Raw genomic sequence first — 113,706 nt, 5'->3', positions numbered from 1 at the left:
CGAATTTTTCCAGCATGATCAAAAAGCCGAACATCAGGATGAGAACACCGGAAAGGCGGAACAGTCCGATGGCGAAGAAGCGCTGTTTCGCGGCTTCTTCCCGCACTTGTTGTTCGTCACGCTCAGTCATGCGTTGCTATATGGCCATAGAGTTCGTCCGCGTCCAACGCTACGCTGCGTGCGCCCGATGCGATCAGTTCCTGTGGCGAATGATAACCCCAAGCAACACCTAACCCAGGCGTACGCGCATTCACCGCCATTTCCATGTCAAAGCTGGTATCGCCGATCATCACGGTGGTTTCCTGCGCCGCTCCCGCGTCGGCCATGGCCTGCGCAATCATCGAAGGATGAGGCTTTGACGGATGGCGGTCCGCCGTCTGCAGCGTCACGAATTTCTCGACCAAACCGTGGTGAGAAAGACAGATTTGCAATCCTCTGTCCGACTTGCCAGTGGCGACTCCCAACAGCCACCCTTCCTTATCGAGCCGTTCCACCAACTCGGCAATGCCGGCATATAACGGCTCATGCACCAGCCCCCTGCCGCGCATCGCCTGGAAAGCGAGCTTATAATTTTCGGCCACATGGATGTGAAAATCCGCCTCCGCGTCCGGCAGCAACGCCGCCATGGCTTCAGGCAAACTGAGCCCCACGACCGCCAGAGTCCGGTGCCGGGGCGGGGGCACAAGCTTCACCGCTTCAAAGGCGCGGTCCATAGCGGTGCAGATATTATGCTGGCTATCGACCAGCGTTCCATCACAGTCGAAGATCGCCAGGCGGTTGGTCATGGAACGGGCCTGTCAAAAACAAATCCTATCTTGCTTGGCAAACAAACCCGTTCGTGTCGAGCAAAGTCGAGACGCACGCGCGCAACGCCAGCATCGGTCGAGTGCATCCCAAACAATCGGGCAAAGCCGATGGGAACGTCATTCAACATCACTGCCCCCTCCGCGCCCGACGTTCACCCCGCCGTTCCTTGCGCGCCTGCTTGGCATGCTGCTTCGCATATTGTTTCAACTGCTCGCGGCTGGGTTCAGCTTTGCCCTCATCCAGCGGCAGGTCGCCCAACGAAAGGTCAAAGCCCAGGTCGGCAAGGCTTTCGGCGAAATGTGATGGCAGCTCCGCCTTGACGTCGATTGTCCCGCCATCGGGATGATCGATGCGGATGCGCCGGGCGTGAAGGTGCATTTTGCGGCTGATCGTGCCGGTCAGGAACGCGTCCTTGCCGCCATATTTGCCGTCGCCGACAATGGGATGGCCAATTGCCGCCATATGCACGCGAAGCTGGTGGGTGCGGCCGGTATAGGGTTGAAGCTCCACCCAGGCAGCCCGGTTTCCTGCGCGTTCGATGACCCGGTAACGGGTGCGCGCGGGCAGCCCCTCTTCCTCATCGATATGCATCTTCTCGCCGCCGGTGCCCGGCTGTTTGCCGATTGCAAGTTCGATCATGCCGTCGTCGATAGACGGCACGCCTAGCACGATGGCCCAATAGACTTTGCGCGCCGTCCGGCTGGAAAAGCTTTTGGCGAAAAAGGCCGCAGCCCGCGCCGTGCGCGCCAGAACCAGCGCGCCGGACGTATCCTTATCCAACCGGTGCACAAGCTTCGGCCGCCCCTCCGCGTCAAAAATCAACGCATCAAGCAGCCTATCGAGATGCTCGGTGGTCTTGGTTCCACCCTGCGTCGCCAGGCCGGGTGGCTTGTTGACCACAATTGCCTGCTGGTCGCGATGGATCACCATGTCCTGCGCGAAGGCAATTTCCTCCTGGGAAAGATCAACGACCCGCGCCTTCTTCACTGGCGCTGCGACCTTCGCCTCTTCGGGGGGCACGCGGATGACCTGCCCCTCTTCGATACGGTCGCCAGGGGCGGCGCGTGCGCCATCGACGCGGAGCTGTCCCGTCCGTGCCCAGCGCGACACGAGATTGAAACCGATGTCGGGTAAATGCCGCTTGAACCAGCGGTCCAGCCGAATACCGTCATCGTCCGCCTGTACGCGAAATTGCCGGACATCCTGAACCACGCCGCCTTTGACGGTCGCGGTTTTTGCCGGCTTGTTGACCGCGGCAGGCGTCTTCGTGGAGCCTTTGGACGCCGCGGTCCTGGCAGCGGCCGTTTGCCGGGCGGTGGCGGCTTTTGAAGCGCCTCTCGCCCTTCCCAACCCCTTGGGCGGCGGGCGTTTGCCGGGCTTGAAACCGGTTCCGCGCGGCGTCCTCATACGATTGTCCTGACTGCGAAAAGGCCCAGCGCCATAAAGCCGACCGCGCCGACAATCGACGCCGTGACATATCCTATACCGGTCGCCAATTGCCCGCGCTGCAGCATCAACACCACCTCAAGACTGAAGGACGAAAAGGTCGTGAAGCCGCCTAATATGCCGACCGCCACAAACAGGCGGATCTGTTCGCCCCCATCAATGAAGCGGGCGAGTATCCCCACCAGCAATCCCATTGCGAACCCGCCCAGTAAATTGGCGACGAGCGTTCCCCAGGGATAGCCCGGGCCCATGATATGAGTCATGAGCCGCCCAAGCTGGTAACGGCAGGCCGCACCGATCGCGCCGCCCGCCATGACGAGGAAAGTATTCTGCATAGGAAACGCCCCTACCGGCTTTTCCCGCCCAAGGAAATGGGGGCCGTCTTCAAAAGGTATAGGAAAGCCCCACCGCCGCCGCCCATTGATCCGCATCGCCGGCTTCCGAAACAATCGGACTGTCCGCATATTTGCCCAGCAGCCTTGAATAGCTTACGCCTCCTCCGATGCTAAGGCCTCCCTGCGCCAGATCGCCCGTCAGGCTGTGCATGACAAACCCGCCCACGCGAACATTCTTGAAACCGCTTCCACTCAGCCGGTATGGCGACAGCCCGCTGGCAGCCAATCCTGCCGGGGTCACGTCGAAATAAGTGTGGCCATAGCCCTTCCCGACATAATCTGCGGATACCGACAGTCCGGCATACGCCTTCAAGCTGAGCGGAGTTCCATATTCGATGCTGGGCGTGATGACATAGCTGTCATGCGCGTTCCCCACGTCCATGAGGTAGCTGATGCGGAAGGAAAGATTGTCATAGGCGCTGGTCAGAACGCCCGTCCTGGCAATGCCGACCCAGCCGCCAAGTTCAAACGCCTCGTCAAGCTTTCCTAGCGCCTTGACCTGCGGATCCTTGATCCCGCCCGCCCGGTCGAGACGCAGGTTCGCCACCGGCCCCAGCTCAATGTCCCAGCCGTTAGCGCCGCTGTCGGGAAAGACATCGACAAAAATGTTGGTGCCCCGGGTGAAAAAAGCGATATCCGCGACACGCCCCCGCACCTGCGCCCCTGGGATCAATGAATAATCGTCCGACCCTTCATAACTCGGCACATAAGCGCCCCCGGCGGTAATCGTGATACTGTCCGCGTGCGGGTCGAAGGCGGGCGGACCTTGCTCCTGAGCAAAGGCGTTGGGGATGACCAGGGGAAAGAGGCACAAGGCGAGCAGGCGTTGCCGGGTCATTGGAAATCTCCCTGAAGGTCTGGCTAAAGGGAAATAGCGCAACTATCGGCAATGGTTCCGAAAAATGGGGTCGTGCACAAGAATAAATGTTTCGGGGGCTTCCTTATTCTTACGCTCTCCAAATAGAAAAGGGCCCGGCCGCATAGCGGTCAGGCCCTGTCCTCCCCTATTAGCTTTTTGGTGTCAGGCGTCGTATTGGTGTCAGGCGTCGTAGTCACCACCGATATTCTGGTTGCGCGGTGGCGCGGCAGCGGTCAGCCGCAGCGCCTCAGCCGATTGGGCGATGGATCCGATTTCGTCCGGCATCTCATCGTCGTCCACCTGAACCTTCTGCAGTCCGGCCACCAACGAATCCTGAAGGTCATCGGGATAAACCGTCTCTTCGGCGATTTCGCGCAAAGCAACGACGGGATTTTTGTCGCGGTCGCGATCAATGGTCAGTTCGGCCCCGCCGCTGATTTCCCGCGCACGCTGCGCGGCCAGCAGGACGAGGTCAAAGCGATTGGTAACCTTGTCGACGCAATCTTCGACGGTAACGCGGGCCATGCGGGCTCCTTGAAAAATTCCGGAAAAGAAAGTCGTGCGACTAACAGTGTCGATCGACAGAGTCAATGAAAAGCGCGCCCGCAGCTCGGTCCTCAACATGCGCTCAACCTATGCAAGTCGCGTAAAAAGAGGCATGCTGCACCCATGTCCGCCGACATTGCTCCCACGCCATCGCATGTGTCAGCCAGGATCGAGGGTAACCGGCTGCATCTGATCGACACAGGGCCTGAACGCCTATCGGAACTGCTGCACCTGATCGGTGGCGCGAAACGCTATCTAAAGCTCTATTTCTACATGTTTGAGAGCGACGATTATGGCCACTGGGTCATGGAACGGCTGCTCGATGCGCTTCACCGCGGCATTGCCATCACCTTGATGATCGACAGTTTCGGCTCTTCGGGCGCCGATCCCAAATTCTTCATTCCCTTCAAGGAGGCGGGCGGACGATTCGGCATTTTCGGCAACCGCCGATCTATCCGCTACCTGATCCGCAACCATCAGAAGATTGCCATCGCGGACGGCCAGCGAATGCTGACTGGCGGCTTCAACATCTCCAAACATTATTTCGGCACGCCGGAGGACAATGCCTGGCGCGACCTGGGCCTCTACCTGGAAGGGCCGCAAGTAGCAGAGGCTGAACGCTGGTTCGACGCGCTGGAAAAATGGGTAATGGCGCCCAAGCAGCGCTATTCCGCGCTCCGCCGCCTGATTCGCTTCTGGCCAAAAAAGGAAGGCACTTTCACTTGGCTGGTGGGCGGCCCGGTCCGGCTGAGTTCCTGGACCCAGGCAATCAAGCACGATTTGGAACGCGGCAGGCGGTGCGACATGGTCCAGGCCTATTTCGCTCCTTCACGAGGCATGCTGAGAAGGTTGAACGCCATTGGCCTTCGGGGCGAAGTGCGGCTCATCACTGCGTCGAAATCAGACAACACCACGACCGTCGCGGCGGCGCGCTGGCTATATGGAGGCCTCATCCGCCACGGCGTGAAGATCTACGAATTCCTGCCATGCAAGCTGCACATGAAGCTGATCGTCATCGACGACATTGTCTATATCGGATCAGCCAATTTCGATATGCGCAGCTTGTTCATCAACCTGGAATTGATGCTGCGGATTCGTGATGAAGGGTTGGCCCAACAGGTCCGCGCCTTCATCGACCGGGATGTCGAGGATTGCCAGGAAATCACGCAGGACCTGCACCGCCGGCGCACCGGCCCATTCACCCGCCTGCTGGGTTGGATCAGTTATGCTATGGTGTCGGCAGTAGATTTCACCGTCACTCGCAGGCTGAACTTCCCGGCGCACATGCGGGCAACAGATGACGACTGAAGATCAGGCCGCCATCTCCTCAGCAGGCGCATCCTTCCACGCCCAATAGAGCTGGCACGGCGGGATGTTCCAGAATTCGAAACCCTGATCGATCTCACTGAAATGAGGGGCAATGAATTTCCGCACCTTGGGCGAATATTGATAGACCAGGAACGCCCCGCCCGGACGCAGCGCCGCTTCGGTTTCGCGGGCGATGGCCGGTCCTACGCCCTGGGGCAATGTAGAAAAGGGAAGGCCGGACAAAATGTAATCGGCATGGTCGAAACCATGTTCCGCGATGATCCTGCGAACATCGGCGGCAGAGCCATGCACCGCCAGAAATCGGCTGTCGGCAATGTCCGCATTCAAATAATCGACAAACTCCTCATTGGTGTCGATCGCGATCAGCATTGCGTCGGGGCGCATCCGCTCCAGCACCGGGCGGCAGAAAGTGCCAACGCCCGGTCCGTATTCGACAAACAGCTTCACATTCTGCCAATCCACCGGTTTCAGCATGGATCGTATCAGCGTTGGGGACGACGGTATGATCGAGCCCACCATGACGGGATGCTTGAGGAAGCCTCGAAAGAACAAGCCCCAAGGACCCAGAAACCTGGAGAAGCGGACTAGAAGACTATTCGAACTGCGAAGCTTTTCGGCGCGTGAGATGGTCATTCCGTATCCGTCGGTTATTCTTTAAGGCGGAAGCCGTCGCAAATCCTGGGTAAGTTTTCAAGTACGCTCATCATCTTTCCCGGATGTGGCTGGCACTGACTGCGATGAATGGAAGCAAAGCGCTGACGGATATATGTGGGCTAAGATTGACAAAAAAATGACGGAGCCGGGCAAAGCCATGCGTTCCGATTTCACCCTGCTGTTCCTGGTGATGCTGACCATTGCCGCGGGGAATACCGGCCTGCAGTCGATCCTGCCCGCCATCGGCCGATCGCTCAATCTAGCCGACAGCGCGGTGGCCGCCGCATTTTCAGTATCGGCGTTGATCTGGACCATCACGGCCCCCTTTTGGGCGCGGAGATCGGAACGACATGGTCGCCGAAACATGCTTCTTCTTGGCCTGGGGGGCTTCGTGACTTCACTGACCCTCAGCGGGTTGATTTTGACGGCGGGAATATTGGGCTGGCTCAGCCCTCTTGCGACCTTTGGCGCACTTATCGTCTCACGTCTCATCTATGGCAGCCTGGGTTCGGCCGCTCCTCCGGCCGCGCAGGCGATTGTCGCCGGCAGGACCGGCCCTGCGGAACGGACTCGCGCGCTCACCTTGCTGTCCTCCGCCTTTGGCCTTGGCACGATCATCGGGCCTGCGCTCGCCCCCTTTTTCATTCTTCCTTATGCGGGACTGGCGGGGCCTCCCTATATTTTCGCGGCAGTGGGCGTTCTGGTCTTCTTTGCGGTGCTGAAATCGCTGCGCAATGTTAGGAGCGACGGCGAATTGCCAGGCGCGATGTCCAGCTATCCCTCCATCGGCGGTCAAAGCACGGGCGCCACCGTCACCGCCGTAACGGGAGGCAAGACTGAACAGATCGGCTGGCGCGATCCCAGGATCCTTGCATGGATACTCGTCGGCCTCATTGCGGGCCATGCGCAAGCCATGGCGGGGCAGGCCATCGGTTTCCTCGTCATCGACCGCCTGGCGCTGCCCCTTAATGAGGCGCAACAGGCCATCGGTATTGTACTGATGGTGGGCGCCGGCGCGGCGCTGCTGGCGCAATGGGGCCTTATTCCCCTGCTCAACCTCGTTCCGCGCCAGCTCGTGCTCTGGGGCTGTCTGCTTTCCGGGACAGGCTGTATCGCCATGGGTTTTGCCACCAGTCTTTATGGTTTGGCGACGACGTTCGCATTGGCCTGTCTGGGGTTTGGCTTTGTCCGTCCGGGCTTTACCGCGGGAGCGTCGCTGGCAGTGGGCGGCGCGGCGCAAAGCTCGGTCGCTGGCAAGGTGACCTCGATCAACGGAGCCGCCTTCATCCTGGGGCCTTCCATCGGCGTCGGTTTCTACGAAATCTGGCAGCCCCTGCCCTATTTCATTGCAGGAGCCACCATGCTGCTATTGTGCGTCTATGGGCTGGTAAAGCTCACTGCTTCTCACCCCTGGGAGTCAGCATCCCTGGAGCAATGAAGCCGATCGGGTTCAATGTCAGCGCATTCTGCTTCAGCTTCGCCTCGATGCTTTCATATTCCTTTTCCATCTCTGGCGTGACTGACGCCCGCGTATCGAGCAGGGCCTGTTCGAAATGGGCCATGCCCACCTTTTGGACATTGAGCGACTGGCGAAGCGCATAAAGCCCGGCGCGGCGCACCAGATCTTCCAGGTCGGCGCCGGTGAAACGGTCGGTGCGTGCCGCCATATCGTCCAGGTCGACGTCCTCTTCCAGCGGCATTTTCGCCGTGTGAATGCCCAATATCCGCCGCCTGCCGCCCTGATCGGGAACGCCGACATAGACCAGCTCGTCAAAACGACCAGGCCGGAGCAGGGCCGGGTCCACCAGATTGGGCCGGTTGGTGGCGCCTATGACAACCACGGATTGCAGTTCTTCCAAACCGTCCATCTCGGCAAGGATGGTGTTGACCACACGTTCCGTCACCTGCGGTTCGCCCAGCCCGCCCCCACGCGCGGGGACAAGGCTGTCCAGTTCGTCGATGAAGATGACCGTCGGCGCCACCTGCCGCGCCCTGGCGAAGAGGCGGGCGATCTGCTGCTCACTCTCCCCATACCATTTGCTCAGCAGGTCGGACGATTTGGTGGCGATGAAGTTGGCCTGCGCCTCGCGCGCAACCGCCTTTGCAAGCAAGGTCTTGCCGGTGCCGGGCGGTCCATAAAGCAGGAAGCCCTTCGCCGGTCGAATACCGATACGACGAAACGCATCCGGATCCTTCAGCGGTAGCTCGATGCCTTCCTGCAGTCTGATCCGCGCATCGTCCAGGCCGCCCACATCCTCCCAACGGACATTGGGCATTTGCACCATGACTTCGCGCATGGCCGAAGGTTGGACGCGCTTCAAAGCTCCTAAAAAATCCTCCCGCGTGACGCTGAGATCTTCGAGCACCTCGGGCGGAATAGTGCCTTCCGCCAGATTCAGTCGGGGCATGATCCGGCGCACTGCTTCAATAGCGGCCTCACGCGCCAGCGCGGCAAGGTCGGCTCCAACGAAGCCGAACGTCGTTCGCGCCAACTCCGCAAGGTCGACCCTGTCCCCCAGTGGCATTCCGCGGGTGTGGATACCCAATATTTCCCGCCGTCCACGCTCGTCAGGTACGCCAACGATGATTTCACGATCGAAGCGGCCTGGCCGGCGTAAAGCCTCATCAATGGCCTCAGGCCGGTTGGTGGCGGCAATTACAACCAGATTGGTCCGCGCCTCTAGCCCATCCATAAGAGTCAGCAGCTGTGCCACCAGCCGCTTCTCGGTCTCGCCGGTCACCTGTCCGCGCTTGGGTGCAATCGAGTCGATCTCGTCTATGAAAAGGATGCTGGGCGCGGCCTTTGTGGCCGCCTCGAAGATTTCGCGAAGCTTCTTTTCGGATTCGCCATAGGCCGATCCCATGATCTCCGGTCCATTGATCAGGAAGAATTCCGCATCGCTTTCATTGGCAACCGCACGGGCAAGCCGGGTCTTGCCCGTTCCTGGCGGGCCATGAAGCAGCACGCCACGGGGCGGGTCGACGCCCAGGCGCTGGAACAGTTCGGGGTAGCGCAGGGGCAGCTCGACCATTTCCCGCAGTTGGTCGATGGTGTCGGCCATCCCTCCCACATCGTCGTAAGTAACGTCCGCCCGCCGGTGTTCGCGGGGCTCCTCATATTCCGGCCGCAGCTCCACCTCGGTATCAGCGTCGATATGGACGATCCCCTTAGGCACCGTACCGACAACGGCAAGCCGGATCTCTTGCAACGCATAGGCAGGAGCTGCCAGCATCTGCCGCAACTGGGGCGGCATGTCGCCGCGGTCTACTTGCTGCTGTCCAGTGGTGGCGATGACATCACCAGCGGTTAACGGGCGATGGAAAAAGCTACGCTTCAAGCCATAGGGACTGCCCTGCAGGCGCAGATTTTCCTGGGCCGGGGCGAAAACGACCCTTTGCGCCGGCCGCGACTCGGCCTTGGCGATCGTGACGAAATCGCCTGATCCCACTCCGGCATTGGCGCGCTGCAAACCGTCTATGCGAAGCAGTTCAAGCCCCTCATCTTCCTTGTAAGGCGCCACGGCCCTGGCTGCTGTCGTGCGCTTGCCAATAATCTCGACTACATCGCCTTCTGCCAATTCAAGCGCGGCCATCGTGGCGCGCGACATGCGGGCCAAGCCCCGGCCGCTATCTTCCGGTCTTGCATTCGCCACCTGCAGCTTGCGGCCTTCTTGCTGTTCTTCTGCCATGCCGACCCCACAAAATAATTGTTACGTCAAAGATAGGATCAGATGAACGCGCTTTAACCCCCAAAATGTCCATTGGGTTTTGAAAAGTTCGCCCAGAGGTTTAAAGGGCACAAAAAAAGGCCGGTCAGAAGACCGGCCGTTGGAAGTTGTTAGGAGAGGATGCCTGAAAGGCCCGTTCCTAATGCGTCCGAACGGAGAGTTGTGCAAGTGCGAAGAGCTCAGTGATGATTGCAGAAATTGCAACCCATCCAAAATTATATAGAGCCACGGTTTTTCCTAACTGTATTCATGCTAAATAAACCTGCATGGATGCTGTATGGTATGACGCGCTGCAAAAAGGACAGGATTGAGGAACAGCGACAATGCGGCGATTGCCACCTCTTACGGCTCTTGAGGCCTTCGTGCAGGTTGCCCGACTCGGTTCGGTCAAGGCAGCCGCGGAGGAACTCGCACTGTCCACGCCGGCGCTCAGCCGGCGGGTGCAAGCCTTGGAGCGGTTCATCGGCAAATCCTTATTCGATCGCAAGCACCAGTTGCTTGAACTTAACGCCGATGGTCAGCGATTGCTGTCCAACATCGCACCGGCCCTCGACGTCCTGTCCATCGCGGTGGAGGAGGTTCAGAAGGACAATAACCAGCTGCGCCTGCGGCTGAGCGTCCTGCCGTTGTTCGCAAGCCAACGGCTCTTTCCCCGGATGGGAGAGCTAAGGCATTTGCATCCCAACCTGCACCTCGACATCGAAACCACGCCGCACAGTATCTCCCGCCTGGGTGAAGGGCTGGACGCCGCCATCGTCCTTTCGCAGGACGTCGAACCTTCGCTTTATGCCCATGAGCTGGATCATGACGATGTCTACCTGATCGCTTCGCGCGACCTGGTGTACGGTCCCAACGCCATCACCAAGGCGGAACAGATCGCCAATATGACGATCCTTGTTCACCGGGAAATGCCGGGCAGCTTCGATGCATGGAAGGAAGTGGTGGGCCTCCCCGATCTGGAGCCGGCCGCTGTCGATAATTTCGATTCCGGTCCCCTGATGCTGGAGGCCGCTGCTCAGGGGCTTGGCGTCGCGTTCATGCACGCCAGCCATTTCCATCAGGCGAAGGACGACCGGCTCGCCCGGCTTTTCGACGTGCCGGTGAAGAGTCCTTACCGCTACTGGTTCGTCTGCCGCCCCAAGGCGCTGCAGAACCGGGCGGTGAAGATCTTCCACGACTGGCTGATCAAAGCCGACATCTGAACTACGCGCCTGCGGGGGGCGCGGCCCGCCCCAAAAATCCGGCGCGCCCCAATCTTCAGGCCAGCATCTTCCGGGCATCCTCGACAACATTATCATCGCCCACCGGCGCCGGATCCCTGTATTCAGGCACCGTAAGGCCCTTTTGCACAGCCGGCCGTTGCGCGATCTCGTCCTTCCAACGCTGCAAATGCTGCAGGCCGTCCAACTCCACGCCAGACCATTTATGCCCCCGCACCCAGCACCAGCTGGCAATATCGGCTATACTATAATCCCCGGCGAGATACTGGTTGTCGGCAAGCTGCGTGTTCAGCACTTCGAACAGCCGCCGCACCTCGCGCTGGTAGCGATCAATGGCCGAAGGCAGGCGTTCGGGGAAATAGCGGAGGAAGACATTCGCCTGGCCCATCATCGGCCCCAACCCGCCCATCTGCCACATCAGCCACTGTATCACGCGGCTGCGCTCCTTGGTCCCGGTGGGCAGCAACTTGCCCGCCTTTTCCGCCAGATAGATCATGATCGCGCCGGATTCGAAGATCGGAAAGTCGCCCTCGTCATGATCTATGATCGCGGGGATGCGCCCATTGGGGTTGATCTTCAGGAACCATTCTTCCTTCTGCTGTAGAGCGCCAAAATCCAGGTTGCGGAAGGTATAGGGCATCCCCAGCTCCTCCAGGGTCACGGAGGCCTTGTAGCCATTGGGCGTGGATGCGGTAAAAAGTTCGATCATGTCGCTTCTCCTCGACAGGCGCAAAGGGCCTAGATAATGGCTTGAGGTGGCACCGCAATGCAGGCTGGGCTCTCATTGCGTCCCTTCGCATCGCTCGATAACATCTGTTATGACCCATAACAAGGAACCCCTGATGTCCCTTCCCCAGCGAAAGATCGGTCCGTTAACGGTTCCGGCCATTGGCCTTGGCTGCATGAATCTAAGCCATGCCTATGGCGGTCTTCCGGATGAAGCGGCCGCGATAGCCTTGCTGAACCGCGCGCTGGACCTAGGCTGCACCTTTTTCGACACCGCCGCCCTCTATGGGGACGGCGACAATGAACGGCTGCTTGCAAAGGCGGTCATGCACCGCCGCCGCGAGTTTACGCTCGCCAGCAAATGCGTCCTTGATTATCGCGATGGCAGGCGAGTGCTCGACGGCCGTCCTGAAACCATTCGCAAGACGTTGGACGAAGCCCTTGTCCGGCTCAATACAGATGTCATCGACCTTTATTATCTGCATCGCCTCGACAAGAATGTGCCGGTCGAAGACAGCGTTGGAACCCTTGCCGACGCCGTGAAGGCAGGCAAGATCCGAACCATCGGGCTAAGCGAAATGTCCGCAGCCAGCATTCGTCGGGCACAGGCGGTCCATCCCATCACTGCTGTTCAAAGCGAATATAATCCCTGCGTCCGCAATATCGAGATCGCCGTCGTGGCGACTTGCCGCAAACTCGGCATCGGCATCGTTCCCTTCTCGCCCGTCGCACGCGGACTGTTGGCGAACGCCATTCATGACGGGAATTATGCCGAAGGCGACATCCGCAGGAACTTTCCCCGCTTCGTCGAACCCCAACTGAGCCACAATCTCAAGGCCGTCGCCAATTTCAACAAGCTCGCGGTGGAGGCGGGCTGCACCCCGGCCCAATTATCGCTGGCCTGGATCCTTTCGAAGGCCAAAGACATGGTCCCCATTCCCGGCACCCGCAACATTGCGCATCTGGAAGAAAATCTGGGCGCGGCGAATATTGATCTGAACAGCGAAATGATCTCGCGCGTTGAGGTCATCTTCACCCCTCAGACCATTCGCGGCAATCGCTACAACGCCTCTGCGCAGGCTCAAATCGATACGGAAATGTTCGACTATGAGTTCGAAAATGCGCGGTAGACTGGCATTTGTGGCGTTGAAGAAGCAACGCGTCCGCCCGCCAGCAAAGCACTGTTCATCTTCGCCATGGCATGCACATGGCATAAGAGCCGCTCGCAGAAGGTATCGCGTCCATGAAGAAACTTGCCCTCATCCTCTCGCTTGCGGCGCTTTCGGCCTGCGCCACGTCACCTGAAACCAAGGTTCGGAACAGCCTGTTAAAGATGGGCTTGTCCCCGTCAATGGCAGGCTGCATGGCCGAACGGATGGTGGATCGGCTTTCGCTGATGCAATTGCGGCGTCTGTCCGCGCTGTCTTCGATCAAGGAAAGCAATCTTGGAGGGATGACGGTGGACGAGTTCATCTACCGCACCCGCGCGCTGCAGGACCCAGAGATACTTTCCGTCGTCACATCGTCCAGCCTTCGCTGCGCCATTATCAACTGAAAAGACAATAGTTGGGAGGGATTAGGGTTCACAGACCTCTCCTTTGCAATTCGCAACTGCGAAGAATTTGCAATTTTGCAAAGCTTGATTTTGCAGCAAGACTGGAAATTCCCCTGAAGCTGTGCTTTAGCGCCTGCGCATGAGTCTCTAACACCGAATTGACAGGCAGGCGAGCAGATGAATATCCACGAATATCAGGCGAAGGAATTGTTGGCGAAGTACGGTGCCCCCGTGCCTGCGGGATTTGCCGCGATGAGCGTTGATGAGGCTGTTGCCGCTTCGGCCAAGCTTCCTGGACCCCTGTATGTCGTGAAGGCGCAGATCCACGCTGGCGGCCGCGGCAAGGGTAAGTTCAAGGAACTGCCAGCCGAGGCCAAGGGCGGCGTCCGTCTTGCGAAAAATGCTGACGAGGTTCGCGCCGCCGCTTCCGACATGCTGGGCAACACGCTGGTCACCATTCAGACAGGCGAAGCCGGCAAGCAGGTCAATCGCCTTTATGTCACGGACGGCGTCGACATCGCCAAGGAGTTTTATCTCGCACTGCTCGTCGATCGCGTGACCGGCCGCATCGCCATTGTCGCTTCCACCGAGGGCGGCATGGACATTGAGGATGTGGCTCACAATTCGCCCGAGAAGATTCACACCCTTACCGTGGATCCGGCGACCGGCCTCATGCCACACCATGGCCGTTCGGTGGCCAAGGCGCTGAACCTGACCGGTGATCTTGCCAAGCAGGCCGCCAAGGTTACCCAGGCGCTTTACGACGCTTTTCTGGGCACCGACGCCTCTCAAATCGAAATCAATCCGCTCGCCGTTACGGCAGACGACAAGCTGGTCGTGCTTGACGCCAAGGTCGGCTTCGACAGCAACGCCCTCTTCCGTCACAAGGATCTTGTGGAGCTGCGCGACGAGACCGAGGAAGATCCGATGGAGCTGGAGGCGAGCAAATATGACCTCGCCTATATCAAGCTGGACGGAAACATCGGCTGCATGGTTAACGGTGCGGGCCTTGCCATGGCGACCATGGACATCATCAAGCTGAACGGGGCTTTCCCGGCCAACTTCCTTGACGTTGGCGGCGGCGCCTCCAAGGAAAAGGTAACTGCCGCATTCAAGATCATCCTTTCCGATCCTGCGGTCGAGGGGATTCTCGTCAACATCTTTGGCGGCATCATGCGCTGCGACATCATCGCTGAGGGCATCGTGGCTGCAGCCAAGGAAGTGAACCTGTCGGTGCCTCTCGTGGTTCGCCTCGAAGGCACCAACGTGGAACAGGGCAAGGAAATTCTTGCCCATTCCGGTTTGCCGATCGTGTCAGCCGACAATCTGGGCGATGCAGCACAGAAGATCGTTGGCCAAGTCAAGCTTGCTGCCTAACCCGTCGCCTGCCCGCTTTTGAATTCCATAGGAACCGGCGGGCATGTTTCCCTCTCCAGGAGGGAAGGCAGGAATTGGAGGAAAAACGATGAAGATCCTGGTACCCGTGAAGCGGGTGATCGATTACAATGTGAAGCCACGGGTTAAGATGGATGGGACGGGCGTCGACCTGGCCAACGTCAAGATGTCGATGAACCCGTTCGACGAAATCGCGGTAGAGGAAGCCATTCGCCTGAAGGAAAAGGGCGTGGCCACCGAAATCATCGCAATTTCGATTGGTGAAGCCAAGGCTCAGGAAACGCTGCGCACCGCGCTCGCCATGGGTGCCGACCGCGCAATCCTGATTACGAGCGAGACCGAGGTAGAGCCGCTGGGCGTTGCCAAGCTGCTCGCCAAGGTGGTCGAAGAGGAACAGCCCGGCCTGGTCATTCTTGGCAAGCAGGCGATCGACGACGACAGCAACCAGACCGGTCAGATGCTCGCTGCACTCACCGGCCGTCCGCAAGGCACTTTCGCGTCGAAGGTTGAGCTCGAAGGCGACAGCGTCAACGTGACGCGCGAAGTTGACGGCGGCCTTGAAACGGTGAAGCTTGCGCTTCCCGCCATCGTCACCACCGACCTTCGTTTGAACGAGCCGCGCTACGCTTCGCTTCCCAACATCATGAAGGCCAAATCCAAGCCGATGGCGCAGAAGACCCCCGCCGATTACGGCGTGGACATCACCGCGCGCCTTTCGACCCTTAAGGTTTCCGAACCGCCTAAGCGCGAAGCGGGTATCAAGGTCGCGGACGTGGACGAGCTAGTCGGCAAACTCAAGGCTCTGGGAGTGGCATGATGAAGACGCTGGTTTGGGTAGAACATGATAATGCGTCGCTGAAGGACGCAACGCTCGCCGCCGTCACTGCCGCCGGCAAGCTTGGCGAAGTGCATCTGCTGGTTGCGGGCAAAGGCTGCGCCAGCGTGGGCGAACAGGCCGCCAAAATCGCGGGCGTCGCCAAGGTGCATGTCGTCGATGACGCCGCCTATGAACATGGGCTCGCTGAAAATGTCGCGCCGCTGATCGTAGACCTCATGGGTCACCATGACGCCTTCGTGGCGCCCGCAACGACGACGGGCAAGAACATCGCACCCCGCGTGGCTGCGCTGCTCGACGTCATGCAGATCTCCGACATCCTCTCGGTTGAGAGCGAGGATACCTTTACCCGTCCCATCTATGCGGGCAACGCCATCGCGACGGTCAAATCGTCCGATGCCAAGAAGGTGATCACCGTGCGTGGCACCGCCTTCGACAAGGCGGCGACCGAAGGCGGATCGGCTGCCATTGAGCAGGTTTCGGCAACGGGCGACAAGGGTCTTTCGAGCTTTGTCGGCGCTGAAATCGCCAAGAATGAACGCCCTGAGCTCACCTCCGCCAGGATCATCGTGTCTGGCGGGCGCGCGCTCAAGGATAGCGAGACCTTCCAGCAGTACATCATTCCGCTCGCCGACAAGCTCGGTGCAGCCGTGGGTGCTTCCCGCGCCGCGGTCGATGCGGGCTATGTGCCCAACGACTATCAGGTCGGCCAGACCGGTAAGATCGTCGCGCCTGAAGTCTATATCGCCGTCGGCATTTCCGGCGCGATCCAGCATCTGGCGGGCATGAAGGACTCCAAGACCATCATCGCCATCAACAAGGACGAGGACGCTCCGATTTTCCAGGTCGCGGACATCGGCCTGGTCGGCGACCTCTTCAAGATCGTGCCGGAACTGACTGGAAAGCTCTAAGCTTTTCGTCATCCGCTCAATGAAAAAGCCCCGGTTCATTCCGGGGCTTTTTTGTATCGTCGGGCTTGTATCGTCGGGCGGCTCACGCCTGTCTGGCCATTTCTAGAATATGATGACTTTACTTTGACCCGCTCGCCCCAAGCCCTCGACTGCCTGAAAGCTAGACGCTCGGAATAAGGCAGAATTCGAGGGGCGTTGACTGACGACGGGGGTCTCGACTTTGCTCGACACAGGCGGGAGCGGGTCACCTGGTGTCATCAGAGCCTTCGAGCTAACAGCTCCGCTCACGCAGTCACTTCACCCGTTCATATCTGAGCCGCGCGCCATCCCTCAGCATCTCGACACCGTCCTGCCCCTGCTCTAGCGGAAGATCCCGGAAATCCGGCGTTCCCATATCATTGGGTTCCAACAGAAACTGCAGCGCATATGCATCGGCCGGGACGGAAAAATCCGGCGACCGAACCCCGAACATCGGAATAGACAGCGTCACCAAAGTTGGTTTGCGTCCCTTCGGAATATCCGATCGCCAGCCCTCCTCCTGAGTATAGCCGTTGACGACCGTCTGATCATCAAAGTGTAGTTGCACGTCGACACCGGCGATCCCTTGCCCGTCTGGCCCCGTCACCGCGACAGACAATTCTCCTTCAGCACCGGTCGCAGCGCTTTTCAAGATGAACTTCGGCGGGACAGGCGCCGGCTGGGTCGTGAGCAGTATTCGCTTGCCTTCCCGGCGCCAGACACCCTCGGCCATTTCGTCAAGCGCGCCATAGATCAGATAGTAGCGAAAGTGGCCATCGCCCGTCAGCTCCAGTTCGGATGCCGCGTCCTGGACACCCGTCAACCGATAACGTCCGGCCTCCTTTGGCCCTGGTGCGGCATGCAACGGCGGCGCGGCAAGGAGGGCAAAGGCTAGAAGGACGCGGCGTGCTATCACGCGTCCCTTGTGCGCCTGAAACGAACACTGCGCCAGCCCCGTAGATGAACCTTAGGTGACTTCGGTTCCGATCATGCTATGTCCGGCCCATGCAGCTACGTTATCTTGAATATTTCGTCGCTCTTGCCCGTGAGCGGCATTTCGCGCGCGCGGCGGAAGCCTGCCATGTGGCGCAGCCGACGCTTTCTGCCGGACTATCGACCCTGGAAGACATGCTTGGACAGCGCCTTGTCATTCGCGACCGGCGTTTCGTCGATCTCAGTCCTGAAGGCTATGCTGTCTTGCCCTTCGCGCAGCAGATGTTGGCCGATCATCAGGCAATGCGGACAGCGCTCAACTGCGACACCGGGCCGTTGCGGGGCACGCTGCGGCTGGGCGCCATACCAGCCGCCATGCCTTCGGCAGGTTACTTGGTCAAAGCCCTGACAACGGAACATCGCGGCTTGCAGGTCAGTGTCCGCTCAATGACGTCCCGAGAAATAGAACGCAGCTTGGTAGCCCGTGATTTGGACGCCGGGATCACTTATCTTTCCAACGAGCCCCCCGCCCAGGTACACAGCGTCCTGCTTTATTGCGAACAATTTGTCTTTGCGACCGGCAGCGGCAGCCCTCAGGCGGAGCTTAGCTCCATCACCCTTGCGGAAGCCGCCGAAACGCGGCTGTGCCTGCTTCATGAAGGCATGCAGAACCGCCGCATTCTCAACACGAGCCTTGCCGCGCGCGGACTTTCGGTTGATCCGGTTGCGACGGCCGACAGCTATGTGGCGCTGCTTTCGATGGTTGCCAGCGGGGGGCTGCACGCCATCATCACCGACAGCCACAGCGCGATGGTGGCGGCGCATCCGGCGCTACGCCTCATCCCCTTCTCCGACCCGCTTCCCCCTAATCAGGTCGGGCTGGTGATCATCGATCGGGAACCGCTATCCCCGCTCGCCCGAGCGGCCTTCACTGTGGCGGGCAAGCTCAATCTGCGCTCACCGCTGCCAGCTTTTGATAGACAATACCCATCATAAAATTCCGATTTCTATTTGACATTCGCTATCAAAAGGCGGAACGCAGCCTCCTATGCGTGAAGATCAAGAAGATTGCGAGATAACGGCCATCATCGCCCGTCACGTCAACCGGGAAGGCCCACTTCTGCCGATATTGCACGATATTCAGGATGCCTTCGGGCATGTCGGCGAAGCAGCCAAACGCCAAGTCGCATTGGCGCTCAACCTGTCCCGCGCCGAAGTCCATGGCGTCGTCAGCTTCTATCACGACTTCAAGAATGCGCCGGAAGCGCTGCCCGTCATAAAGCTTTGTCGCGCAGAAGCCTGTCAGGCGCGTGGCAGCGAGGCGCTCACGCCAAAGCTGGAAGCGCTTGCCGCTGGCCGATGCAAGGTAGAGACCGTCTATTGCCTCGGCCTCTGTTCTGTCGGGCCCAACGCATTGGCGGGCGGCAGCGTCTACGCACATCTGGATGAAACCACCGCGCGTGACTTGATTGCGGAGGTGGCGGCATGAAGATCTACATCTCCGACGACGCCCTCGCCATCGCCTGCGGCGCGAACCGGGTCGCCGCCGCCTTCGCAAAGGCCGCGCCCGAAGCAGAGATCGTCCGCACCTCCAGTTGGGGCATGCACTGGCTTGAACCCTTGGTGGAGATCGACAACGGCGAAGGTCGTATAGGCTATGGACCATTGAAGCCGGGCGATGTTGAGACAATTCTCGATCTTCATGATCAATCCCGCAAAAGCGGGGACCCATCTCGCGTCGATCTCGTACGCAACGAAGGCGATGATATGGATACCAGCTTTCGCGGGAATGACGAAATTTGGGTGGGTAGCGTCGCCGATCACCCCTACATCGCCTCTCAAACCCGCCTCACCTTCGCACGGGCTGGCAAGACGCGCCCTACCAGCCTTGAGGACTATCGGGCGACAGGTGGCTGGGCCGGCCTTGAAAAGGCCCGCGCCACAACGCCCGACGCAGTGATTGAGGAAGTCCTGCAATCCGGCCTTCGTGGCCGCGGAGGCGCAGGCTTCCCGGCCGGGATCAAATGGCGGACGGTCGCCAACGCCACGGCTGCACAAAAATATATCGCGTGCAATGCCGACGAAGGCGACAGCGGCACTTTCGCCGACCGCATGCTGATGGAAGGCGACCCCTATTGCCTCATCGAAGGCATGGCGATCGCCGGTTATGCGGTTGGCGCTGACAAGGGCTTTATCTATGTCCGCTCCGAATATCCCCACGCCATTCGCAAACTTGACGAAGCCATAGACAAATGCCGCGCTATCATCGCGCCTTTCAAGGTCGAGGTGCGTGTGGGCGCGGGCGCTTATGTGTGCGGAGAGGAAACCTCGCTCCTCAATTCGATAGAGGGCAAGCGGGGCGAAGTCCGCGCCAAACCGCCGCTTCCGGCGCTTGAAGGGCTTTTCGGCAAACCTACCGTGGTCAACAATGTGCTGACGCTCGCGGCTGTGCCGTTCATTATGGCAGAGGGAGCTTCGGCCTATGCCGACTATGGGATGGGGCGCTCACGCGGCACCATGCCGCTGCAGATCGCCGGCAACGTCAAACATGGCGGTCTTTATGAGACCGCCTTTGGCGTGACACTGGGTGAAATCGTGCACGACATTGGCGGGGGCACGGCGAGCGGCCGCCCGGTCCGTGCGGTGCAAGTGGGAGGACCGCTCGGCGCTTATTTCCCGCCCGCCCTGTTCGATACCCCCTTTGATTATGAGGCATTCGCTACCAAGGGCGGACTTATCGGTCATGGGGGCATCGTGGTGTTCGACGATACCGTCGACATGCTCGCCCAGGCGCGTTTCGCCATGCAATTCTGCGCGGCGGAAAGCTGCGGCAAATGTACCCTTTGCCGCCTTGGCTCGATAAGAGGCGTCGAAACGCTGGACCGTCTGCGCGCTGGCGGACGCTCCGGTCCGGACCATGTGGAGCAACTGCCGCAAATGCATAATGCCAAGGGTGGCGTCCGCACCCCCGCGGCTGAACTCGAACTGATCACCGATCTCTGCGAAACCATGAAATATGGATCGCTTTGTGCATTGGGGGGGTTCACACCCTATCCGGTCATGAGCGCCATTGCCCATTTCCCTGAAGATTTCGGGGTCAAGCAGGAAGAGGCGGCGAAGTGAACATATATATTCCTCGTCATTCCCGGATCCTCGCCTTCACGGGGATAACGAATTTGGATGCGGAATTGGGATGAAACTTCTGGGCGCCTTGATCGCCGGCGGACAATCGCGCCGATTTGGCAGCGACAAGGCGATTGCCTCCATTGGCGGCCGTCCGCTCCTGGCCCATGTGATCGAGGCGATGGAGCCGCAGGTCGATGAGCTGGTGATGTGCGGCCGCGAATGGCCCGGACTGACAAGCCTTTCCGACCGCCCGAAAGCGGGCCAGGGTCCATTGGGCGGTATCTGCGCCGCGCTTCATTACGCGCGGGAAAGCGGCTTTGACGCTGTGCTGACCGCAAGCTGCGACACATTGCCTATCCCCCCTCGGCTCGCTGCAGTGCTCAATTATCAATCTGCCGTCATTCAGGATCAGCCGCTTTTCGGATATTGGCCCACCGAAATGGCCCCGCTCCTCGATCGCTGGCTTGAGGAACAGCCCCGACGAGACATGCGCGCCTGGATCGAAAGGAGCGGTGCGCACGAAGTCGAAACGGACATCGCTTTTTCCAATTTGAATACTCAGGACGATTATGCGCGTTTTACGGCGCAACGAGGATGGACGTCATGACCTATAGCAAACAGGCGGACTTCGGTACGCCTGCCTCCCCTTCCGACGAGCAGGTGACGCTGACCATCGACGGTCAAAGCGTCACCGTGCCCAAAGGCAGCACAGTCATGCGCGCGGCCGCAGAGATAGGGACCTCGATCCCCAAGCTATGCGCCACTGACAATCTCAAGCAGTTCGGTTCCTGCCGGCTTTGCCTCGTAGAGGTTGATGGCGCGCGCGGCACGCCCGCAAGCTGCACTCTTCCCGTCGCTGATGGCATGGTTGTCCACACCCAGACCGCTAAGCTGCAAAAGCTGCGCAAGGGCGTCATGGAGCTTTACATCTCCGACCATCCGCTGGACTGCCTCACCTGTTCGGCCAATGGCGATTGCGAACTGCAGGAACAAGCAGGCGCCGTCGGTCTGCGCGAGGTCCGCTATGGTTATGAGGGCGACAATCACCTCGGCCTTACGAAAGACGTTTCCAACCCTTATTTCGATTTTGATCCGTCCAAATGCATCGTCTGCTCCCGCTGCGTCCGGGCTTGCGATGAAGTACAGGGCACCTTCGCCCTCACCATCGAAAGCCGGGGCTTTGGATCGAAAGTGTCGGCGGGTACGCCGCTCGATGACTTTATTTCTTCCGAATGCGTCTCCTGCGGCGCCTGCGTTCAGGCATGCCCCACCGCGACGCTTCAAGAAAAAACCGTAGTTCAGATTGGCACGCCCGATCGCGCAGTCGTCACCACCTGTGCCTATTGCGGCGTCGGATGCACATTCCGGGCGGAAATGCGTGGCGAGCAACTCGTCCGAATGGTTCCTTGGAAAGAAGGCAAGGCCAATCACGGGCATAGTTGCGTCAAAGGCCGCTTTGCCTGGGGATATGCCCAGCATCAGGACCGAATCCTGAAGCCCATGATCCGCAGTTCGATCAGCGATCCATGGCGGGAAGTCGAATGGGACGAGGCGTTTGCCTATGCGGCCTCCGAATTCAAGCGCATCAGCGCCAAATATGGTCCCCGCTCGACCGGCGGCATCACCTCTTCACGCTGCACCAATGAAGAGACGTTCCTGGTGCAGAAGCTTGTTCGCGCCGGCTTTGGCAACAACAATGTCGATACCTGCGCCCGCGTCTGCCATTCGCCCACAGGATATGGGCTGAAGACGACTTTTGGCACCAGCGCAGGCACGCAGGATTTCGACAGTGTCGAGGCATCCGACGTCATCCTCGTCATCGGCGCAAACCCGACTGACGGCCATCCGGTGTTCGCCAGCCGGATGAAACAGCGCCTACGCGAAGGCGCGAAACTGATCGTCATCGATCCACGCCGCACCGATCTCGTCCGCTCACCGCATATTGAGGCCGCACATCATCTGCCGCTTCGCCCCGGCACCAATGTTGCCGTGCTGACAGCGATGGCGCATGTGATCGTTACAGAGGGACTGGCGGACGAACCGTTCATCCGCGACCGCTGCGATTGGGACGAATATCAGGACTGGGCCGCCTTCGTATCCGATCCGAAGCGCTCACCCGAGGCCACCGAACCGCTCACCAAAGTGGCTGCCGCCGACCTGCGCGAAGCCGCCCGGCTGTATGCCACTGGCGGCAATGGGGCGATCTATTATGGCCTTGGCGTAACCGAACACAGCCAGGGCAGCTCCACGGTGATGGCCATCGCCAATCTTGCCATGGCGACCGGCAATATCGGCCGCCGGGGCGTGGGCGTAAATCCTCTGCGGGGACAGAATAATGTGCAAGGCGCCTGTGACATGGGCAGCTTCCCGCACGAGCTTTCGGGGTACCGCCATATCGGCGATGCCAATGCCCGCGCCTTGTTCGAAAATGACTGGGGCGTGGCCCTTGATCCAGAGCCCGGCCTCCGCATTCCAAACATGCTCGACGCTGCTGTGGATGGGGTTTTCAAAGCGCTGTATATCCAGGGCGAAGACATCCTTCAGTCCGATCCGAACACCAAGCATGTCGCGGCAGGCCTTGAGGCAATGGAATGCGTCATCGTGCATGACCTGTTCCTCAATGAAACTGCCAATTACGCGCATATTTTCCTTCCAGGTTCGACCTTTCTGGAAAAGAACGGCACCTTCACCAATGCCGAGCGCCGTATTCAGCTCGTCCGGAAGGTGATGAGCCCGATGAACGGCTATGAAGACTGGGAGATCACTCAGCTATTGGCGAAGGCCATGGGCCTGGATTGGCATTACAATCACCCCGCCGAAATCATGGACGAGATCGCACGCCTGACACCGACTTTTGCTGGTGTAAGCTTCGATCGTCTGGATAAGGAAGGTTCGTTGCAGTGGCCCGTCAACGACGCGGCGCCCGATGGTTCGCCGATCATGCATATTGACGGTTTTGTAAGGGGCAAGGGCAAGTTCGTCGTGACCGACTATGTGCCGACGGACGAAAAGACCGGCCCCCGCTTCCCGCTACTGCTCACCACCGGCCGCATTCTCAGTCACTATAATGTCGGCGCACAGACCCGCCGTACAGCCAACACGGTTTGGCACCCGGAGGATCGCCTGGAGATTCATCCCGTGGACGCGGAGGATCGTGGGATCGCTGAAGGCAGCTGGGTACGCCTGTCCAGCCGTTCTGGCGAAACAACGCTTCGCGCCCTCATCACCGACCGCGTTGCCCCAGGGGTCGTCTATACGACCTTCCATCATCCAGAGACCCAGGCCAATGTAGTGACCAGCGAATTTTCCGACTGGGCCACCAATTGTCCCGAATATAAGGTGACGGCGGTGCAGGTCGCACCTTCCAACGGGCCGACCGATTGGCAGGAGGAATATGAGGAACTATCCGAACGCTCCCGCCGGATTGTCCCTGCAGAGGCGGCGGAGTGAACCATAACCCCCATTCCGGTCAAAGCCGGAGAGCAAGCGAATGAACAGCCTCGAAAAACTCGTCTACATGGCCAATCAGATCGCCGTAAATTTTGGTGTGCTCGGCGAAGCGGAAGCAATCTCCGCCATCGCCGGGCACATCCATGATTTTTGGGACCCCCGCATGAAGTCCCTTATCTTCGCTCATCTGGACGCCGGCGGAGAGGGGTTGAACCCAGTCGCCCGCGCGGCTTTGAGCCGGCTTGCAAAGGACGCTGGCCATATCGCCGCCTGAAAACAACCACCATCTTTCCCGGCCGGTTCAACTGATCCGTCCGCACGGAGTGGCTGAGGCGGTCAATCGCGCCATCGCGGTCGAAGCGCCGGTGTCGCTGGAATTTAATGGCATCGCCTATGCCGTCATGATGGCGACGCCGGTCGATCTCATCGACTATGTGACGGGATTTTCGCTATCGGAAAAGCTGATTGAGGCACCCGCCGACATCGAGGACATTGACGTCCACCAGGCCGAAAAGGGGTGGATCGTTCGCACCCAACTGGCCGGCGATCGCACCGAGGCGCTTTTGGCCCGGGTCCGCACCCGTGTTTCGGAGAGCAGCTGCGGCCTTTGCGGAATGGAAAATCTTGAGGAAGCGATGCGCCCATTACCGAGGGTCCCGCCGCACAAGCATCCGGCCAAGGCCGCGGTTTTCCGGGCACTAGCAGAATTCTCGGACCATCAGCCGATGCATAATGCCACTGGCGCGGTACATGCGGCGGCTTTCGCGGATCACTACGGCCAGATCCTTTTCGCCCGTGAGGACGTCGGACGCCACAACGCACTGGATAAGCTCATCGGATGCCTTGCCCGGCTCAATCAGAGCGCGGCGGAAGGTTTCATCCTGACCAGTTCGCGGTGCAGTTATGAAATGGTCGAAAAATCCGTGCGCGCCGGAGCGAACACGCTTGTCACCATTTCCGCTCCCACTTCGCTTGCGGTCGCGAGGGCAGGGGAAGCGGGACTCACACTGATTGCCCTTGCCCGGCCCGATTGCGCCTTGGTTATGTCCGACTGACCGTTGCTGCGGGACGGCATCCTGGCACTTCGGCACCCTCATAAAAGCTCTGGACGATTTCCCATGCGTCCTCGGCCGTTTCGACAAAGTGGAACAGGTCCAAGTCCTCGCGGCTAATCGTCCCCTCCTCCGCCAATGCTTCGAAGTTGATCACCCGATTCCAGAAATCCTGGCCGAAGACCAGCACCGGTATAGGCTTCATCTTGCCGGTCTGGATCAGCGTCAGTGTTTCGAAAAACTCGTCAAATGTGCCAAAGCCGCCGGGGAACACCGCTAAGGCCCGCGCCCGCAACAGAAAGTGCATCTTGCGCAGGGCAAAATAGTGGAATTGGAAGCTCAGCTCCGGCGTCACATAATGATTGGGAGCCTGTTCATGGGGCAAAACGATGTTGAGCCCGATCGACAATGCATCCGCATCATAAGCCCCTTTATTGGCTGCTTCCATTATGGAAGGTCCGCCACCTGAACAAACCACGAAATTTCGGCATCCGTCGTCGGTCATTGGGAATTTGCTGGCGATCTGTGCCAGCTTATAGGCCTCTTCATAATATTTGGCTTTGGCGGCCAGGTTTTTGGCGACCGTCCTGTCATAGTCGGTCTGCGCCTTTTCGATCGGGACATTTGCCTGATCGGGATGCGGAATACGTGCGGACCCGTAAAAAACGAACGTCGATTCAATCTGCGCTTCGTCAAGCAGCAATTCAGGCTTCAACAATTCCAGTTGGAACCGCACCGGCCGCAAGTCCTCACGGAGCAGAAATTCTGCGTCCTGAAAGGCGAGTTTATAGGCTTCGCTTTCGGTTTGGGGAGTGGATACAGCCAGTTTGGCAGTGCTGGCATCGTCGGAAGCGCGCCTGAATTTGCGCTCGGCAATTTCTTTATTTGTCATTCAGGCAATCTTAGCATGATTTCCGAATTTTCCAATATCACAGGTCAACCAAGCTAGCGACAATAGGTCCCTTTTCCTCCCATATCGAAATGAAAATGGTCGCGATGGGCGGCATTATAGTCGGGACTAAGCACGGTCCGAAAGCGTTTGCAGGCGCTTTCATGAATGACCCGCAGGAATCGGCGCGACTGATCATCGCCATTCCATTGGTCCTTGACTGTAATGCGACGCCCATCCGCCAACATGAACGCTGCGACATCCACCGCATTGCTATGCGCGTGTTCGGACCTGCTGCCTGAAATGTTCCCATTGATGTTGCGGCAGGCATAGGTGCCAAAGGTATCGATGCGAACAATCTCGCTGCCAAGAATCAACCGAGCCGCTGGCTGTACGCCATAGCGTGCCCAAGCCGCGAACTTCCCGGCCAGAGGACAAGTCATGGCGCCAAGATTGGTGACTGGCGTGCCGATGTCGAGCAACTTGACGCTATTGATGGCGTTGCAGCCGCCTCCGAAATGCTGGTCGGGCAAAGGCGTGAACTTGACCGCTGCGACGCGCAGATCCGCCATGCATTGCCGCGCCTCGGCGGACGAAGGAACAGGCACATGAGAACTGTCGCGGCGACTTTCCGGCACAGATCCGCATCCGGTCAGCAGCAGGATCGCCCCAATCAGCGCCCCCCATTTACCTTTCCTGGCCAAGGCCGCCCCTAAAATTCTTGTCGTCATGGCTTGGCCTTAGTCGCCCCTGCCTGAACATGGGACAACATATCGTGGAAATTGAGGCGTCTGGCAACAACGTTCGCGGCTTGCAACAGACATGATCCATCGCACCGCCATGGTGAGGGCAGCTTGACTTTCCAACACCCACCTCTATGAGCGTCAGCGGGCCACGCTGTCCCAACGCAGCGCGTGCTCTCTGTGAGGAGAGAATATATTATGAATGACGTCGTCCGCGCCGCGGAAGCCGCTACGCTTCCCGCAAAACCCGCTACAAAACCTGCCCGCCCCTATTTTTCTTCGGGTCCCTGCGCCAAGCCTCCGGGCTGGTCTGCTGAAAAGCTCGCCGTCGAATCGCTGGGCCGCTCCCACCGCTCGAAGCTGGGCAAGAACCGCCTTCAATATTGCATAGACCTGATGCGCGAACTGCTGCGCCTGCCTGAGACGCACCGGATCGGTATCGTGCCAGGCTCCGACACCGGCGCCTTTGAAATGGCGATGTGGACGATGCTGGGCGTGCGTCCTGTCACGACACTGGCATGGGAAAGCTTCGGTGAAGGCTGGGTGACGGACGCTGCCAAGCAGCTCAAGATCGAGCCGACCATTGTTCGCGCCGATTATGGCCAGCTTCCTGACCTGAAAATGGTCGACTGGTCGAACGACGTGCTGTTCACCTGGAACGGCACCACATCGGGCGTCCGTGTGCCCAATGCCGACTGGATTCCGGCTGACCGGGAAGGCCTTTCTTTCGCCGACGCGACCAGTGCGGTATTCGCCTATGACATTGACTGGAGCAAGATCGACGTAGCCACCTTCTCCTGGCAGAAGGTGCTGGGCGGCGAGGGCGCGCACGGCGTACTGATCCTCGGTCCGCGCGCGGTGGAACGGCTCGAAACCTACACTCCCGCATGGCCGCTTCCCAAGGTGTTCCGCCTGGTTTCCAAGGGCAAGCTCGCTGAAGGCGTGTTCAAGGGCGAAACCATCAACACCCCCTCGATGCTGGCCGTCGAAGACGCGATCTTTGCCCTTGAATGGGGCAAGGCAATTGGCGGCGCTCAAGGACTGATCGCACGTAGCGACGCCAATGCCGCGGCTTTGGACAAGCTCGTTGCCGAGCGCGACTGGCTGAACCATCTCGCCACCGATCCCGCCACCCGATCGAAAACCAGCATCTGTCTGACCGTCGAGGGAGCTGACGAAGCCTTCATCAAGACGTTTGCCGGCCTGCTCGAAAAGGAAGGCGCAGCCTACGACATCGCCGGTTATCGCGATGCCCCCGCTGGCCTTCGCATCTGGTGCGGCGCGACGGTGGACACCGCCGATATCGAAGCGCTCGGTCCCTGGCTCGACTGGGCCTGGGCAGCGGCACGCGTTTAAGTTCATTTCGTAAATTTCATCGTCATTCCCGCGCAGGCGGGAATCCATCTCCCGTCATTTTACCCAGGGGATGGCTCAGGGAATGGATCCCCACCTTCGAGGGGATGACGAAACAGAAGGGAAAACCCAAATGCCCAAAGTTCTCATTTCCGATCAGATGGACCCCAAGGCCGCCGAAATCTTCCGCGCGCGCGGCGTCGAAGTCGACGAAATCACCGGCCTTTCCAAGGACGAGCTGATCAAGATCATCGGCCAATATGACGGCCTTGCCATCCGTTCGGCCACCAAAGTAACCAAGGAAGTGATCGACGCTGCAACCAATCTGAAGGTTATCGGTCGCGCCGGCATCGGAGTCGACAATGTCGACATCCCTTACGCCTCGTCCAAGGGCATCGTGGTCATGAACACGCCCTTCGGCAACTCGATCACGACAGCCGAGCACGCCATTGCGCTGATGTTCGCCCTCGCTCGCCAGCTGCCGGAGGCCGATACCTCCACCCAGGCGGGCAAGTGGGAAAAGAACCGCTTCATGGGCGTGGAACTTACCTCCAAGACGCTGGGCCTCATCGGTGCCGGAAATATCGGTTCCATTGTTGCCGACCGCGCGCTCGGCTTGAAGATGAAGGTGGTCTCATACGATCCTTTCCTTACCCCTGAACGTGCGATTGAAATGGGCGTTGAGAAGGTGACACTGGACGAATTGCTCGCCCGCGCCGACTTCATCACCCTGCACACGCCGCTTACCGAGCAGACCCGCAATATTCTGAGCCGCGAAAACCTGGCGAAGACGAAGCCCGGCGTGCGTATCATCAACTGCGCGCGTGGCGGCCTCGTTGACGAGACGGCGCTCAAGGAAGGACTCGACAGCGGCCATGTAGCGGGCGCGGCACTGGACGTGTTCGTCAGCGAGCCTGCCAAGGAAAGCCCGCTCTTCGGCACGCCAAACTTCATCTCAACGCCCCACCTTGGCGCGTCGACCAGCGACGCACAGGTCAATGTGGCGATCCAGGTGGCCGAACAGCTTGCTGACTATCTGGTTTCCGGCGGCGTCACCAACGCACTCAACATGCCCAGCCTTTCCGCCGAGGAAGCGCCCAAGCTTCGCCCCTATATGGAGCTGGCGGAAAAGCTTGGCGGCCTGGTAGGTCAGCTGGAGGGTGAGGACATTCGCGGACTGTCCATCGAAACCGAGGGCCATGCTGCCGAACTCAACCAAAAGCCAATCGTCGCAGCAGTGCTCGCCGGGCTCATGCGGGTCTACTCCGACACCGTTAACATGGTGAACGCGCCCTATCTTGCGAAGGAACGTGGACTTGACGTCCGCGAGGTGCGCCATGATCGTGAAGGCGACTATCAAACGCTGCTGCGCGTCACCGTCACGACCGCCAAGGGTGAGCATTCGGTAGCGGGCACCCTGTTCGGCCACAAAGCCCCCCGCCTGGTCGAACTGTTCGGCATCAAGGTAGAAGCCGACCTCAAGGGCACGATGCTCTACATCGTCAATGAGGACGTCCCTGGCTTCATCGGACGGGTGGGCACCACGCTTGGCGCTGCGCAAGTCAACATCGGCACCTTCCACCTCGGCCGCCGCGCCATGGGCGGCGAGGCGATCTTGCTGCTGTCCGTCGACCAGGATGTCGCGGAACCGGTAATGTGGGAAATCTGCCGCCTTGAAGGCGTGAAGACGGTGAAGCAGCTTCGCTTCTCCTGAATCAGGAAAGGGCTGCCAATCCACACTGGATTGGCAGCCTTTTTTCGTTAAAGGGGTTGCCAATGACCAAGATTCCGCCAGGTTTGCTCCCCGAGGGTCTCAGCGACCGGCTTCCGCCACAAGCCGAAGCGTCGGCGCGGCTCGTTCGTCATGTCATCGATACGGTATCGAGTCATGGCTATCAGCGAGTAATGCCGCCGCTTGCCGAGTTCGAGCAGAATCTGGTCGCTCGCCTGCAATCGGCGCGAGCGCAGGACCTGCTCCGCGTTGTCGATCCCCTGTCTCAAAGGACGATGGCGCTCCGTCCGGACATGACGGCCCAGATCGGCCGCATTGCAGCCACCCGCCTGGCGAGCGCGGCGCGGCCATTGCGTCTCTGCTATGGCGGCCCGGTTATCAAGCTGCGTGCCAATCAGCTCCGCCCGGAACGTGAAATGATGCAGGTCGGCGCTGAACTTATCGGCACCGACAGCGTCGCAGCAGCGGTCGAGATCGTTACTGTCGCCATAGAGGCGCTGACCGTCGCCGGCCTCTCCGGGATCACGGTGGACTTTACGCTGCCTGATCTTATCGACACGCTGGCTGCCGAAGAATTTCCCCTTGGCTCTGACGAAATCACGGCCGTGCGGTCCGCGCTCGACGCCAAGGACGCAGGCGCGCTGGCGGCGCTGGGCACCGGACCTGCCGCCTATCTTCCCCTGATAGAAGCAACAGGTCCCTTTCACGCCGCCATGGACAAGCTGGATGCACTTGACGCCGGCGGTGTGCTGAAGAGCCGCACCAAGGCCCTCCGCGAGATTGCCAAACCGATTGGCTGGGACGTGACGCTTACGCTGGACCCGACCGAGCGCCACGGCTTTGAATATCAGACCTGGTTTGGCTTCTCGCTTTTTGCCGAAGGTTTCGTCGGGGAGGTTGGCCGAGGCGGCACATATATGATCGCCCATCCGGACGGGCAGCAGGAGTCCGCCATTGGGTTCTCGCTCTACCCGGATCCGTTGATCGATGCCGGACTAGGTGGCAAGGTCGCCAAGCGCCTGTTCCTTCCCCTCGGTCACGATCCTAAGCGCGCCGCGGATCTTCGCAAGGAAGGGTGGCGGACTGTGGCCGCGCTCTCAGGCAGCGACGATGCCGCCGCGTTGGGTTGCTCCCATATACTCGAAGGCAAGGAACCCAGGGCGCTTTAAATCTCGCGGGCATGGGCGGTAGTTTATCGCACGGCTTGCACCAGAAATGCGTCCGTCAGTTTGGTCGCCTCATCCCCCTCGTCACCAATGTGACGATTGAGACGCATATGGTCACTGTTGCGGATCATCCGAACGGTCACCTGCGTCCCTGCCTTCTTCAGCAAGACCGCCAGCCCCCTCGATTGCGCGATGGTGCTTGGATTGTTGACATGCAGAATAAGGAAACGCCGTACATTGGGTTTGGCAGTGTGACTGTCAGGAGACAGGCGCATATGACGCGCGATATTGTCGCCAAAGGCATTACGCCGCATCCGCTGCAAGTCCTCGCCCCCGACGTGGAGCTGCGTCGGTACGTGATAGGCAGCACCATCAAGCAAAACGACTCCGGCGATTGCATCCAAAGGCACTCCAGCCGCTTTCAGATAAGCCGGATCGGTCGCGATCAGCGCCACCAGATGTGCACCGGCGCTATGGCCCATCAACACCATCCTACGCCTATGGATGCCCAGTTCGTTCGTCCGGTTGCGTAGCCAGGCAACGGCGTTCGCGACATCGGCCGCCTGTTGTTCCACGGTCGCCTGCGGGACCAGCCGGTAATTCATTGAGGCAAAGGCATAGCCCTGCCCAACAAAATGCTCCGCCTTGTCACTGATGTCGTGCGCCTTGTCACCCTGCGACCAGCCGCCCCCGTGAACATAAAGGATAACGGGCGCTTTCTTTCCTCGTCCCGGCCAGAAATCGAGCCGTTGGCTGGCATTTTCGCCATAGGCATATTCCTTTGCCGGTGGGCCTTCGGCATCCCTGGCCGCTGGCACGGCCGCTGCCAGCGAAAGGATGATTGGGGCCAGGAGTCGCATCGGCATGGCTCAATTGTGAGGTCGAGAGTTCTCTTTAGCAAAGGCAAACTGAACCTTGGCTTGCCTCACCGCCCGAAGACGCTAAAGACGGCCCTGTTTGCCGCAAAGGATTCTGAATTGGCCAATGTAACGGTTATCGGCGCCCAGTGGGGCGATGAAGGCAAGGGCAAGATTGTCGACTGGCTTGCAGAGCGCGCAGATTGCGTTGTCCGCTTCCAGGGCGGGCACAATGCCGGCCATACTTTGGTCGTCGGCAACAATACCTACAAGCTGGCCCTGCTCCCATCCGGCGTCGTGCGCGGCACGCTGTCCGTCATCGGCAATGGCGTGGTGTTCGATCCTTGGCATTTCCGTGACGAGGTGCAGAAGATCGCCGGTCAAGGCATTGCCGTTACGCCCGACGTTCTTCATGTCGCGGAAACTGCTCCGCTGATCCTGCCCATTCACCGCGACCTGGATGCCTTGCGGGAGGATGCAAGCGGCGCGGGCAAGATCGGCACTACGCGTCGCGGCATCGGTCCGGCCTATGAAGACAAGGTCGGCCGCCGGGCCATCCGTATCTGCGATCTGGCGCATCTCGACGACCTCGGGCCGCAGTTGGACCGTCTGTGCGCACATCATGATGCGCTCCGGGCCGGTTTTGGCCAACCGCCTGTGGACCGCGAAGCGTTGATGACGGAGCTTCGCGACATTGCGGAATTCGTTCTACCCTATGCAAAGCCGGTCTGGGTCACCCTGAACGAGGCTCGCAAGCGGGGTGATCGCATCCTTTTCGAAGGCGCGCAGGGCGTTCTGCTGGACGTCGACCATGGCACCTATCCCTTTGTCACATCGTCGAACACGGTAGCGGGGACGGCTTCGTCCGGCTCCGGCCTTGGACCGCGCGGCGTTGGCTTCGTGCTTGGTATTGTGAAGGCCTATACGACACGTGTCGGCTCTGGCCCCTTCCCGACTGAGCAAGACAATGACATTGGCGAATTACTTGGCACCCGTGGTCATGAATTCGGTGTCAACACGGGGCGCAAGCGTCGCTGCGGCTGGTTCGACGCGGTGCTGGTACGACAGTCGGCGGCGGTCAGCGGCATCACCGGCGTGGCGCTCACCAAGCTGGACATCCTGGACGGCATGAAAGAGATCAAGATCTGCACAGGCTATAGGCTGGACGGCAAGGATTATGATTATCTTCCGCCGCACCCTGCCGACCAAGCTCGCGTTGAGCCCGTTTACGAAACCATCGAAGGGTGGGACGAAACCACGGCGGGCGCGCGCAGTTGGGCGGAACTACCCGCGCAGGCGATCAAATATATTCGCCGTATTGAGGAATTGATCCAATGTCCGGTGACTTTGGTTTCTACCTCACCACAGCGGGATGATACCATCTTAGTGCACGATCCGTTCGCCGATTAAGATAAGTTGCCTTCTTTGTTGTTGCCCTTGATGGGAAATCATCCCATCTCAAAGTCATGACATCACGTGAAGCCACGGGCTTGTTGCCGCGCAACATGGTGGAGGAAGCCAACCCTATTCCGCGGGCGGTTTCCGACTGGCTTCATGTCCTGGCATTCGGGGCCATCGGCTGGCCCTGGCTGGTGCGCAGCCTTTCGGGCGGGCGGAAAAAGGACAAGCTTACGCTGCTAAAGCGCCTTGAACTTTCTCACGACGCGCTCCCCAATCTTGGCAGTTGGAAGGCCGACACCGCTCTTCTCCAGCGAATAGTGAATCTGGTGGAAGCCAATCGGCCCGCCAATGTAGTCGAGCTTGGATCCGGCGCCTCGACCCTGGTTACGGCGCGTGCGCTACAGCTTTTCCAGGGCGGCTCACTTCACAGCTATGACCAGCATGCCGATTTCGTCGGAGCAACTGGCGAATGGTTGGCCGAGCACGGCCTTGGCGCGAACATGCACCATGCGCCCTTGGTTCCGGCTCCAGGGGATTGGCCTGGCTATTGGTACAAGCTGTCCCGACTACCGGACGTTATTGATATGCTGATTATCGACGGACCGCCGTGGTCCGTACATCCATATGTCCGCGGAGCGGCAGAAGTCCTGTTCCCCCGCATTCCTCCTGGAGGCGTCATAGTGCTGGACGATGCTGCACGACCCGGCGAACGGATAGTGGCCCGACGCTGGCGGCGCAACTGGCCTGATTTCGAATTTGAACTGGTGCGGGATGGCACCAAGGGCACGTTGGTCGGTCGCCGCTTATATTGAGGAATTTGCCGGCCCGTCATTCGCATGAAGCATTGAGGCTTAGCTCCCAACCTCCGGAAGCCGCGCGAGCCTCTCTTCTTCGGAAATGGGGGGTACCGGCCTCTCGTCCTTTTCACCCGCCGAAATCACCGTCGCGGCGACCAAATCGCCTGTCACGTTCAGGGTCGTTCGGCACATATCCAGGAAGCGGTCCACACCCAGCACGAGGCCGATCCCCTCCGGCGGCACGCCGACCATGCCAAGGATCAGCGCCACCACGGGCAATGATCCCGCAGGCACGCCGGCAGTCCCTATCCCGCCAAGAATGCAAACCAGCATCACCATTAACTGTTGTCCCAAGGTCAGGTCGACGCCGAAGAACTGTGCCAGGAAGATAACCGTCACCCCCTCGAACATCGCAGTGCCATTCTGATTGGCGGTGGCGCCAATAGTGAGGACAAAGCGCGCGACCTTCGGCGGCAGTTTCAATTGCTGGTCCGCCACGCGCAAGGCCGTGGGCAGGGTGGCGTTTGACGATGCCGTTGCAAAAGCCATGACAATGGCCTCCTGCACCTGCCGGAAAAAGGCGAGCGGCGACTTTTTCGCCAGCACCGCCAGCAGCACTGAAAAGACAATGAACATCTGGATGCCCAGCGCCAGCAGAACCACGCCCACATAAGCGGACAGCCGCACCAGCAAATCCCATCCGAACAGGGCGGCCAGATTGAACATGAAGCAGGCAATGGCAAGCGGCGCGATGCGAATGACAATTCCGATCAGCCGCATGGCAATTTCGAAAATGCCCTCCATCACGTTCTTCAGCGACTGGCTGTTAGGCGTTTGCACCAGCACCAGCCCAATGCCGAAAAACAAGGCAAAGAACATCACCGCCAATATGTCGTTCGTGCTCATCGCCGAGACGATATTGGATGGCACGATGTTGACTAGAGCCTCGATACCCGTCGGGCTTTCTCCCGACCGCTCCAGGATCGCCTTTGCCCCATCGCCTGCATTGGCAAGTAATTGCCGCGCCACACCCGGATCAACGCCCTGCCCCGGCTGCAACAGGTTCACGACCAGCAGGCTTACCGCCACGGCGATACTGGAGACCACAAGGGTGTAGATCAGCGTGCGCACGCCCACACGCCGCAACGACCTGATTTCTCCCATTTCGGCGATACCAATCACCAAGGCGGAAAACAGCAGTGGAATGACCAGCATGAACAACAATCGCAGGAAAATCTGCCCGATGGGCTCCGTCACATAAGTCGTGACCGTCTCCACCCATTCCGCGTCTTTGGCGCTGACATGAACGAGGAGACCCAGGACCAGGCCAACAAGAAAGCCGATCAGCATCTGCCATTGCAGGGAAATACTTTTTTTGCCGCTGCCGGTCATAGAAGTCATTCCCTCGCCCGCTCTCTTGCAGTGCTTGTATCTAGGCTCCAACTAACGCTGATATTGCTCAACTGCCAAGAGCGTTGGCGTCACCCGCACTGCGCGCGATGCAACAGCTTCTGGTCGGCCAGCACCAGCGCCACCATAGCCTCCACCACTGGAACGCCGCGTATGCCGACACAGGGGTCGTGCCGCCCCTTCGTCTGGATTTCGCTGGCAGATCCGCCCCGGTCGATCGTCTCGACAGGGATCAAAATAGAACTGGTAGGCTTGAAGGCCACGCGCAGCTTGATGGGTTGCCCCGTCGAAATGCCGCCTGCAATGCCTCCCGCATGATTGGCCGCAAAGACAGGGCCGTCTTCGCCCGGTTGCATGGGATCGGCATTCTCCTCTCCGCGCAGACGCGCAGCGGCAAAGCCATCGCCGATTTCAATACCCTTAACCGCATTGATGCTCATGCATGCCGCGGCCAATTCGCTGTCCAGCTTTGCATAAAGCGGTGCGCCCCATCCGGCGGGCACGCCCGTCGCTACGCATTCGACCACCGCGCCAAGCGATGATCCGTCCTTTCGGGCACCGTCCACCAGCTTTTCCCAACGCCCGACCGCCTCCGGATCGGGGCAGAAAAAGGGATTGCGGCCGATTTCTTCAGCATCGAAATTCGCGAAGTTCACACCGTCCCCACCGACCTCCGTCACATAGGCGAAGATGTCGACTTCCGGGATTATAAGCCGCGCCACCGCGCCAGCAGCCACCCGGCTTGCCGTCTCGCGCGCGCTCGACCGCCCGCCGCCGCGATAATCGCGAAAGCCATATTTGGCGTCGTAGGCGTAGTCGGCATGGCCGGGGCGATAGGCCTTCGCGACCTCAGAATAATCCTTCGAACGCTGGTCCACATTTTCGATCATCAGGCTGATCGGGGTGCCTGTGGTTTTCCCTTCGAACACGCCCGACAGGATACGCACCTCATCGGGTTCCTGCCGCTGCGTGGTGAAGCGTGATGTGCCCGGTCGCCGCTGATCGAGCCAGGGTTGGATGTCGGCCTCGCTCAGCGCAAGACCCGGAGGGCAGCCGTCGACAACCGCGCCGATGGCAGGGCCATGACTCTCTCCCCAGGTGGAGAAGCGAAAAACGCGGCCGAAACTATTAAAGGACATTCATTATCCCGTCGTGTAGAGCGAAGTCTAGATACGTCCCTCGACTATGCTCGGGACGAATGGACCTCGAAAATTATCTATCAAGCGCGATGTCCGGCGCGTCCTCCGCCTTCATACCGATGACATTATACCCGGCATCGACGTGATGAACTTCGCCGGTAACGCCGCTCGCCAGATCGCTCAGTAAATAGAGGCCCGCGCCGCCCACATCCTCAATAGTTACATTGCGGCGCAGTGGCGAATTCAGCTCATTCCATTTTAGAATATAGCGAAAATCGCCGATGCCGGAAGCCGCCAGCGTCTTGATTGGACCAGCCGAAATGGCATTCACGCGAATATTCTCCGGCCCCAGGTCCATCGCGAGATATTTGACCGAGGTTTCCAGCGCCGCCTTCGCCACGCCCATGACGTTGTAATGCGGTATGACCTTTTCCGCGCCATAATAGCTCAGCGTCAGCAGGCTGCCGCCGTCTGGCATCATTGCCCGCGCACGCTTGGCTACCGCCACAAAGCTGTATGCGGATATGTTCATCGTCAGCAGGAAATTTTCCAAGCTGGTATCGACATATTTGCCGCGCAGCTCATTCTTGTCGGAAAAGCCGATGGCGTGCACGACAAAATCGATGGTCGGCCAACGTTCGGCAATGGTATCGAAAGTACGGTCGAGCTGCGCCATGTCGGATACGTCGCATTCCACCAGGAAATCGTCGGAACCCAGTTCCGCGGCAAGCGGCCGCACGCGCTTTTCCAGTGCTTCCCCCTGATAGGAAAAGGCGAGCTGCGCGCCCTGGGCGGCCAATTGCCGCGAAATGCCCCAGGCAAGCGATTTGTCATTGGCCAGACCCATGATCAGACCGCGCTTACCCGCCATCAAGCCAGTCATTCCGTTGAAACCTCCCGATCTTGCGCCTGTGCCATTGCCGCTGCCGCCTCCGCTTCCTCCTGGGGAAATTCGGCGAGCGCCGCATTAAGCTCCGCGCCAATTACCACGCCCAGCCCAATGACAAAGAAAAAAATGAGAACAATCATTACGCCTGCCAAGCTGCCATAGGTCAGGTCATAACCGCCAAGCAGCGATAGCGCGGGCGGCAACAGCAAGGTGGTGGCGTACCACCAGAGGGCAGTCGTCACAGCTCCGGGCCATTTCGGGAACTGTTTCGGCTTGTAAGCGCTCGGCGTAAGCGAAAGGAAAAGGAAATAGAGCGCCCCGCCCACCACCACCATGGGCAGCAATCGCGTCGCGGTGACGATGGCGATCGCCTGGTCCGCGAACGGAAGGATTGCGCGCAGGAACTGCTCCACGCCGACCAGCATCACCTGAATGCTGAAGGCGAACATGACGGCAAAAACCGACAGGATGATGATCCCGATCGATCCTAACCTATATTCCCAAAAGGCGCGTCCGCTCTTTGTGCCATAGGCGCGGCGCAATATGTCGCGGATTGTTTCGATAAGGCTCCCTGTCGTCCAAAGTCCTACGACGGCGCCAAACCACAGCAGGCTGCCTGTCCGCGCTGTCAGTACTTCGACGATAGGTCCCTTCAGGACCTCCGCTACGCCAGGTGGAACCGTTTGAAGGAAAGCGCCGACGCTTGCGAGACCATCCTGCGTGCGACCAAAGATTTTGGCGACGGCCACGGCCACGATGAAGAAGGGAAACACTGTCATCAGCGCCAGATAGGCAAGATTCCCGGCATGAATGAAGCCGTCATTATAGACGCCCACCGCCACACGCTTCAGCACCTCGAACGGATAGGAGCCTGGCTTCGGAATGGCCTTCCTGACCCGTGTCCGCACCTCATCCAGCCGCTTCTTGCGCGCCTCGGGCGAATGGGGTGAAGAATTGGTCATTTCGGGTCGCGACCCATTCTTAAATCCTCCCGGACTTTCGCTTAAGCTTATACCCCAAAATTGACACGCAGGTTGCGTTGGTCTTTCCAGTTCTCGACAAAGCTCTTCAACTGCGCGTCATCCGCCGGAACGTCGACCATCAGCGTCACCAACTGGTCGCCCCGCGTCCCATTTTTGTCATGGAACCCCTTGCCCTTCAGGCGCAAGGTCTTGCCCGATGAACTGCCTGCCGGAATTCCCAGCATTACCGGGCCGTCCACGGTAGGCACCTTGATCTTTCCACCGTGCACCGCTTCATCGAGCGTGATCGGCAGGTTAAGGCGCACATTATGGCCATCCCGTTCGAAAAAGGGATGCGCCTTGACCTCGATCGTGATGATCGCGTCGCCGGCTCCGCCAGGACCCTGCTGCCCCTTGCCGGAAAGCCGCATCTGCGTGCCGTCCTCCACGCCATTGGGCAGCTTCAAGTCAATGGTTTTGCCATCCTGCAGAGTGATCCGCTGCGGGGCCAAAGTCGCGGCTTCCACAAACTGGACCGCAAGCCGATAAGCAATGTTCGCGCCTTTTTGCGGCGGCGCCGAACGCCCGAAGCCTCCGAAGCCCCCGCCCTGCTGCCGACGGCCGCCGCCAAACAGCCCCTCGAATATGTCTCCAAAGTCCGCGCCGTCAGTGCCGAACTCAAATTGTTGGCCGCCGGGTCCCGCGGAGGAGCGAAAACCGCCGCCCCGTCCGCCGCCAAAACCGAAGGGCGCGGTTGGATTGCCATCGGCGTCTATTTCACCCCGGTCGAATTGAGCCCGCTTGTCCTTGTCGGTCAGCAAGTCATAGGCATTGGTGACTGCGGCAAACCTGTCCGCCGCCTTGGGGTTGTCCGCATTGCGGTCCGGGTGAAGTTCCTTGGCGAGCTTGCGATAAGCCTTCTTGATGTCGGCCTCGCTCGCATTCCGCGCCACCCCCAATGTCGTGTATGGATCAGCCATTTATTGCCTTTATTCGCAGGAATATATCATTCGGGGACCATTTGGAGATCGGTGTGCGCGGCTTCAAGCGGCCCTCGGCTCGACTATTCGGCCCCAAGTCCCTAAATGGCAAGCCATGACCACCGATCCATTCGCTCTTTTCAATAGCTGGTATGACGAAGCCCATATCAGCGAAATCAACGACAGCAACGCCATGACCCTGGCGACGGCAGACGCGCAAGGCCGCCCTTCCGCCCGAATGGTGTTGCTCAAAGGGCACGGGCCGTCCGGATTTGTCTTCTACACCAATTATGAGGGTCGCAAGGCCGCCGAGCTGGTCGCCAATCCCTACGCGGCATTGCTATTCCACTGGAAATCATTGCGCCGTCAGGTCCGGATCGAAGGCCGGGTTGAAAAAGTCACTCCGGAGGAGGGCGACATTTATTTCGCTACGCGCAGCCGGGATTCGCAGCTTGGCGCGTGGGCGTCCGACCAATCGCGTCCGCTTGACAGCCGCGAAACCTTCGAAAGGCGTTATGAAGAATTACGCGCTCATTATGAAGGAAAGCCTATTCCCCGCCCGCCCCACTGGTCGGGCTTTCGCGTCATCCCCGGCCAGATCGAATTCTGGCAGGATCGTGAGCATCGACTGCATGAGCGGCGTCTGTTTACGCGCGATACGGATGGCTGGACAGAGGGCCTGCTATATCCATGATCGCGCCCAAGGCCGCCGCGCATCATGAACCTCCCACATTTAGCGGGGGCCTCACCTCTCGCGCTGCGCTGGCGAGCACATCAGTGGCATTGTTCCTGCTATTGGTGAAGGGCTATGCCGCATGGTCCACGGGCTCCATCGCCATGATGGGCTCGCTTGCCGATACCGGCCTGGATTTCGTCGCGAGTTTGGTCACGCTGTTCGGCGTCCGCTTCGCCGCCATGCCCGCCGACCGGCACCACCGTTTCGGCCATGGCAAGGCAGAGGCGCTGGTGGCGCTTTTCCAGGTGTCGCTCATCATCGTCGCCGCTTTTGGCATTGCCTTGCGCGCCATCGAGCGCCTTGGCACTGGCGAAAACACGGCCAATGCCGAATATGGGATCGGCGTGTCGTTGGTCGCCATAGCCGCAACCTTCGCCTTGCTTGCCTATCAACGGCATGTCATCCGCCAAACCCAATCGGTCGCCATCGGCACCGATCATCTGCATTACCAGTCCGACCTGCTGCTCAACATCTCCGTCATAGCGGCGCTGATCCTCGATCAATATCTTGGCGTAAGGGGTGCGGACGCCTTTTTCGGCATTGGCATAGCGCTCTGGCTGGCCTGGGGAGCGCTGCGTGCTTCCAACAGCGCCGTCGATCAGCTTATGGACAAGGAATGGCCGCTAGAGCGCCGTCAGCACTTCATCGCGCTGGCCAATGGCCATCCGCTGGTCAAAGGCATTCACGATCTACGCACCCGCACCAGCGGCATGCATGATTTTGCGCAATTCCATATCTGGATCAGCCCCACCATGACCATCCGTGAGGCCCACAGGGTGATGGATGAAATAGAAGCCCGCCTCCGCCCCGAATTTCCAGGCGTAGAGATATTGATTCATCCCGATCCCGAAGGTCATATCGACGGCAAGGGCGATCCCCTTCTGGCCCGGGATGCTGCCCTGTTGGTACGACAAGAGCAAAGAACCCAAGGGACGAAGTAGCGTTTAGAACAGCTGGCGCAAAAACGGAATTGCTTCCGACCGTCCTGATAAGGCCTTCAAAGCGGAATGGAGGGAGCCGGTTCTGAACTCAACAGGATCAATTGTCCTGTCACCATGGCCGCCCCTGCGAGCCAGTCGATGCTGGCCGCTAAATCTTTTTCCCAGCCCTCTGCAACCGCTACGCCATTGACGCGAACCTCAGGCGCGGCCTCCACCGCCAGCTTCTGCAGATGCAGCGAGAGTTCCGATAGGCCGATCCGGTCGGGCGCCTGTACCACAAGCACCGCGCAATCCCACGCCCCCTTGCCTACGGAAGGGTGGGCTAAATCCTCCAAAATTTCCACGCGCAATTCGGCGTCGGCTTGCGAAGCTTCGGCCAAGATCCAACCCAACGCCTGCAGTCCGTCCGCTGCAGCTTTTCCAAGCAGCGTATCGGCTTCGCTCAACGAAAATCGCTTCATTTGCGGGAACGGCCCATGGTTATTCCTATCGATTCTCCGCGTTCCGACAGCGCAAGCTTTACGATCTTCACCTCGACATGCTTCACTTTCCGGTCCTGAAGGAACACTGTCTCAATGATGTGCTCGGCAACCGCTTCGATCAGCGTGAAATGCTGGCCCTGCGGCAATGCCGTGGACGCGGCATGTTTCAGGTCCATATAGTTTTTCGAATGGCTGAGATGCGTGTCAGGCGCGTAATGATCCGCCATTTCCAGCGTAGCGCGAACACTGATCCGCAGCGGCTGGGGAAGGTGCGTTTCCTCCGAATAGATGCCGGTCAGTACATCGACATCCAAATCGTCGACTTCCAGGACCAAATAGTCCCCTTCCCCGTTCATGCCGCGTTCGTTCCTTTGTTCCAAATAGCGCTTTAATTTTGTGCGCAAGGCGCTAAAAGCCCCGCGCTTGCGGCGCTGATGCCCGCGATAGGACGGAACCGCAAGAATTGACGCACATAACAGCCCTCTCCACGCAAAGCGATAGCGCAGTCGAAGCGCTGCTCGACGCTGCGTTTGGGCCGGGCAGGCAGAAGCGGACCGCCTATGCCATTCGCAATGGCATGTGCCAGATCGATTCGTTGAGCTTCGCCGCACTGGACGCACGCGGGAATATGGTGGGCCTGCTGCAAAGCTGGCCGGTGGCTATTACCGACGGCGCAGGCACGCAGCATCCGCTGATCATGGTGGGCCCGGTGGCCGTGCTGCCGACGCTTCAGCAGGCCGGTATCGGCAAGAAACTGATGTCCAAGCTGATGGAAGCGGCCAAGGCTATTCAATGTGAGCCGCTGATGATGATCGGTGATCCGGAATATTATGGACGCTTCTTCGGCTTTTCCGCAGCGGGCACCGGTGCATGGGAGGTCCCTGGCCCCGTCGAGCGCCATCGGCTTCTTGCCCAATCAGTGGACGGACGACCGCTTCCCCATGCAGGCAAGCTTGGCCCCCGGAACGAAAGCTTGCGCGCAGCCTGCTGAGCCCCAGGACAAGGCTTTCCTTCTCCGGCGCAACATCCTATCTCGGCCAGAATGCGAACGGACCCACCAATCGAGCTGGAAAAGCTTTCACTGACAGAGATCGTCAGCCTGGTTGAACAGCAAAAGCTGCCGCCAGTGGAACAATGGAATCCCAGCCATTGCGGCCATAGCGACATGCGAATCGCAAGCGACGGCACTTGGTATTATCAGGGCTCTCCTATCGGCCGACCGGCCATGGTCCGCTTGTTCTCAACCATCCTGCGTCGAGAGCCCGACGGCCGCCATGTGCTAGTGACGCCCGCTGAAAAGCTGGACATCGACGTCGAAGACGCGCCTTTTCTGGCTATCGAACTGCGCACCGAAGCGGAGGGATGTGACCGCCGCCTCGCCTTCCGGCTCAATAGCGGAGACCTCATAGTAGCAGATGCTGCCCATCGACTGACATTCGAGGATCGAGGCCATGGCTGCCACCCCTATCTGCATGTACGCGGAGGCCTGGAGGCGCTGGTGGCAAGGCCGGTCTACTATGAACTCGCCAATCTGGCGATCGAGGAGGATCACGCTCCCCTCGGCCTTTGGAGCGAAGGCGCTTTCTTCCCGATGGACGCTGCGGCGTGACGCTCGCCGATCGGTTGCGCCAGGCGCTGCGGAGGGGGCATGAGGGCGGGCCGTTAATCCCAGCTGACATGCACGATCCGCGTCTTGGCCCGGAGATCGTCTTGGCCCCTGCCGCGGTACTCATCCCCGTAACCGATCGGCCGCAGCCGGGGCTCATCCTCACACAGCGCACCGCGCATCTGCGCAAGCATCCGGGCCAGGTGGCGTTCCCCGGCGGCAGGGTCGACGAGACCGACGCGGACGAAATCGATGCGGCGTTGCGGGAGGCGGAGGAGGAGATTGCACTTCCACGCGCCATGGTGGAGGTCATCGGCGTTTCGGATCGCTACCACACCTTCACCGGATTCGACATCGCACCTGTCCTTGCCGTCGTGCCGCCGGACCTCCCGCTGGTTCCCCATGCCCATGAAGTGGCCGATTGGTTCGAAATGCCTCTTGAATATGCGCTCGACCCCAATAACCAAGTGCAGCGTTTTATCGAATATCAGGGGGCTAACCGGCCCTATTATGAGATACTGTGGGAGGACCGCCGCATTTGGGGGGTCACCGCAGCGATCTTGGTCAATCTCCGCAAAAGGCTTGGCTGGTGAGCGCGATATTGCCCGACATGGAATGGCGCAACCATCCAGGTCTGGACAAGCTGTTCCAGGCACTTGAAGCAGACAAGGACATGATACGCTATGTTGGGGGAGCAGTGCGGGACAGCCTGCTTGGCCTCACCGTATCCGATGTCGACATCGCGACCCGCCACCTGCCCGATGAAGTCATGGCCCGGCTGAACGCTGCGGGAATAAAGGCCGTTCCCACCGGGATAGAGCATGGCACGATCACTGCGGTCCTCGACGGCTGGCCTATCGAAATCACCACTCTTCGCCGGGACATCGAAACCGACGGACGAAGGGCCACGATCGCCTATAGCGATGACTGGCGCGAGGATGCGGCGCGGCGGGATTTCACCATCAACGCGCTCTATGCCGATCCCCTGAACGGTCAAATCAGCGATTATTTCGGAGGGCTGGAAGACCTTGTCGCGCGGCGCATCCGCTTCATCGGCAATGCGGCTGACCGGATTGAAGAGGATCATTTGCGCATCTTGCGCTACTTTCGGTTTCTCGCCCGTTTTGGAACGCCCGATCCCCAAGCGGAAGCGTACCGCGTGTGTATGGCCAAGGCAAACAGCCTCATGGCTCTTTCGCGCGAACGTATTGCCGACGAACTACTGAAGCTTCTCGTCACCAACGACCCGCTTCCTGCGCTACGCCTGATGATCGACGGCAATATCTTCGCGCCCGTCTTGCCGGAAATCGAAGCAACCGGTTTGGACAAGCTGTCCGCGCTCATCGCCCGGGAAAGGGAGGCTGGTGTGGAGCCATCGGCCCTCCGCCGGCTTGCCGCCCTGTTGCCGCCAGACGGCCGAACCGCAGAATTGGTCGGCGCACGGCTAAAGCTGTCGAACAAGATGCGCAAGCGGCTGGCGCTTGCCCTGGATCCCGCTTGGAACCATCTGCGCAAGCCGACCGAGCTTGCCTATCGGATCGGACGAGAGAGCGCCATCGATCGCATATTGCTGGACAGCGATCGCCCGATTGAACGGGCAATAACTCTCTTAGATTGGACAAAACCGAGCCTGTCCGTGGGCGGAGGCGTTCTGGTGAAGAAGGGCCTTGCCGCCGGCCCTGTTGTTTCCCGAGCCTTGCAGCAAATCGAGCAGCGCTGGATCGATGAGGACTATCCGGGTGCTGAGCGGACTCAGATCATCGTTGACGAAGTGGTTGATCAGCTGTTGCGGGACAGCCAGAATTCGTAAGCTTCGGCGGCGGATATGGGTTCTCCAAAATGGAAGCCCTGACCATGATTGCAGCCAAAATGAGCGAGCGCCTTCCCTAGTTCAGCGCTCTCGATGCCCTCCGCCGTGGTCTTGAGCTTCAGCGATTTTGCCAGCGACAATATCGCGCGCACGATAGCGCATTTGTCTTTGTCCGTCAGCATCTCCGTCACGAAGCTTCGGTCGATCTTTAATATGTCGATGGGCAACCGATGCAGGCTGGCGAGATTGGAAAAACCAGTACCAAAATCGTCCATGGCCACAGAAATGTCTTGCGCCTTCAGCGCCGTCAAAACCTGCCTTGCCTTATCGGGATCGGCGATGATCGCGCTCTCGGTAAGCTCAACGGTCAGGCGCTGTCCGGATATGCCGGAATAGCGCAGCGCTTCTTCGGCCACCTCAGGCACATCATCGCGCGCCATCTGAATGGGGGAGAGATTGACACTCATGCTTACCGGCAAGGGACGCCCATATTGCCGGTCCCATTGGGCCAGGCTCTGCAGTGCTTCATGCATGGCCCAACGGCCCAGCGGAATGATAAGACCCGACTCCTCGGCAACTGGAATGAACTCCGCTGGGGAAATAACCCCCCGGTCGGGATCCTGCCAACGGGCAAGCGCTTCGAATCCAGTGACTGCACCTGTATGCAGATCCACGAGCGGATGATAGGCCAAGCGCAACTGGCCATTCGCCAGCGCATGCCGCAACTTGCTTTCCAAATCGAAACGGTCCCGCGCCTGCCGTAGAACACCGGGACGATATATCTCCAGCTTTCCACTTTTCTTTGCCAGTTTCATCGCGACCTGGGCCTGACGCAGGATTTCGTCAGAATCGTTCTGCACAGTCGAAATCGAACAGCCGATCGCCACGTCAATGCTGATCTGCAGGTCGGACAGGCGGCAAGGCGCTGCAAGCGCAGTATTAATGCGCTGGACGATTTGCAACGCATCGGAAAGGCCGTTGCTCAACCGGACGAAAATGCCGAATTCATTACCACCCAGCCGCGCCAATATGTCTCCCTGACGCAAACTGGATTTTAGGCGCCGCGCAACGGTGATGATCAACTCATCGCCCGCCATTGCTCCGAGGGATTCGTTGATCCGGCTGAACCGGACCAGATCGATCGCCAGAATGGCATATTGGCTGATCGGCTCAAACTGTGTATCGGAACAACGGGCGTCGATGTCTTCGCCAAATCCAGCGCGGTTCGGAAGACCCGTCAGACTATCCGATATCAGCTCACGGCGAAGGTTCTTTTCAGTTTGCCGTTCGCTGGTCCGGTCTACCATGATCGATAGAAACCTGCGCTTGCCGTCCGGCCCATCTGTCAGCCTTGCCATTGTGCCCATGAAAAAAAGCTGCATGGCGAGCGGGCCGTCCTCGAGCCATTCAAAACAACATGATTGCTGATCGGAGCGCGCGAAATCCATCACTTGGCTATATTGTTCGGGATAACCAGCGCCTTTGGTTTTAAGCCAGCGCTGCGTTCCTTCCGCACTGCCCGCGAACGCCCCGTTGTAGCTTTCAAGCGTCAATTCGTTGCCGTGAAAGCAGAAAATGGCTGCAGGGAAAGGCAAGGCACTCAGCCAATCGGGAATAGCGCCATCCACCTGGAACGGTATTATGGCAGCCTCAATGGCCCGCGCTTGCGCACCCTTGAAGCGCATTCCTCTAGCTGATTTTAACGCGACCATGCCGCTAGATACGACCAAGCGCGTAAATTATTGCTGAATCAGCTTATTTTTTCCCTTAACCGCAAGGAAACCACTCGTCAGCGGTCTATCTGTCAAAATCGATTGTTCCGTGGAAATCCCGTGGGCGGCATGCGGCCGGCCGCGCCACGTGCGACGCGCCATGGGGTAAGATCGGTTTCTGTTCTTATACGCCCGGTATCACCGCCCATCGCCCAGCTTAGCCCGTCGTCCAGCCGGAATGCGATCGCATCTGACAAGCCGCCGTCGCGGTATCGCTGTAGCTGCACGCCCTGCCCCCGCGCCATTTCCGGCAATTCGCTCAAGGGAAAGACCACAAGCTTCCGATTGTCTCCAATGACAGCGACATAGTCGGCAAGCGCAGGCACGGAACGCACCACCTTCAGCTTCGATTTTGGTTTCAGATTGACCACCTGCCGGCCTTTGCGCGTTTCGGCGATCACTTCGTCCATGGTGGCGATGAACCCTCGGCCATTATCGGCAGCAAGCAATAATCGCCCGCCGGGCCGCACAGGAAGCAGCGCCACAATGTCGGATTCGTTCTCCAGGTCCACCATCAGCCGCACTGGTTCCCCAAAACCGCGCCCGCCAGGCAGCTTATCCGCTCCCAATGTGTAGAAACGGCCATTTGAGCAAATGAGCAGCAGCTTGTCGGTCGAATGCGTGTGGAACGCAAAGGCGAAGCCGTCGCCTTCCTTGAATTTGAACTGATCGCGGGCAGTAAGATCTGCATGCCCCTTCATCGCCCTAATCCAACCGCGTTGCGACATGATGACCGTGACCGGTTCGCGCTCGATCATCGCCTCCAATGGAATTTCGCGGGCGGGCGCTGCTTCCTTAATCGATGTCCGGCGGCGACCCAGATCAGTTTGTGGGCCGTAGCGCTCGCGTAAAGTGGTCAGGTCTTTCTTAAGTCTGGTGCGCTGCCGGGCAGGGCTCTCCAGGAGCTTCACCAGGGCTTCTCTTTCTGCGGCGAGTTCATCGCGCTCGCGACGAAGCTCCATCTCCTCCAATTTGCGCAAGGAACGCAGACGCATGTTGAGAATGGCTTCCGCCTGCCGATCGGTGAGCTGGAACTCTGCCATCATGATTGGCTTGGGCTCATCTTCATTGCGGATGATCTCGATAACCCGGTCCAGGTTTAGAAAGGCTATGATATAGCCTTCCAGCAACTCCATTCGTGCGTCGATCTTTTCAAGGCGATGCTGGGACCGGCGGACAAGCACCTCGATCTGGTGCTTCAGCCAGTCCGAAAGCACCTCCCGAAGCCCCATGACACGGGGCGTCCGTTGGGCGTCCAATACGTTGAGGTTCAAGGAAACCCGGTTTTCCAGATCCGTCAGGCGGAACAGACTGTCCATCAGCACATCGGGATCGACCGTGCGGCTGCGCGGCTCCAATATGATTCGCACTTCCGTATCGGATTCATCCCGGATGTCGGCCAGAATCGGTAGCTTCTTGTCGGCGATAAGCTGAGCGATCTGCTCAATAAGCTTGGATTTCTGGACTTGATAAGGAATCTCGGTGACCACCGCCACCCAGGTTCCGCGCCCTTCGTCCTCACGGTGCCAGCGTGAGCGTACCCGAAACGCGCCCCGGCCGGTGGCATAAGCGTCGCTGATGCTCGTTGCGCTGTCCACAACCATGCCGCCGGTGGCGAAGTCTGGTCCCTTCACCAAATCCATGATCTGGCCATGCGTAGCTTCGGGCTGCTCGATCAGCAGCATCGCGGCATCGACGATTTCAGCTACATTATGGGATGGAATGTTGGTCGCCATGCCGACGGCGATGCCGCTCGCGCCATTGGCAAGCAGATTGGGGAAAAGGCCGGGCATGATCTCCGGCTCCTCGTCCTCTCCATTATAGGTCGGACGAAATTCGACTGTGCCTTCGTCAAGACCCGCCATCAGGTCGATTGCCACCTGCGTCAGGCGCGCCTCAGTATAGCGGTAGGCCGCAGCGTTATCGCCGTCGATGTTACCGAAATTGCCCTGACCGTCGACCAGCGGATAACGGAGCGAAAAGCTTTGTGCTAGACGCACCATCGCGTCATAGACGGATGCGTCCCCATGGGGGTGGTATTTGCCGATCACGTCGCCCACGACCCGAGCGCACTTCTTGTAGCCGCTGGCCGGATCGAGCCGCAAAAGCCGCATCGCCCAGAGCAGGCGACGATGAACCGGTTTCAACCCATCCCGCAAATCCGGCAGCGACCGCGCCGTGATGGTCGATAGGGCATAGACAAGATATCGTTCGGAAAGCGCCGTGTCGAAAGGATGCTCGACAATTTGATCGAACGGATCGGAAAACTCACTCATCGGCGAGGGGAATAGCAGCGCTTTTCGCGATTGGCGAGGGGGCGTCTTGCCCCGGCAACCGGATCATATCCATTCTGTCCGCCTGGACATCCTTGTGTATTTCGGCCTCGATCCACTGGAGAAATGCCTTCACTTTGCGGCTATTGCGCCCATGTGGCGGATAGACCAGCCAATGGCGGCTGGGATCGAAGCATGTGGTTTGCACCGGCTCGATGAGCTGGCCAGCGGCGATTTCGTTTCGCCAATAATAGGGAATCAGCATGGCGAGTCCCTGCCCCGCAAGCGCCGCGCGGCCATCCATCACCTGGGAGTCCAGGCGAACGACCGGGCCTTCATAAACAAACAGCTGATCATTGCCGACGCAACGCCACCAAATTTCCCACCATATGTCATCGGGACTGAAGCGCGGCAGTTCCATCACCCGCGCCGGCAGGTCGATGGGCCCAGATTTCTCTAGGAATTCCGGCGTGCACATTGGGGCGATGCGACAGTGCAGCAGCTCCCGGCTTTCAAGGCCGGGCCACACGCCCGAGCCATTGCGTATGCCGACATCCACACCGTCTCGGGCGAAGTCCAATACGTCATCGGACGCCTTCAGCCGCACCGCCAATTCAGGCCTTAACATCTGGAAAGAACCCAGGCGGGGCACCAGCCAGTTAGTCGCAAAGCTGTTCGTACAGCTTATCGTCAACACCGTTTCATTTTCGTTCGATAATTTTCCGAAGCTTTCGCGCATCAGATCAAATGCAGAGATGATGGATGGCGCAAGCACGCGGCCTTTTTCCGTAAGGGCAATTCCTTTGCCAGATCGCTGAAAAAGGCTGAAACCAAGCCGATCTTCCAGCGATTTTATCTGATAGCTGACAGCGGCCTGGGTCATGCCAAGCTCCTCGGCCGCAGCGGTAAAATTCTCATGCCGCGACGCCGTCTCAAACACCCGGACCGCAGCCAGAGGAGGAAGATTGGCCATGCCACATCATAAGGCACACTTATATATATAGTCGAGCTTTTTGTTGGCCCTTCGCGGCGTAAAGCGGCATATCGGTGGCGCCCAGCAATGACATGAAGCAAAGGATACACGGCCATGCGAGACGAAATCGACGCTCGCCTGTGGAGCGAGCATCATCAGACCTTCTCCATCGACATCCGCAGGCTTGCCAGCGGAGCGATGCAGACGTTCGAGTTGCTCCATCGGCACTATTGGAACGCGCCATGGTCGAGTAAAAACGGCGAGGGCGGTGTCGAACATACCCCCCGCGGCAAGAATATCCTTGCCGCCGTGGCAATAATGTTCAGCCTCACTGCAATAGTTGCGGCAGTGGGGCCGGCCGGCACCAGTGCTGAATTTGCGCGGTCGGCCCCCGCCGCCAGCCACTATCGAGCTTAAGCTGCGGGCCTTTCCTCTCAACTCATCCGAAACGACCGCCTGATGAACCGGACCCAGCTTGCCTTGCTGTTTCACTGCCTTCTAGACTGAAGCGGTGATTGAAAAGGCCACTCCAATCCTCGACCCGCCGCCTTATGACTTGCTTGGCGGGGCTTTTCTTTTCCTCGATTTCGACGGCACGCTCGTTGAACTCGCGCCCCGCCCCCAGGATGTCACGGTCGAAGCCGACCTGCGAAACCTTTTAGGCAGACTGCAGGACAGGCTTGATGGCCGTCTGGCCATTGTCAGTGGCCGGTCGGTTGCGACCTTGCGGGCGATGTTCGGGCTCGGTGATTATCTGTTGGCAGGAAGCCACGGCCTGGAACTGGCCTATCCGGGCTGCGCGCCCGAAGCGCCTGTCCGCCCCCCCTCCATTGATCAGGCTCTGCGGGAACTCATCTGCTTCGCCGAAGGAAAAAACGGCCTGGTGGTGGAGGAAAAGACCCTTGGGGTCGCGATCCACTATCGTCTCGCGCCTCAACAGGAGGACGAATGCCGCTCCATCTGCGAAGCGCTTTCTGTAGATACGGGCCTTTACCTTCAGCACGGTAAGATGATGTTCGAACTTCGCCCTGGCAATGGCGGTAAAGGGACAGCGGTCACCCGTTTACTTGCCGAAACGGAACCCAATGGGGTTCGGCCGATTTTCATAGGCGACGATATAACGGATGAAGACGGCTTCATGGCCGCTGCTCGCCTTGCGGGCAGCGGTATATTGGTTGGCTCGCCCCGTATAACCGCCGCCAATTACCGGCTCGATAGCGTAACGGCAGCACGGCGGTGGTTGTCCAGGGGCGAAGAGCAATTGCGCAAGGGAGGATAGATGCACAAGCGCACGCTGGACCTTTGGCCCATCGGCAACTGCCAGGCATCGGCTCTGGTCGACACGGATGGGCGAATGATCTGGGCCTGCCTTCCCCGAGTGGATGGCGATCCGATCTTTTCGGCACTCTTGGGCGACGATGACTACGACGCTCCGCACGCGCGCGGCTTTTGGTCGATCGACCTGGAGGACAGTGTCAGCGTCACGCAGGAATATGTCCGCAACACTCCCATATTGCGGACCACCAAATGCGACAGCAACGGCAACATCGTCGAGATTCTCGATTTCTGTCCCCGCTTCAAGCAGCAAGGCCGCATTTATCGGCCGGTGGCCTTTGCGAGGATCGTGCGTCCCTTGGCCGGATCCCCGCGCATTCGCATTCGATTGCGGCCCACATCAGCCTGGGCCATGGAGCAACCCGACGTTCGTTACGGTTCCAACCATATCCGAATACCGCTTGCCGTCATGCCAATGCGCCTGTCAACGGACGCGCCCATCGGCCTCATTTCGCAGGAAACGCCCGTCAGGCTTGAACGGGACATGCATTTCTTCCTGGGACCGGATGAAAGCTTCTCGGACGCGTTGCGGCCGTCGCTGGAACGTATGCTCGATGACACGACGGCCGAGTGGCAGCATTGGGTAAGGGGGCTTGCTACGCCACCTGAATGGCAGGATGCCGTGATCCGTTGCGCCATAACGCTGAAACTTTGCCAACATGAGGAAACCGGCGCTATCGTAGCGGCGCTCACCACATCGATCCCGGAACATGCAAATAGTGGTCGTAATTGGGACTATCGCTATTGCTGGTTGCGCGATGCCTATTACACGGTAGAAGCGTTGAACCGGCTGGGAGCGCTCGACGTCCTCGAAGGCTATCTCGCCTATCTTCGCAACATTGTCGATGACGCGCGGGGGGGACATATCCAGCCCCTTTATGACGTGCGCGGCAACGCGCGGCTTGAAGAGTGGGAGGCAGAGGCGCTCCCAGGCTATCGCGGCATGGGGCCCGTGCGAGTGGGCAATGACGCCTATCACCAGATACAGCATGACGCCTATGGGCAGATCGTCCTATCGTCGGTCCAAGCCTATATCGACCAGCGGCTATACCGCATGAGCGGCGAGGAGGATTTTATCGCCCTTGAACAGGTGGGCGAGCTGGCCTGGAAAGTCTACGACCAGCCCGACGCCGGACTTTGGGAATTACGCACCCGCGCCCATGTCCATACCTATAGCGCGGTCATGTGCTGGGCCGCTTGCGATCGCCTGGCCCACGCAGCCGCCGCTCTCAATTTGAAAGAGCGTGAAGTCTATTGGGCGGAACGTGCGGAAATAATGCACCGCACTATTATCGAAAATGCCTGGAGACCGGACAATGCCTGCTTGTCGGCCGTCTTTGAAGGCGACACCTGCGACGCCAGTTTGCTTCAGTTGCTTGATCTGCGTTTTATGACTGCCGACGATCCGCGCTTTCTTACGACGCTCCAAGCCACCGAACATGAACTTCGGCGAGGTGCGGTCATGCTCCGCTACAGCGCACCCGATGATTTCGGGACGCCCGTCACTGCTTTCAATATATGCACCTTTTGGCTGATCGAGGCGTTGTATCGCACTGGAAGAGAGGAAGAAGCTCGCAATCTGTTCAACGAAATGCTCCAACGTCGTACCGCCGCCGGCTTGCTCTCTGAGGACATAGATCCGATCACCGGTGAATTATGGGGCAATTACCCTCAAACTTATTCGCTTGTCGGGATCATCAACTGCGCTGTCCTTTTGAGCAAGCCATGGAGTGAATGCAGATGAGCCGCCTGATCGTCATTTCCAATCGGGTGCGACAACCCGGCGCCAGCGCGGCGCAAGGCGGGCTTGCGGTCGCCCTCTCCGCGGCGCTTCGTGAAAGCCGCGGAATCTGGATGGGCTGGTCGGGCAACATGACCGAAAAATTTACCGGCCACATCGCCTTTCAGGAAGACGAGGGCGTCAAGACCGCGACCATCGACCTCGAAGAACAGGATATCGACGAATATTATAACGGCTATGCCAACCGCACGCTGTGGCCGCTATTTCACTATCGCATAGACCTCGCTGAATATGATCGCACGTTCGAGGGCGGATATAACCGGGTCAACGAGCGCTTCGCCGATACCGCCATCCCCCTGATCGAGCACGAGGATATCGTGTGGGTCCATGATTACCACCTGGTTCCTTTGGGTCAGATGCTCCGCGACCGGGGTTTGAAGAATCGCATCGGCTTTTTCCTGCACATCCCCTGGCCGCCGACCCGGCTCCTGGTTTCACTGCCGCATCACCGGCAATTGGTAGATACCTTGTTTGCCTATGATGTCGTCGGCTTCCAGACCGAGGAGTGGCTGGAATCCTTCCGCCACTATGTGGAAAAGGAAATGGGCGGCACTGTCGATGGCGACACCTGCACCGTCGGCGACCGCTCAATACAGGCGATTGCCTGTCCGATCGGCATTGATATCAAGGATTTCGTCGAAGCAGCGCAGAGCCCGGCGGCGGCGCAAATGCGTCAGCAAATGCGCGCCTCTCTTCAGGACCGCAGCCTGATCGTCGGCGTCGACCGCCTGGATTACAGCAAAGGCCTGGAGGAACGGTTCGCAGGCTATGAGCGCTTCTTGAAGGATCATCCCGATTATCATCGCGACGTCGTGCTGGTGCAGATTGCGCCCCCGTCACGTGGAGAGGTACAAAGCTACCAGGAAATCCGCGCGAAACTGGACGCCTATGCCGGCCGCGTGAACGGCGAATATAGCGATGTGGACTGGACCCCGATCCGATATGTGAACCAGGGCTATCCGCGGAACGCACTGGGGGGCATTTATCGCGCCGCCCGCATCGGCCTGGTCACCCCCTTGCGTGACGGAATGAACCTTGTCGCAAAGGAATTTGTCGCGGCGCAGGATCCGGACGATCCCGGCGTCCTCATCTTATCCCGTTTCGCAGGCGCGGCCCTTCAATTGGACCGTGCGCTGCTGGTTAATCCCTATTCGGCGGAAGAGATTTCCGATGCCATCTGCCGCGCCCTTGAAATGCCCCTCAATGAACGCCGGGAACGTTGGCGTTCGATGATGGACAATGTCGAACAGCAGGACGTGGCCTGGTGGCGAGAAAGATTTGCCGCGTTGCTCGCTGGGCAACAGCCAAGGACCAAGACCGCAGCCAGCCCGGAATTGGTCGCGGTAAAATAAGCGGGCCAAGCCCCCAGGTCAGGGCAAGGCGAGGGCGGCCACTTGCCGGAACGGCGGCGAAACGACCCCTTCTCGACCCACGTTGCACCGCCGAACGCTTTGGTATAATGGCGGCTGTGAAACAGCCCCGGCCCGCGCTGATCCCTTGATTCGCGTTGCCGGGGCGTACTATTTCTGTTGTACCCACGATTAGGGGAAACCTTGCCATGGCCCGTCGCCGTCAAATCTACGAAGGCAAAGCCAAAATCCTGTATGAAGGCCCGGAGCCCGGCACGCTTATTCAGTATTTCAAGGATGATGCCACCGCCTTCAATGCGCAGAAGAAGGGCACGATCAGCGGCAAGGGCGTGCTGAACAATCGCATTTCGGAGCATGTCTTCACCCTGCTGGGTCAAATCGGGGTTCCGACGCACTTCATTCGCCGCCTCAACATGCGAGAGCAACTGGTGCGGCAGGTCGAGATCATTCCGATCGAAGTGGTGATCCGCAATGTCGCGGCGGGATCGCTGTCCAAGCGGCTGGGCATCGAGGAGGGACAACAGCTCCCCCGCACGCTCATCGAATATTATTATAAGGACGACGCGCTGGGCGATCCGCTGATCACCGAAGAGCATATCGCCTGCTTTGGCTGGGCCAGCCAGGAAGAAATGCACGACATTGCCGACATGGCCATTCGCGTGAACGATTTCATGTCGGGCATGTTCGCTGCCATCGGCATTCGGCTGGTGGACTTCAAGCTTGAGTTCGGCCGACTTTGGGAAAATGACTATAGCCGTGTCATTCTGGCCGATGAGATCAGTCCCGATGGCTGCCGCCTTTGGGACATGATCACGGGCGAAAAGCTCGACAAGGACCGTTTCCGTCGCGACCTGGGAGGGGAAGTCGAAGCCTATCAGGAAGTGGCACGGCGACTGGGGCTCCTGCCGGAAGGAGCCGAAAATGCGGTGCTGGACTTGGACTCGCACAGGAAAAAGCGGGGCGGTTGAGGAAGGCTGCCTTGTAACACTCTCCAGCACCTGAACCAGGTCCGACCGTCCAATTCAGTTGGCATTCAATAGCGGTGCTCCATATATCCGGACCCAGACAACTGGAGAGAGACATATGGTTCGACACGCACTCGCCTTGTTCGCCGTGCCCCTCGCGCTGGCAAGCATTCCATCGCAAATAGCGAGCGCGCAGCAGCCGGCGGACAGCCTTGCGCAGGTCAATGCCTATATCCGCGCGGTCAAGAGCATGACCGCGGACTTCACTCAGACCGATCGCAGCGGCCAGACGCTGACGGGTAAGCTCACTTTGAAACAGCCGGGCAAGATCCGCTTCCAATATCAAAAGGACGTGCCCTTGCTGATCGTCGGCGATGGCAAATCGCTTACGATGATCGACTATGAAGTAAGCCAGGTGCAGCGCTGGCCCATACGCAATTCGCCATTGGGTGCGTTGCTGGACCCTGATCGCGACCTTTCCAAATATGGCAAAATCGTACCTTCTGGCGATCCCCGGATCATGACCGTTGAGGCGCGTGATCCCAAGCGCCCTGAATATGGCGTGATCACGCTTATCTTCCGGCGCAACCCCAGTGCTCCAGCGGGTCTGGAGATGTATGGATGGGTGGCGCTCGACGCTCAGAATAATCGCACCAGCATTCGTCTCAGCAATCAGCGCTATGGGGTGCCCGTGCCTGAATCGGCTTTCAAATGGCGCGATCCGCGCCCGAAAAGTCCGCCAAGCCGGTAAGACGAGAAGATTTTGCGGCAAGGTCCACGCTGAACGTCGTTGTTCATCTAGCGCTCATGTGGGTCTTAATAGAAAAAGGCTGTGACGGCGGACACGCATGGGATTCCCCCCTGTTACCCATGCCCTCTCCGCCGGCATAGAGCGTGAAAACGCAATAGAGACCCCCGTTCCACGCCCCCGGAGCGGGGGTCTTTGATTGACGGATGCCGCGCCGGATAGCTGCGTCAATGTATCGATCCCACTCCTTGCCCTATTCGCCTTTCGCTCCTAGGGAAGGGCACATGTCTCAGACCATCAAGATCGCGTCCTGGAATATTAACAGCGTCCGTGCCCGGATCGAGATCGTTGAGCGCTTTATTCAGGAAGAAGCGCCTGACATCTTATGCCTTCAAGAGACGAAGGTCGTGGATCACACCTTCCCTGAGGGGATATTTCGACAATTAGGATACAACCATCAGATCCTGCACGGCCAGCCCATGCACCATGGTGTCGCGATCATCAGCAGGATTCCCATCCGCGAGGATGATCGGCTCGACTGGCAGGCAAACGGCGAAGCGCGCCACGTGGGCGTGCGGCTGGATAATGGAATTCGGCTGGAAAATGTCTATGTGCCTGCGGGCGGCGACATTCCCGATCGCCATGAGAACCTGAAATTCGGTCAGAAGCTGGATTTCCTTGAGCGGATGATCAACTGGTCCGAGCAACTCGACAAGCCAACGATACTCGTCGGGGACTTCAACGTGGCGCCGCTGGACTGCGACGTGTGGAGTCACAAGCAGCTGATCAATGTTGTCAGCCACACGCCCGTTGAATGCGAAATGCTGACCCGGCTGCAAGCTGCGCATGGGTGGATCGATCTCGGCCGACGGTTCGTGCCTCCTCCGGGTCGGCTTTATACCTGGTGGAGCTACCGCGCGCGCGACTGGTCGGAATCTGACCGCGGTCGCCGTCTGGATCATATGTGGGCCAGTCCCGCCATTGCCGATGCGGCGATTTCGCACCGGGTGGTCGAGCCTTGCCGTGGCTGGAACCGCCCCTCCGATCATGTCCCTCTAATCACGGAATTCAAGTTCTGATGAATCCTCGCGCGGCCGCCCGCGCCATTGATGCGCTGCACCGGGGATGGCCCGTCACCGTCACGGCGGCAGGGCGCGGCTATGCCTTGCTGGCGGTGGAAAGCGCTAGTGAAACGGCGCTTGCCGAATTCGATCCCCAGCAGAAAGCGGACCTTTTGATCTCCGCTTCGCGGGCTGAAACATTGAAACTTACAAACCAGTTGGCCGCCGCCGATCCGGATCGGGGCGTTCTGATCGAACGGGCGCCTTGGATGGATCTGCCGCTCGCCATGGCCGTGGCCGACCCAGTGCAGGATCTGAACTCACCGCTGAAGGGCCCCTTCCGCACCAAGCCGCTTGTCACTCCGGACGCCGCCGCGACAGCGCTGAAACTGGCGCGTCTTGCAGGAATACTTCCCGCCTTCCTGTTGCTGGATGAGGGCGTTCCCACCGAAGTCACCGCTGACGCGGCCGACGTCGAGGCCTATGACGATGCCGCCCGCCTCGCCATCGCCACCCGCGCGCGCCTTCCGGTAAAGGCGAGCGAAACTACTGAGATCGTTGCCTTTCGCAGTCCGGAGGAGCCACAGGAACATATCGCCTTGATCATAGGCAAACGCGATAGCAGCGTCCCCGTCGTTCGCCTGCATAGCGAATGCCTTACCGGCGATGTGTTGGGTTCGTTGAAGTGTGACTGCGGTCCTCAGCTTCATCAGGCGCTGCACCAGATCGCGGATGCCAAATGGGGCGTGCTATTATACCTGCGGCAGGAAGGTCGCGGCATAGGGCTTGTAAACAAACTTCGCGCCTATGCCCTTCAGGATCAGGGCTTCGACACAGTGGATGCGAATGTCCGATTGGGCTTTGCCATCGACGCTCGCGATTTCTCCGTCGCGGCGCGCATGCTCAATCTCCTTAATATCGGGGAAGTGAACCTTCTCACCAATAATCCCCAAAAGGTGGAGGGGCTGGAAAAGGCGGGCGTCAAAGTGGCCAAGCGCTTGCCCCTGGCGATCGAGGCCAATCCCCATAACGCCCATTATCTCACCACCAAGCGAGACCGCACCGGTCACAAGCTATGAGCCTTATCAAGGTTGATACTCACTCAAACCGTCTCATCCTCGATTTCATCGACATTCCCTGCGCCATCGGCAGGTCGGGAAGCTGTCCCGCCGCCAGCAAGCATGAGGGAGATGGCTGCACTCCGCTTGGCCGCTGGCCAGTGCGTGGAGCGTTGCTGCGCCCTGGCCGTTTCACGCTCGATCAGCCGCTCACCATACCCTGGCGCTGGACACGGCCGTATGATGGTTGGTCGGACGGCATGGAAGACCCGGCCTATAATCGGCCGGTCCGTCTGCCACACCCCTGGTCCGCTGAAACGCTCCAACGGGAGGATCAGGCCTACGACATCATAGTTGTGCTGGGCCACAATGACAGGCCGCCGATCCCCGGTGCGGGAAGCGCCATCTTTTTTCACATCTGGGTTGATGCCAAACCTACCGAGGGCTGCGTAGCGATAGCCCCTGATGAAATGCGGCGAATATTGCCCCTTCTTTCACCAGAAATGGCCATGGAAATCACCGGCTGACCTGTTCCCCTTGCTGCGTTGCGACATTTCCGCTATGGGCGCGGGCTTGTAAATCCTCTCACATGGCAGTTTTTTCCGCATGAGCCTTCGTAATGTGGCCATCATCGCGCACGTCGATCATGGCAAAACAACTCTGGTTGACCAGCTTTTCCGGCAGTCAGGCACCTTCCGCGACAATCAACGCGTGGAAGAGCGCGCTATGGATTCGAACGACCTGGAAAAGGAACGTGGAATCACGATTCTCGCGAAATGCACCAGCGTCGATTGGAACGGCACGCGGATTAACATCGTCGATACACCCGGTCACGCCGACTTCGGCGGCGAAGTGGAACGCATCTTGTCGATGGTGGACGGCGTCATCCTGCTCGTCGACAGCTCCGAAGGGGCTATGCCACAGACCAAGTTCGTGACCGGCAAAGCGCTCGCATTGGGCCTGAAGCCTATTGTCGTCGTCAACAAGATCGATCGTCCAGATGGCCGGGCCGAGGAGGTTCTTGACGAAGTGTTCGACCTGTTCGTTTCGCTGGAGGCGAATGACGAGCAGCTTGATTTCCCGACCCTCTACGCATCGGGCCGCAACGGCTATGCCGGCGTCACGCCGGACGTGCGCGAAGGGGATCTGACTGTCCTCTTCGAAACGATTCTCAGCCATGTGCCGGCGCCCAAAGTGGACGTCGATGCACCGTTCACCTTTCTTGCGACCTTGCTCGACCGCGACAATTTCCTTGGCCGTATCCTGACAGGCCGCGTCCAGACCGGCACGCTGAACATGAATCAGCCGATCCATGCGCTCGACCGCGACGGCAAGATCGTGGAAACCGGCCGCGCGACGAAAATCATGTCATTCCGCGGCCTAGAGCGGGTTCCAGTCGAAAGTGCGAAAGCGGGTGACATCATCTCTCTCGCAGGTCTGACGGTAGCGACGGTGGCCAATACCATTGCCGATCCGTCGGTCGGTGAGCCGATCTACGCGCAGCCCATCGATCCGCCGACCCTTTCGATGCGCTTTGCCGTCAACGATTCGCCCATGGCGGGCCGTGAAGGCAGCAAGGTCACCAGCCGCATGATCCGCGACCGCCTGATGCGCGAAGCGGAATCGAACGTTGCCATTCGGGTAACGGAGAGCGACGACAAGGATAGCTTCGAAGTCGCAGGACGGGGCGAGCTACAGCTTGGCGTCCTTATTGAAACCATGCGCCGCGAAGGCTTTGAACTGGGGATTTCACGTCCCCGCGTTCTGTTCCGCGACGGTGAAGGCGGCGGACGCGAGGAGCCATACGAAACCGTCGTCATCGATGTCGATGACGAACATTCGGGCACAGTCGTTGAAAAAATGCAGATACGAAAGGCGGAACTGACCGACATGCGTCCTTCGGGCGGTGGCAAGACGCGCATCACCTTTTCGGCGCCCTCGCGCGGTCTGATCGGCTATCATGGCGAATTTCTGTCCGACACACGCGGCACCGGCATCATGAACCGCCTGTTCGAAAAATATGGGCCTTATAAGGGCACCATCGAAGGCCGTCAGAACGGCGTTCTCATTTCGAACGGATCGGGCGAAGCGGTCGGCTACGCGCTCAACGCGCTGGAAGATCGCGGCATCCTGTTCGTTTCGCCTGGCGAGCCGATCTATGAAGGCATGGTCATCGGCGAAAACGCCAAGCCCGACGATCTTGAAGTCAATCCGATGAAGTCCAAGCAGCTCACCAACTTCCGCGCGAGCGGCAAGGACGACGCCATTCGCCTGACGCCACCCAAGCGCATGACGCTGGAACAGGCCATCGCCTATATCGATGACGATGAAATGGTCGAAGTGACGCCCAAGTCCATTCGCCTGCGCAAACGCTATCTGGATCCCCATGAGCGCAAGAAGGCGAGCCGGGCGAAGGCGGCTTGATTTTCTTGTGACGGGGTAAAGCGCGGAGCCCTGAGTGCTGTTCGCGCAAAGCGAACATGAAAGCATGGCGGAAACGCTGCACCTCGTTTTCCGGCTGGCCAATACGGTCGCGGCGGATCACGGGCGAACACCGGCTCGTTTATCACATCGCTGGGTCAGGCGACGACCAGCGGCTGGAGATCGCACCCGCTATCAATATCAGGCGTCACATCATTCCACTGGAAAAGCTTCAAGTTTTGAGGCAATGGGCCGCATATGACCGATGCAACCGACACACCTCCCGACCGCCTCTCCACAAACCCCGGCAGTCCCCATTTCGACATGGAGACGCTGAAACGCGGCATTGGGATCCGGTTCAAGGACCGGGTCCGCAATGACGTGGAGGAATATTGCATTTCCGAAGGATGGATTCGCGTTGCCGCCGGAAAGACCAAGGACCGGCGTGGCCAGCCCCTGACCATCAAGCTCAATGGCCCTGTCGAAGCCTGGTATGAGAGGGCGGCTGAGGACGAAAGCGGCGATTAAGCCTTCTGGAACTCAAAATATCGTCGATAGATGCTGAGTTCGGGAGATGGATCCCCGCCTGCGCGGGGATGACGATGGTGGAGGGCGTTTACCCTTGCAACTGCTCCTCCAGATCGTGCAGCACCTTATAGCAGGGAAGAACCTGCGCCACGCCGCTGTTGGGCTCGCGGCCTTCGCGGATTGCGGCGATGAATTCGCGGTCCTGAAGTTCGATACCATTCATTGACACGTCGACATGCGACACGTCGATAATCTCTTCCTTGCCGGTCACCAGATCGTCATAGCGGGCAATATAGGTGCCATTATCGCAGATGTAGCGGAAGAAGGTGCCGAGCGGCCCATCATTATTAAAGCTTAACGACAAGGTGCAGATCGCGCCGCTTTGCGCCCTGAGCTGGATCGACATGTCCATGGCGATGCCAAGTTCTGGATGGATCGGACCTTGAACGGCATTTGCCTGCACAATCGGGCCGGCCTGATAAGCAAAAAGGTCCACGGTATGCGCGGCATGGTGCCAGAGGAGGTGGTCCGTCCAGCTCCGCGGTTCGCCCTTCGCGTTCATGTTCTTGCGGCGGAAGAAATAGGTCTGGACGTCCATCTGCTGGATGTTGATTTCGCCAGCCTTGATCTTGTTATGCACATATTGGTGTGACGGATTGAAGCGACGGGTGTGTCCGACCATGCAGACGAGACCGGTTTCCTTCTGCTTGTCCATCACCGCCTGCGCCTCCGCCCAACCGTCAGCGAGCGGTATCTCCACCTGTACATGCTTGCCTGCGTTCATACAGGCCATGGCCTGGCTGGCATGCATCTGCGTCGGGGTGCAAAGGATGACGGCGTCGACATCGTCGCGGGCGAGAGCGTCTTCCAGCTCGGTCGAGCTGTGCTTCGCTCCGTATTTTTCGGCGACGGCGGCGGCCTGTTCACCCGTGCGACTGATGATCGAGACAATCTCGACGCCATCGATGTTCTTCAGGCCGTCGAGGTGCTTTTCACCAAAGGCGCCGGCTCCGGCGAGGGCTATTCTCATGGGGTTCTCCTCATAAACCCCTCCCTTTCAAGGGAGGGGGAATGGGTGGGTGCGATCGCCGCTGGGTGATCGCTGGCGTAAGCCGATGAGGGTGAGAACGGCCCACCCCAACCCCTCCCCTGAAGGGGAAGGGCTTTTACATTATTCCACCGGTTCCAGCACGATATGGCCGATCGCGGTATTGCTGCACGGCACGTGATAGTGGCGGTGCAGGCACTTGGTTGCCTTGCCCATCGCGCCGCGCATGATCAGCCACATCACCATCTCGATGCCTTCGCTGCCGGTTTCCCGCAGATATTCGATATGCGGAATGTGGCGGAGCTTGTCGCTGTCGCCGACCAGCCCGTCCAGAAACATATTGTCCCATTCCCGATTGATAAGGCCAGCGCGGGGACCTTGCAGCTGATGGCTCATGCCGCCGGTTCCCCATATCTGGACATTCAGATCCTCCGGGAAGCTCTCCACAGCCTTTTTGATCGCTTCGCCCAGCGCCCAGCAGCGGTTGCCCGATGGCGGCGGATAGGTGACGACATTGACGGCCAGAGGAATGACCTTCACGGGCCAGGCGTCAGCTTTTCCGTACATCATCGTCAACGGAACGGTGAGGCCATGATCCACATCCATCTCATTGATGATGGTCATGTCGAACTCATCGAGGATAAGGCTCTGCGCGATATGCCAGGCAAGGTCCGGGTGCCCGTATACATCAGGCACCTGCCGGGGACCCCAGCCCTCATCGGCGGGCTTGTACTGCTCACCGCATCCGATGGCGAAGGTCGGGATGATCTTCATGTCGAAAGCGCTGGCATGGTCATTATAGACCAGGATGACGACGTCCGGCTTTTCGGTTTTTTCCCATTCGCGGGTCCAGTCGTAACCTTCGAAGATCGGGCCAAAATAATCGTCCCGGTCCTTCCCGAAGTCAGAGGCGACCCCCAGCAACGGCACGTGGCTCGATGCGACACCGGCGGTAATGCGAGCCATGATTCAGCGTCCTTCCTTGATTGAACGTAGCCCTTTGGGCGAGCGTCCGCCGGCAAGCATCATGGCCTGATATTCCTCGAAGTTCATGTCGGTCATGGTGCTGACCGCCTGTGCAAAGGAAAAACCGTCGGTCGAAAACAGCTTTGATAGGAAATAAACATTGCCGCCTAGGTCGAGGCAGCGATTGTAGTCGCGGTCGAGCAGCGCCTGCTTCTGTTCCTCGCTCATCGGCCACTCATCGATATAGGCCCGCTCGTCCGCCTTAAAGCGCTCGCGATTCTCCGCTTTCATCAAGCTCATGGCGAACTGGTTCATCCAGTATCCCCGGCGCGCCCGGGCGGCGGTGAACACGCGGGTGCCGGGAATGTCGTCGAATTCCGCCAGATATTCGTGGATATCCTGTTTCATGATGCTCTCCAATTCATTCCCGTCATTCCCGCAAAGGCGGGAACCCATTTCCTGAACCATCCGCTTGACGCTCCGTGAGGGGATGGATCCCGGCCTTCGCGGGGATGACGAAAAAGTCAGCCCGGCCTGCCAATCTCACAATCCCCGCTCATTCAGCAGCTTGTCGAGGCGGGGGAAAACCGTCCGGGCGTTGCCCTCGAAGATTGCCGAGCGTTCGGCTTCCGAGATGTCGAGCGCGTCCACATAGCGCTTGGTGTCATCGAAATACTGGCCCGTCGTGGGATCGATGCCCCGCACCGCTCCTACCATTTCGGAGCCGAAGAGGATGTTCTTGTTATCGATGACATCGGCGAGCAAGTTGACGCCTGGCTGATGATAGACGCAGGTGTCGAAGAAGACGTTGTTCATGACATGCGTCCGCAGGTCCGGCTTTTTGAGCATGTCGGCCAAGCCGCGATAACGACCCCAATGATAGGGGACTGCGCCGCCGCCGTGGGGAATGATGAAGCGCAGCGTCGGGAAGTCTTTGAACAGGTCGCCTTCAATCAGTTGCATGAAGGCGATGGTGTCAGCCGCGATGTAGAAAGCGCCTGTTGCGTGCATCGCCGGATTGCAGCTGCCCGAGACGTGGATCATCGCGGGGACGTCCAGCTCCACCATCTTCTCGTAGAGGGGATACCAATAGCGGTCGGTGAGCGGAGGATGGTTGAAATGGCCGCCGCCCGGATCGGGATTGAGGTTGCAGCCGACAAAGCCAAGCTCATTGACGCAGCGCTCAAGCTCCGCAATCGATCCTTCAAGGCCAGCGGCAGGCGATTGGGGGAGCATGCAGACGCCGACAAAGGTTTTGGGGAAGAGCTTTACCACGCGCGCAATAAGATCATTGCAGCGGCGGGCCCATTCAATGCTGACAGCCTCGTCGCCGACATGATGCGCCATAGCGCTGGCGCGGGGCGAGAAGATGGTTATGTCCGCGCCGCGCTCCCTGACGAGGCGGAGTTGGTTCTTTTCGATGGTTTCGCGAATCTCGTCATCGGAAATTACGGGATAGGGAGGAGGCGTTTCGCCAGCCTTGAACGCCGCCTTCTGCGCCTCGCGCCACTGGTTATGGGGCTCGGGCGCGGTCGTGTAGTGGCCGTGACAGTCGATGATCATTCGCGCGTCATCCTCTCCAATATATGATCGATCTTCTGGCTCAGGCCCTGCGGGGGGGAACTCACGTCCATCAAGCCAATTGCCCGCTGCCGCTCAATCGTACCATATGTTAATGTTGCGCCGGTGCCAAGAGATTCCAGCGTTTTGGCCACTTCCTCCATCTCAGCCGCGCGGCGCAGACCATGGATCATCATGCGGTCAAGATTATAATCAGCCTTCTCGCCCCAGTCGGTACCCGGCCAGCTGGCGTTCAATGAGGCGATAACCTCATCATAAACTCCAGCGCGGCGGGCGGCCAGTACGCATTCAGTGGTGAGCGCTTCAAGGCCCTTGACCATCACAGAGCGGATCATCTTGATCGCGGAAGCGCGGCCGACCTCACCTTCAATGACGCGCAGCTTGGTGAAGCCTAGGGATTTCAAGATTTCCAGCGCCTGCCCTGACCTTGGGCCGGCCAAAAGAAGCGGAACATTGTTCAAAGCCGGATGGACAGGCGACATCACGGCGACGTCGACATAATGCGCGTCCGCAGCCTCTATGACGGCGGCATTGGCGAGCTTCGTTTCGGGAGCAACGCTGTTCATGTCACAGAAGATGGCGCCCGGCGGTATGTGTCTGGCAACCTGGCGGGCGGCCTTCTGCGCTTCGTCGGCTGTCACCAGGCTAAGTATCAGTTGCGCGCCGTCCACGGCCTCGGCAAGGGAGTCGCACCCCCGAACGCCGCCACGATCATAGTCGAACCGCTTCGCCTCCCGGGTCTCGGCCGCATCGGTTTTTACGTCGTAGGCCCGTGCTTGCGCGGAAAGCGCGCTGCCGCAGCCCTCCACAAAGGCCTGGCTTGCCTCTCCGTATCCTACAAAAGCAATATGATGGGGCAAAAGGGCCATGACCGCGACCTACTCGCCCATCGAGAGAACGGCCAATCCGAAGCGTGGGTTTCCTATAAGTTTTGCGGAAGGAATGTGGTGAGACTGGACCTATCGCCGCACTGTCAGCTGGGGCCTGCTTGATTGTCATCTCTAATGGTCTTTTCAACCTCTTGAAGGAATTCTGCCTGCAGACCCGTTGGTTGCCAGCCCGCGCGGATAGTGACGCCAATCGGCCTGCTGGTGCCAGGCAATGGGGCGCCGATAGTCGCTATAAGCCCGCTTTCCGCATCGCGAGCGATCTGATCGGGGCTAAGCAGCGTCAGATAATCGCCCTCCTGCAACAAAGAGCGTATCGCAAGTACAGAGCTACAACTGACAGGAGCCTTGGGCGGATCAACATTCGCACTTACGAACATCTTCTCCCACAGCCGCCGCATAGGCGTGCCGCTCCGCGCGATCACCCAGGGAAAGCCAGCCAGCGCTTCCACGGTCGGCACGTCTCTGCCCGCAAGCGGGTGACCAGCGCGCGCCGCTATTACCAAATGATCGTCGTACAGCCGCCGCTGCTCCACATCCTTACCAGGTTCCGGATAGCGGAGCGCCCCTATAAGGAAGTCCAAGTCCCCGTCGCGGAGTTGCTCGATCAGTTCGGCATGAGGTCCGTCGACAATGTCGATGCGCACGTCAGGATGGACCGCATGGAAGCGCGCGATAACCTTGGGGATCAGCTTCGCCCGAGCGAGCGGCATCGCACCGACCGCAATGCGGCCGACGGCCGCACCGCCAAGTGCGGCGATTTCGAACAGGCCCGACTGCAGTTCGGTACGGGCCAGGCGAAACGCGCGAACGATGGTGCGTCCAGCATTCGTAATCGCCACCCCCCGTCCCCGCCGCACGAAAAGCGTAAGGCCGCTGGCGGTTTCCAGTTCGCGCACCGCACGATGCAGAGACGGTTGGGACAGACCCGTCGCCGCGCTGGCGCTGATATAGCTGCCAGCATCGGCCAAAGCGATGAGCGCGCGGAGTTGCGCCATGGTGACGAGCCGGTCAGCTTCTACGAAGCCACCCATGGCCGCTCCGCCTCTCGCCGCTCGAAAACCCGCAGCGAGGTTAACCATGGCTTTGTCCACTCTAGCGCACAGGATCGCTCCGGACTGTGTCGGCGTCATGCCATCGGTGCGCCGCTCGAAAAGAGGACGGCCAAGCTGTTGTTCCAGTCGCGCCATGCCCTGGGTCAGCGCCGGTTGCGAGAGGTTGATCGCCTGCGCGGCCGCGCTGACGCTCCCGAGCCGGCATATCGCGGCGAGCGCTCGCAAATGCCGGATATTGAGACTCCAAAGCTGCATCAAGCGGTTATAGCAAAAACTTATGGCTGTGCCGATATTCGAAATTGCCTTGACCAGTTCCCGCGCCCACTGTGCCCCCAACTGTTTCAATCAGACACATGAGAGGCGAGCCATGGCCGGTACAGTCGTGCAGAATATTGAACGCGCCGACATGAGCGTCGTCGACGGGCTGGCCAGATGCGGCGTGTCCACAGTGCATGAAGCGCAGGGTCGCACCGGCCTGCTGGCGTCCTATATGCGGCCGATTTACGCCGGCGCACGCATCGCTGGATCAGCTGTTACCATCTCCGCCCCTCCAGGGGACAACTGGATGTTGCATGTGGCGATCGAGCAGCTGAGGGAAGGAGACATCATCGTCCTGGCCCCGACCAGCCCTTGCACCGACGGCTATTTCGGCGACCTGCTCGCGACATCTGCCCAAGCTCGTGGCTGCCGCGGGCTGGTGATCGACGCAGGCGTCCGGGATGTGAGGGATCTCAAGCAGATGAATTTCCCGGTGTGGTCAAAAGCGGTGCATGCGCAAGGTACGATCAAGGCCACCCTGGGTTCGGCGAACATACCGATTATATGTGCCAACGCCCTCATCAACGCAGGGGATGTTGTGATCGCAGACGATGACGGTGTGTGCGTAGTGCCCCGCGCCAATGCCGCCGCCGTACTGGAAAAGGCGCAGGCTCGCGAGGCCAATGAAGAGGTTAAGCGGCAGCGGCTGGCGGCCGGAGAGCTGGGCCTCGATATTTATGACATGCGCGGAAAGCTCGCCGAAATGGGGCTGAAATATGTGTAGAGCCGCAAGCTGCTTGCCGCTGGCGCCAAGCGGAACCGTGGAACGGGGTTAGGTCATGGCGAATATTTCCGGAACGCCTTGCTTCTGGATGCGGGGCGGCACATCCAAAGGGGGATATTTCCTGAAGGAAGACCTGCCTTCGGAAACAGAAGTTCGTGACAATCTGCTGCTACATATTATGGGCTCCCCCGATCCGCGGCAGATCGACGGGTTGGGAGGCGCCGATCCACTCACCAGCAAGGTGGCGGTGGTAAGCAAGTCCGAACGGGAAGGGATCGACGTCGACTATCTGTTCCTGCAGGTATTTGTCGATCAAGCGATTGTCAGCGACGCGCAAAATTGCGGGAACATCCTTGCTGGCATTGGTCCCTTTGCCATTGAGAGGGGACTGGTGAAGGCGGAGGAAGGCGAAACCAGAGTCTCCATCTTCATGGAAAATACCGGCCAGGTCGCCGTGGCGACTGTCCAAACCCCTGCGGGTGAAGTGACCTATGAGGGCGAGGCGCGCATTGATGGGGTGCCCGGCAGCTCAGCGCCCATTCCCCTGGAATTCCGCGATACGGCAGGATCGAGCTGCGGCGCATTGCTGCCGACGGGCAATGCATTTGACGAAGTCAACGGCGTTCGCGTCACGTTGATCGACAACGGCATGCCTTGCGTGGTCATGAAGGCGGAGGATCTCGGCGTCACCGGCTATGAAAGCCGCGATGAACTGGATAACGCGGTGGAGTTGAAAGCAACGATAGAAGCCATTCGTTTGGCCGTTGGAGAACGGATGAACCTGGGTGATGTCAGCAGCAAGTCCGTCCCCAAAATGATGCTGGTCGCTCCTCCGCGTAACGGCGGCGCGGTAACCGCCCGCAGCTTCATTCCACATCGCGCACATGCCAGCATCGGGGTGCTTGGCGCGGTCAGCGTGGCCACCGCCTGCCTCATTGAAGGGTCTCCTGCGGCGGAGGTCGCTTCGGTACCGCAGGGCACGCGCAAGACGCTGTCCGTGGAACATCCCACCGGCGAGACCACCTGCGTCATGGAAATGGACGATGCGGGCAATGTGGCAAGTGCGGCCATGCTGCGGACGGCGCGGAAGCTGTTCGACGGAGTGGTATTTTAGAAGCTGCACCCCGGCTGAAGCCGGACTTTTCTTGGAGAGCTGAAACATATGTCGCGGATCATCAGCTGGGTCGCGGAAGCCCGGAAGCCCCATTATGTTCCTCCGGTCGGCGCCATCGATGCCCATTGCCATGTTTTTGGGCCAGAGGCGCAGTTCCCCTTCTCACCCAAAGCCAAATATCATCCGGAAGATGCCGGTCCGGAAATGCTGTTCGCCCTACGGGACCGCCTGGGGTTCGACCGCAATGTCATCGTCCAGGCAAGTTGTCACGGCACCGACAATGCCGCCACCTTGAACGCCATTGCCAGGTCAAACGGCAAGGCGCGGGGTGTCGCTGTTGTGGATCCGGCTATCAGCGATGAAGAGCTGCAAGCGCTGCACGAAGGCGGCGTTCGCGGCGTGCGCTTCAATTTTCTAAAGCGGCTGGTCGACAATGCTCCCAAAGATAAGTTTCTAGAAATCGCCCGGCGGATCAAGCCGCTTGGTTGGCATGTCGTCGTTTATTTCGAAGCGGATATTCTGGAAGAGCTGATCCCCTTTCTGGAAGCAATTCCGACGATCGTCGTGGTCGATCATATGGGCCGCCCTTCCATGAACCAGGGTCCGGATGGGGCGGAGATTTCTGCCTTCAAGCGGCTGCTGGACGAGCATCCCAATATCTGGGCCAAGGTCACCTGTCCCGATCGGCTGTCGTCGCAAGGCTATCCCTGGGACGATTTCGTGGAGGTGGTCCGGCCGATAGTCGAGCGCTATTCCGACCGGGTGCTTTGGGGCACGGATTGGCCCCATCCCAATATGCAAAATGACATCCCCGATGACGGCCATCTGGTGGACGTGATCCCAAGGATCGCGGTTACGGCCCAATTGCAGCGCAAGTTGCTGATCGACAATCCGGAGCGGCTATACTGGGCCGACTGAGCCTGCGACTCCTTACAGCGTCGCACTTAATGAAGATTTCCGTTCGGCCCCAAGACCTCGACTGCCGGAAAGGCAGGCGCTCGGGATAGATATTGGTTGAAGACAAAGAGAGCCAGCTCAGCGCAATGTGCAAGAGACATTGACTTAGACAGATGTGTCTCGACTCCGCTCGACACGGACGGGTAGTGATGCAGATTAATCGCACTACTTAAATGACGATTACCGTCGGCAGCAAGAATCATCCTGCCAGGCATTGGGGTCCCGTGGCAGCGATCAGGAACTCGATATTGCCTTCGGGGCCGGTGATCGGACTTTCTACAATATCGACCACGCTCCAGCCCATCTTCGTCAGCCATTCGCGTATTTCGGCGCATACGCGCGCGTGAATAGCGGGATCGCGGACGACACCGCCCTTCCCAACTTCAGAGCGCCCGGCTTCGAACTGCGGTTTGATAAGCGCGATCAGACGCGCCTGTGATGTTGCGAAACTGAGCGGACGTTCCAGAACCTTGCTCAACGAGATGAAGCTCGCATCGCAGACGATCAGGTCGATGGGTTCCGGAATATGATCGCTGGTCAGAATACGGGCGCTGGTCTGTTCATGTACGATTACCCTGGCATCCTGGCGCAGCTTCCAGGCCAATTGGTTGGTGCCGCTGTCCACGGCATAGACCCGAGCGGCTCCTTTGGTCAGCAGCACATCGGTAAAACCCCCGGTGGAACTGCCGACATCCATCGCCACCGCTCCGGCCACGTCCCACCCCAGATGATCGAGCGCATGCGCCAGTTTGATGCCGCCGCGCGACACCCAGGGGTGATCGCGTCCACGCAATTCCAGTGGCGCTTCCTCCGGCAATTGCTGTCCAGCCTTGTCGACTTTGCGATCACCGGAATAGACCAAGCCCGCCAATATCACGGCCTGCGCCCGGGATCGGCTTTCCACCAGCCCCCGGTCGACGAGCATCTGATCTGCGCGCTGTTTAGCCACGGGCGAGGCCGCCCAACAGCGAAGGCGTCAATATCTGGGGCAGCACTTGCGCATCCTTACCGGGCACGTACCACAGATATAGCGGGACCCCGGATCGGCCATGTTTCTCCAGGAAACGGCCGATATCAGCGTCGCCATTGGTCCAGTCGCCGACCATCACCTTCACCCCCGCCTTTGCGAAGGCGTCGATGACCTCTTGGCGGTCGATGGCCGCGGCTTCGTTAGCCTTGCAGGTAAGGCACCAGTCCGCGGTGAAATAAAGAAACACCGGCCCTTGTCGGCGCAGGGTTGCGAGCTTGGCTTCGTTGAAGGGTTCGGCCGACTGCTCGGCAACCGAAACTGTGACGCCCTGACGTCCCGGCAGCGCGACCAAACTTATGCCAAGCACCAACAGAATGGCGGTAGCGAAAAGCGGTCCATGTCGGGCATTCCTCCGCTGACGAACGCCGAGCCACCACAGCAATAATCCGGCAAACACGGCCATGGCGATGCCAGCCGTCATTCCTGCTGTCCCTGTCTGCCGTCCCAGCAGCCAAAGCAGCGCCAAACCAGTGGCGAACATCGGCACCGACAATATGCGCCGAAGAGTTTCCATCCATGCACCAGGCTTGGGCAGCCTGCCGCGAAGGGCCGGAATAAAGGCGATCAGCAGAAATGGCAGGGCAAGTCCGACGCCCAGTCCGGCAAAGATCGCGAGCGCAGCCGCAACTGGAAGCACCAGAGCCGCTCCCAAAGCGGCACCCATGAACGGTCCAGTGCAGGGCGTCGCTACAAAAGCGGCAAGCGCGCCGGTCCAAAAAGACCCGGCGGCGCCCCCTTGGGCGGTAAGGTGACTGCCCGCCCCGACATTTCGCAATTCGAACAAGCCCGCCAAATTGAGCGCGATGGCTGTCACCAGCAGCAGCAGCAGCAGGATGATACGGGGATCCTGAAGCTGGAACGCCCAACCCACGGCCGCTCCGCTTGCCCTAAGGCCAATCAACGCGCCGCCAAGTGCCAGGCAGATTGTGACGGCTCCAGCCGCGTAGGCCAGGGAATCGCGCCGGACAATTCGCTCATCGCCGCCCGCCTTGGCCAATTTCAAGGCTTTGAGGCTCAAGATCGGAAAAACGCAAGGCATGATGTTGAGCAGGAGACCGCCGAGCAGCGCTCCCCCCAACGCCAGGAAGACACTTCCTGCTTCGCCAACGCCTGGCGCTGTGCCGTTGCTTTCAGCCAACGGGATCCCTGTCGAGGGCACGCTTCCCGGAAGAACCGAGAGTAGAAGACCTTTATGTTTTCCGGTTTTTAATATGCCGGAGATTTTCTCCTGCGGGCCGCCCCCGGCCTTGGATTCCAAGACAAGCATGTCGCCATTGCGGGTGACCTTCTGCGGCGCGGAATAGGTTATTGCACCGTCGGTCAGCGGAAAGAAATAGGGTTCATCAACCGCGGCATCAGCCGGATAAGGTACGGCAAGCCGAAATATTCCGTCCTTGATGGCATAATGGGCTGGCGAACCAAGCGGGCGTGGCAGGCGTGAGCGATATTCATCAAATATCCCTCGCCGGTCTGAATCGACACGGCCGTCACCTACGATCAGGTTCAGCGCCATATCTCTCCGCTCGGGCACGCAAATCTGCCGTGTGCAGGACAACCATTCGCCGTGAACCTTGATCGGCAGGGCTTGGCCCGCCCTCCAATCATCAGGAATAGCAATATCCACAAGCAGCGCATAATCGGCCTCATAGACATAGTTCATGAGGCCAGAGATAATGAGTGTCTCCGGCACGGGATAGCGCAATGACCCTGTTTTCACCCCCTGCGGAATATCCCATTTGAGAGTCATACCCACGCCCGCGTCCCCCGGATTCTCCCAATAACCGTGCCATCCGGCTTTGGGCGTCATGACGAAGGCGAGCGTGACGATCTTGCCTGGAGCCGGCTGGTCGCTCTCCGCTACCAACCGCGCGGATATGTTTGGGCTAGTGTCTCTGGTGGGTAACTGCGCATGGGCAAAGGACGACGTCAGCGCCAGCGCGACTGTCATGAGGAAGAAATATAATAACCGCATGTGCCCCAGGATAATCTCTGCTGGTCCCGACTTGTCCGGTCTTGCTTATAGCCGCAAAAGGTCCACCTTCGCCAAGGAGTTATTCGTGCAGATCGTTCGGAGCCTCGCCCTCTTATTCCTGCTCATGACGTCCTTTCCCGTGATGGCCGCCGATGGTTCCCATCCAAAGCTCGTCGTGGCGATTTCCGTCGATCAATTTTCCGCTGATGTGTTTACTGAATATCGTCAACACTTCCGCGGCGGCTTCAAACGACTGCTGAGCCAAGGAGTGGTTTTCCCATCAGGATATCAGGGCCATGCGGCGACCGAAACATGCCCCGGCCATTCCACGATCCTGACGGGAGCCCGTCCTATGCGTACCGGAATCATCGCGAATAGCTGGTACGACTTGTCCACCAAACGGTCCGACAAGCTGATTTATTGCGCCGAAGACGAAAATCGGCCGGGCACCGATAGCACCAATTACATCGCATCACCCGTTCATCTGCGAGTAGCCACGCTGGGGGATCGCATGAAGAAGGCGGACCGGCGCACTCGGATAGTTGCGGTTGCTGGCAAGGACCGATCGGCATTGATGATGGCAGGCGGCCAAGCCGATCAGATTTGGTGGTGGGGCGGTCAAAAGTTCGTCACACTCGGAGGCCGGGCATCCAACGCCGTCGCTGAAAAGGCAAACGCAGCGGCGACTGCTCGCCTCGCGACGCCGCAACCGCCAATCGATCTACCCCAGCCATGCGGGGAACGGAACTACGCGGTTCAGGCAGGAAGCCGCACCGTCGGAACTGGCCGATTCGCCCGAGCCGCAGGCGATGCGAAGAGCTTCCGCGCATCACCCGAGCTTGATTCATCTACACTGGCTCTTGCGGCGGGATTTCGCGATGCGCTGAAGCTTGGCGAAGGAACGCAGACCGACTTGCTAATCATCGGCGCTTCCGCGACCGACTATGTCGGCCATGCCTATGGCACACAAGGCACGGAAATGTGCGGGCAACTCATGACCCTCGACCGAAATCTCGGCGAGTTCTTCGATAGCTTGGACAGTGCCGGCATTGACTATCTGGTTGTTCTGACTGCCGACCATGGCGGCCATGACTTACCGGAACGTAGCGTCACGAATGGGGCGCCGAGTGCCAAGCGGGTAGATGTTGCTCTTAACGCCGAAACCATTGGCAAGGCTATTGGAACCAGATTGGGGTTGGAAGATCAGTTGCTTTATGCCGATGGACCCAATGGCGACTATTATGTCAGCCGGTTGATCTCTGAGACGGAGCGACGAGTCGTCGCGAACGAAGCTGCCACCATGCTGAAAGCGCATCCGCAAGTGGTGGCGGTTTTCAGCCGGGATGAGCTGGCCGCTGCCCCGATGCCGAAAGGCCCGCCCGACAGCTGGCCCCTCTTGGAAAGGGCCCGCGCGTCCTTTGATGCGCAGCGATCGGGGGATCTTGTCGTTATGCTAAAACCATGGGTGACCCCCATCGCTATTCCCAAAACCAGCGTCGCCACTCATGGCAGCCCCTGGGACTATGATCGGCGCGTCCCGATCCTGTTCTGGCGCAAAGGCATCCGCCCCTTCGAGCAGCCGCTAGCTGTGGAGACGGCCGATATCATGCCTACCTTGGCGACACAGATCGGTTTGGCCGTTCCATCGGAGGAGATCGACGGCCGGTGCCTTGATCTGATCGCGGGAGAGGGCGACAGCTGCCGCTGATTCTGACCGGAGCTCGGTTCTGGATATATATCTGTCAATTCCGTAACAGTACGAGTAGCTTGGGTCCGCTAAACCGAGGATCGGTCCGGCCTGGGAACCATGCTCGATAGAAGGTGCAATGCGCGTAGCAATTGCAGACCAAGACCTGCAGACTGCTGGCAGGTTAAAGCAGTTCGTGGAGGAGATGGGGCATAATGCTATCGTCTTCACCTCCGGCGGACAGCTCATCACGCAGTTGCAGAGGGACGTTTTCGACCTGCTGATTTTGGGCTGGCGGCTTTCCGATCGCACTGGGCTGGAGGTTCTGCGGAGTACAACCAGCAACATTCCAACCGCCCCGCTGATCCTCATGGTCAATGACAGCGGCAATAACGAGGATGCTGCCGCTGCGCTGCATGGCGGAGCGGACGACTATGTCGTGCTGCCGGTGGATTCGGAGATTCTGCACGCCCGTATAGCGGCGCTGTTGCGACGGTCCGGCGGCAAGGACTTGCCAGCCAATGCTCCCCAACGCTTCGGCCCCTATTATTTTGATCCCAAACAATCCTGCGTTGAAATGAATGATCAGAAGGTGGTGTTGACTGCGAAGGAGTTCGCGTTGGCGATGCTATTCTTTCGGAATGCGGAGCGGGCATTATCGAGGCCTTATTTGTCGCAGATAATCTGGAATAAGATCGCGGGTCTGCCGTCGCGAACGTTGGACATGCATGTTTCGCGGATACGTTCAAAGCTGCGCCTGGGGCCGGAAAACGGCTTCAGGATCGTTACCATATTCGGCTATGGCTATCGGCTGGAACGGTGCGGAGAGGAGACGAGACGTCCCTGACGTCGCGCCTGTGACGCCACCCGGCGGCCAGCATTGTTGGAATTCGAAACAAGAAAGCCGGCGGTTTCCCGCCGGCTTTGCTTTCTCAATGCTTCATTTCACTCAGTGCTTCTTGTCAGCCCAGATGTTCCGATAGGACATATAGGCCAGGATCGTCGCGGCGATCAGGAAGAAGATCACAGCGACACCTGCACGATGCCGATTCTCCAGCTTCGGCTCGGCAGTCCAGGTAAGGAACGCCGCAACGTCCTTCGCCATCTGGCTCACGGTCGCTTTGGTTCCATCGGCATATGTGACCTGGCCATCGCCTGTCAGCGGCGGAGCCATCGCAAGGTTCAGGTTCGCGAAATAAGGGTTGTAGTGCAGCCCCTGCGGCGTCTTCACATCGGGGAACTTCTTCAGAAGTTCGGCAGGCTGTTGCTGATAACCGGTCAGCAACGAGTAGATATAGGCATTGCCGTGGTGCCGCGCCTTCGTCATCAAGGAAAGATCAGGCGGAACGGCGTTATTATTGGCCGCACGAGCAGCAACGTCATTGGCGAACGGCTGGGGGAAATAATCGGCAGGAACGGGTTTGCGGGTCGCAGGCTCACCGGTTTCCTCATTGACTGACGGCGTTTCAGCCGACCAGTTAGCGGCAATCGCCTTCACCTCAGCTTCATTATAGCCAAGCGCTTCGAGGTCACGGAAGGCCACCAGACGCAGCGAATGGCAGGCGGAACATACTTCCTTATAGACCTGAAAGCCGCGCTGCAGTTGTTGGCGGTCATAATGGCCGAAGGGCCCATCCGAAGCGAACGCCACTTCCTTGGGAGAAAGATGGAATTCATGCTCGGCCGTCGGAGCGGGCGGTTCGCTGACATAGTTTACCGCGCCGAAGACGAAGGAATAGAGCAGCATGCCCGAAAAGAAGATGCCGACAAGGGCAGCGAGTACGCGAACCATGTTTTCTATTCCCCTTATTCAGCCGGAACCGTGGCGGCTTTGCCACCCACGACCGTCTGGTCTTTCCCAAGCACTGCCTCAGTGATCGAACCAGGCAGCGGCAGCGGCCGTTCGATGGCGGAGATGACAGGCAGGATGATCAGGAAGTGTGCAAAATAATAAGCCGAGGCCAACTGACTGATCATTACGAACGGTTCCGCTGCAGGGGCGCCGCCGCAATAACCAAGGATCGCCACGTCCACGAGCAGCAGATAGAAAAACTGCTTGAACAGCGGGCGATAGCGGCCCGAACGGACCGGCGAGCGGTCAAGCCAGGGCAGGAAGAACAGCAGCAGGATCGATGCGAACATCGCCAGCACGCCGAGCAGCTTTGCAGGAATGAAGAAGAAGTCGAAAGTGAACGCACGCAGGATGGCGTAGAAAGGCCAGAAATACCATTCCGGAACGATGTGCGCCGGCGTCGAAAGCGGGTTGGCCGGAATATAGTTGTCCGGGTGACCCAGGAAATTCGGCGCGAAGAACAGCAGGATCGCAAAACCGATCAGCGCCACGCCCAGCCCGAAGCCATCCTTCGCCGTATAATAAGGGTGGAAAGGAACCGTATCCTGCGGCCCTTTCACGTCCACGCCGGTAGGGTTGCTGGAACCGGGAATGTGCAGCGCCCAGATGTGCAGAATGACAACTGCGGCGATAACAAATGGCAGCAGATAGTGGAGCGAGAAGAAGCGATTGAGCGAAGCGTTGCCGGGGGCAAAGCCGCCGAGCAGCCATGTCTGAATCGGTTCGCCAACGAACGGGATGGCGCCGAACAGGCCGGTAATGACCTTGGCGCCCCAGAAGCTCATCTGGCCCCAGGGAAGGACATAGCCCATGAAGGCTGTCGCCATCATCAGGAGGAAGATCACAAGGCCAAGCAGCCAAACCATCTCTCGTGGCGCCTTATATGATCCGAAGAACAGGCCACGGAAGAGGTGGATATAGACAACAATGAAGAAAAAGCTTGCCCCATTGGCGTGAGCGTAACGCAACATCCAGCCCGAATTCACGTCACGCATGATGTGTTCGACGCTGTCGAAGGCGACCCCCGCATTGGCCGCATAATGCATGGCAAGAATGATGCCGGTGACAATCTGCAGGCCAAGGAAGAAACCCGACAATACGCCGAAGTTCCACCAATAGTTCAGGTTCCGGGGAACCGGATAGCCCTTGCCCACGGCATTATAGACCATGCGCGGCAATGGCAGGCGGGAATCGATCCACTGCATGAGTGGATTCTTGGGGGTGTAATGCTCAGCCCAGGGAAAACTCATGATCTGTTACCTCAGCCTACCGTCACGACAGTGTCGGACGTGAACTTATATTCGGGCACTTCCAGATTCTTGGGTGCCGGGCCTTTGCGGACACGGGCCGCAGTGTCGTAGTGCGAACCGTGACATGGGCAGAAATAGCCGCCAAACTCACCCCGATTCTCACCCTCGCCCGCGCCCAGCGGCACACAGCCGAGGTGCGTGCAGACGCCCATGGTGATCAGCCACTGCTTCTTGCCCTCAACGGTGCGTTCTTCCAATGTCTGGGGATCGCGCAGGTCGCTGACCGCTACGGCATCCGCTTCCGCGATTTCCTTTGGCGTCAGGTGCCGAACGAAAAGCGGCTGACTGCGAAAGGTGGTCTTGATCGCCTGACCGGGCTGAATGGCGGAAATGTCCACCTCAGTCGATGCAAGCGCGAGCACGTCAGCACTCGGATTCATTTGATTCACCAGCGGCGGAATGACGGCGACCGCGCCGACGCCGGCGAAACTGACTGCCGCAATATTAATGAAGTCGCGGCGGCGGACCCCGCTTTCGGGGATTTCCACCGATTCACCATGATCAAGCGTTGTCATTCAACTGCCCTTGTCCCTTAACCCAGATCTTTGAAGTACGCTGAATTCCTGGCGAAAGTCAGTCACGCAGGCGCACTGTCCGCCAAAGTCCCCCGGCGGTTCGCGCGCCTGATAGCCTCGTATTGGCCCTTTTGCCAACATCAATTTGACTGGGCTGTGACAAATCGGGCGGCAGCAATTATGGGGGGACCATGCGCGTCGCCCTTTATCAGCCCGACATTGCGGGCAATACCGGTACCATCATCCGGCTTGCCGCCTGCTTCGGCGTACCGGTAGATATAATAGAGCCATGTGGCTTTCCCTTTTCCGACCGGCAGTTGAAACGGGCCGCCATGGACTATGCGAAGGCGGCGCAAATCGTACGCCGGCCCAATTTCGAGGCCTTTGCCCAGGCAATGCAAGAAGGAGGTCATCGCATCGTGCTATTGACCAGCAAAGGTGACGTCCGCTTGCCTGATGCCGAATTCCAAGTCGGCGATGTCCTGTTGCTGGGATCTGAAAGTGCGGGAGTTCCAGATGATGTGCATCAATATGCGGGATTGCGGATCAGGATACCGATGCAAATCGGACTTCGGTCCTTGAATATTGCCGTAGCAGCAGGCATCGCGCTGGGCGAGGCGTTACGACAGAAAGGGCTTTATCCGCCATGATCGAACTGGATGCAGAACAGCAAGCGGCGCGAAGCTGGTTCGAAAGCCTGCGGGATCGGATCTGCGCCGAATTCGAGGCAATCGAAAGGGAAGCCGGTAGTGAGGCAAGCTTTGACTATACGTCATGGCACCGCGAGGCGGAGGGTCTTGCCCCAGGCGAAGGCGGCGGTGGCGTGCGCGGGATCATGAAGGGTCAGGTGTTCGAGAAGGTCGGCGTCAATGTATCGACCGTCAGCGGCGCCTTTTCTCCTGAATTTGCCAAAAGCATCCACGGCGCTGATGAAAATCCGGCTTTTTTTGCCACTGGCATCAGCCTGGTGGCACATATGGCGAACCCGCATGCTCCGGCCGTGCATATGAATACCCGCTTCCTGGTGACCACGAAACGCTGGTTCGGCGGAGGGTCGGACCTCAACCCCCCGATTCCCTATGATAACGACACGGCTGACTTTCATGATGCGTTCCGCCAAGCATGCGACGCGCATGACGGCAGCCATTATCCCAGGTTCAAGAAATGGGCTGACGATTATTTCTTCGTTCCCCATCGCGGCGTCCACCGGGGCGTCGGAGGGATTTTCTACGACCATCTGGAAGGTGACTTCGACACCAATTTCGCCTTCACTCGCGATGTAGGCGAGGCGTTTTTGGCAATTTTTCCAGCAATTGTGCGGCGGCGCATGCATATGAGCTGGACCAGCGAGGAACGGCAGAAGCAGCTGGAATGGCGTGGCCGCTATGCCGAGTTCAACCTGATCTATGACCGGGGCACGACCTTCGGGCTGAAAACCGGAGGCAATGTGGATTCCATTTTGATGAGCCTGCCCCCACTCGCCGCCTGGAGCTGACGGTTGCCTGATTGGCGGATGTCCGTATCTCCATATAATATCATCCGGCGTTAGGAGCCGTGCCATGCCGTTGCGGGAGCTTGCGCCGAACCAGATTGCCACGATCGTCACCTCGCTGGAGATGCGGCAAAAACCCAAGCCCGCGCCCCTGCCTCATTCCCCGCTGACGCTGGTGCGCTGGCAAAAGCCCGAGGCTCGGAAATACCGCATATTGTTCCAGCGGGTCGGAGCGCCCTGGCTCTGGTTTTCCCGCCTCGTCATGAAGGATGAGGATCTACTGGCGATCATTCATGACGACAGGGTGGAGGTCTATGCCGTGACGGATCCCAAGGGTGTCGAAGTGGGGATGATAGAATTGGACTTCCGCCATGCCGGCCATTGCGAGCTGGCCTATTTTGGTCTGGTCCCCGAACTGGCAGGGCAAAAACATGGGCGCTGGATGATGGCGCAGGCGAATATGCTCGCCTGGCGCAAGGGCGTTGACCGATTCTGGGTGCATACGTGCACGCTGGACCATCCCTCCGCATTGGGCTTCTATCGTGCCTCGGGCTTCATTCCCTACCGGCGGCAGGTCGAGACTTTCGACGATCCGCGGCTGACGGGCGCTCTACCCAGGAACACCGCTCCGCACATCCCGATTCTGGGAGAGGAATAGGCGCTCGACAGGGACGATTTATACAAGCCCTTAGCTCGTCAATTGCCGATAGATGCGGCAGGTCATTACCAGATAGTAAACCTGAAGCACCGCATTCACCACCGCCACGGCAAGACCAGCGAGCAGCGTCGCGAGCGTAGTGCCGCCAATCAGGGTGCCCGCAATGCCAAAAAGGGAACGGGAAACGAGCTGAATCACGATCATCAGCATGATGAGCACGATGATGAAAGCGAGCAGCCGCCAGAACTGGCCCACTGTCAACTGCCATCCCTGCCGGATTGCTTCCTTTGGACCGACAGGTATGTCGATGATTACAGCGTTCAGCAGAATGAGGCGCACCGTTACGAAGAGCATGATCGGTGTCGCGAGCAGGATGACGAGCGACATGGCGGGACCCATGCCCATGGCCGCGGACAGTCCTCCCCCGACAATGGAAAGGATTAACAGGACACCCAGGAAGCCTAATATCAAGAGGATCGCCGCCCCCATCAGAACCGGCATTCGCTTCAGCGCCAATTGCAGAGCCTCGGCTACGCTTATTCCGGGACGCAGCGCAAGAGCATTGACGGCCAATATCCCGATCATGCTGATCAGCAGCACGACCAGCATCGCAAAAAGAAAACCGGGCGGCAATTGCGGCGCGTTGGTGGCCTCCTCCACCATACCCGCAGTGCGCAGTTCATCTGGCGCAAGCAGTTGAAGGACGACGGCCGGAAGGGCAAGGAAGACCAGCGCAACGGGGAACAGCAAAGTGCCCTCACGCTTCACGAAAGCGAGCGTTTCTTCCCAAGCCGTACCGATTGAAATTTGTGTCATTCCATTCCCTGTTTTGCTGTCCGTCCGCCAGCCAGCTGGTGCAGGACGAACGGCGATGGACCTTGATATGTCGTCCCTGGCAAGTCAAGGAAGTCCCATGACGACAGGTGGCAATATCGAATGGCGCGTGGATGAGGGACTTGTCCCCTATCCGGACGCATTGGCGGACATGGAGGAGCGGACGGCGGCCATCCATCTGGGGACCGCCAGCGAGCGGATCTGGTTGCTGCAGCATCCACCACTTTATACTGCAGGGACAAGTGCCGATCCTGCCGAACTTCTGGAAAAGCGCTTTCCCGTTTATGACGCGGGGCGCGGCGGGCGCTATACTTATCACGGTCCGGGGCAGCGTATCGGATATGTGCAGATCGATTTGGGGGCTCGCGGCAAGGATGTACGCAATTTTGTGCATAATCTGGAAGGCTGGGTGATTGCGGCGCTGGGCGAGTTCGGCGTGGCGGCGCGACGGGCGGAGGGACGGATCGGCATCTGGACCGACGCCCCCGACGGGCAGGAGGCCAAGATTGGCGCGATCGGCGTAAGGGTACGACGCTGGGTGACGCTTCATGGCTTTTCGGTCAACATCGATCCCGACCTGTCGCACTTTTCGGGCATCGTGCCGTGCGGTATCAGCGAATATCCCGTCACCAGCCTGGCCCAACTTGGCAAGCAGGCGCGCATAAAGGATTTCGATGCGGCGCTGAAGCGCCATTTTTCCGCGTTTTTGGCCGGACTCGGGCGGTGCCAAGCGTCAGCTTGAGCTAGGGTTGAGCCGGGGGTAAGATGTCTGCTTTACGTTCAAAAGGCGCGATCAGGGGGATCGCAGCGCACTATTCGGAGAGAATGAAAAAATGCCGGGTCACGCAACATATCTGCACTTCGTCGCCCTAGGGATGGCAGCGACAACATTGACTGCCTGCGGGGGCGGGAAAGATGAAGGCGAAAAAACGGTCGCTATGCGCGATATGGAGGTGGTGGATGGAACCACTTCCGACGCCATGACGGACATTGACGGTGTGCAGACCGAAGGCATCGCGCTTCCGCCCGCCGCCTCGGCCACGAAGCCGATCGCTCCCGCGACCGATACGAGCAATGCGACCGCCGAAAGCGAAGCAGATGATGAAGAGGCGGTGGCCGATCAGTGATCGGATCATTGTTCGAAACAGACAGGTTGATGAAGGAGCACGTGAATGAACCTCAGGAAAGCCGCGCGGCTGTGGGCGTTGTCGGCGGCGGGCGTGCTTGCGAGCGCGCCAATGCCGGCGTTCGCGCAGTTCTTCTGGAAGCCGGCCGACCTGAGTGGACCGGTGGTAGAGGGGAATGAGGCGGACCTGGGGTACGCCTTGCCGGGCGCCACCCCTGCGGAATACCGAGCGGCTTTGCTGTGGAACCTGCGAGCGGGGCTTAATGTGGCGGCGCTTCAATGCCAGTTCGAACCGACGCTACTGACACTTAGCAACTATAACTCTTTACTGGCGCACCATAAGGAAGAGCTGGCAAGTTCCTTCAAGACGCTTGGCGATTATTTCAAGCGGGTGCAGGGAAAGCGCGGGCAAATGGCGCTCGACCAATATGGCACGCGGATTTATCTGGGCTTTTCCACCGTACGGGCACAGCTCAACTTCTGTCAGACGGCGGCGTCGGTGGGCAGAGATGCGATTTTCGCTCCTCGAGGCATGCTTTATGACGTCGCTCGCAAACGGATGCGGGAACTGCGTAACAGCTTGGTGCCCCATGGCGAACAGGCATTTGGCAACCCCACCTATAATTACCGGGCGAACTTGCCCTCGCTGGACGAGAAGTGCTGGAAAAAATCAAAGCTGCGGCCGGATTGCCAAAAGGAATGGGACAGCCGGCTCAAGCTGGCGGCGCAGACCAGCGCCGCGTCACAGCCAATTCGCTGATATTCGTTTGAGGGCGTGCTCCCGCACGGAGCAGGACGTCGCTTTTCACCTGTCGTTCATCCCAAAAAGTCCGGCCTACTACGCATGAGTTAGGCGGACCGCCTTCTGCTGCATCTGCGAGCGTGGTAGCGTCGCCGCGCGGGGACCGGAGGGAGTCGAGGATGAGACAAGCCACCCTTTTTGCTGCCGGAATTGGAATGATGTTCCTCGCCTGGGGAAAACACGGGGTGAACAGCTATTCAACGCCTACCCCCTTCAACGCGGGCGATGAAGATCGGTCCGCGTCCCATGCAACCCGGATCGTCGATGAATGGACGGACTTTCTCACGCGCTATGCGGGTCACGCCTGGGAGGGGGAGGATGTGCTGGAGCTTGGCCCCGGTGGAACGCTGGGTACCGGAGCGCTGATCCTGATGCGTGGCGCGCGATCCTATCAGGCGGTGGACGCCTTTCCCCTCGCCGAACGCATCGATATGCACTTTTACGAAACGCTGCTGAATGGCGTGGACCAGAAGGAGCGGCTGCTGCAAGCTATAGACATGCGCGACAAGCCGCCTTTCACATATAGCGTCGATTCCAATTTCAGGGTGGATGTCGCGGCAGGGGAGAATCGATTCAGCCGTCTGGTAAGCTGCGCGGCGTTTGAACATTTCGACGATGTCAGCGACACGATCGCCCGAATGTCGCGCGTTGCACGGCCAGGCGCGGTTGCCTGCATCCGGGTTGATTTCAGCACCCATTCCCGCTGGCTGCGGGACAATGACCCCAATAATATCTACCGCTATCCCGACTGGCTATATTGGTCCCTGCCCTTCCCCGGCAAACCCAACCGGGTGCGGCCGGATGAGTTGATGCGGATGTTCGAGGCCCAGGGTTGGACGGACATCGAATTCCATCCAGTGCGCGTTGCAGCGCCAGAATATTGCAGCGAAGCCAATGGCAAGCTGGCCAAGGCTTTTAGAAGACCCGAGGCGCGAATGGAGGTTCTGAGCGGGATTATCATGGGACGGCGGGCGGATATGTAGTCGGGTTACGGGACCGTCTATTCCTGCGCCGTCGGACGTCCGCGCGCCTGCGGATAGGTGCCCAAAATTCTGACCCATTTGCTGTGGAACTTCAATTCTTCCAAAGCGCGGTCCACTGCAGGATTGCCGGGCGAACCTTCAATATCGCAGTAGAATTCCGTTGCAGCGAAGCTCGCGCCGCGTTGATAGCTTTCCAATTTGGTCATGTTGACGCCATTGGTCGCAAAACCGCCCATCGCCTTGTACAGTGCGGCCGGAACATTCTTCACCTCAAACAGGAACGTCGTCATCATCGGCCCATCGCCAAGCGGCTGACCCGCTTCCTTCGAAAGCACCACAAAGCGAGTCATGTTGTCGTGGCTGTCTTCGATATTCTCCTTACGGAGCTTCAGCCCGTATATATCAGCGGCAAGCCGTGGCGCGATCGCAGCCGATCCCGGCTCCCGCCGCTCCGCAACAAGCGCCGCCGCCCCCGCCGTGTCGGCATAGGTGATCGGCTGAATGTCGTTCTGCCGTAGATAATGGCGGCATTGACCCAGCGCCTGTTCATGGCTGATCGCGCTTTTTATCGGCCCATCGTCCACGCTCATCAGACAATGATGAATCGGCAGGAAATATTCGTCGACGATGCTAAGCCCGGATTCGGGCAGTAGGAAATGCATGTCGGCAACGCGTCCATGCAGCGAGTTTTCAATCGGGATTATGGCCCGACCCGCCCGCCCTTCCTGCACAGCATCGATGGCATCCTGGAATGAAAAGCAGGGGAACGCGATGCAATCGGGCGCGTAGCCCAAAGCCGCCAGATGGGAATTCGCGCCGGGCGCGCCCTGATAGGCGATGGCATTGGCCGGAGCGGCCTCCGCCTGCCTGGTCATGTCCTCGACGAGCCGCCGGGCGGGAAGGGGATAGTTTTCCATGGGTGAAGAGCGCTTAGGGGCAGATTGCCGTCATCGCAAGCACCGCTTGCGCGTTCGCATTTGCTTCATTAAGGGAGCGCCCTAAAGCGGAGGCGCCCTTGCGGGGCGCGCGGGGACTTTATCGGAGGAATACAGGCGCATGGACGATCGTTCCAATACCGTTGCTGGCTGGGTCTTGTTCGCGGGAATCATCGCGATGGGCGCGGGAATCGTTAGTGCGGAAGTTTTTCATACCGGCAGACCCGAAAAAATGGGCTACCCGATCGAGGGTGTTGAGGTTGAAGGCGGTGAAGGCGGATCCGGCCCGTCGATCGCCACCCTCCTCGCTACGGCCGATCCCGCCAAGGGCGAGGCGGTATTCAAAAAGTGTGTCGCCTGCCATACGGTCAACCAGGGCGGCGCCAACGGCATTGGGCCCAATCTCTATGCCACGGTCGGGAAGCCGCATGGCCATATGGCCGGCTTTGCATATTCCGACGCTCTGAAGAGCGTGCCCGGCAACTGGACATTCGACGCGCTGAACGAATGGCTGACCAGCCCCCGCAAATATGCGCCGGGGACCAAGATGACCTTCGCTGGGCTCGGAAATCCTGAAGACCGCGCCAATGTGATTGCCTATTTAAATGCACAGGGCTCGAACCTCCCGCTTCCAGCCGCTGACGCAGCCCCAGCTGCGGACAAGACGGCCGCTGCGGGTGAAGCCGGGGAAAACGCTGCTGTTCCAGACGAAGGTAAGGCTGCTCCAGCGGAAGGCAAAGCCGCTCCCGCCGCACATTAAGCCGGCGCGCGATGACCGCCGCGCCGGACATCAGCATTCGCAATTTGACGGGCGAGGCGCTAGCCGCCTCGCTCGATGCGCTTGCCGAACTGAGGATCGCCGTTTTTCGCGCCTTCCCTTATCTGTATGACGGCGACCGGACTTATGAGCAGAATTATCTGCGGGCCTATGCCGCCAGTCCGGACGCGATCATCGTTGGTGCATTTGACGATGACCGGCTGGTCGGGGCCGCCACAGCCGCGCCTATGGCCGACCATGCAGCGCCGTTCGCCGGACCGTTCGAGGCTCGTGGCTATGACATTTCACGGATCTTCTATTTCGGGGAATCAGTGCTGCTGCCGGAATATCGGGGGCATGGCATAGGCCACGCCTTTTTCGACAAGCGGGAAGGGCGAGCACGCGAATTGGGGTTTGCGCAGGCCAGCTTCTGCGCGGTCATCCGCCCGTTTGATCACGCAGCCCGTCCCGCGGATTATCGTCCGCTCGACAGCTTCTGGCGCAGGCGCGGCTTTTCGCCGGTCGATAGGCTGGTCGGGCAGTTTGCCTGGAAAGACGCCGGCGATGACGGGGAGAGCCAGCACGCCATGCAATTCTGGATGAAGACGCTGTAAGCTTCCGCTAGATGCTTGGCCGTCGTTTGGATCCCCACCAGCTCACCGCCCCTGGCTGCGCCAACGGGCGACGGTGCGTTCCAGAATTTCCGCTTCACCCCCGGTTTGCTGCCAAAGCTGAGTGAAAACCGGATCGCTCGAAGCCGGTCGCTTTTCTTCGGCCAGATTGTCGAGCGCTACACGAATGGGAATGGCGACACCTTCACCACAAATAATGCATTCGCGATTGCGGAGGGCCGGGATGCTGTCCAGAAAGCCACGCGCGCCTTCTGGCATGGCGGCCTTCACGAATTGCTGATCGCGGTCGTTGTTGAGACGCATGGCGATGATCGTACCGCATTGCGACAGCACGCCTTCCGCAAGGTCAGACGGGCGCTGAGTGATAAGCCCTAGCGACACGCCATATTTGCGGCCTTCCTTGGCAATCCGCTCCAATATTTTTCGCACCGCCTGACCGCCGCCCAAGGTGCTGCTGGGGATGTATCGATGCGCTTCTTCGCACACCAGCAGGATGGGACGCTGTGGCTCGTTGCGAGACCAGATCGCATAGTCGAACACCATGCGGGACAGCACCGCCACGACTACAGAAGTGATGTCCGACGGCATGGCCGACACATCGATGATAGAGATCGGCTTACCATCGCTCGGCAGGCGAAAGATCTTGGCCAGGAAGCTGGTCATTGTATCGCCGACCAGCATGCCGGAGAACATGAAATTATAGCGGGGGTCGGCCTTTAGCTCATCAATCTTGGATTTAAGGCGCATATAGGGCGTCGAGGTTGTACCCTTGTCGAGCTTGCCCATTTCATTCTGCAGAATGTTGGTGAGGTCCGACAACAAATAGGGAATTGGCGAATCCACGGTGATTCGGCCCATGCCCTCGGCAAGGCGGTTCTTTGAACGCGCCATCAGCAGGCATTTGGCTAGGATGTCGCAGTCCATGGTGCGCTCCGCGCCTTCGGACGTGACGAGGACCTCGCAATGCTCTTCGAAGTTCATCAACCAGTAGGGCATGGCCAGATTGTTGACATCGTAAAGCGCGCCATTGCCTTTGAACGCCGCGCTATATTCGCCGTGCGGGTCGATCATGACGATATGGCCCTGGGGCGCAAGGTCGCAAATCTTGTGCAGGATGAGCGCAGCGGAGGTCGACTTACCCGTACCGGTGGAACCCAGCAGCGCGAAATGCTTGCCGAGCATCGCATCGACATAGAGAGCGCCGCGGGTGTCACGTGTGGGATAGACCGTACCGATCTCCACATTGGCGCGGTCATCGGCGGCATAGATCTGCCGCATGTCCGCACTGGCAACGGGATAGATTTCCGTGCCCGGCGTCGGGTAACGAGTGACGCCTCGACGAAATTTGTAGATTTTGCCGGTGAGGCGTTCCTCATCGCCTTCGCCCAGGAAATCGATGTCCGCAACGATCAGGCCTTCGACACGCCGATCCATTATCAAGGATCGGACATTGGCAATCAGCCAAGTTGAACCCACGCGCATCTTGACCTGACTGCCCACCTGCCCGGCCATGGCGATGCAGGGATCGGGATCGGCGGCGAACTGGTTGAGGATGGCGGAATCAATCAGCACCTGTGAGCTGGAGCCGGCAATCTGGAACAGCGTACCCATGGCAATACCATTGACCGGTGATCCAAGATTGGTGGGCACCATTGACGGAGGCGCAAGTTGGGCTTCCCTGAATTGGCCTGCGCTGCTCATATCATTCATGAAAACCTCGTTACGGAACCTCCGGAGGGACATGAAGCTAGACGCAATCCGTAAAGATTGGATTGACCGGCCTATGTGGGCAGCTACTTCCGCCGGAAAGCATATCCCGCTACAGTTCCGAGGGCGAGCGCGAAGCCCGTCGCGGTCAACCCGTAGAGAAAAGACCAGTCTTCCGCCGCGGTAGCAACGAACCGCTCAAAGCCCGACTTTCGAATGTCAATCTCGCGCACTGCCGCGGCCAGTACCCGGCCATCCTGAATCAGGAAAGTTTCCGCCGTATAGGTGCCGACGATCACGCGCGCCGGCAGGGGCAAGCGGGCGCGATAAAGTACTCCGTCCGTGATCTCAACCGTCCCGGGCTCCTCCACATAAAGGCCTGAGCGGCGGCGCAGATCGACAAGCCCCGCCTGAAATCGTTCGATCTCGTCAGTCACATTGAGCGAGGATGGCGACAGCTGGATATTACGGACGCCCAGCTCATATATGGCCGCCGTTCGTTCATCGACGATCTCGTCCACCGGACGGGAAGAGGCCATGGCGAAATAGGAGGGAGCAGAACGGAAGTGAGCGCTGGCGGCGTTGACCCAGACGCCCGCAACCTTCTGCTTTTCGCGCATGGTGATCGACTGGACGGGACCTTTGAGAACCACCACGATGTCGGCATGATCCCGGAGCGGACGTCCATCAGGATACACGATAGCGCCGAACAGCAACAGTTCCGCCCCCGTAAAGCTGTATTGGATTTCCACAGAACGTTGCGACACATCGGGCACGAGCATTGGCTTCGACGCCCCGCCGAGCATCAGGAGCAGCATCGGCAACAGGAAAATGAAGGCACGCGTCACCGCAACTGCACCGTGTAAATTTCGTCCGGCCGCCAGCCCAAACCCAGGGCCATGCGGATAGCGACGATCAGCACGATGAATGCCAGAAAGGCGCGAAGATATTCCGGCCGGAACTTCATTGACATGCGGGCGCCAATCTGTGCGCCGGTGACGCTGCCGACAAGCAGCAACAGCGCAAGGACCAGATCCACGGCTTTGGTCGTAAGGCTATGCACCATGGTCGCGGCAATGGTCACGAACAGGATCTGGAAAAGCGAGGTTCCAACGACAACCTGCGTCGGCATACCGAGCAGGTACAGCATAGCGGGCACCATGATGAAGCCGCCGCCAACGCCCAGCAGCATCGTCAATACCCCCGTCATCATGCCGAGCAGGAAGGGCGCGATTGGGGAAATATAGAGCCCCGAACGATAGAAGCGCCAGCGCATGGGCAGCGCCGCCACCAGCGGATGGTGACGCCGCTTGCTGGCGCGGGGCCGCTCACCCCGGCGCAGCCTGACGATGGATTGGACAGATTCCTTGGCCATCAACAGCCCAATGCCGCCCAGCATGAGCACATACAGGATGCCGATCACCGTATCGATCTGGCCGATGTCCTGCAGCAAGCGAAACAGGCCCGCGCCTGCCAGCGCGCCGGCTACGCCGCCCGCCACCATAACCATGCCCATGCGAATATCCACGGCGTTACGGTGCAGATGCGCGAACACTCCAGAAACGCTCGCCCCGGTGACCTGGGTCGCGGCGGACGCCGCAGCAACAGTGGGTGGGATGCCGTAGAAAATGAGAAGCGGCGTAGTGAGGAAACCCCCGCCGACGCCAAACATGCCGGACAGCAATCCCACCAGCCCGCCCAGGCCGATGATGAAGATGGCGTTGACCGACAGATTGGCGATTGGGAGGTAAAGATCCATTATCTTCTGGCTAGTCGTAAACCTTGCCAATTTGAAGACAGTGCGTGGCCGGAATGAGTCAAAAATCCGCTGCGACGATCAAAGCAGGACCCGAACCGGGAAAGGCTCCTCCCCCAATCCGTTGGCGCCATTCCAGAACGGCACGAGCCGATCCGGACCTTGCCGAAACATGCGGTCCCGCATCTAGGCGCGATAAGCCCGGCTGTGCTCCTCCAGAAACGGCAAGACCAGCGAGTAGAGAGCGGCTGCCAATGTCCGCCAGCCGCTTGGAAAGGGCGAACCGGCCATCGGCAAAGGCGTCGATCCCCGCCAAACCTACTATTCCCGCCTGGGCATAGCCCTCCATTTCAAGATCCGGGTTGACGGCGACAGGCCCGACACCCCCTGCACCGTAAGCGGCAAAGGCATTGCGGCCGCCCTCTGCCAATGCGATGCGGCGCTCCAGCGACAGGGCAACCGGCAGGCTGCGCTTTGGCCGGTAAGTGAGGCCAAGGGCGGCCTCCACTCCTTGTGGGGAGTCGAGTGCGCTGGCCACTCTACCATGGACGGCAAGGATCTGAGTCTGTGAGGGCGTCAAGTCATAGGCGATTCGGATGCCGACCTGACTCGCGCCAAGCTGGCCCCCTGAGGCAAGCCCTGGCCCGCTATTGTCAGGGCGATACAGCATCCATGCCGACGCCGACCATCGATTTGGGGAATGAATGGACGTCGAAGGTTCACCCGACGCAATAGGCGGAAAGTCGGCCGGCCGATTGAATATGCCTTTGGGGGCCTCACGCCGGACGCTGCCCGCCGCAATGAAGAGTGGACGCTCTGCCCCTATCGAGGCTGAGGCTTTTTTGGGCACGGCTTCAAGCTTCCGGGGCTGCCTCATGGAGACGGTCTTCGCAACGTCTGCCGTGTCTGCCGTCCCGATGCCTTTCGAAGACCGTTTGGCCGCTGCGACAGTAGTCGGCGGTTCCCTTTGCTGTCCGGCGTCCAGGTTGAATCTCTCTCGATCATCGAGTGTCCACATCACTGCCCGGCCAGCGATCCACAGGCCGAGCACAAAGCAAAGAAACCGCATGGGGCGTCCCGGCCTGGCATTGCTGGCACTCATGAATTCCGTACCAGGTTCTGAGGAAATTTATGCGCTGTCTTTTCCCAGATCAGGGCGCTTCCCCGCCTGATCCTCAAATACTGCATGACCGCCCGCCTCGCCGCCATGACGGTGATGACATTGGCCACGAAATTCCGGGGTATCGACCGAAAACCCTCGCGCCAGCCATAGAAGCGCGTGACGAAAGCGCAGCGCATTGCCAGTCGCCAGATCAGCAACAGGCCGTTCAGCGTCAGAAGCGTAATCAGAAAGTCGGAAAAAGGCCTGGCCGGCGTACCCGTTAGAATATGGGTCACGCCCGTAATGCCGTACAATATCAGCGCTGCATAGGCGCAGGTTAGCATGATGGCGGCAAGCGGCGCCCGGCGATCGCGCAGCCGCATCCAACGTTCCGCAATGCAGCCGTGCCACCCCAGCCTGTCCCAGCCCGACAGCGCAATGCCTGTCATCCAACGCGCCTTCTGCCGCACCGCGGCGTCCAAACGGCCGGGAAAATATTCGCGCGTGCAGACGAGGCCGCCCTCCCCATCAGGCAACCGGACCAGCACGCCCCGGCCGCCGAGTTCGCAGATACGCAAGCCCAGTTCATAATCTTCGGTCAGGCAATCGGAATCGAATGGTCCACCGCCCCGCCCTTCAGCTATCCTGCCGATGCTGGTGCGGGAAAATGCACAGCCCACGCCGGCGGACGGCATTCCCGCCTTCAGGGCTTCCCTCACGACCAGGGATTTTCCGTGGGCTTCCGCAAATTCATCGCAATAATGACCGGATATCCACCGCGAATTCTGGTCAACCAGAGGCAGTACGGGTATCTGCACCAGATCAAATCGATCCAGCATGAGGTCGAAAAGCCGAATTTCGGCGGGATGGACGACATCTTCCGCGTCATGCAGAACGACACCCTTGAACTTAAATCCCTGTAATCGTTCCTGATGCACCATTGCTGCCCAGATTTGATTCAGGCATCCACCCTTGGTTGTCGGGCCAGCCTCAGTCCCGATCACAAGCGAAATGCGTTCGTCCCGCTCGGCTATCTGGCTCCCCGCCTGAATGGTTGCCGCATCGTTGGGATAGCATCCAACGAAGATATGAAAGTCGTCCAGCGGCCAGCATTTCAGGCTATGGGCTAGCATGGCGGCGATCACCTGCGCCTCATCCCAAGCGGGAATAAAAATAGCTATAGGGCCCGTCGATAAGGAACTTGGAAGAGATGTCGCATTCATCGGCTGATACCGAGAATAGACAAATAGCCGTCGCCACAAATAACGACTCATCCACACCAGATCGATGAACAGATCATCAATGGCTCCCAATGCGAATCCTACGGCAGAAAATAGCAGAAATTCGTTCTGCAGCACTTCCATGACCAGCAACAATCGATCCCCATGTAGAATAGAATTGTCCTTCAGATCGCTATACTGCGCGCCTCCATGGCAATTCTATTTCGCATTCGCAATAAAAATAAGATAGCCGTTCGCAACAACGGATTTGAAAAGGCGGCTCACGCCGGTACGGTATTTGGCTGAAACGTCAGCAACGAGGAGCAGGATGAAAAGAAGCGGCAACAGGTCTGCATTGCGAGACTTCCTGTCCAACGAGGCGGCAGGCGGAATTTTGCTTATGCTTGCGGCGGTGATGGCAATGGTGGCGGCTAATGCGAGCGAGCGGAGTTACGAGTTGTATCATGCACTGCTGCACGCACCGTCAGGACCCGTGCTGACGCAAAAGCTTGGTCCCATGTCTCCCCATCTATGGATCAACGATGGCCTGATGGCGGTTTTTTTCCTCTTGGTCGGGCTGGAAATCAAGCGGGAATTCGTTGACGGCCGTCTTTCCACCTGGGAGCGCCGCCGCCTTCCGATAATCGCGGCGGCAGCGGGTATGGTGGTGCCGGCCATCATTTTCCTGTTTGTGGCCAGGGGCAATTCCACCCTTGAAAACGGCTGGGCGATCCCGGCGGCAACCGATATCGCGTTCGCAATGGGCGTGCTGGCTCTGCTGGGCAGACGAGCGCCAACGTCGCTGAAGTTATTTCTGACGACCGTCGCGATCGTGGATGACATGGGTGCCGTCGCCATCATCGCCATTGCCTATAGCAGCGGCATCAAGACCGTCGCACTGTTGGCGGCGATGATGATCCTAGGCCTCATGTATATCCTCAACAAAAGCGGCGTTCGACGACTTTCCATCTACATGCTTTGCTCTGCGGCACTTTGGTATGCAGTGCTGCTTTCGGGGGTACATGCCACCATTGCCGGCGTCCTGGCGGCGATGATGATTCCGATCCATGTGAGCCCCGGCGCACCGGACGCGACCGACAGCCCACTTCATATATTGGAGCACAAAATCGCGCCGTGGAGCGCCTATCTTATTGTGCCCCTGTTCGGTTTCGCCAATGCTGGGCTTCCCCTTTTAGGCATAAGTATGGCCGATCTGCTGGCCCCCCTGCCGCTCGGCATTGCGGCAGGACTGTTCTTTGGCAAGCAGATTGGCATTTTCGGAAGCATCTGCCTTTGCGTGAAGCTGGGGCTCGCGCCAAAGCTGCGCGGTGCGACTTGGCCTCAGATTTATGGCGTGTCGATGTTGTGCGGGATCGGCTTTACCATGAGCCTGTTCATTGGGGCGCTGGCATTTCCCACCCAACCCGATCTGGTGGAGGAAGCCAAGCTGGGCGTCTTGCTGGGATCGGGGCTATCGGCTCTCGCCGGTTTCGCCGTGCTTCGCTTCGTCCGACTTCACCCCCGCCATCATATGCTTGAGAGAGAGGAACGTGCTGAGGCCGCTGCCTCCCCCCGTTGATGCTCAATCTCAGCGGGGCGCAGTCCCATCTTATAAGAGCATTCCCGCTCCGTGGATGGTCACCCCGACAAGTCCGCCGACCAGCGTGCCGTTGATACGGATATACTGCAAGTCCCGCCCCACGGCATTTTCCAGCCGTTCGGTCACCGTATCGGCGTCCCAAGCCCTTACCGTCTCGCTCACCAGCTTTACGATGCCATCGCCATATCTGGCGGTTGCGCCGACGGCCGTTCTGCGCACGAAGCGATTGATCATGACGCGCAGGCGCTGGTCGGTTTGCAGGGTGCCGCCCAACTGACGAAGCGCCTCACCAAAGCGCCCCGCCATCGCAGCCTCGGGATCCCGAGCCGCACGCAGCAAGCTCGCGCGCGCCTGCTCCCATAAGCCGTCGAGCCAGCGCTGCACGCCCGCATTATCCAGCAACTCGTCGCGAATGCGCTCGACCCGATCCTGCATTTTTCGGCTCGTCTGGAGGTCATGGGCGAGTTTCGCCAGGCCTTCCTCCGCTTTGGATCGAAGCGGGTGCGCCGGGTCCTCCGCCATTTCGGCGATCAGCTTGTGAAGCCCCCCGATGATCGCATTTGCGAGATTCTCATCGAGACCGGTCCACCGCAATATCTTGCCTGCTTTCTGATGCACCATGTCGCGGATCAGATGCTCATTGGCATCCAGCGTCTTGGCCGCCCATTTGACGACCGCGTCAATAATAGGCTGGTGGCGGCCGTCTTTCATGGCAGCTTCCAGGGACTGGCCCAGAAGCGGAGCGATCTTCAGCGCTCGAAGCCGCTGCCGCAGGCCCGCCTTCACCATCCCGCCTAGCCGGTCCTGGTCCAGCGCTTCCAATATATCCGCCACCAGCCGCGAAGCTCCCCGTCGCAGTCTGCCCTCGCCGATGGCAGGCGACGCCAGGAAGCGACCGGCGGCAGAAGCAACATCCACTGCATACATCCGCCGTGCAACCACCGCCGGCGTCAGGAAATTGTCCCTAAGAAACAGAGCGAGTGTGTCGCCGATCCGGTCTTTGTTGCGGGGGATAATGGCGGTGTGGGGAATTGGCAGCCCCAGCGGGTGGCGGAACAAGGCCGTGACAGCGAACCAGTCGGCCAGCCCGCCCACCATCGCCGCTTCAGCGAAGGCCCGGACGAACCCAAGCACAGGATGCATATCCTCTATCGTGCGGGCAATGACGTAGACGGCAGCCATCACGAGCAACAGCCCGGTAGCGACCACACGCATGTTCGCCGGACCATTCACTGGCGGGGAAACCCGGCTTGCGCGCCGGAGATGAGCGACCTTCATCATAGCGTAACGATCTAAGCGGTCGATTGGTCCGCGGCCAGCCCCCCCTGATTATTCCGCTGGCTGAGGCGTTTCAGCCGACGGCCGCTCATCACCCGGCTTGAAGGTCAGCAGACGTTTGCGCAGGCGTGGACCAATCCATTCCTCAATCTCAATCGCCAGGCTGAAACTTGCGGGCACGATCAGCAAGGTCAGCAAGGTGGACAGCAGCAATCCGCCGATCACGGTAATGCCCATCGGGGCGCGCCAAGCGGAATCGCCGGTTAGCGACATGGCTGTGGGCACCATGCCTGCAACCATTGCGACGGTGGTCATTACAATGGGTTGAGCCCGCTTGTGGCCCGCATCGACAATGGCTTCGAACTTTGAAACGCCTTTGCCCATTTCCTCCAAAGCGAAATCGACCAGCAGGATCGAATTCTTCTGCACAATGCCGAGCAGCATCAACAAGCCGATCAGGACAGGCATGGAGATAGGCTGGCCCGTAAGATGCAGTGCCAAGGCCCCTCCCAGAGGAGCCATGGTGAGCGAGGCCATGTTCACGAACGGCGGCAATACGCGCTTGTAGAGCAGCACCAGCACCGCGAACACCAGCAGCACCCCGGATATGACCGCCGTTACAAAGCTCTGGACCAACTCCCGCTGCCATTTGGCATCGCCCACTTCGATCCGGCGTATTCCTTGCGGCAGGTTCGCCAGCGTGGGCAGCGCGTTGATTTTCTCCATGGCCCGGCTGTTGATGACGCCGGGCGCCAGATCCACGCCGACCACGACACGGCGAACTTGATTATAGCGCCGGATTTCAGTGGGGCCCGAGCCGAATTTCACGTCCGCCACGGCCTTTAACGGCACAGAGCCGCCCGAAGCCGTGGGAACGGGCAGATTTTCTATATTCGTCAGATCTTTGCGGCTTTCTTCGTCGATTGACACACGTATGGGAATCTGGCGATCCGACAATGAAAATTTGGCACTGTTCTGATCGATATCACCGATAGTCGCAATGCGAATGGTCTGGCTGAGCGCGGCCGTCGTGACGCCCAGATCCGCCGCCAGGTTCATGTGCGGCTTGATGAGGATTTCGGGTCGCTGCATATCGCCGTGCAGTCTGGGAGCGCGGATTTCCTTGATCCCCTGCATTTCCCGGACAAGCTTCTGAGCCGTCCGCTCCAACAACTGCGGATCGTCGCCGCCTAACATGATCGTGATATCGCGACCGGTGAAGCCGCCGCCCGATTGAGACTGAAAGCTGGCCCGCGCGTCGGCGATGTTGAGCAATTTTGGCGCCATTGAGCGTTCCCATTCGACGCTGGAGAGCTTTCGGTCCTTTTTTAGCGTGAGGTAAATGGTAGCCTTTGTCGGTTCGATATCGGCAAAGGCGGCCTCGACCATTGAAGGATCATCAAGAACGTCGACAACGCCTTGCGTCGCCCGTCTGGTCTGTTCCAGCGTGCTGCCGGGCACCAGTTCCACGTTGACCGAGCTGTAATCGGTGTCGATCGAGGGCTGGAACTGGAACGGAAGCGTATAAAAAGCCAGGATCGTTGCAGCCAGAGCGCCGCCGCCGCCGATGAACACCGTTTTCCACCGATGTTTCAGCGTCCAGCGCAATATTTCAATATAGCGGTCCATCAGTGGACCTTCACCATGGCTGGCGTGACCTTTGGCCTTCAGGAAATAAGCCGCCACCATCGGCGTGATCATTCGGGCGACGGCAAGGCTCATCAGCACGGCGACCACGACTGTCATGCCGAACTGGATAAAGAACTGCCCGGATATGCCCGGCATCAACGCAACAGGAAGGAACACCGCGACGATCGCCATGGTTGTGGCGAGCACTGCGAGACCGATCTCGTCAGCAGCATCGATCGAGGCCTGAAAGGCGCTTTTCCCCATTCGCATATGGCGCACGATATTCTCGATCTCGACTATGGCGTCGTCGACCAACACGCCGGCCACCAGACTGAGCGCAAGCAAGCTGATGCCGTTCAGCGTGAAGTTCATCATGTCCATGAACCAGAAGGCAGGAATCGCAGACAAAGGTATCGCCAGCGCCGAAATCAAGGTCGCGCGCCAGTCGCGCAGGAACAGGAAAACCACGATGACCGCGAGTATGGCGCCTTCGATCATGGCGGCCATGGCCGAATGATACTGCCCTTTGGTGTAATCGACGCTGTTATAAAGCTCCCGAAAGTGAACTTTCGGGTTTTCCTTTTCCAGTTTCCGAAGTTCCTTCATCGCCTGATCGAATACGGAAACGTCGGATGATCCCTTGGCTTTTTCCAACGCGAAGCTGGTAACCTGTCGGCCATTCATCAAGCCGATCGAGCGCTGCTCGGCATACATGTCGCGCACTTCGGCAATGTCGCCCAAGCGGACGGTGCGGCCATTGCCTAAAGCGATCTGCGTCTGTCCCAGGATATGAGCGTCCTGGGCATTGCCCAGCACCCGGACGGCCTGCTCCGATCCGGCAATTTCCGCACGACCGCCGGTCGCGTTCAAATTCACCTGTCTTAGCTGCGCATTGACCTCTGCAGCGGTTGTTCCCTGCGCCTGCAGCTTAGCTGGATCAAGAATGACCCGAATTTCCCGGCTGACCCCGCCACCCCGGCGGACAGCGGCCATTCCCTGGATGCCCAGCAGCCGCTTGGCCACAGTATTGTCGACATACCAGCTCAACTCTTCCAGCGTCATGTCCGTGGCTTCAGCGCTCAGATAAGCGATTGGCCCGCCTTCAATGTCGACGCGCGTGACCTGCGGCTCCAATATTCCCTCGGGCAGGTCACTGCGAATTTGCGCGACGGCATTGCGCACATCGTTTAGGGCCCGGTCGACCGGTGTGCCGATGTCGAACTGGACCATGGACATGCTCTGCCCTTCGCTGGCGTAGGACGTAATTTCGTCCACGCCGCTGACGCCGCGCACCGCCGCCTCGATCCGCTGGGTGACCTGCGTTTCCAATTCCGATGGCGCCGCCCCGGGCTGGCTGACCAATACCCTTACGGCAGGAAAGCTGACATCGGGGTTATTGTTGATGTCCATTCGGTTGAAGCTGACGATGCCAGCCATCAGCAGCGCGACGAAAATGACAATGGGAACCAACGGATTCCGAATGGACCACGCTGAAATATTGCGGAAATTCACTTTCTCGTCCTTTCCGCTTCAGCTCGATGCTTTCTTTACCATCGGGCGAACCTTTTGTCCCGGATTCAGGAAGGCGCCGGCCGTCAGCACCACCTTTTCATTCCCGGAAAGACCCTGGCTGATCGCTACGCCTTCACTGGAGACCTGGCCGATCTGGACGGCTCGCCGTTCGACCTCGTTCCTGCCGTTGATGGCATAGACATAGCTGCCTTTGTCATCGGAAAGCACCGCTGATTCAGGAAGCAAAGGCGCCTCCGTAGTCCCGCTCACTATGCGGGCAGATGCAAAGCCGCCTGGACGCAGGGCCTTGTCGTAGCTGAGAAGTATCCGCGCCGTGCCAAGGCGGCTTTGAGGATCCACCACGGGCGAAACCTGCCAGACACGGCCTATGAATGACTGTCCAAAGCCCACAGGTGCAACTTTTGCGCTCATTCCTGGCGAGACCCGCGCGAGATCGCCTTCGCTGACTTCGGCCAGCATTTCCATCTCGCCGCCCTTGGCCATGCGGAAGAGAACGCCGCTGCTGGAACTTACCACCTGGCCCGGCTCTACGTTTCGCGTCAGCACCAGACCTGCGGCAGGCGCGCGGATATCAAGTCGTCCGGTGCGGGCAAGCGCCTCGCGATGTTGCGCCTGGGCGACATTCACCCGCGCGCGGGCGGCGTCCCTCGTCGCGGTCTTACGATCAATATCTGCCTTGGAAATGAAGCCGCGCGATACCAATGCCTGGGCGCGATCCAGTTCAGCTTGCGCCAGCCGAGCGTCCGCGCGGGCGACATCGATCTGGGCCGCGAGCGCGCGCGCCTCCTGTGTTTGGACCGCACGTTCGATCATGGCGAGTGGCTGTCCCGCCCGCACCCAATCGCCGGGCTCTACCAACACCCGCAGCACCATGCCCCCCTCACCGACGACGCCGACGGGCATTTCGCGACGCGCCGCCAGCGAGCCGGTCGCATTCACCACACGATCCACCATTTGCCGGCCAGGAACGACAACAGTCACCCTGGGCGTCTGGCTAAGGTCAGCTCCCTCAGCGACGTCGTTTGTGCCGCCATTCATGAATTTCAGCGCAATTATGAGAGCGATGATCATCAGCATTGCAGCCCCGGCCGCGATGATGATCGTCCGCTTCCGGCGCCGTGGAGCAGCTTCGCTGCCGTCCTCTATATCCGCCTCTTGCGTAAAGCGCGTCTCGTAATTCATTCCAGTTGCACTCTTCATCCAAGCGCGCGCGAAATTGTGTCGCGCGAACCTTATTTAGGGCTGTATTATCTGAATATATCACTTGCCTCAAGCATCAATGGCTGGCCATTGGCTGCTGAACGAGTGGGTGCGACCGGATTGCCCGCAAAATGCTCCGAGGTCGGGCGGAATGCAAGGGAATAGGACTAAGGTGAGCCCGCATCGCCGGTTTTTACCCCAGGCGAGCGGGCTGGTTGGATCGCCGCCACCCTGGGGGCAGCGGCGATACTGGTCGTCTACAACATTCTTCGCCCCAAATAGCGAAGGGAAAGCATCCCTATCGCACGGAGCCGCGACGGATCAGGTTCACGATCGCCAGCAGTACGACCGCTCCCAAGAATGACGCGATAAGCGAGGAGAGGCTGAAATCACTGCGGTTTATCGTTCCGCCCGCGAAGACCAGTCCCGCCAGAAACGCGCCGACTATGCCGACTACAATGTTGAGCAAAATACCTTGCTGAGCATCGGTACGCATTACAATACTGGCAAGCCAGCCCAGAATACCGCCGACAATCAGCCAGATGATAATGTTCATTGCACGTCTCCTGTCTTATTGGTGTGCAATAAAGCGTATGGCGGCAAAAAACGTTCCGGGGCCATACTCTGTCCACCTCGCCCAAAGGTGACCGGCAACCTCCTTGATGATCGAAAATGGTAGGTCGCAAGACCGGCAGCCGGATGTAACAACATCCGTCAATCCAGATAGAAATCGACCGTCGTGACGACCCGCACCTTCTTATTGGGCGAATCCGCACCGCTTCCCATTTCGTCGCCATCCCTGGCACCGATGGAAAAATAGCCCTGTGTTGCGGATTTTATGCCGCCCACATCCGTCCCACTATCCTGCGCGAACTGCTCTGCTGCGTTACGCGCGTCCTTTGTCGCCTCGGCGACCATGGCGGGCTTGATGTCATTGAGCTTTGTAAAGCTGTAGACCATGCCCGATCCTTCCTCCAGGGCGATACCGCGCCGCACGAGGTCGAACTGCCGCGCAAAAGCCCGCCGCGCCCGGGCAATGTCGGTGGTTCGCAACTGGATCCGCTGACGGATAGTGACATTGTTCGTACCGCGATTGCTGTCATACCATTGGTTCACATTGACTCCGGCCGTGCTGATCGCTCCGTCTGGGAAACCCATGGCGTGGAAAAAGCCGCGGATTTGGTTGGCATCGGCGTCAATCGCCCCTTGAACCTCATTGATGTCAAAACCTTGTTTCGAAAAGCTCAAATTCCAGGTGGCAAGGTCGGCGGTCACATCTTTTTCGGCCAAACCGCGCACGGTGACAGAACGATCCGCCTGACGAGCCCGAAGCAGGCCGTCGCCCAGCAAATAGCCGCCAATTACGATGGCGACGGACAGCATCGCCGCCGACGCCAGAACAATACCGGACTTGCGCTCTTCTAAAACCCCATTCACGGCACTTTCCCTTTCGCTTCGGCGTTCCTATTCTTTGCACATAGACGAGAAACCTCTCACATCAGAGATGAACCGTTGCTGACCTGCGACGAAAGGATCGACCGCGGCATGCCCAAATATCTTCATACCATGATCCGGGTCACGGACATTGAGAAAACCGTAAGTTTTTTCAAGCTGCTAGGCATTGAAGAGCAGCGACGCATCGAAAACGAGAAGGGGCGCTTCACGCTGGTTTTCCTGGCCGCACCCGGCGATGAAAATGCCCAGGTGGAACTCACCTATAATTGGGATCCGCAGGAATATCCGGGCGGGCGGAATTTCGGCCATCTCGCCTATCGCGTCGAAAATATCTACGATACCTGCCAGCGGCTGATGGACGCAGGCATCACGATCAATAGACCGCCGCGCGACGGCCACATGGCTTTCGTTCGCACTCCGGACGGAATTTCCGTCGAACTGTTGCAGGATGGGCATCTGGAACCTGCAGAGCCATGGGCGTCCATGCCCAACGAAGGGGAGTGGTAATGAGCCTTGACGTTCTGCGCATTCCCGTTCTTGGGGACAATTATGTCTGGCTGGTTCATGATCCGGCCAGCGGGGAAACCGCCGCCATAGACCCGGCGGTTGCCGGACCGGTGCTCAACGCGGCGACAGAGCGCGGATGGACAATCACTCAGATTTGGAACACCCATTGGCACCCCGACCACACCGGGGGCAACGCGGAGATCAAAGCGGCAACCGGCTGCTTCATCACCGGGCCAGCGGCCGAGGCGGCCAAAATTCCGACGTTGGACCGCCAAGTCGGCGACGGCGACACCGTGATGTTGGGGGACCATTGCGCTTATGTTATCGATGTCCCGGCCCATACTGCGGGGCATATTGCCTATCACATGCCGGGCGAGCCCCTGATCTTTATTGGAGACACGCTGTTTGCCATGGGCTGCGGCCGTCTTTTCGAGGGGACGGCGGAGCAGATGTTCGCGAATATGCAGCGCCTTTCCCGCCTCGACCCCGAGACTTTGGTTTATTGCGCCCATGAATATACCCAGAGCAACGGCCGTTTCGCCCTGATCGCAGAACCCGACAATGAAGCGATCCGGCACCGGATGACGGAGGTGGATGTCGCCCGCTCCAATGGAGAAGCGACAATCCCGACGACCATTGCGCTGGAGCTCGCGACCAATCCCTTCATGCGCTCCCGGGATGCTAAGGAGTTGGCGGAACGGCGTGCAGCCAAGGATGCTTTCTGAACGTTGAATATAATCCCTGTGCCAAGAAGCAAATGATCAGGAGAAGTGCCATGCGTGCTTATATGATCGCGCTACCCGTCCTACTCGTCGCCTGCACCTCCACCGGCCTGGCGAAGGACAAGTCGCCCGCACTGACGCAAAAGCAACAAACCGCACTGGACAAGGCGCTGGAAGGCAAGGTCGCGGGAAAAAAGCAAAGCTGCATCAGCTTGACCCAGCGAGCGGACCTGCAAGTCATCAGCGATGATGTGCTGCTCTACAAGGCGGGCGGCACAGTCTATTTGAACCGGGTGATGGGGCCCTGCAATGGGCTCAGCTCTGGTAGGACGCTGGTCACGAACGTGTTCGGCTCGCAGCTTTGCCGCGGTGACATTGCGCGTGTTGCGGACTTCAGCTCAGGTATGTTGACTGGAAGTTGCGCCTTGGGCGACTTCGTGCCCTACAAGGCGACCAAATAGCCTATTGCCGCGACAGGCGAGCCCGCGCGATGGCTTCCTTCAGCGCATCATAGCCAACCGCGCCCGATAACAGCTGATCGCCCACCACCCAGGTTGGCGTCCCTGTTGCCTGCAGCGATTGCGCCAGCCGAATATTATTTGCGATCTCGGCGCTGATATCGGATGCCTGCGTCGCACCCTTCAGCTTTGAAGGATCGAGACCGACCTTTTTCGCCGCCGCTTCAATTCCCTGCTTCGACAGCCCCGCCGCATAGAGCGCCCGGTGGAAAGCCCCATATTGCCCCTGCTTGGCCGCATAGAGACTGACCTTGGCTCCCGCGTTGCTTTCCTCACTCAATATCGGCAGTTCGCGGTAAACCACCTTCAATTGCTTGTCCTCCGCTAGAAGCCGGTCAATATCGGGCAGGCTGGCCTTGCAATATCCGCATGCATAATCGAAGAACTCGACCAGCACGACATCGCCATTCCGTGCACCATCCCACCCACCTGCGAAAGGCGTCTCGAGTTCCGTGCGGTGCTGATCGATCATCGACGCTGTCCGTTTTGACTGCAGCCTCTCCATCGCTTCGGGAATGATTTCCGGATGAGCGAGAATATAGTCGCGCACAATGGCTTCCACCTGCGAACGATCCATCTGTCCGGCAGGCCGCGCTATACCGGAAGTCGAGGATGACCCGCCTGACACCATAAGCACCGCTGCTCCGGCGGCAGCTAGAAAGATGGTCGCGCCGATCGTCATCTGAAAAATCCTGTTATTGTAAAAGACCGTACCGCTTGTGCTGTTCAACAATGCTTTCCCAAGCCGCTTCAGTGCCGCTCCCCGCGACTCCGGCTGTGGAACGACCTCTGACGGGGATGTTTCCTGCGGCGAGGGCGGCGGCGATTTTGGCACGATCCTGTCTTCCTTCACCCGAGGCTGCATTTGGGCATGCCCTTGGGTTGACCACGTGGGATCGTCCGCAAAAAGGGGCAGGGCCCCCTGGGCCGACGCTGCAGGCGAGCGGATCGGCTCCGGCAGCGCTTGGCGAACATCCAGTCCATCGACGGCTATGCCCTCTTCTTTCAACAGGCGCATCAGTTCCGATGGGACCGGCGCTGTGGCAGCCTCCGCATCGCCGACCCGATCCCTCGCCTTGAGCGCAGCGGCCTTTTCCACGGCAACCGCGGCCAGCATTGCTTTAAGTTCGGCGAGCAATTTCGTCAGCGCCGACGAGCGGACAGCCATAGTTTGCCCTATAACCCGCGCCGCCGCCACGCTTTTCCTCCCCATGGTCAGCAGCACCGGCCCAATCCTGGCCTGAGCGCTGGCAGCCGCCCGCCGTGAAGCGGACGCGACCTGCCCGCCAGCCTTTGCCACGAGGGCTTGGGCTTTGCGCGCCTTTTCAGGGAAATTCTGCTCCTCCAGCCATTGACGTGATTGGTCCAGCCGGCGGGGAGCATCGATCCATTCCGCTAAATCGCGCAGATGGCCAGGAACCGTCTTCGCCAAAGCGATGCCCCTCGCCAGCCAGGGCCGTGCAACCTGTATGGCTTTCGACGCGGCGTTCACTTTGGAAGCAGGCGTCGGGCGTACCGGCTCAACCCCGCTCATCCGCTCCAACGGCGTTCCTTCTTTCCAGCGATCGTCCCCCATCGGCCTCGCTTACCTTCTCTTTTTCTTCCGCTCGGCCTCGGTACGGGAGACCATGGCGATGTCCTGCGCGCGCAGCCAGTCGGGCGTTCCCTGCTTGATATTGGCCATGGCCGCCTCTGCGCTGCGCAACGCGAGTTCCGGACTGCCCGTCATCTGGTAACGCTCCGCGGTCGCCAAAGCCGCACGCGCCGTGTCGCCCCGCCGCTCATATACCACGCCCAGTTGATACCAGGCAAAAGGGTTGTCCCTGTCCCGGTTCACCGCCGATTTCAGCACCCGCTCCGCCTCCGGCAAATTGCTATCATCATCAGTCGCGACCAGCGCGTGGCCCAACAGAGCGGCAATCAGCGGTTGACTCCCGGTCTCGCCTACCGCCCGGCGCAATGGCGGAATGGCGTCTTTCGGGCGGCCCGATTCCAGCAACACCTGCCCTTCAAGCTCAAGGAAATAGGGATCGTCCGGCGATTGGGCGAGCAGCCCCTTTACCTCCTCCATCGCCTTGTCGGGATATGCGGATTTGTGCCAGGCATAGGCCCGCGCGTAGCGAGCGGGAATGCTGCCGTCGCCCTCTGGATAAATACGCAATGTCTGGGCAGGATCGGACACAAAGCCCACCAGTTTCGCCTTCACCCGCTCGAACCGCGCCTCCAATTCCGGATCGACGGGCTTGTCCCAGGCAGCGTCCTTCCGATACACCTCGTTCAGCACCGCGATACGCTCACCGCTCAATGGGTGGGTACGGGCATAGCTGTCGGTCTGTGGGATGGAGAGGCGGAATTCTTGGTTCTGCAGCTTCTTGAAAAAGGCAATGCTGCCCCGCCCGCTGACTCCGGCTTTGCTGAGATAGCGCGCGCCCGCAAGATCTGCCGAGCTTTCCTGATTGCGTGAGAAAGCGAGAAACTTGCCCATGGCCGCCTGCTGTCCCGCCGCCATGATGCCCATACCAGCCTCACCGCCACCCGCCGCCATCGCTGCTGCACCCAGCAAAAGGCTCAGCAGCGTAATGCCGGTGGCGGCGTTCACGCCCTCGCTGAAACGTACGACATGCCCGCCTTCAATGTGGCCCAGCTCATGCGCAATAACGCCCTGTAGCTGGTTGACGTTGTCCGCCTTCGCCAACAGGCCGCTGTGAATCCAGACAACCTGTCCGCCCGCGACGAAAGCGTTGATCTCCGGATCGTTGATCAGCAGTACTTGCACATTATGCGGGTCCAGCCCCGCAGCCTGAATCAGCGGCTCGGAAATGTCGTTAAGCAGCGCCTCGGTCTCCGCATCGCGAAGAATCTGCTGCGCCATCGCCTGCGGCACGAAAAGCAGAAAAGAGAGAAACAGGACAAGTAGACCGCGCAGCATTCGCCCCCTATCGACCAAAAGCCAGCAGCGATCAACGGAAAGGACCCCCACCATCCCCGCTTTATCGCAAGTCCGTCCTGAATAAGAGATAAGAACGCTGATGATTGCCTATCAGAACGGCCAAAAAGCCGCGACAAGGGCGCTCGCATAAAGCAGAGGTAGCGGAGTGTCCTGAAAACGCGGACGTCCTTTCCTCAAGTTTGAGTTCTGGTCAACCGAACTCAGATGCCGAGCCAGGAATCCGGGGTGGGCCTCACCCACCCCGTGCATCTCACAGACCGTCAAGGCCTTTGCTGACCAAGACATTCACCGCCACGCGGCGGTTCTGTGCTTTGCCTTCGGCAGTGTCATTGCTCGCCAACGGGTCCGCTTCGGACATGCCAGTGGGGGTAAGCATGCGATATGGCTTCCAACCACAGGTCTGCTGAAGATAGTTGATAACGCGACCGGCTCGCTTTTCGCTAAGCTCCTGGTTGAATTCAGAGCTTCCTGTAGAATCGGTGTAACCGACGACGAGCAGCAGGGCGTTATCCATCCCCTCAGCTGCGGTTGCCGTTGCGCAGAGATCATTTTTCGCCTGAGCAGACAGCACGGCCTTGCCAGTGTCGAAGTTCACGTTCGTCGTGCTTTTGATATTATATTGATCGATATCACCCATGCGGCCGCGCAGCGCTTCTGTTGCCGCAGTCTGTTCAGCAAAGCCCTGCGCAGTGCCGCTGCGGATCATTGATGCGGTCTTGAGGTCCTTGTTCTTCAGATTGATCTGGCTTGCCACCAGGCCATCGCCCGATTGCAGTGTCTTGATGGAAACAGGCAGGCCGTTAAGCACAGAGTCGGCGGCAAGCTTACTGCGACTGAGGCCCAAAAACCCCCCACTGGACTTGATCCGGGTGGCATCATTTATAGCGATAACCGTGTTGGTGCCATCGGCCGTGGTGACTTGCACCTTGTCGCCGCTGCGCGCGGAAACGATGCCTTCGATCTCAGGCCCTTCGGTCATCTCAGCCGCTTCGGGCGAAGGCTCGCTATAGGACGCTGAAAGGTCGGCCTGCGGTGGCTCCTGCTGCGGCTCCTGCGACTGCGCGGCCAACGCCGACCCGGTGAGCACGGCAAGCGGTAAAAGAATTTTTGAACTTTTGGAAATTATACTCATTGCACTACTCCTCCAGACTCGACAGTCAGGCCTGCGTGATCGCAGCTTCTCGTCTGACCGTCGCGCCTGATGGCGTGTACGGCTGCCAGAACCCTCTCCATCGAGCTTCATTACGATGCGCAGCATGCAGCTGCACCTGAACACCATGGATTTCCTGCGTGTTCACTGGAACCTTGCGGGCAGATGAACACGCCGGATGACATGTATGGTTGTCCGGGCAATTCGAGCGAATAGTGCGGCGAACCGATTTAGACGGCCGCACAAAGCAACGTTCATGCGTTTGTAGAATTACAACAAGGAGGATTTGGAGGCTCTGCCTCGGCCCGTTTCCTGAACGTGGACTCACCGCTTCTTCACAAACTCCGCCCGAAGCACCAGCCCTTTGATCCCCTCAAACTTGCAGTCGATCTCTTGCGGATCGCCCGTCAGGCGGATCGATTTGATCAGCGTGCCGCGCTTAAGCGTCTGGCCTGCGCCCTTGACGGCTAGGTCCTTGATCAGCGTCACCTGATCACCGTCCTGCAACAGATTGCCAACGGCGTCGCGCACTTCCATCGTTTCGGCCGACTTCGCCATTAATTCGGACGCCGGCACCCACTCGCCGACCTCCTCGTCAAAGACATAGTCCTCGCCGCTCACCCCTCATCCCCCATGCGCAGGGCTGCAATAAACGCCTCCTGCGGGATGCTGACCGATCCATATTCGCGCATCCTCTTCTTGCCTTCCTTCTGCTTTTCGAGCAGCTTTTTCTTGCGAGTGATGTCGCCGCCATAGCATTTTGCGGTCACATCCTTGCGCAGCGCCGCGATGGTCTCGCGCGCGATCACCTTGCCGCCGATGGCCGCCTGGATCGGGATTTTGAACAGGTGCCGGGGGATCAGGTCCTTCAGGCGCTCGCACATGTGCCGCCCACGCGCTTCGGCTGCGCCCCGATGAACGATCATGGAAAGCGCGTCGACCGGTTCATTGTTCACCAGGATGTTCATCTTGACCAGATCACCCTCGCGCATGCCGATCTGGTGATAATCGAAGCTCGCATAGCCCCGGCTGATCGATTTCAGCCGGTCATAGAAGTCGAACACCACTTCATTGAGCGGCAGCTCATAGGTCACCTGCGCGCGCCCGCCGACATAGGTCAGATTCTTCTGAATGCCGCGCCGGTCCTGACAAAGCTTCAGGATCGAGCCCAGATAGTCGTCGGGAACATAGATCACCGCCTCGATCCACGGCTCCTCGATGAAGTCGATATAATTGGCCTCGGGCATGTCGGCCGGATTGTGGAGCTGCTGGATCGACCCGTCATTCATGTGAATGTCATACACCACGCTGGGCGCGGTGGTGATGAGGTCGAGATCATATTCGCGCGTCAGCCGCTCCTGGATGATCTCCAGATGCAGCAACCCAAGGAAACCACAGCGGAAACCGAAGCCCAGCGCGGCGCTGGTCTCCATCTCGAAGGAGAAGGAGGCATCGTTGAGCCGCAGCTTGGCGATGCTGTCGCGCAGCTTTTCAAAATCGTTCGCGTCCACCGGGAACAGACCGCAGAACACCACCGGCTGCACTTCCTTGAACCCCGCCAGCGGCTCGGGCGCGGGATTTTTTACCGTCGTGACGGTGTCGCCGACCATCGCCTGCGCGACTTCCTTGATCTGTGCGGTGATGAAGCCAATTTCGCCGGGGCCAAGCTCGGCGACCTGCTCGATCTTCGGCCGGAAGCAGCCGACGCGGTCGATCAGGTGCTCGGTGCCGCCCTGCATGAATTTGACGGGCAGGCCCTTTTTAATGACGCCGTCCATCACGCGGACAAGAATCACAACGCCCAAATAGGGGTCATACCAGCTGTCGACCAGCATCGCCTTCAGCGGCGCGCTGCGGTCGCCTTTGGGCGCGGGAATCTTCGCGACGATCTGTTCCAAGATATCGTCGATGCCGATACCCGACTTGGCGGACGCGAGCACAGCCTCCGAAGCGTCCAAGCCGATAATGTCCTCGATCTCGTGCCGGACCTTTTCCGGTTCGGCCGCGGGAAGATCTATCTTGTTGATGACAGGAACGATTTCATGGTCGTGCTCGATCGAATGGTAGACATTGGCCAGCGTCTGCGCCTCCACACCTTGTGCGGCGTCGACGACGAGCAGCGCGCCTTCGCACGCGGCAAGGGAGCGGCTGACCTCATAGGCAAAGTCCACATGGCCCGGCGTGTCCATGAGGTTGAGCTCATAGGCCTTGCCGTCCTTGGCCGTGTAATTGAGGCGCACCGTCTGCGCCTTGATGGTGATGCCGCGTTCCTTTTCAATGTCCATGTTATCAAGAACTTGAGCGGACATTTCCCGGTCAGTCAGTCCCCCGCAGCGCTGGATCAGCCGGTCGGCCAAGGTCGATTTGCCATGGTCGATGTGCGCGATAATGGAAAAGTTGCGGATAGCAGCAAGGTCGGTCATGCGCGCCCGATAGCAGCAAGGCTTGGTCCTGTCAGCATTTCCCTTGCGCGCTCCGCTTTCCGCGCTAGCATCCTTGAAAAAGCGGGAGAGCTTCATGCGGCATGTGGCGGTGATCGGATCTGGACCAGCGGGCTACTATACTGCGGAGGCATGCCAGAAGGCATTTGGAGACGACGTCAGAATCGACATCATAGACCGCTTACCGGTTCCATATGGGCTCATCCGTTTCGGCGTCGCTCCCGACCACCAGTCGATCAAGGCCGTATCTCGCCGCTACGAGCAGGTGGCCCTGTCGGAAAATGTCCGGTTCGTCGGTAATGTGTGCGTCGGACAGGATGTCGGCATTGGCGAGTTGCAACAGCTTTACGACGCAGTCGTACTTGCGACCGGCGCGCCCAAGGATCGGCCGCTCGGCATTCCTGGTAGCGACCTCCCCGGAGTGGTTGGCAGCGCCGCGTTTGTCGGCTGGTATAACGGCCATCCCGAATTTGCCGACCTGGAACCGAGGCTGAATGGCCCCGGTGCGGTAATCGTCGGCAATGGCAATGTGGCGCTGGACGTCGCTCGCATTCTGTCGAAGACGGAGGATGAGCTTGCCGGGAGCGATATTGTAGCGCACGCGCTGGAGCAGTTGAACCAATCCTTCATTCGGCACATCACCATCCTTGGACGGCGCGGACCGCATCAGATCGCCATGACGCCAAAGGAATTGGGAGAGCTTGGCCATTTGCAGCGCGCCGCTCCGCGCGTCGATCCAATTGATTTGCCTGAAGGAGGCGCGGACGCGCTGCTAGAACCAGGCATGCGCAAATCCGTGGGGCATCTGCGCGAATTTGCGGCCAATCCCGTGGCCAAGCCGATCACGGTCGAGTTCGACTTCTTCGCGATGCCAGTGGCGGTTGAGGGTGACGGCAAAGTCGAACGTGTCATCGTCGAACGCACGGAACTGGACGATCAACTTCGCAGCCAGGGCACTGGCGAACGCTACAGCATCGATTGCAGTCTCGTCGTGAGCTGCATCGGCTATTCCACGCCGCCTATCGAAGGCGTCCCCTACGAACATGGCCGTGGCCGCTTTGCGAACGATGAGGGACGCATATTGCCCGGTCTTTACTGCGTGGGCTGGGCGCGGCGGGGACCGACCGGCACCATCGGCACCAATCGTCCCGACGGTTATATGATCGCCGACAAAATCGCTGAGGATATCGGCGCCGGCGGTGGCAAATCCGGCAGCCCCGCCCTTGACGCGCTATTGGCCGAGCGTAGGGTCGACGTCGTCACTTTCCGCGACTGGCAAAAAATCGAACAGGCCGAGGTACAAAGGGCCCGCCAGGGCGCACCGCGTGAGAAATTTATCGCGATCGAGGAAATGATCCGGGCCAAGAGCTAAAAAAAGGATAGACCTTGCCCCGGGACGCAGCCCGGCATAGGGAGGCGGCGAACGGCAATTTCAGGGAATCGGCCATTATGAAGACCCGGGTTTTTGTCACCTTGAAGGGCGGCGTGCTCGACCCGCAGGGCAAGGCGATTCATCATGCGCTGGAAGGGCTGGGCTTTTCCGGCGTCAATGACGTGCGCGCGGGTAAGCTGATAGAGTTGGACCTGGCCGACGGCACCAGTGACGCCGATATCGACGCCATGTGCAAGAAGCTGCTCGCCAACACGGTTATCGAAAATTACCGGATCGAAAGGGTCTCCGGATGAAAAGCGCGGTCATCGTCTTTCCCGGTTCCAATTGCGACCGCGACCTGGCGGTGGCTTTCAGCCAGATTTCGGGGCGGCAAGCCCATATGGTGTGGCATGGCGACAGCGAATTGCCGGACGGTCTGGATGTTATTGGGGTGCCAGGCGGCTTTTCCTATGGCGACTATCTGCGTTCCGGCGCAATGGCGGCGCGCTCACCGATCATGCAGTCCGTCGTGAAGGCGGCGGAGCGCGGCGTCGCCGTCATCGGCATCTGCAATGGCTTTCAGGTCCTTACCGAAGCGGGTCTCCTTCCAGGAGCGCTTATGCGCAATGGCGGCATCAAGTTTGTCTGTCGCGACGTGGCCCTGGCGGTCGAGAACAGCCAAAGCGCATTCACCAGCCGCTATGATGCGGGCGAAAAAGTGACTTTCCCTGTTGCGCATCATGACGGCAATTATTTCGCCGACGAAGCGACGCTCGACCGGCTGGAAGGCGAAGGCCGCGTTGCGTTCCGCTATGCCGAGCAGGTGAACGGGTCGGCACGCGACATTGCAGGCATTATCAACGATGCAGGCAATGTGCTGGGCATGATGCCCCACCCCGAACGCGTGATCGAAACGGCGCATGGCCGCACCGACGGACGGCGCCTGTTTGAAGGTCTGTTCGCAAGCGTTCTTGCATAGGGGCGGGACTTACGAGCGCCACCCCTGCCAGAAGCCTGCTTTCGCAAGCTTTTCCTTATGTCCGTTTCAAAACCCGATAAGGGCGTTTCCGTCGCAACGGGCTAGCTATTGCTGCCCATTGCGCTTGGGAACGGTGAACGTGCCCGACACCCGTCCGCCCGCCGCGCCGGTGGTTCCTGGAGCAGCGGCTCGGCCGTCAACCGTGGAGCGACCTGTATTAAGATCGATCAGCAACCGGCCGCCCGTCAGCCGGTTTGATCCCTGCGTCAACTGCACATTGCCGAGCATCGTAATAAGGCGACGGTTAAGGTCATATATGGCAGCGTTGCCGCGCGCGGTCTCATTACCTTTGGTCACCACGACATTGCCGTTGGCATCGATCCGCTCGATCTCAACACCACCCGCATTGCGGTAGGCTACCGTCATGCGAGCTGCATTGAGCGTCAATCCTGCCTGGGTCACCTGAACATTACCGGACACCACCACACGGTCAGCCCGATCCTGAACCTCTATCCGGTCGGCGGAAAAATTGACCGGCGCGCTGCTGTCATGCCCTTTCAGCACCTGAGCAGGCGCCATGTTGGTCAGGAAAAGGGCTGTCCCAATGGCGGCGCCGAGCGCGAATCCAGCTGCTGTCTTCATCACTGACGCCCCTTGATGGCATTTTGGTCGATACGCAAGCGGGCGTTGCCCACCAATGTCACTGTGCGATCGCGAAGATCGGCCTTGAGCTGGTTAGCGCTGAAGGTGCCGACCGGCATCCGTCCATCCACCCTCCCCCGGCTTTCCATTTCACGCGCCTTCAGGTCAATGCCAACGTCCCGCGTAGTGAGCCGATAGCCGCCAGCCGACTGGAACTGGACCGGCCCCCGGACTGTCACGTCCTCCCGGTCCATGTCATACATGCCTTGCTGCGCGGTGAGGACCGCCGGGCCGTCGTTGAGAAGGATGCGGGCGGAAAGATCCTTAAGCTCTACAACCGCGTCGCGCGAAGTCTTCTGCACCGCGGAACCAGCCCGGAGGGAAAAGGGTTGGCCCTTGCTGTCTTCGCCACGGTACAGCGCTTCGGTAACACGCATGCGTTCCCGCGCGACCTCCACCTTGTTCTTGTCCAGCACAAAGCTGACTTCGCTTTGATGAGTAAAAGGCGCGGTTGCCAAAAAGGCGGTGAGGACTCCGATCGCGACGGGCAGAATACGCTTCAACGGCCGAACCAGCCGATCATGACTACTGCCTGGAGCCGCCCAGACGTGACGTTTGCCGCGTTCCCTTTCCGCCTGAACCGACATCCCTCGTCCTAAATATGCGCAAATATGTCGATATCGGACCAGCCCGCGAGATCAAGCTTCGCCCGGTGCGGCAGAAAATCGAAGCAGGCCTGCGCGAGTTCCATTCGCCCCTCGCGGGCCAGCCGCTTGTCCAGCTCGGCACGCAGCAAGTGCAAATAGCGCACGTCCGATGCGGCATAATCCTTCTGCGCATCGCTGAGTTCCGGGGCTCCCCAGTCAGAGCTTTGCTGCTGTTTTGAAATTTCCTGGCCCAGAAGCTCCCGCACGATTTCCTTCAGCCCGTGGCGGTCGGTGTACGTCCGTATCAGACGGGAAGCCGTCTTCGTGCAATAAACGGGCGCTGCAAGAACACCCAGATAATGCTGGATCGCGGCGATGTCGAAGCGGGCGAAATGATAGAGCTTAAGCCGGCCCGGATCAGCGAGCACGCTCTTCAAATTAGGCGCGGCATAGCTGCTGCCCGGCCCAAAGCGAACAAGATGCTCATCACCACGGCCGTCGCTTATCTGAACCACGCACAGACGGTCGCGGTGGGTCAGCAGGCCCATGGTTTCGGTATCTACCGCGACCGGCCCTTCGGCGAGCACGCCTTCGGGAAGGTCTTCTTCGTGGAAATGGACTGTCATGACCTCTCTTTAGGCTGGCGTGCGGTACAACTCAATGAACCGTTTCGGCGGTTTCCTGGGGAACCTTCTTCGTGCGTGCCCGGCGGCCCATAATGTTGAGCATTTCCACAAAGGCCGAAAAAGCCATCGCTGCATAAATGTAGCCTTTGGGCACATGGATGCCAAATCCATCGGCGATGAGTACCGCACCGATCATCAGCAAGAAGCCCAAGGCCAGCATGACGACCGTCGGGTTGCGGTCGATAAAGCGTGCG

Annotated in this window: 113 protein-coding genes (2 of these 113 only partly in view); 58 read left to right on the top strand and 55 right to left on the bottom strand. The window is 59.3% G+C overall.

All coding sequences use genetic code 11. The annotated features are described in order from the left end of the window. The 6 genes from HNQ99_RS03060 to rpoZ all read right to left on the bottom strand — a co-directional run. Positions 1-130: the 5' portion of a hypothetical protein gene (locus HNQ99_RS03060; protein ID WP_184474183.1), read on the bottom strand. 122 nt of this gene lie to the left of the window's left edge; only the first 130 of its 252 coding nucleotides appear in the window; it begins with the start codon at positions 128-130; its stop codon lies off the left edge, out of view. Beyond that, complete coding sequence (locus HNQ99_RS03055) at positions 123-785, bottom strand: HAD-IA family hydrolase (protein WP_184474182.1); 663 nt, start codon at positions 783-785, stop codon at positions 123-125. Before HNQ99_RS03055 ends, HNQ99_RS03060 begins: the two co-directional genes overlap by 8 nt. A gap of 148 nt (positions 786-933) precedes the next feature. Next, positions 934-2,214, bottom strand: a complete 1,281-nt coding sequence (locus HNQ99_RS03050) for an RluA family pseudouridine synthase (RefSeq protein WP_184474181.1) — start codon at positions 2,212-2,214, stop codon at positions 934-936. Continuing rightward, on the bottom strand, positions 2,211-2,588 hold the full coding sequence (crcB, locus tag HNQ99_RS03045; RefSeq protein ID WP_184474180.1) for a fluoride efflux transporter CrcB: 378 nt from the start codon (positions 2,586-2,588) through the stop codon (positions 2,211-2,213). Before crcB ends, HNQ99_RS03050 begins: the two co-directional genes overlap by 4 nt. Positions 2,589-2,637: 49 nt before the next feature. Beyond that, positions 2,638-3,486, bottom strand: coding sequence for a MipA/OmpV family protein (locus HNQ99_RS03040; protein WP_184474179.1), 849 nt, complete (start codon positions 3,484-3,486; stop codon positions 2,638-2,640). Positions 3,487-3,687: 201 nt separating this feature from the next. Continuing rightward, the gene (gene rpoZ, locus HNQ99_RS03035; RefSeq protein WP_184474178.1) at positions 3,688-4,032 is read right to left on the bottom strand and encodes a DNA-directed RNA polymerase subunit omega; all 345 of its coding nucleotides are present in this window, start codon (positions 4,030-4,032) and stop codon (positions 3,688-3,690) included. Between the two features lie 144 nt (positions 4,033-4,176). On the opposite strand from rpoZ, the gene HNQ99_RS03030 reads away from it, so the two are divergent. After that, positions 4,177-5,361 (top strand): phospholipase D-like domain-containing protein, encoded by a 1,185-nt coding sequence (locus tag HNQ99_RS03030; protein WP_184474177.1) that lies wholly within the window; start codon positions 4,177-4,179, stop codon positions 5,359-5,361. Between the two features lie 3 nt (positions 5,362-5,364). On the opposite strand, the gene HNQ99_RS03025 is transcribed toward HNQ99_RS03030, so the two are convergent. Next, positions 5,365-6,015 (bottom strand): class I SAM-dependent methyltransferase, encoded by a 651-nt coding sequence (locus tag HNQ99_RS03025; protein WP_184474176.1) that lies wholly within the window; start codon positions 6,013-6,015, stop codon positions 5,365-5,367. A gap of 157 nt (positions 6,016-6,172) precedes the next feature. Here HNQ99_RS03025 and HNQ99_RS03020 point away from each other — a divergent pair, with 157 nt between their 5' ends. Then, positions 6,173-7,474: an MFS transporter gene (locus tag HNQ99_RS03020; RefSeq protein ID WP_246414383.1), complete on the top strand. Its 1,302-nt coding sequence runs from the start codon at positions 6,173-6,175 to the stop codon at positions 7,472-7,474. Here the strand turns inward: HNQ99_RS03020 and HNQ99_RS03015 are convergent. After that, complete coding sequence (locus HNQ99_RS03015; RefSeq protein ID WP_184474175.1) at positions 7,431-9,725, bottom strand: CDC48 family AAA ATPase; 2,295 nt, start codon at positions 9,723-9,725, stop codon at positions 7,431-7,433. The two genes, HNQ99_RS03020 and HNQ99_RS03015, sit on opposite strands and share 44 nt — an antisense overlap. A 362-nt stretch (positions 9,726-10,087) precedes the next feature. Here HNQ99_RS03015 and HNQ99_RS03010 point away from each other — a divergent pair, with 362 nt between their 5' ends. Continuing rightward, positions 10,088-10,966, top strand: coding sequence for a LysR substrate-binding domain-containing protein (locus HNQ99_RS03010; protein WP_184474174.1), 879 nt, complete (start codon positions 10,088-10,090; stop codon positions 10,964-10,966). Between the two features lie 55 nt (positions 10,967-11,021). Here the strand turns inward: HNQ99_RS03010 and HNQ99_RS03005 are convergent, their stop codons facing one another. After that, positions 11,022-11,693, bottom strand: coding sequence for a glutathione S-transferase family protein (locus tag HNQ99_RS03005; RefSeq protein WP_184474173.1), 672 nt, complete (start codon positions 11,691-11,693; stop codon positions 11,022-11,024). A 133-nt stretch (positions 11,694-11,826) separates the two neighbouring features. On the opposite strand from HNQ99_RS03005, the gene HNQ99_RS03000 reads away from it, so the two are divergent. The 5 genes from HNQ99_RS03000 (at position 11,827) to HNQ99_RS02980 (ending at position 16,406) form a co-directional block, all read left to right on the top strand. Then, positions 11,827-12,840: an aldo/keto reductase gene (locus HNQ99_RS03000; RefSeq protein WP_184474172.1), complete on the top strand. Its 1,014-nt coding sequence runs from the start codon at positions 11,827-11,829 to the stop codon at positions 12,838-12,840. A gap of 113 nt (positions 12,841-12,953) precedes the next feature. Beyond that, the gene (locus tag HNQ99_RS02995) at positions 12,954-13,265 is read left to right on the top strand and encodes a hypothetical protein (protein WP_184474171.1); all 312 of its coding nucleotides are present in this window, start codon (positions 12,954-12,956) and stop codon (positions 13,263-13,265) included. Positions 13,266-13,442: 177 nt separating this feature from the next. Further along, positions 13,443-14,642 (top strand): ADP-forming succinate--CoA ligase subunit beta, encoded by a 1,200-nt coding sequence (gene sucC, locus HNQ99_RS02990; protein ID WP_184474170.1) that lies wholly within the window; start codon positions 13,443-13,445, stop codon positions 14,640-14,642. 88 nt (positions 14,643-14,730) lie between these two features. Continuing rightward, positions 14,731-15,477 (top strand): electron transfer flavoprotein subunit beta/FixA family protein, encoded by a 747-nt coding sequence (locus HNQ99_RS02985; protein ID WP_184474169.1) that lies wholly within the window; start codon positions 14,731-14,733, stop codon positions 15,475-15,477. Further along, a complete protein-coding gene (locus HNQ99_RS02980; protein ID WP_184474168.1) occupies positions 15,477-16,406 on the top strand; it encodes an electron transfer flavoprotein subunit alpha/FixB family protein in 930 nt (309 codons plus the stop codon). Before HNQ99_RS02985 ends, HNQ99_RS02980 begins: the two co-directional genes overlap by 1 nt. A 292-nt stretch (positions 16,407-16,698) precedes the next feature. Here HNQ99_RS02980 and HNQ99_RS02975 read toward each other — a convergent pair whose 3' ends face one another. After that, positions 16,699-17,340 (bottom strand): hypothetical protein, encoded by a 642-nt coding sequence (locus tag HNQ99_RS02975; protein WP_184474167.1) that lies wholly within the window; start codon positions 17,338-17,340, stop codon positions 16,699-16,701. Positions 17,341-17,429: 89 nt separating this feature from the next. On the opposite strand from HNQ99_RS02975, the gene HNQ99_RS02970 reads away from it, so the two are divergent. The 7 genes from HNQ99_RS02970 to fdhD all read left to right on the top strand — a co-directional run bounded on the left by HNQ99_RS02970 (position 17,430) and on the right by fdhD (position 24,988). Beyond that, the gene (locus HNQ99_RS02970) at positions 17,430-18,353 is read left to right on the top strand and encodes a LysR family transcriptional regulator (protein ID WP_184474166.1); all 924 of its coding nucleotides are present in this window, start codon (positions 17,430-17,432) and stop codon (positions 18,351-18,353) included. A gap of 52 nt (positions 18,354-18,405) precedes the next feature. Further along, entirely contained in the window at positions 18,406-18,846 is a 441-nt protein-coding gene (locus HNQ99_RS02965; protein ID WP_184474165.1) for an NAD(P)H-dependent oxidoreductase subunit E, read from the top strand. Beyond that, a complete protein-coding gene (locus HNQ99_RS02960) occupies positions 18,843-20,480 on the top strand; it encodes an NADH-ubiquinone oxidoreductase-F iron-sulfur binding region domain-containing protein (RefSeq protein WP_184474164.1) in 1,638 nt (545 codons plus the stop codon). Before HNQ99_RS02965 ends, HNQ99_RS02960 begins: the two co-directional genes overlap by 4 nt. Before the next feature lie 70 nt (positions 20,481-20,550). After that, positions 20,551-21,090 (top strand): molybdenum cofactor guanylyltransferase, encoded by a 540-nt coding sequence (gene mobA, locus HNQ99_RS02955; RefSeq protein ID WP_184474163.1) that lies wholly within the window; start codon positions 20,551-20,553, stop codon positions 21,088-21,090. After that, on the top strand, positions 21,087-23,933 hold the full coding sequence (gene fdhF, locus HNQ99_RS02950) for a formate dehydrogenase subunit alpha (protein WP_184474162.1): 2,847 nt from the start codon (positions 21,087-21,089) through the stop codon (positions 23,931-23,933). Before mobA ends, fdhF begins: the two co-directional genes overlap by 4 nt. A gap of 40 nt (positions 23,934-23,973) precedes the next feature. Beyond that, positions 23,974-24,207 carry a formate dehydrogenase subunit delta gene (locus HNQ99_RS02945; RefSeq protein WP_184474161.1) on the top strand — a complete coding sequence of 78 codons (234 nt, stop codon included), beginning with the start codon at positions 23,974-23,976 and terminating at the stop codon, positions 24,205-24,207. Beyond that, positions 24,176-24,988 (top strand): formate dehydrogenase accessory sulfurtransferase FdhD, encoded by an 813-nt coding sequence (gene fdhD, locus HNQ99_RS02940; protein WP_246414381.1) that lies wholly within the window; start codon positions 24,176-24,178, stop codon positions 24,986-24,988. The genes HNQ99_RS02945 and fdhD overlap by 32 nt, the downstream gene beginning before the upstream one ends. On the opposite strand, the gene HNQ99_RS02935 is transcribed toward fdhD, so the two are convergent. Then, positions 24,975-25,877 carry an LOG family protein gene (locus tag HNQ99_RS02935; protein WP_184474160.1) on the bottom strand — a complete coding sequence of 301 codons (903 nt, stop codon included), beginning with the start codon at positions 25,875-25,877 and terminating at the stop codon, positions 24,975-24,977. The genes fdhD and HNQ99_RS02935 overlap by 14 nt on opposite strands. A gap of 53 nt (positions 25,878-25,930) precedes the next feature. Continuing rightward, the gene (locus HNQ99_RS02930; protein WP_184474159.1) at positions 25,931-26,605 is read right to left on the bottom strand and encodes an extensin family protein; all 675 of its coding nucleotides are present in this window, start codon (positions 26,603-26,605) and stop codon (positions 25,931-25,933) included. A 210-nt stretch (positions 26,606-26,815) separates the two neighbouring features. On the opposite strand from HNQ99_RS02930, the gene HNQ99_RS02925 reads away from it, so the two are divergent. The 3 genes from HNQ99_RS02925 (at position 26,816) to HNQ99_RS02915 (ending at position 30,871) form a co-directional block, all read left to right on the top strand. Further along, positions 26,816-27,973, top strand: coding sequence for a phosphoserine transaminase (locus HNQ99_RS02925; protein WP_184474158.1), 1,158 nt, complete (start codon positions 26,816-26,818; stop codon positions 27,971-27,973). Between the two features lie 130 nt (positions 27,974-28,103). Next, entirely contained in the window at positions 28,104-29,684 is a 1,581-nt protein-coding gene (gene serA, locus HNQ99_RS02920) for a phosphoglycerate dehydrogenase (protein ID WP_184474157.1), read from the top strand. A gap of 62 nt (positions 29,685-29,746) precedes the next feature. Next, positions 29,747-30,871, top strand: coding sequence for an ATP phosphoribosyltransferase regulatory subunit (locus HNQ99_RS02915; protein ID WP_184474156.1), 1,125 nt, complete (start codon positions 29,747-29,749; stop codon positions 30,869-30,871). A 23-nt stretch (positions 30,872-30,894) separates the two neighbouring features. Here HNQ99_RS02915 and HNQ99_RS02910 read toward each other — a convergent pair whose 3' ends face one another. Next, positions 30,895-31,728, bottom strand: coding sequence for an alpha/beta hydrolase (locus HNQ99_RS02910; RefSeq protein WP_246414379.1), 834 nt, complete (start codon positions 31,726-31,728; stop codon positions 30,895-30,897). Between the two features lie 117 nt (positions 31,729-31,845). Here HNQ99_RS02910 and HNQ99_RS02905 point away from each other — a divergent pair, with 117 nt between their 5' ends. Further along, positions 31,846-33,135, top strand: a complete 1,290-nt coding sequence (locus HNQ99_RS02905) for an adenylosuccinate synthase (protein ID WP_184474394.1) — start codon at positions 31,846-31,848, stop codon at positions 33,133-33,135. A 56-nt stretch (positions 33,136-33,191) separates the two neighbouring features. Further along, positions 33,192-33,938, top strand: a complete 747-nt coding sequence (locus tag HNQ99_RS02900; RefSeq protein WP_184474154.1) for a class I SAM-dependent methyltransferase — start codon at positions 33,192-33,194, stop codon at positions 33,936-33,938. Between the two features lie 39 nt (positions 33,939-33,977). Here the strand turns inward: HNQ99_RS02900 and HNQ99_RS02895 are convergent, their stop codons facing one another. The 5 genes from HNQ99_RS02895 to HNQ99_RS02875 form a co-directional block, all read right to left on the bottom strand. Beyond that, a complete protein-coding gene (locus HNQ99_RS02895; protein ID WP_184474393.1) occupies positions 33,978-35,315 on the bottom strand; it encodes a dicarboxylate/amino acid:cation symporter in 1,338 nt (445 codons plus the stop codon). Between the two features lie 89 nt (positions 35,316-35,404). After that, complete coding sequence (gene aroC, locus HNQ99_RS02890) at positions 35,405-36,472, bottom strand: chorismate synthase (RefSeq protein WP_184474153.1); 1,068 nt, start codon at positions 36,470-36,472, stop codon at positions 35,405-35,407. 73 nt (positions 36,473-36,545) lie between these two features. Beyond that, complete coding sequence (gene fabI, locus HNQ99_RS02885) at positions 36,546-37,355, bottom strand: enoyl-ACP reductase FabI (protein WP_184474152.1); 810 nt, start codon at positions 37,353-37,355, stop codon at positions 36,546-36,548. Then, positions 37,352-38,323, bottom strand: a complete 972-nt coding sequence (locus HNQ99_RS02880; protein WP_184474151.1) for a YihY/virulence factor BrkB family protein — start codon at positions 38,321-38,323, stop codon at positions 37,352-37,354. The genes fabI and HNQ99_RS02880 overlap by 4 nt, the downstream gene beginning before the upstream one ends. 47 nt (positions 38,324-38,370) lie before the next feature. Then, entirely contained in the window at positions 38,371-39,303 is a 933-nt protein-coding gene (locus tag HNQ99_RS02875) for a DnaJ C-terminal domain-containing protein (protein WP_184474150.1), read from the bottom strand. 115 nt (positions 39,304-39,418) lie between these two features. Here HNQ99_RS02875 and pdxH point away from each other — a divergent pair, with 115 nt between their 5' ends. Further along, complete coding sequence (gene pdxH, locus HNQ99_RS02870) at positions 39,419-39,997, top strand: pyridoxamine 5'-phosphate oxidase (RefSeq protein ID WP_184474149.1); 579 nt, start codon at positions 39,419-39,421, stop codon at positions 39,995-39,997. Next, on the top strand, positions 39,994-40,980 hold the full coding sequence (locus HNQ99_RS02865; RefSeq protein ID WP_184474148.1) for a cation diffusion facilitator family transporter: 987 nt from the start codon (positions 39,994-39,996) through the stop codon (positions 40,978-40,980). The genes pdxH and HNQ99_RS02865 overlap by 4 nt, the downstream gene beginning before the upstream one ends. A gap of 56 nt (positions 40,981-41,036) precedes the next feature. Here HNQ99_RS02865 and HNQ99_RS02860 read toward each other — a convergent pair whose 3' ends face one another. Further along, the gene (locus HNQ99_RS02860) at positions 41,037-41,426 is read right to left on the bottom strand and encodes a Rossmann fold domain-containing protein (protein WP_184474147.1); all 390 of its coding nucleotides are present in this window, start codon (positions 41,424-41,426) and stop codon (positions 41,037-41,039) included. An 11-nt stretch (positions 41,427-41,437) separates the two neighbouring features. Continuing rightward, positions 41,438-41,818, bottom strand: coding sequence for a dihydroneopterin aldolase (locus HNQ99_RS02855; protein ID WP_184474146.1), 381 nt, complete (start codon positions 41,816-41,818; stop codon positions 41,438-41,440). A 107-nt stretch (positions 41,819-41,925) separates the two neighbouring features. On the opposite strand from HNQ99_RS02855, the gene HNQ99_RS02850 reads away from it, so the two are divergent. From HNQ99_RS02850 to HNQ99_RS02835, 4 genes are read left to right on the top strand one after another with little or no spacing between them, the layout of a single operon-like run. Next, positions 41,926-42,453 (top strand): GNAT family N-acetyltransferase, encoded by a 528-nt coding sequence (locus HNQ99_RS02850; protein ID WP_221232539.1) that lies wholly within the window; start codon positions 41,926-41,928, stop codon positions 42,451-42,453. 51 nt (positions 42,454-42,504) lie between these two features. Continuing rightward, positions 42,505-43,071: a DUF1285 domain-containing protein gene (locus tag HNQ99_RS02845; RefSeq protein ID WP_184474145.1), complete on the top strand. Its 567-nt coding sequence runs from the start codon at positions 42,505-42,507 to the stop codon at positions 43,069-43,071. Next, positions 43,068-43,661 carry a CoA pyrophosphatase gene (locus HNQ99_RS02840; protein WP_184474144.1) on the top strand — a complete coding sequence of 198 codons (594 nt, stop codon included), beginning with the start codon at positions 43,068-43,070 and terminating at the stop codon, positions 43,659-43,661. Before HNQ99_RS02845 ends, HNQ99_RS02840 begins: the two co-directional genes overlap by 4 nt. Then, positions 43,658-44,878: a CCA tRNA nucleotidyltransferase gene (locus HNQ99_RS02835; RefSeq protein ID WP_184474143.1), complete on the top strand. Its 1,221-nt coding sequence runs from the start codon at positions 43,658-43,660 to the stop codon at positions 44,876-44,878. Before HNQ99_RS02840 ends, HNQ99_RS02835 begins: the two co-directional genes overlap by 4 nt. On the opposite strand, the gene HNQ99_RS02830 is transcribed toward HNQ99_RS02835, so the two are convergent. From HNQ99_RS02830 to HNQ99_RS02820, 3 genes are all read right to left on the bottom strand, one after another. Further along, positions 44,848-46,563: a putative bifunctional diguanylate cyclase/phosphodiesterase gene (locus tag HNQ99_RS02830; RefSeq protein ID WP_184474142.1), complete on the bottom strand. Its 1,716-nt coding sequence runs from the start codon at positions 46,561-46,563 to the stop codon at positions 44,848-44,850. The genes HNQ99_RS02835 and HNQ99_RS02830 overlap by 31 nt on opposite strands. A 119-nt stretch (positions 46,564-46,682) precedes the next feature. After that, positions 46,683-48,926, bottom strand: a complete 2,244-nt coding sequence (parC, locus tag HNQ99_RS02825) for a DNA topoisomerase IV subunit A (RefSeq protein ID WP_184474141.1) — start codon at positions 48,924-48,926, stop codon at positions 46,683-46,685. Continuing rightward, the gene (locus HNQ99_RS02820; RefSeq protein ID WP_184474140.1) at positions 48,919-49,896 is read right to left on the bottom strand and encodes a LysR substrate-binding domain-containing protein; all 978 of its coding nucleotides are present in this window, start codon (positions 49,894-49,896) and stop codon (positions 48,919-48,921) included. Before HNQ99_RS02820 ends, parC begins: the two co-directional genes overlap by 8 nt. A gap of 114 nt (positions 49,897-50,010) precedes the next feature. Here HNQ99_RS02820 and HNQ99_RS02815 point away from each other — a divergent pair, with 114 nt between their 5' ends. The 11 genes from HNQ99_RS02815 (at position 50,011) to HNQ99_RS02765 (ending at position 61,183) form a co-directional block, all read left to right on the top strand. Beyond that, entirely contained in the window at positions 50,011-50,313 is a 303-nt protein-coding gene (locus HNQ99_RS02815) for a hypothetical protein (RefSeq protein ID WP_184474139.1), read from the top strand. Between the two features lie 94 nt (positions 50,314-50,407). Further along, entirely contained in the window at positions 50,408-51,175 is a 768-nt protein-coding gene (gene otsB, locus HNQ99_RS02810) for a trehalose-phosphatase (RefSeq protein ID WP_184474138.1), read from the top strand. After that, on the top strand, positions 51,176-52,975 hold the full coding sequence (locus HNQ99_RS02805) for a glycoside hydrolase family 15 protein (RefSeq protein ID WP_221232538.1): 1,800 nt from the start codon (positions 51,176-51,178) through the stop codon (positions 52,973-52,975). Next, positions 52,972-54,384, top strand: coding sequence for an alpha,alpha-trehalose-phosphate synthase (UDP-forming) (otsA, locus tag HNQ99_RS02800; RefSeq protein ID WP_184474137.1), 1,413 nt, complete (start codon positions 52,972-52,974; stop codon positions 54,382-54,384). The genes HNQ99_RS02805 and otsA overlap by 4 nt, the downstream gene beginning before the upstream one ends. A gap of 206 nt (positions 54,385-54,590) precedes the next feature. Next, positions 54,591-55,370, top strand: a complete 780-nt coding sequence (purC, locus tag HNQ99_RS02795; protein WP_184474136.1) for a phosphoribosylaminoimidazolesuccinocarboxamide synthase — start codon at positions 54,591-54,593, stop codon at positions 55,368-55,370. 115 nt (positions 55,371-55,485) lie between these two features. Further along, positions 55,486-56,118 (top strand): LolA family protein, encoded by a 633-nt coding sequence (locus tag HNQ99_RS02790; RefSeq protein ID WP_184474135.1) that lies wholly within the window; start codon positions 55,486-55,488, stop codon positions 56,116-56,118. A 281-nt stretch (positions 56,119-56,399) separates the two neighbouring features. Then, complete coding sequence (locus HNQ99_RS02785) at positions 56,400-57,194, top strand: exodeoxyribonuclease III (RefSeq protein WP_184474134.1); 795 nt, start codon at positions 56,400-56,402, stop codon at positions 57,192-57,194. After that, the gene (gene ribA / locus HNQ99_RS02780; protein ID WP_184474133.1) at positions 57,194-58,255 is read left to right on the top strand and encodes a GTP cyclohydrolase II; all 1,062 of its coding nucleotides are present in this window, start codon (positions 57,194-57,196) and stop codon (positions 58,253-58,255) included. Before HNQ99_RS02785 ends, ribA begins: the two co-directional genes overlap by 1 nt. Beyond that, the gene (locus HNQ99_RS02775; protein WP_184474132.1) at positions 58,252-58,761 is read left to right on the top strand and encodes a L,D-transpeptidase family protein; all 510 of its coding nucleotides are present in this window, start codon (positions 58,252-58,254) and stop codon (positions 58,759-58,761) included. The genes ribA and HNQ99_RS02775 overlap by 4 nt, the downstream gene beginning before the upstream one ends. Before the next feature lie 79 nt (positions 58,762-58,840). Further along, positions 58,841-60,658, top strand: coding sequence for a translational GTPase TypA (gene typA, locus HNQ99_RS02770; protein ID WP_184474131.1), 1,818 nt, complete (start codon positions 58,841-58,843; stop codon positions 60,656-60,658). Between the two features lie 255 nt (positions 60,659-60,913). Next, positions 60,914-61,183 (top strand): DUF3297 family protein, encoded by a 270-nt coding sequence (locus tag HNQ99_RS02765; protein WP_184474130.1) that lies wholly within the window; start codon positions 60,914-60,916, stop codon positions 61,181-61,183. Between the two features lie 88 nt (positions 61,184-61,271). Here the strand turns inward: HNQ99_RS02765 and HNQ99_RS02760 are convergent, their stop codons facing one another. From HNQ99_RS02760 to HNQ99_RS02735, 6 genes are all read right to left on the bottom strand, one after another. Then, positions 61,272-62,213 carry a Gfo/Idh/MocA family oxidoreductase gene (locus tag HNQ99_RS02760; RefSeq protein WP_184474129.1) on the bottom strand — a complete coding sequence of 314 codons (942 nt, stop codon included), beginning with the start codon at positions 62,211-62,213 and terminating at the stop codon, positions 61,272-61,274. Between the two features lie 141 nt (positions 62,214-62,354). Continuing rightward, positions 62,355-63,197, bottom strand: coding sequence for a class III extradiol dioxygenase subunit beta (locus tag HNQ99_RS02755; protein ID WP_184474128.1), 843 nt, complete (start codon positions 63,195-63,197; stop codon positions 62,355-62,357). 3 nt (positions 63,198-63,200) lie between these two features. Further along, complete coding sequence (gene ligA / locus HNQ99_RS02750; protein ID WP_184474127.1) at positions 63,201-63,605, bottom strand: protocatechuate 4,5-dioxygenase subunit alpha; 405 nt, start codon at positions 63,603-63,605, stop codon at positions 63,201-63,203. A 135-nt stretch (positions 63,606-63,740) separates the two neighbouring features. Next, entirely contained in the window at positions 63,741-64,760 is a 1,020-nt protein-coding gene (locus tag HNQ99_RS02745) for an amidohydrolase family protein (RefSeq protein ID WP_184474126.1), read from the bottom strand. Next, positions 64,757-65,647, bottom strand: coding sequence for an NAD(P)-dependent oxidoreductase (locus tag HNQ99_RS02740; RefSeq protein ID WP_184474125.1), 891 nt, complete (start codon positions 65,645-65,647; stop codon positions 64,757-64,759). The genes HNQ99_RS02745 and HNQ99_RS02740 overlap by 4 nt, the downstream gene beginning before the upstream one ends. Before the next feature lie 104 nt (positions 65,648-65,751). Continuing rightward, the gene (locus HNQ99_RS02735; RefSeq protein WP_246414376.1) at positions 65,752-67,065 is read right to left on the bottom strand and encodes a LysR family transcriptional regulator; all 1,314 of its coding nucleotides are present in this window, start codon (positions 67,063-67,065) and stop codon (positions 65,752-65,754) included. Between the two features lie 22 nt (positions 67,066-67,087). Between HNQ99_RS02735 and ligK the strand changes: the two genes are divergently transcribed. From ligK to HNQ99_RS02720, 3 genes are read left to right on the top strand one after another with little or no spacing between them, the layout of a single operon-like run. Beyond that, positions 67,088-67,762, top strand: a complete 675-nt coding sequence (gene ligK, locus HNQ99_RS02730; RefSeq protein ID WP_184474124.1) for a 4-carboxy-4-hydroxy-2-oxoadipate aldolase/oxaloacetate decarboxylase — start codon at positions 67,088-67,090, stop codon at positions 67,760-67,762. Between the two features lie 55 nt (positions 67,763-67,817). Next, on the top strand, positions 67,818-68,876 hold the full coding sequence (locus HNQ99_RS02725) for a 4-oxalomesaconate tautomerase (RefSeq protein WP_184474123.1): 1,059 nt from the start codon (positions 67,818-67,820) through the stop codon (positions 68,874-68,876). A 48-nt stretch (positions 68,877-68,924) separates the two neighbouring features. Further along, positions 68,925-69,794 carry an amidohydrolase family protein gene (locus HNQ99_RS02720; RefSeq protein ID WP_184474122.1) on the top strand — a complete coding sequence of 290 codons (870 nt, stop codon included), beginning with the start codon at positions 68,925-68,927 and terminating at the stop codon, positions 69,792-69,794. Between the two features lie 238 nt (positions 69,795-70,032). Here the strand turns inward: HNQ99_RS02720 and HNQ99_RS02715 are convergent, their stop codons facing one another. Together HNQ99_RS02715 and HNQ99_RS02710 are read right to left on the bottom strand one after the other, a co-directional pair. Further along, positions 70,033-70,782 carry a TlyA family RNA methyltransferase gene (locus HNQ99_RS02715; RefSeq protein ID WP_184474121.1) on the bottom strand — a complete coding sequence of 250 codons (750 nt, stop codon included), beginning with the start codon at positions 70,780-70,782 and terminating at the stop codon, positions 70,033-70,035. Next, positions 70,775-72,835, bottom strand: coding sequence for a protein-disulfide reductase DsbD family protein (locus HNQ99_RS02710; protein ID WP_184474120.1), 2,061 nt, complete (start codon positions 72,833-72,835; stop codon positions 70,775-70,777). The genes HNQ99_RS02715 and HNQ99_RS02710 overlap by 8 nt, the downstream gene beginning before the upstream one ends. Positions 72,836-72,926: 91 nt before the next feature. On the opposite strand from HNQ99_RS02710, the gene HNQ99_RS02705 reads away from it, so the two are divergent. Both HNQ99_RS02705 and HNQ99_RS02700 read left to right on the top strand, forming a co-directional pair. Next, entirely contained in the window at positions 72,927-74,543 is a 1,617-nt protein-coding gene (locus HNQ99_RS02705; RefSeq protein ID WP_184474389.1) for an alkaline phosphatase family protein, read from the top strand. Between the two features lie 118 nt (positions 74,544-74,661). Next, positions 74,662-75,369 (top strand): response regulator transcription factor, encoded by a 708-nt coding sequence (locus HNQ99_RS02700; protein WP_184474119.1) that lies wholly within the window; start codon positions 74,662-74,664, stop codon positions 75,367-75,369. Between the two features lie 102 nt (positions 75,370-75,471). Here the strand turns inward: HNQ99_RS02700 and HNQ99_RS02695 are convergent, their stop codons facing one another. The 3 genes from HNQ99_RS02695 to petA are packed head-to-tail and all read right to left on the bottom strand — an operon-like array spanning position 75,472 to position 78,199. Next, positions 75,472-76,314 carry a cytochrome c1 gene (locus HNQ99_RS02695; RefSeq protein ID WP_184474118.1) on the bottom strand — a complete coding sequence of 281 codons (843 nt, stop codon included), beginning with the start codon at positions 76,312-76,314 and terminating at the stop codon, positions 75,472-75,474. Between the two features lie 14 nt (positions 76,315-76,328). Next, positions 76,329-77,624, bottom strand: a complete 1,296-nt coding sequence (locus HNQ99_RS02690) for a cytochrome b (RefSeq protein ID WP_184474117.1) — start codon at positions 77,622-77,624, stop codon at positions 76,329-76,331. Between the two features lie 11 nt (positions 77,625-77,635). Continuing rightward, complete coding sequence (gene petA / locus HNQ99_RS02685; RefSeq protein WP_184474116.1) at positions 77,636-78,199, bottom strand: ubiquinol-cytochrome c reductase iron-sulfur subunit; 564 nt, start codon at positions 78,197-78,199, stop codon at positions 77,636-77,638. 191 nt (positions 78,200-78,390) lie between these two features. Between petA and HNQ99_RS02680 the strand changes: the two genes are divergently transcribed. From HNQ99_RS02680 to HNQ99_RS02670, 3 genes are all read left to right on the top strand, one after another. Next, positions 78,391-78,849: a tRNA (cytidine(34)-2'-O)-methyltransferase gene (locus HNQ99_RS02680; protein WP_184474115.1), complete on the top strand. Its 459-nt coding sequence runs from the start codon at positions 78,391-78,393 to the stop codon at positions 78,847-78,849. Further along, complete coding sequence (gene hemF, locus HNQ99_RS02675) at positions 78,846-79,694, top strand: oxygen-dependent coproporphyrinogen oxidase (RefSeq protein ID WP_184474114.1); 849 nt, start codon at positions 78,846-78,848, stop codon at positions 79,692-79,694. The genes HNQ99_RS02680 and hemF overlap by 4 nt, the downstream gene beginning before the upstream one ends. 64 nt (positions 79,695-79,758) lie before the next feature. Further along, positions 79,759-80,349: a GNAT family N-acetyltransferase gene (locus tag HNQ99_RS02670; protein WP_184474113.1), complete on the top strand. Its 591-nt coding sequence runs from the start codon at positions 79,759-79,761 to the stop codon at positions 80,347-80,349. Between the two features lie 30 nt (positions 80,350-80,379). Here HNQ99_RS02670 and HNQ99_RS02665 read toward each other — a convergent pair whose 3' ends face one another. After that, on the bottom strand, positions 80,380-81,165 hold the full coding sequence (locus tag HNQ99_RS02665) for a hypothetical protein (protein ID WP_184474112.1): 786 nt from the start codon (positions 81,163-81,165) through the stop codon (positions 80,380-80,382). Positions 81,166-81,262: 97 nt separating this feature from the next. On the opposite strand from HNQ99_RS02665, the gene lipB reads away from it, so the two are divergent. The 4 genes from lipB (at position 81,263) to HNQ99_RS02645 (ending at position 84,094) form a co-directional block, all read left to right on the top strand. Beyond that, positions 81,263-81,925: a lipoyl(octanoyl) transferase LipB gene (gene lipB / locus HNQ99_RS02660; protein ID WP_184474111.1), complete on the top strand. Its 663-nt coding sequence runs from the start codon at positions 81,263-81,265 to the stop codon at positions 81,923-81,925. 91 nt (positions 81,926-82,016) lie between these two features. Continuing rightward, positions 82,017-82,310, top strand: coding sequence for a hypothetical protein (locus tag HNQ99_RS02655; RefSeq protein WP_246414375.1), 294 nt, complete (start codon positions 82,017-82,019; stop codon positions 82,308-82,310). Positions 82,311-82,355: 45 nt separating this feature from the next. Continuing rightward, on the top strand, positions 82,356-83,069 hold the full coding sequence (locus HNQ99_RS02650; protein WP_184474110.1) for a hypothetical protein: 714 nt from the start codon (positions 82,356-82,358) through the stop codon (positions 83,067-83,069). Positions 83,070-83,230: 161 nt separating this feature from the next. Beyond that, a complete protein-coding gene (locus HNQ99_RS02645) occupies positions 83,231-84,094 on the top strand; it encodes a methyltransferase domain-containing protein (RefSeq protein WP_184474109.1) in 864 nt (287 codons plus the stop codon). Between the two features lie 17 nt (positions 84,095-84,111). On the opposite strand, the gene HNQ99_RS02640 is transcribed toward HNQ99_RS02645, so the two are convergent. Continuing rightward, complete coding sequence (locus HNQ99_RS02640; protein ID WP_184474108.1) at positions 84,112-85,011, bottom strand: prephenate dehydratase; 900 nt, start codon at positions 85,009-85,011, stop codon at positions 84,112-84,114. Between the two features lie 139 nt (positions 85,012-85,150). On the opposite strand from HNQ99_RS02640, the gene HNQ99_RS02635 reads away from it, so the two are divergent. After that, positions 85,151-85,789, top strand: a complete 639-nt coding sequence (locus HNQ99_RS02635) for a c-type cytochrome (RefSeq protein ID WP_184474107.1) — start codon at positions 85,151-85,153, stop codon at positions 85,787-85,789. Between the two features lie 11 nt (positions 85,790-85,800). Continuing rightward, on the top strand, positions 85,801-86,400 hold the full coding sequence (locus tag HNQ99_RS02630; RefSeq protein WP_184474106.1) for a GNAT family N-acetyltransferase: 600 nt from the start codon (positions 85,801-85,803) through the stop codon (positions 86,398-86,400). A 42-nt stretch (positions 86,401-86,442) separates the two neighbouring features. Here HNQ99_RS02630 and HNQ99_RS02625 read toward each other — a convergent pair whose 3' ends face one another. The 5 genes from HNQ99_RS02625 to HNQ99_RS02605 all read right to left on the bottom strand — a co-directional run bounded on the left by HNQ99_RS02625 (position 86,443) and on the right by HNQ99_RS02605 (position 92,359). Next, positions 86,443-88,071, bottom strand: a complete 1,629-nt coding sequence (locus HNQ99_RS02625) for an ATP-binding protein (RefSeq protein WP_246414447.1) — start codon at positions 88,069-88,071, stop codon at positions 86,443-86,445. Between the two features lie 140 nt (positions 88,072-88,211). Next, a complete protein-coding gene (locus HNQ99_RS02620; protein WP_184474387.1) occupies positions 88,212-88,943 on the bottom strand; it encodes a TIGR02186 family protein in 732 nt (243 codons plus the stop codon). Between the two features lie 26 nt (positions 88,944-88,969). Then, positions 88,970-89,884, bottom strand: coding sequence for a sulfite exporter TauE/SafE family protein (locus tag HNQ99_RS02615; protein ID WP_184474104.1), 915 nt, complete (start codon positions 89,882-89,884; stop codon positions 88,970-88,972). A 58-nt stretch (positions 89,885-89,942) separates the two neighbouring features. Further along, positions 89,943-90,758, bottom strand: a complete 816-nt coding sequence (locus HNQ99_RS02610) for a hypothetical protein (RefSeq protein WP_184474103.1) — start codon at positions 90,756-90,758, stop codon at positions 89,943-89,945. 221 nt (positions 90,759-90,979) lie between these two features. Beyond that, on the bottom strand, positions 90,980-92,359 hold the full coding sequence (locus HNQ99_RS02605) for a glycosyl transferase family protein (RefSeq protein ID WP_281376756.1): 1,380 nt from the start codon (positions 92,357-92,359) through the stop codon (positions 90,980-90,982). Positions 92,360-92,531: 172 nt separating this feature from the next. Between HNQ99_RS02605 and nhaA the strand changes: the two genes are divergently transcribed. Further along, a complete protein-coding gene (nhaA, locus tag HNQ99_RS02600; protein ID WP_184474102.1) occupies positions 92,532-93,782 on the top strand; it encodes a Na+/H+ antiporter NhaA in 1,251 nt (416 codons plus the stop codon). A gap of 30 nt (positions 93,783-93,812) precedes the next feature. Here nhaA and HNQ99_RS02595 read toward each other — a convergent pair whose 3' ends face one another. The 5 genes from HNQ99_RS02595 to HNQ99_RS02575 form a co-directional block, all read right to left on the bottom strand. Then, the gene (locus HNQ99_RS02595; RefSeq protein WP_184474101.1) at positions 93,813-95,084 is read right to left on the bottom strand and encodes a DUF445 domain-containing protein; all 1,272 of its coding nucleotides are present in this window, start codon (positions 95,082-95,084) and stop codon (positions 93,813-93,815) included. A 48-nt stretch (positions 95,085-95,132) separates the two neighbouring features. Next, the gene (locus tag HNQ99_RS02590; RefSeq protein ID WP_184474100.1) at positions 95,133-98,222 is read right to left on the bottom strand and encodes an efflux RND transporter permease subunit; all 3,090 of its coding nucleotides are present in this window, start codon (positions 98,220-98,222) and stop codon (positions 95,133-95,135) included. Between the two features lie 18 nt (positions 98,223-98,240). Beyond that, positions 98,241-99,425, bottom strand: coding sequence for an efflux RND transporter periplasmic adaptor subunit (locus HNQ99_RS02585; protein ID WP_184474099.1), 1,185 nt, complete (start codon positions 99,423-99,425; stop codon positions 98,241-98,243). Between the two features lie 316 nt (positions 99,426-99,741). Next, a complete protein-coding gene (locus HNQ99_RS02580) occupies positions 99,742-99,999 on the bottom strand; it encodes a GlsB/YeaQ/YmgE family stress response membrane protein (protein WP_184474098.1) in 258 nt (85 codons plus the stop codon). A 158-nt stretch (positions 100,000-100,157) separates the two neighbouring features. Then, complete coding sequence (locus HNQ99_RS02575; protein ID WP_184474385.1) at positions 100,158-100,826, bottom strand: SIMPL domain-containing protein; 669 nt, start codon at positions 100,824-100,826, stop codon at positions 100,158-100,160. 162 nt (positions 100,827-100,988) lie between these two features. On the opposite strand from HNQ99_RS02575, the gene HNQ99_RS02570 reads away from it, so the two are divergent. From HNQ99_RS02570 to HNQ99_RS02560, 3 genes are read left to right on the top strand one after another with little or no spacing between them, the layout of a single operon-like run. Continuing rightward, complete coding sequence (locus HNQ99_RS02570) at positions 100,989-101,405, top strand: VOC family protein (RefSeq protein WP_184474097.1); 417 nt, start codon at positions 100,989-100,991, stop codon at positions 101,403-101,405. Further along, positions 101,405-102,130, top strand: coding sequence for a hydroxyacylglutathione hydrolase (gene gloB, locus HNQ99_RS02565; RefSeq protein ID WP_184474096.1), 726 nt, complete (start codon positions 101,405-101,407; stop codon positions 102,128-102,130). Before HNQ99_RS02570 ends, gloB begins: the two co-directional genes overlap by 1 nt. Before the next feature lie 50 nt (positions 102,131-102,180). Continuing rightward, a complete protein-coding gene (locus HNQ99_RS02560; protein ID WP_184474095.1) occupies positions 102,181-102,588 on the top strand; it encodes a hypothetical protein in 408 nt (135 codons plus the stop codon). Between the two features lies 1 nt (position 102,589). Here the strand turns inward: HNQ99_RS02560 and HNQ99_RS16845 are convergent, their stop codons facing one another. The 5 genes from HNQ99_RS16845 to lepA form a co-directional block, all read right to left on the bottom strand. Continuing rightward, entirely contained in the window at positions 102,590-104,221 is a 1,632-nt protein-coding gene (locus HNQ99_RS16845; protein WP_322790301.1) for a DsbA family protein, read from the bottom strand. Positions 104,222-104,230: 9 nt separating this feature from the next. Then, on the bottom strand, positions 104,231-105,574 hold the full coding sequence (locus HNQ99_RS02550) for a M48 family metalloprotease (RefSeq protein WP_184474094.1): 1,344 nt from the start codon (positions 105,572-105,574) through the stop codon (positions 104,231-104,233). Between the two features lie 271 nt (positions 105,575-105,845). Further along, positions 105,846-106,727 carry an OmpA family protein gene (locus tag HNQ99_RS02545; protein WP_184474093.1) on the bottom strand — a complete coding sequence of 294 codons (882 nt, stop codon included), beginning with the start codon at positions 106,725-106,727 and terminating at the stop codon, positions 105,846-105,848. A gap of 342 nt (positions 106,728-107,069) precedes the next feature. Continuing rightward, positions 107,070-107,366: an alkylphosphonate utilization protein gene (locus HNQ99_RS02540; protein WP_184474092.1), complete on the bottom strand. Its 297-nt coding sequence runs from the start codon at positions 107,364-107,366 to the stop codon at positions 107,070-107,072. After that, positions 107,363-109,168 carry a translation elongation factor 4 gene (gene lepA / locus HNQ99_RS02535; RefSeq protein WP_184474091.1) on the bottom strand — a complete coding sequence of 602 codons (1,806 nt, stop codon included), beginning with the start codon at positions 109,166-109,168 and terminating at the stop codon, positions 107,363-107,365. Before lepA ends, HNQ99_RS02540 begins: the two co-directional genes overlap by 4 nt. Before the next feature lie 94 nt (positions 109,169-109,262). On the opposite strand from lepA, the gene HNQ99_RS02530 reads away from it, so the two are divergent. The 3 genes from HNQ99_RS02530 (at position 109,263) to purQ (ending at position 111,537) form a co-directional block, all read left to right on the top strand. Beyond that, the gene (locus HNQ99_RS02530; protein ID WP_184474090.1) at positions 109,263-110,558 is read left to right on the top strand and encodes an FAD-dependent oxidoreductase; all 1,296 of its coding nucleotides are present in this window, start codon (positions 109,263-109,265) and stop codon (positions 110,556-110,558) included. Between the two features lie 77 nt (positions 110,559-110,635). Continuing rightward, positions 110,636-110,872, top strand: a complete 237-nt coding sequence (gene purS / locus HNQ99_RS02525) for a phosphoribosylformylglycinamidine synthase subunit PurS (protein WP_184474089.1) — start codon at positions 110,636-110,638, stop codon at positions 110,870-110,872. After that, positions 110,869-111,537, top strand: a complete 669-nt coding sequence (purQ, locus tag HNQ99_RS02520) for a phosphoribosylformylglycinamidine synthase subunit PurQ (protein WP_184474088.1) — start codon at positions 110,869-110,871, stop codon at positions 111,535-111,537. The genes purS and purQ overlap by 4 nt, the downstream gene beginning before the upstream one ends. Before the next feature lie 105 nt (positions 111,538-111,642). Here the strand turns inward: purQ and HNQ99_RS02515 are convergent, their stop codons facing one another. The 4 genes from HNQ99_RS02515 to HNQ99_RS02500 all read right to left on the bottom strand — a co-directional run. Beyond that, positions 111,643-112,116 carry an LptA/OstA family protein gene (locus HNQ99_RS02515; protein WP_246414443.1) on the bottom strand — a complete coding sequence of 158 codons (474 nt, stop codon included), beginning with the start codon at positions 112,114-112,116 and terminating at the stop codon, positions 111,643-111,645. A gap of 62 nt (positions 112,117-112,178) precedes the next feature. After that, positions 112,179-112,826 carry an LPS export ABC transporter periplasmic protein LptC gene (gene lptC / locus HNQ99_RS02510; protein ID WP_184474086.1) on the bottom strand — a complete coding sequence of 216 codons (648 nt, stop codon included), beginning with the start codon at positions 112,824-112,826 and terminating at the stop codon, positions 112,179-112,181. 8 nt (positions 112,827-112,834) lie between these two features. Beyond that, on the bottom strand, positions 112,835-113,452 hold the full coding sequence (locus tag HNQ99_RS02505; protein WP_184474085.1) for a ribonuclease D: 618 nt from the start codon (positions 113,450-113,452) through the stop codon (positions 112,835-112,837). 31 nt (positions 113,453-113,483) lie between these two features. Next, positions 113,484-113,706, bottom strand: partial view of a TerC family protein gene (locus tag HNQ99_RS02500; protein ID WP_184474084.1) — the 3' portion only. It continues 587 nt past the right edge of the window; 223 of the gene's 810 nt are visible here — the last part of the coding sequence; its start codon lies beyond the right edge, outside the window; the stop codon is at positions 113,484-113,486.

The organism is Rhizorhapis suberifaciens, assembly GCF_014200045.1.
Taxonomy (GTDB): domain Bacteria; phylum Pseudomonadota; class Alphaproteobacteria; order Sphingomonadales; family Sphingomonadaceae; genus Rhizorhapis; species Rhizorhapis suberifaciens.
Note: the sequence above shows the minus strand (reverse complement) of the source record. Positions and strands in the feature narration are given on the sequence as shown.

Coding starts and splice junctions, on each gene's coding strand:
- HNQ99_RS03055 (WP_184474182.1), bottom strand. CDS start 785: ATGACCAACCGCCTGGCGATCTTCGACTGTGATGGAACGCTGGTCGAT.
- HNQ99_RS03050 (WP_184474181.1), bottom strand. CDS start 2,214: ATGAGGACGCCGCGCGGAACCGGTTTCAAGCCCGGCAAACGCCCGCCG.
- crcB (WP_184474180.1), bottom strand. CDS start 2,588: ATGCAGAATACTTTCCTCGTCATGGCGGGCGGCGCGATCGGTGCGGCC.
- HNQ99_RS03040 (WP_184474179.1), bottom strand. CDS start 3,486: ATGACCCGGCAACGCCTGCTCGCCTTGTGCCTCTTTCCCCTGGTCATC.
- rpoZ (WP_184474178.1), bottom strand. CDS start 4,032: ATGGCCCGCGTTACCGTCGAAGATTGCGTCGACAAGGTTACCAATCGC.
- HNQ99_RS03030 (WP_184474177.1), top strand. CDS start 4,177: ATGTCCGCCGACATTGCTCCCACGCCATCGCATGTGTCAGCCAGGATC.
- HNQ99_RS03025 (WP_184474176.1), bottom strand. CDS start 6,015: ATGACCATCTCACGCGCCGAAAAGCTTCGCAGTTCGAATAGTCTTCTA.
- HNQ99_RS03020 (WP_246414383.1), top strand. CDS start 6,173: ATGACGGAGCCGGGCAAAGCCATGCGTTCCGATTTCACCCTGCTGTTC.
- HNQ99_RS03015 (WP_184474175.1), bottom strand. CDS start 9,725: ATGGCAGAAGAACAGCAAGAAGGCCGCAAGCTGCAGGTGGCGAATGCA.
- HNQ99_RS03010 (WP_184474174.1), top strand. CDS start 10,088: ATGCGGCGATTGCCACCTCTTACGGCTCTTGAGGCCTTCGTGCAGGTT.
- HNQ99_RS03005 (WP_184474173.1), bottom strand. CDS start 11,693: ATGATCGAACTTTTTACCGCATCCACGCCCAATGGCTACAAGGCCTCC.
- HNQ99_RS03000 (WP_184474172.1), top strand. CDS start 11,827: ATGTCCCTTCCCCAGCGAAAGATCGGTCCGTTAACGGTTCCGGCCATT.
- HNQ99_RS02995 (WP_184474171.1), top strand. CDS start 12,954: ATGAAGAAACTTGCCCTCATCCTCTCGCTTGCGGCGCTTTCGGCCTGC.
- sucC (WP_184474170.1), top strand. CDS start 13,443: ATGAATATCCACGAATATCAGGCGAAGGAATTGTTGGCGAAGTACGGT.
- HNQ99_RS02985 (WP_184474169.1), top strand. CDS start 14,731: ATGAAGATCCTGGTACCCGTGAAGCGGGTGATCGATTACAATGTGAAG.
- HNQ99_RS02980 (WP_184474168.1), top strand. CDS start 15,477: ATGAAGACGCTGGTTTGGGTAGAACATGATAATGCGTCGCTGAAGGAC.
- HNQ99_RS02970 (WP_184474166.1), top strand. CDS start 17,430: ATGCAGCTACGTTATCTTGAATATTTCGTCGCTCTTGCCCGTGAGCGG.
- HNQ99_RS02965 (WP_184474165.1), top strand. CDS start 18,406: ATGCGTGAAGATCAAGAAGATTGCGAGATAACGGCCATCATCGCCCGT.
- HNQ99_RS02960 (WP_184474164.1), top strand. CDS start 18,843: ATGAAGATCTACATCTCCGACGACGCCCTCGCCATCGCCTGCGGCGCG.
- mobA (WP_184474163.1), top strand. CDS start 20,551: ATGAAACTTCTGGGCGCCTTGATCGCCGGCGGACAATCGCGCCGATTT.
- fdhF (WP_184474162.1), top strand. CDS start 21,087: ATGACCTATAGCAAACAGGCGGACTTCGGTACGCCTGCCTCCCCTTCC.
- HNQ99_RS02945 (WP_184474161.1), top strand. CDS start 23,974: ATGAACAGCCTCGAAAAACTCGTCTACATGGCCAATCAGATCGCCGTA.
- HNQ99_RS02935 (WP_184474160.1), bottom strand. CDS start 25,877: ATGACAAATAAAGAAATTGCCGAGCGCAAATTCAGGCGCGCTTCCGAC.
- HNQ99_RS02930 (WP_184474159.1), bottom strand. CDS start 26,605: ATGACGACAAGAATTTTAGGGGCGGCCTTGGCCAGGAAAGGTAAATGG.
- HNQ99_RS02925 (WP_184474158.1), top strand. CDS start 26,816: ATGAATGACGTCGTCCGCGCCGCGGAAGCCGCTACGCTTCCCGCAAAA.
- serA (WP_184474157.1), top strand. CDS start 28,104: ATGCCCAAAGTTCTCATTTCCGATCAGATGGACCCCAAGGCCGCCGAA.
- HNQ99_RS02915 (WP_184474156.1), top strand. CDS start 29,747: ATGACCAAGATTCCGCCAGGTTTGCTCCCCGAGGGTCTCAGCGACCGG.
- HNQ99_RS02910 (WP_246414379.1), bottom strand. CDS start 31,728: ATGCGACTCCTGGCCCCAATCATCCTTTCGCTGGCAGCGGCCGTGCCA.
- HNQ99_RS02900 (WP_184474154.1), top strand. CDS start 33,192: ATGACATCACGTGAAGCCACGGGCTTGTTGCCGCGCAACATGGTGGAG.
- HNQ99_RS02895 (WP_184474393.1), bottom strand. CDS start 35,315: ATGACCGGCAGCGGCAAAAAAAGTATTTCCCTGCAATGGCAGATGCTG.
- aroC (WP_184474153.1), bottom strand. CDS start 36,472: ATGTCCTTTAATAGTTTCGGCCGCGTTTTTCGCTTCTCCACCTGGGGA.
- fabI (WP_184474152.1), bottom strand. CDS start 37,355: ATGACTGGCTTGATGGCGGGTAAGCGCGGTCTGATCATGGGTCTGGCC.
- HNQ99_RS02880 (WP_184474151.1), bottom strand. CDS start 38,323: ATGACCAATTCTTCACCCCATTCGCCCGAGGCGCGCAAGAAGCGGCTG.
- HNQ99_RS02875 (WP_184474150.1), bottom strand. CDS start 39,303: ATGGCTGATCCATACACGACATTGGGGGTGGCGCGGAATGCGAGCGAG.
- pdxH (WP_184474149.1), top strand. CDS start 39,419: ATGACCACCGATCCATTCGCTCTTTTCAATAGCTGGTATGACGAAGCC.
- HNQ99_RS02865 (WP_184474148.1), top strand. CDS start 39,994: ATGATCGCGCCCAAGGCCGCCGCGCATCATGAACCTCCCACATTTAGC.
- HNQ99_RS02855 (WP_184474146.1), bottom strand. CDS start 41,818: ATGAACGGGGAAGGGGACTATTTGGTCCTGGAAGTCGACGATTTGGAT.
- HNQ99_RS02845 (WP_184474145.1), top strand. CDS start 42,505: ATGCGAACGGACCCACCAATCGAGCTGGAAAAGCTTTCACTGACAGAG.
- HNQ99_RS02830 (WP_184474142.1), bottom strand. CDS start 46,563: ATGCGCTTCAAGGGTGCGCAAGCGCGGGCCATTGAGGCTGCCATAATA.
- parC (WP_184474141.1), bottom strand. CDS start 48,926: ATGAGTGAGTTTTCCGATCCGTTCGATCAAATTGTCGAGCATCCTTTC.
- HNQ99_RS02820 (WP_184474140.1), bottom strand. CDS start 49,896: ATGGCCAATCTTCCTCCTCTGGCTGCGGTCCGGGTGTTTGAGACGGCG.
- HNQ99_RS02815 (WP_184474139.1), top strand. CDS start 50,011: ATGCGAGACGAAATCGACGCTCGCCTGTGGAGCGAGCATCATCAGACC.
- HNQ99_RS02805 (WP_221232538.1), top strand. CDS start 51,176: ATGCACAAGCGCACGCTGGACCTTTGGCCCATCGGCAACTGCCAGGCA.
- otsA (WP_184474137.1), top strand. CDS start 52,972: ATGAGCCGCCTGATCGTCATTTCCAATCGGGTGCGACAACCCGGCGCC.
- purC (WP_184474136.1), top strand. CDS start 54,591: ATGGCCCGTCGCCGTCAAATCTACGAAGGCAAAGCCAAAATCCTGTAT.
- HNQ99_RS02790 (WP_184474135.1), top strand. CDS start 55,486: ATGGTTCGACACGCACTCGCCTTGTTCGCCGTGCCCCTCGCGCTGGCA.
- HNQ99_RS02785 (WP_184474134.1), top strand. CDS start 56,400: ATGTCTCAGACCATCAAGATCGCGTCCTGGAATATTAACAGCGTCCGT.
- ribA (WP_184474133.1), top strand. CDS start 57,194: ATGAATCCTCGCGCGGCCGCCCGCGCCATTGATGCGCTGCACCGGGGA.
- HNQ99_RS02775 (WP_184474132.1), top strand. CDS start 58,252: ATGAGCCTTATCAAGGTTGATACTCACTCAAACCGTCTCATCCTCGAT.
- typA (WP_184474131.1), top strand. CDS start 58,841: ATGAGCCTTCGTAATGTGGCCATCATCGCGCACGTCGATCATGGCAAA.
- HNQ99_RS02765 (WP_184474130.1), top strand. CDS start 60,914: ATGACCGATGCAACCGACACACCTCCCGACCGCCTCTCCACAAACCCC.
- HNQ99_RS02760 (WP_184474129.1), bottom strand. CDS start 62,213: ATGAGAATAGCCCTCGCCGGAGCCGGCGCCTTTGGTGAAAAGCACCTC.
- HNQ99_RS02755 (WP_184474128.1), bottom strand. CDS start 63,197: ATGGCTCGCATTACCGCCGGTGTCGCATCGAGCCACGTGCCGTTGCTG.
- ligA (WP_184474127.1), bottom strand. CDS start 63,605: ATGAAACAGGATATCCACGAATATCTGGCGGAATTCGACGACATTCCC.
- HNQ99_RS02745 (WP_184474126.1), bottom strand. CDS start 64,760: ATGATCATCGACTGTCACGGCCACTACACGACCGCGCCCGAGCCCCAT.
- HNQ99_RS02740 (WP_184474125.1), bottom strand. CDS start 65,647: ATGGCCCTTTTGCCCCATCATATTGCTTTTGTAGGATACGGAGAGGCA.
- ligK (WP_184474124.1), top strand. CDS start 67,088: ATGGCCGGTACAGTCGTGCAGAATATTGAACGCGCCGACATGAGCGTC.
- HNQ99_RS02725 (WP_184474123.1), top strand. CDS start 67,818: ATGGCGAATATTTCCGGAACGCCTTGCTTCTGGATGCGGGGCGGCACA.
- HNQ99_RS02720 (WP_184474122.1), top strand. CDS start 68,925: ATGTCGCGGATCATCAGCTGGGTCGCGGAAGCCCGGAAGCCCCATTAT.
- HNQ99_RS02710 (WP_184474120.1), bottom strand. CDS start 72,835: ATGCGGTTATTATATTTCTTCCTCATGACAGTCGCGCTGGCGCTGACG.
- HNQ99_RS02700 (WP_184474119.1), top strand. CDS start 74,662: ATGCGCGTAGCAATTGCAGACCAAGACCTGCAGACTGCTGGCAGGTTA.
- HNQ99_RS02695 (WP_184474118.1), bottom strand. CDS start 76,314: ATGGTTCGCGTACTCGCTGCCCTTGTCGGCATCTTCTTTTCGGGCATG.
- HNQ99_RS02690 (WP_184474117.1), bottom strand. CDS start 77,624: ATGAGTTTTCCCTGGGCTGAGCATTACACCCCCAAGAATCCACTCATG.
- petA (WP_184474116.1), bottom strand. CDS start 78,199: ATGACAACGCTTGATCATGGTGAATCGGTGGAAATCCCCGAAAGCGGG.
- HNQ99_RS02680 (WP_184474115.1), top strand. CDS start 78,391: ATGCGCGTCGCCCTTTATCAGCCCGACATTGCGGGCAATACCGGTACC.
- hemF (WP_184474114.1), top strand. CDS start 78,846: ATGATCGAACTGGATGCAGAACAGCAAGCGGCGCGAAGCTGGTTCGAA.
- HNQ99_RS02670 (WP_184474113.1), top strand. CDS start 79,759: ATGCCGTTGCGGGAGCTTGCGCCGAACCAGATTGCCACGATCGTCACC.
- HNQ99_RS02665 (WP_184474112.1), bottom strand. CDS start 81,165: ATGACACAAATTTCAATCGGTACGGCTTGGGAAGAAACGCTCGCTTTC.
- lipB (WP_184474111.1), top strand. CDS start 81,263: ATGACGACAGGTGGCAATATCGAATGGCGCGTGGATGAGGGACTTGTC.
- HNQ99_RS02655 (WP_246414375.1), top strand. CDS start 82,017: ATGCCGGGTCACGCAACATATCTGCACTTCGTCGCCCTAGGGATGGCA.
- HNQ99_RS02650 (WP_184474110.1), top strand. CDS start 82,356: ATGAACCTCAGGAAAGCCGCGCGGCTGTGGGCGTTGTCGGCGGCGGGC.
- HNQ99_RS02645 (WP_184474109.1), top strand. CDS start 83,231: ATGAGACAAGCCACCCTTTTTGCTGCCGGAATTGGAATGATGTTCCTC.
- HNQ99_RS02640 (WP_184474108.1), bottom strand. CDS start 85,011: ATGGAAAACTATCCCCTTCCCGCCCGGCGGCTCGTCGAGGACATGACC.
- HNQ99_RS02635 (WP_184474107.1), top strand. CDS start 85,151: ATGGACGATCGTTCCAATACCGTTGCTGGCTGGGTCTTGTTCGCGGGA.
- HNQ99_RS02630 (WP_184474106.1), top strand. CDS start 85,801: ATGACCGCCGCGCCGGACATCAGCATTCGCAATTTGACGGGCGAGGCG.
- HNQ99_RS02625 (WP_246414447.1), bottom strand. CDS start 88,071: ATGGTGCCCACCAATCTTGGATCACCGGTCAATGGTATTGCCATGGGT.
- HNQ99_RS02620 (WP_184474387.1), bottom strand. CDS start 88,943: ATGCTGCTCCTGATGCTCGGCGGGGCGTCGAAGCCAATGCTCGTGCCC.
- HNQ99_RS02615 (WP_184474104.1), bottom strand. CDS start 89,884: ATGGATCTTTACCTCCCAATCGCCAATCTGTCGGTCAACGCCATCTTC.
- HNQ99_RS02610 (WP_184474103.1), bottom strand. CDS start 90,758: ATGAGGCAGCCCCGGAAGCTTGAAGCCGTGCCCAAAAAAGCCTCAGCC.
- nhaA (WP_184474102.1), top strand. CDS start 92,532: ATGAAAAGAAGCGGCAACAGGTCTGCATTGCGAGACTTCCTGTCCAAC.
- HNQ99_RS02595 (WP_184474101.1), bottom strand. CDS start 95,084: ATGATGAAGGTCGCTCATCTCCGGCGCGCAAGCCGGGTTTCCCCGCCA.
- HNQ99_RS02585 (WP_184474099.1), bottom strand. CDS start 99,425: ATGAATTACGAGACGCGCTTTACGCAAGAGGCGGATATAGAGGACGGC.
- HNQ99_RS02580 (WP_184474098.1), bottom strand. CDS start 99,999: ATGAACATTATCATCTGGCTGATTGTCGGCGGTATTCTGGGCTGGCTT.
- HNQ99_RS02575 (WP_184474385.1), bottom strand. CDS start 100,826: ATGCTGTCCGTCGCCATCGTAATTGGCGGCTATTTGCTGGGCGACGGC.
- HNQ99_RS02570 (WP_184474097.1), top strand. CDS start 100,989: ATGCCCAAATATCTTCATACCATGATCCGGGTCACGGACATTGAGAAA.
- gloB (WP_184474096.1), top strand. CDS start 101,405: ATGAGCCTTGACGTTCTGCGCATTCCCGTTCTTGGGGACAATTATGTC.
- HNQ99_RS02560 (WP_184474095.1), top strand. CDS start 102,181: ATGCGTGCTTATATGATCGCGCTACCCGTCCTACTCGTCGCCTGCACC.
- HNQ99_RS16845 (WP_322790301.1), bottom strand. CDS start 104,221: ATGGGGGACGATCGCTGGAAAGAAGGAACGCCGTTGGAGCGGATGAGC.
- HNQ99_RS02550 (WP_184474094.1), bottom strand. CDS start 105,574: ATGCTGCGCGGTCTACTTGTCCTGTTTCTCTCTTTTCTGCTTTTCGTG.
- HNQ99_RS02545 (WP_184474093.1), bottom strand. CDS start 106,727: ATGAGTATAATTTCCAAAAGTTCAAAAATTCTTTTACCGCTTGCCGTG.
- lepA (WP_184474091.1), bottom strand. CDS start 109,168: ATGACCGACCTTGCTGCTATCCGCAACTTTTCCATTATCGCGCACATC.
- HNQ99_RS02530 (WP_184474090.1), top strand. CDS start 109,263: ATGCGGCATGTGGCGGTGATCGGATCTGGACCAGCGGGCTACTATACT.
- purS (WP_184474089.1), top strand. CDS start 110,636: ATGAAGACCCGGGTTTTTGTCACCTTGAAGGGCGGCGTGCTCGACCCG.
- purQ (WP_184474088.1), top strand. CDS start 110,869: ATGAAAAGCGCGGTCATCGTCTTTCCCGGTTCCAATTGCGACCGCGAC.
- HNQ99_RS02515 (WP_246414443.1), bottom strand. CDS start 112,116: ATGGCGCCTGCTCAGGTGCTGAAAGGGCATGACAGCAGCGCGCCGGTC.
- lptC (WP_184474086.1), bottom strand. CDS start 112,826: ATGTCGGTTCAGGCGGAAAGGGAACGCGGCAAACGTCACGTCTGGGCG.
- HNQ99_RS02505 (WP_184474085.1), bottom strand. CDS start 113,452: ATGACAGTCCATTTCCACGAAGAAGACCTTCCCGAAGGCGTGCTCGCC.